A 111,892-nucleotide genomic window follows, 5' to 3' on the forward strand; every position below is an offset into this window, starting at 1 on the left:
CGACGCGTCAACGTCCTGCACGCCATCCTGCGCACCCGACAGCCCTACCAACTTGATCACGCTCTCGCGGCTTGACTCAGTCATTAGGCTGCGGCCCGCCCGGGCTGGGCGCGGCGCAGCACGGTGGCCGCCTGTTGCAGCGCACCGACCGGGTCGCCGCGCAGCCGGCACTCCAGAGCCAGCCAGCCGGGGTAGCCGATCTCGTGCAGCGTACGCAGCAACGCCGGCCAGTTCAGGTGACCCGCGCCCGGCTGGTACCGGTTGGAGTCGCTGACCTGCACATGCCCGAGGTACGGCGCGACCGACCGCAGCGCCGCGTGGACGTCGTCCTCCTCGATGTTCATATGGAACGTGTCGGCGGCGACCCGCACCGAGGGCAGTCCGACGGCCGCGCACAGGGTGGCCGCCTCGTCGAGCCGGTTCACCATGTGGTCCTCGTACCGGTTGAGGGGTTCGAGAAGGAGGGTGACCCCCTCGGCCCGGGCGTGCTCGCCCAGCTCGCCGAGGGCGTCGAGGAGCACCTGCCGGTCCCCGGCCGGGGACCGGGGCGGCTCGAACGGGGGCAGCCGGCGGGAGAACATGCCCCACGCGGCCGGCGTCATCGCCCCGACGCCGCCGAGCTCGGCGATCACCGACAGCTGGGAGCGGAGGTTGCGCACGGCGTCGCGGGACCGCTCGAGGTCGAAGTCGCCGATGAAGTGGTCCATCTCCACGCACACGGTGGGCAGGACCACGCCGGCGGCGCGGGCGCGGCGCAGTTCGGGCAGCCGGCGGGCGAGGGCGAGGTCGCCGCGCCCGCGCAGCTCGATGCCCTGGTAGCCGAGCGCCGTGGCGAGGGCGTACTTGCCGATCAGGTCGTCGCCCGGCAGGAGCTGCTCCTGGCAGGCCAGCGGAATGGTCATGGTCGGAACCTCAGGACTACTTGGAGGGCGTCCCCGTCACCGCGGTCGAGCAGCGTGAGCGCGTCGGCCACCGCGCCCGCGTCGACGACGTGGCTCACCAGCGGCAGCGGGTCGACGCTGCCCTCGGCCACCAGGTCCATGAAGGTCTGTGCGACCCGCGCACCCGTCCACCGGCCGGCCATGCCGGGTGCCGGGGTCGGCCCGGAGACCTGGGCCGCCACCAGCTGGATGCGGTTGTGGTGGAACTCCTCTCCGAGGCCGAGCCCGTCGGCCTGCCCCTGGTAGAAGCCGGCGGCCACGACGCGACCGGCGTGCGTGGTGGCGCGGATCGCCTCGTGCAGGGCCGGGTACGCCCCGGACAGCTCGAGGCAGACGTCAGCGCCGCGCCCCGCGGTCGCCTGCCGCAGCACGGCGGCGGCCGACTCGACCGTGGCGTCGACGGCGAGCCGGGCACCGAGGCAGGTGGCGTACGCCAGCCGGGACGGCACCCGGTCGACGGCCACCACCCGGGCGCCGGAGAGCACCGCCAGCCGGGTGGCGAGCAGCCCGATGACGCCCTGCCCGAAGACGCCCACCCAGTCCCCCAGGTGCAGATCGCCGGCGAGGACGGCGGTGAGCGCGATCGCGCCGGGCCGGGCGAAGACGGCGGCGAGGGGGTCGAGCCCGGCGGGCAGGGGATGCACCGCGTCGGCGGCCAGGACGGCCTCGGCCCGGTGCCCCCAGATTCCCCAGACGACCTGTCCGGGGCGCCGGTCGGGCACGTCGTGGCCCACCTCGACGATCTCACCGACCTCCTCGTAGCCGAAGCCGACCAGCGGGTACGGCACGGCGGCCTGGCGGGGGACGAACATGCGGGTGACGGCGTCCCAGTCCTTGCTCAGGCGGGGATTGCTGCCCCGGTAGAGGGTCAGCTCGGTGCCCGCCGAGATGCCGGAGTAATGGGTGCGGACGCGGACCTGACCGGGACCGAGCGGATCCGGGGGGCAGGGCTGGAGACTGATCTGCCGTGGCCCGGCCAGCGAGACAACCCAGTTGACCATGAGTCACATCCCGGTAGCACCGAACTCCATCGTAGACAGAAATTCCCCATATGTCCCGCAAAGGATCATGAGCCCCCCGAACCCGTCTTATCCCCCACCGTCCACCCCCGCGATCTGCACTTCTGTGCCCCGGCAAAAGCCACAAATGGCGTAGGAGGAGAGCCGGCCGAAAGTGCAAGATCACGGAGAGGAGGTGGTGGTGCCCGCGGCATCTGCGGCGGTTACGGTGGCATTCATGGGGAAGCCGACGCGGTGGGTGACCGAGACCGGTCCGGAGCACTCGCAGTGGTACATCGACCGGTTCCGCCGGCTCGCCGCCGAGGGCGCCGACCTCGCCGGGGAGGCCCGGCTCGTGGACGCGCTGGTGGCGCCGGGCTCCCGGATCCTGGACGCCGGTTGCGGCACCGGGCGGGTGGGCGCGGCGCTGGCCGCCCGCGGCCACACCGTGGTGGGCGTCGACGCCGACCCGGCGCTGATCGAGGCGGCCCGGGCCGACCACCCCGGTCCCCGCTGGTTCGTCGGCGACCTGGCCGAGCTCGATCTGGCCGCCGACGGCGAGCCGGAGCCGTTCGACGCGGCGGTCGTGGCCGGCAACGTGATGGCCTTCGTCGCGCCGGGCACCGAGGCACAGGTGCTCCGTCGGGTCGCCGCGCACCTGCGACCCGACGGCGTGATGGCGGTCGGCTTCGGCCTCGACCGCGGCTACCGGCTGGCCGACTTCGACGACGACACGGTCACCGCCGGGCTGCGCCGCGAGCACCGCTTCGCGACCTGGGACCTGCGTCCCTGGCGCGAGGAGAGCGGGTTCGCGGTCACCCTGCTCCGCCGGCCGGCGGAGTGACGGACCAGGTCACGCCGGGGCGGCGATCACCCGGGCGGCGTCCGGGTCGAGCGTGGCGCCCGGGGGCACCAGGCTGACCAGGCTCGCCGGCAGCCGGACCGGGCGCACGTCGCGGTAGCCGAGCATGCCGAGCACCTCGGGGCCGGCCAGGACGTGCCGGCGGCCGAGGTCGGTGACCACGCACACGGCCCCGCCGGTCGCTCCGGGTGCGGCGACCGCCTCGACCACCGCACCCCGACCCGGTTCGACGACCACGTGATCGGCGAGCACACCGCCGACGGCCGCCGGGGGGCCGGATCGCGGTGCGGCGGCGAGGTCGGGCAGCCGTACGCCGTGCCGGACGTCGGCCACCGCGCCGTCCTCGCCGACCCGCGTGCAGAGCCCGTCCTCCGGTGCGGCCAGCGGCGGCGGCACGGCCGGCGGGGCCGCCGGCCCGGCCGGCGTCAGGTCGGCCACCTTGGGCAGCGCCGCGAACCGGCCCAGCGTGATCGGCTCGGGCTCCCGCTGACCGGTGCTGGCCAGCAGTAGGCTGGCTTGAAGTTCGGTGATGCCCGCCAGGCCGTCGCGCAGCGCCACCGCGTACTGCCGGCCGCCGCCGGAGTTGCGGACCAGGTAGACGTCGCCGACCCGGCCCCCCGGCACCCGAGCCGACGGCTGCCCCTGCCCGGGCACGGCCGGCGGCTCCAGGTCGACGCCGACCGGCAGTGCGTGCAGCAGGCCGGGCGCCACCGGAACGGCCCGGGCCCGGGTGGCGGCGAGCGCCGCGAGCACCCGGTCGGGGTCCCGGATCGCGTGGCGGCGCTGCCGCCAGACCAGGTGCAGCTCTCCGTCGGGGTGCCGCAGCAGCAGCCCCTCGTCGCCGAGCGGACGGCCACCGGGGACGTCCACGCCGATCAGGACGGCGGACCGGGGCTCCGGCCGGACGCCGTCACCGGCCACCGAGCAGACCGCCCACGGTGCGGTGGACAGCCCCTTGGGCCCGGGCAGCGAGTCCGGCGCGTCGGCGATGCCCAGCGGCAGCCCGCGTGGCACCCCGGTGATGGACTTCCGGGAGACCAGCACGGTCTTCGGCCGCTCCGACCCGATGATGAGCAGCGCCGAGGCGTAGTTGAGCACCGGGTGCAGCTTGTCGTCCCGGTAGACGAACCGGGCACCGGACTCCTTCTCGACGATCACCGCTGCCTCGTCCCGCCATTTGCTCCCGCCACCGGCGAACAACCCGTACAGCGCGAAGCCGCCGAGGATGATGGCCGCCACGAGGACGCTGGCCAGACCGGCGCCGGCCAGCCGCCGGAACGGCGACTGAGCCGGATCGGTCTCCCGCATCACCAGCGCGGCGACCGCCCGCTGGACGGTGAACTGGTACGAGTGCAGCTGGTCCTGCCGCGACGGCATCGGGTCCCTTCCGGTGGCGGGCTCGGGGCACAGGATAAGCGCTGCGTCGATGCGCCGACGACCCTGCGTCGCCCTGGCACGGACGGACGGCCGGATGACCCGGGCATGCCCTGCCCACATCGATCTGCCCGGCCTCACTTGGACGCGGCCGGCCCGGCGTCGGCGGCACGAGCGCCGTACGGATGCGTCTCGTACATGCGGACCGCGACGAGCAGGCCGGAGACGGCGGTGACGGCGGCCACCGCCGAGGTTGCGCCGCGGATGCCGACGAGGTCCGCGACGATGCCGGCCGTCAGTGCGCCGACCGCGAAGCCGCCGTCCCGCCAGAGCCGGTAGACGCCGACGGCGCGGGCTCGCCAGGCCGGATGCGCCACGTCACCGATCGCGGCGAGCAGGGTGGGATACACCATGGCGGTGCCCGCGCCGAGCAGGGCCAGGGCGACGCACCAGAGTTCGAAGGTTTCCGCGCCGGCGACGAGCCCGAGCGCCCCGGCCTGGGTGAGCATGCCGACCACGATGAGTGGCTTGCGACCGATCCGGTCGGACAGCGGACCGGTCAGGATCTGGCCGAGACCCCAGAACGCCGGATAGAGGGCCGCCAGGAGGCCGATCCGGGGCAGCGAGAGACCCGCGGCGGCGAACAGCACGGGAAACAGACCCCAGGCGAGCCCGTCGTTGAGGTTGTTGACCAGACCGGCCTGGCTTGCCGAGGCGAGCGCGGGTTCGCGCCAGCTGACCAGACCGAAGATCCGTCGCGTGGAGAGGCCGCCATGCTCCCCGCCGGCATGGTTCGACGCCTCGTGGTGGGCGTGTCCCCGGGTCTCCTTGACGACCAGGAGCGACAGGCCGAGGCCGAGGGCGACGTAGGCGGCGCCGAGCAGGAACGGCGCGGGGCGCAGCCCGTAGCGCGCGGCCAGCGCGCCGCTGGCCAGTGCCGTCACCGCCACCGCGAGGTAGCCGGCGGCCTCGTTCAGCCCCATCGCAAGACCCCGGCGGCGCGGGCCCGCCAGGTCGATCTTCATGATGACCGTGGTGGACCAGGTCAGGCCCTGGTTGATCCCGAGCAGCACGTTGGCCGCTACCACCCAGCTCCAGCCCGGCGCCCAGATCAGCAGCAGGGGTACGGGAATGCCCACCAGCCAGCCGGCCAGCAGCACCGGACGCCGGCCGTACCGGTCGGACAGAGTGCCGGCGAAGAAGTTCGTCACCGCCTTGGTCGCACCGAACGCGAGGATGTACGTCAGTGCGGCGGTGTAGGCGCCGAGGCGGAACTCCTGCTCGCCGAGCAGCGGCAGGACCGTGCGTTCGGTGCCCAGCAGCCCGCCGACGAGCGCGTTGACCGCGACGAGGAGGGCGAACTGGGCGGCGTTCGCCCGCAGGCCGAGTCGTGACCCGGTGCCGGTCACGTCCGATCCCAACGATGCTCTCCGATCTCCGAACGCGCTCGTGCGGCCTACCTCAGGCAGGCAGGTGACCGAGGGCGATGCCCTCGGTCACCTGCCGATCAGTTCTCGTCCCACCACCCTCAGGCGGCGGCCGGCTCCAGGCTGCTCTGCCAGGCGCCGTATCCGCCGAGCAGGTCGGAGACGTCCGCCCGGCCCGCGTTGCGCAGCAGGCTCGCCGCCACCGAGGAACGGTAGCCACCCGCGCAGTGCACTACGACCGACCGGTCCACCGGGACCTCGTCGAGGCGGCGGGGCAACTCGGCCAGTGGAATGTGGAGGGAACCCTCGACCGTCCCCTGCTCCCGCTCGCCGACGTTGCGCACGTCGAGGACCACCGGCGGCTCGGCCCGGGTCAGCGCCTCCCGAAGCTCGGCGGCGGTCACCCGGCTTGCGCGCGTCATGTCCGCGACCATCTCCCGGAACGCGCCCTCCGGTTCGCGCAGGTAGCCGACCACATGATCGAAGCCGACCCGGGCGAGGCGTACGACGATCTCCTCCTCGCGGTCCTGCGGCGCCACCACCAGCACCCGGCGGTCCGGAGCGACGACGCTCCCGACGGTCTCGGCGAACCGGCCGTCGGCGGGGACATTGATCGACCCGCGCACGTGTGCGGTGCCGAACTCCTGCGGGTCACGGGCGTCCACCACGACCGCGCCCTCGGCGCTCGCCCGAGCGAACTCGGCGGCGCTGAGCGGCCGGGGCGCCCGGGTGTGGTCGAACAGCTCGCGGGCCTTGCGGTTGAGCACGGCGTCGAACGCGAAGTAGCCGGGCGCCGACGGCTGGCCGGCCGTCACCAGGGCGAGGAACTGCTCCTCGCTCATCGGGACGCAGGCGTAGTTGGTGCGGCGCTGCTCGCCGATGGTGGACTGCCGCTCCGTGGAGAGGTTCTTGCCGCAGGCCGAGCCCGCCCCGTGGGCCGGGAAGACCCGCACCTCGTCGGGCAGCCCCATCAGCTTGCCCTGCACGCTGTGGTAGAGCATCCGGCCCAGTTCGTCGGCGGTCACGCCGAGCGAGGCGAGCAGGTCCGGGCGGCCGACGTCACCGATGAAGAGCGCGTCACCGGTCATCACCCCGTACGGCACGGTGTCGTCCGCGCGCTCGTAGACCAGGATGCTGATCGACTCCGGAGTGTGACCCGGGGTCTCCATGATCTCCAGGGTGACGTCGCCGAGGCTGATCCGCTCCCCGTCGGCGAGCTTGCGGATCGGGTACTCGGTCTCGGCCCGCCGCCCGTAGCCGATCCAGGCGCCGGTGGCGGCGGCGACCTCCAGGTGGCCGGCGAGGAAGTCGGCGTGGAAGTGGGTGTTGATGACCCCCTCAATGGTCAGGCCGCGTTCCCGCGCGTCGGCCAGGTACTCGTCGATGTCGCGACGGGGGTCGACCAGGACGGCCCGCCCGCTCGCGTCGTCCGCGACGAGGTACGACGCCTGGGACAGGCAGTCCAGGTAGTACTGGGTGAACAACATGTGCCGCACTCCTTCGAGCGATGGATGGCGATGCAATCACTCTAGCGCATACCCCGGGGGGTATATTCCGGGCCGAAGGTCCCGTGTTTGCGGGACCTTCGGCGAACTAGGCGGCCACGCCCCGCACCACCGGCCGGCCGCTGCGCGCCCACCCGCCGGTACCGCCCGCGACGGAGTACGCGTCGACGCCGGCGCGCCTCAGGAACCGGACCGCCGCGAGGCTGCGGTTACCACTGGCGCAGATGACGTACACCGGAGCACCCTTCGGCAGTTCACCGACGACCGCCGGCAGGCGGTCCAGCGGCACTGGACGGGCGCCTGCGACGTGGCCGGCGAAGTACTCGTACGGCTCCCGGACGTCGATCACCACGGCGTCGCGGGCGTGGGCCGCGGCGAAGTCTTCCAGGTCGACTTCTCGCATCTGATCCCCCTTCAAACGGATACCCCACCGGGTATCTACCGAAGGTAGCCGATCCGAGGCCGAGCCGACACCTCAGTCAGGCCATTGGAAGCTATACCCCCCTGGGTATATTCTCGAGTGCGAGAGTTCGGCCGAGACACGGAGGTAGCAACATGGCGAGCGTGGCGCTGAGCGGGAGTGACTTCGAGAAGACCATCACCCGCGACGGGATCGTGCTGGTCGACTTCTGGGCCAGCTGGTGCGGCCCCTGCCGCAGTTTCGCCCCGGTCTTCGAGCGGGCCAGCGAGAAGCACCCGGACATCGTCTTCGGCAAGGTGGACACCGAGGCGGAGGCCGGCCTCGCCGCAGCGGCCCAGATCCGGTCCATCCCGACCCTGATGGCCTTCCGCGACGGCGTCCTGGTGTTCGCCCAGCCGGGCGCCTTGCCGGCACCGGCGTTGGAGCAGGTCATCCTGGCGGTCCGCGACCTGGACATGGACGACGTGCGGGCCCGGATCTCGGGGCAACCGGCCAGCCGGTGACGCGCTGACCGGTAGCGGCCGGGGCGGGCTTCCGCCCGCGCCCGGCCAGCTGTCAACCGGACAGCTCGCCCAACGCGGCGCGTAGCCGCCGGGTCGCCTCGTCGGCCACCGTCCGCAACTCGTCCGCCTCGCTCAACCGCACCATCACCTGCGGGTCCAGCGCCTCCACCAGCGTGGCGTCGGGCCCGTCGGCGCGGACCACGACGTTACAGGGCAGAAGCAGGCCGATGCTCCGGTCGGCCGCCATCGCCCGGTGCGCCAACGGCGGGTTGCAGGCACCGAGGATGACGTACTCCTCGAGCTCGACCCCGAGCTTCTCCCGCAGCGTCTCCCGCATGTCGATCTCGGTCAACACGCCGAAGCCCTGATCCTTCAGCGCTGCCCGGACCCGCTCGACGGTCGGGCCGAATCCGGCCGACAGCCGGACCGTCATCGCGTAGCTCATGTTCGCTCCTCTCTGCTGAGATCGTGCCGGCCGGGGACGACCGACGCCGGTGATCCGCCATTTCGCCGCCTCAGGCCAGACCGCGGAGCATGCCGTGCCAGTACAGCGCCGGCAGGCCGTACCGCTTGAGCAGCCACATGTCGTACCGCGGCCGCATCGTGTCGATGACGGGAAAACCCGGCCTCGGCTTGTGCTCGTAGTCGAACTCGGACAGCAGCATCCACGCCGAGGGTGTTCGCCTTCAGCCCCGGCAGCTCGGGGTTGGTGAAGAAAAAGGCAGCGCTGTAGGAATCGATCGCGTCCGAGCTGAGGACAAGTAGCTTCCCGCCGTTGGTCGTGAGTTCCCAGCGGTCAGGAACCTGGTGTCGCCGTGGACCACCCCACCGATCGTGACGCCGTCATGTCACCTGCCGCGTCGGACAGGATGAACGAGCCTCCGGCCAGCACCGCCACCGCGTCCGGGCCGAGCTCCGGAGGCAGGTCGCGGACGGTCGCGCTCGGAACCTGGTCCTCGGGCCTGGTACCGAGTCGGATCGCCTGGAGTGGCTCTGCGGTTGGTCCTGGTCGCCGCCCACCCCCGAAGGAGAGGTCCTACGGCTGCTCTTCGCCGTGGTGACCCCTCCCGATGACGAATCACGCGGCGGAGGTGCCGGATCGTGGTTAGGCGAGCGAGAGGAACAGCTTCTCCATCTGCTCGAGATTGGCCTTCTGGTCCTCGCCGGGCGCGCCGCTGACGCACTGCTGCAGCCCGCTTGCGATGATCTTGAACCCGGCCCGGTCCAGCGCGCGGGACACCGCCGCCAGCTGAGTGACCACCTCGGCGCAGTCCCGACCGTCTTCGAGCATCCCGATCACGCCACGGATCTGACCCTCGGCGCGGCGAAGCCGCTTGATCACGTCACCGACCGCGTTTTCGTCAACCTGCATCTCCAACCCCTCCCTGTTCGACACCAAGGGTACACCCGGGGGTATGGACAGCTGCATGTTACGATCGTCGGCATATACCCACCCGGGTATGTGGAGGGGATTCCGTCATGACTGAGGTCGGCAGGCGGCTGCTTCGTCCGCGACCGGACCGTCCCCCACTCGACGACGTGGGGGACCCGCCGGACTACCGATTCAGCCTGGCGAACGAGCGCACGTTCCTCGCCTGGCTCCGTACATCGCTGGCGCTGCTGGCCGGCGGCGTGGCGGTCGTCCAGATCGTGCCGGATTTCGCCGTCCCGGCTGCGCGGCCCGTGCTCGGCGTCGTCCTCATCGTGCTGTCCACCGTCATCGCCGCGACGAGCTACGGACGGTGGGAGCGCCGCGAGCGGGCGATCCGACTCGGCGGACCGCTCCCCCGGTCGACACTTCCGCGGGTCGTCGGCATCGGCCTGGCAGCGGTCATGGTGCTGGCGCTTGCCTTCGTGCTCGTGGAAGTGGCACGGGGATTCGGATGACGCGCCGCCGGCCCACCCACCCGCGCGGGGTCATCGACGCGGGCCTGCAGAGCGAGCGCACGTACCTCGCCTGGCAGCGCACCGCCCTGGCCTTCGCGGGGGTTGGCGCGCTGCTCTCCTACGCCGCCGTGTCGCACGGGCGGGCCCTCGCCATCCCCGGCGGCCTCGGACTGCTCGTCGGGGCCCTCCTGTTCAGCCAGGCGCAACGGCGTTACCGACTGACGGTGGCAACGGCCCGTTCGGAACGGGCGTTGGACCGTCGGATGGTGGCCGGCGTCGCGGCGGCGGCGACGCTGCTGGCTGTGGCCAGCCTCGGCACCCTGCTCGCAACGGCGTGACCTCAGCCGGCAGATTTCGTCGGGGCGGATCCCAGCGGGGAGCCGTCGGCGACAGCCATCTGGTACGCGGCGTGGGGCGCCCACTTCGCCACGATGCTGAAGCGGTCGGCGCGCACGAGCGTCTCGCGCCACTCGGCCGGCTCACCGTTGACGGAACCGATCCGGTCGATGGCCAGCAGCGCCACGCCTCGGCCCAGGCCGAGCAGGCGACGTTGATCCGAGGTCGGCACCACGGCATGAATGCGCTCCTGTCCCCCGGTGATCCTTACGCCGCCGAGCTTGGCGAGCTCGGCGTAGACCCCGGTCGCGGTCAGGTCGGCGTCCAGCAGCGGGCGCGCGAGCGAGGCCAGCAGCCAGGTGCGGTCCAGGGCGAGTGGCTGCTCGTCGGCGTACCGCAGTCGCTCGAGGTACACGAACTCGGTGTCGGCGTCGACGCTCAGCCGATCCGCGACCGCCGCATCCCGGCGCGCTCCCCGGGCGAGCACCTCGCTGCGCTGGCTCATGCCGCGCGCCTGGACCTCGCCGAACAGCGAGTACAACGCACCGAGCGGTTGCTCGATGCGAGCTGTCCGCACGTCGCTGCGGCGCCCACGTCCGGATTCGAGAATCCCAGCCTGGCGCAGGCGCCGCAGCGCCTCGCGGACGGTGTGCCGGCTCACGTCGTACTCGTCGGCCAGTTGGTGCTCGCCGGGGAACGCCCTGCCGAACGCGTGGGCTTCCAGGCGCCGCACGAGGTCTTCGTACAGCTGTGCCCACAGCGGGAGCGGGCTGCTGCGGTCGAGGGGACGCGCTCTGTCCTGGTCTGCCACGGCGCACCTAGCCATTTCGCACGACTTGTCTGGTTGACCGGACAAGTCTAGCGAACCAAGGGCTGGAATCGCGGCCCGCGGGAACACCGGTTTGCAGTTGTCCGTTCATTCGTACATACTCGGTTCCAGTACCCCCGGGGGTATACACCGAAGACCTAGAGGAGGGGCAATCGTGGATCTCGTGTCATTCCGCACGCCGGGCCTGGGCGACCAGACGTACCTGCTGACCCACGAGGGAAAGGGCGTCCTGGTCGACCCGCAGCGCGACATCGACCGCTTCCTGCACGCGGCCGCCGAACGCGACGTCGAGTTGCGGTTCGTGCTGGAGACGCACCTGCACAACGACTACGTCTCCGGGGGCGAGCAGGCGGCGCTGCGTACCGGCGCCGAGCTGGTGCTGCCCGCCGCGGCGGCCGCCGCGTACCCGCACACGGCCGCGTTCCACCTCGAGGACATCAAGGCCCAGGGCCTGACGATCCGCCCGATCCACACCCCGGGCCACACTCCCGAGCACACCAGCTACCTGGTCCTCATCGACGGGGAGCCAATGGCGGTGTTCTCCGGCGGCAGCCTGCTGGTCGCCTCGGCCGGTCGACCCGACCTGCTGGGCCCCGCCCGCGCCCGCACCCTGGCGAAGCTGCAGTACGGGTCGCTGCACCGGCTGGCCGGCCTGCCCCGCGACGTCGCCCTGCTCCCGACGCACGGTGAGGGTTCTTTCTGCACCGCCACCGGCGCCGGCCGTTTCACCTCCACCATCGGGGAGGAGCTGGAGAGCAACCCGCTGCTGGGCGTCGGCGACGCGGAGCAGTTCGCCGACCGGCTGCTCGCCGAGCCGATGCCGATTCCGGCGTTCTACCAGTACATGGGGCCGGCGAACACGCTTGGCGTCCCGCCGATGCCGGCGCTGACCGTGCCCGAGATCGACCTGGCGGACCTGGCCGAGCAGCCGGAGGGGACGCAGGTGCTCGACGTACGCCCCCGCACGGCGCAGGCCGCCGGTTTCCTTCCGGGCTCCGTCGGGATCGAGGTGGCCGACGACTTCGGCAGTTGGGCGGGCTGGCTGCTGCCGTACCAGGCGCCCATCGTGCTGGTGGCCGAGCCGGGTCAGGACGTCACCGAACCGATCACCCAACTGGCACAGATCGGCGTCGACAGCGTCCGCGGTGTGGTCCGCGACCTGGGCGAAGCCGCCACCGACCAGTTCGAACTGGTCGACGTCGCCACCTTCGTTCGGCGGCTGGCCGACCCCGCCGCGCAGGTGCTCGACGTGCGCATGCCCAGCGAACGCGCGGCCGCGCGGCTGGACGGAGCGGTCGAACGTTTCCTTCCCGATCTGATCACCGAGGGTGTGCCCGCCGAGATCGATCCCGAGCGTCCGGTGCTGATCGCCTGCGGCAGCGGTCGACGCGCCGCCATCGCAGCAACGCTGCTGGCCCGCGAGGGCTACCGGCCCGTCGTGCTCGCCGGGGCCGGCGTCGCCGACGTGGCCGCCGCCCGCGCCGCCTGACCATCTCTTCGACCACCGACGGGGTGGTTGTCGCCATCCCCGCCGGATCAACGCCCGCCAACTCACAAGGAGTGCCGCATGACCGCCAAGAACGCATCGTCCGCCGTCGACGTCGCCACCGCCCGCGCCTTGCTCGCCAACAACCCGGACACCCTGATCGTCGACGTGCGTACGCCCGGCGAGTTCGAGACTGCCCACGTCCCCGGCTCGATCAACCTGCCGCTGGACCAGGTCGACGCGCACCTGGGGCGCATCGTCAACGACGCCGGCGGCCAGCTGCTGCTGATGTGCCAGTCGGGCAACCGCGCCACCCAGGCCTGCACCAAGCTGGTCAATGCCGGCCTCCCCGGCGCCACCGTGATCTCCGGCGGGATGAACGCCTGGATCACCGCGGGCGGTCCGGTCGAGCGGGGCCGTGAACGGTGGAGCCTGGAGCGCCAGGTCCGCCTCGTTGCCGGCAGCATCGTCCTACTCTCGGTCGTGGCCAGCATCTGGGTGCCGCCCGCGCGGTTCGTGGCCGGCTTCGTCGGGGCCGGTCTGGCCTTCGCCGGAATCACCAACACGTGCGGGATGGGCATGCTGCTGTCCCGGCTGCCGTACAACCGCGGGGCCGGCTGCGACGTCAACAGCTCCCTCGCGCGGCTGCGTACCGACGGGAGGGGTGCATGAGCACGGCCTACATCCAGCAGGACCGGTCCGGCCTGGCGCGAGTCGTGCCGCTTCTCGGTTGGCTGCGTAACTACGACCGGACGACCCTGCGCCATGACCTGATCGCCGGACTGACCGTTGCGGTAATGCTGGTTCCGCAGAGCATGGCCTACGCCGCGCTGGCGGGCATGCCGCCGGTCACCGGCCTGTACGCCTCGATCGTGCCGCTGCTGGTCTACGCGCTGCTGGGGACCTCTGGCTCCCTCGCTGTCGGGCCGGTGGCCATCACCGCGCTGATGACCAGCGCAGCACTGGCTCCCCTCGCCGACGGCGACCCGGCCCGGTACGCGGCGTTGGCCGGTCTTCTCGCGCTGCTGGTCGGCGCGATCCAGGCGCTGATGGGCGTGTTGCGCCTCGGGGTGCTGGTCAACTTCATGTCCCACTCGGTGCTGTCCGGGTTCACCTCCGCGGCGGCGATCGTCATCGCCGCCAGCCAGGTGAAGGACCTGTTCGGGCTCAAGGCCGGCCGGGCAGAAACATTCCCGGAGATCGTCGAGTCGGTCTGGCGCTCGGCGACCACCGCGCACGGGCTGACGATCCTCGTCTCGCTGGTGAGTGTCGCCGGGCTCGTCCTGCTGCGCCGGTACGTGCCGAAGCTGCCCGGAGCACTGCTCGTCGTCGCGGGCGTCACCGCGGTCAGCGCCACGCTGTCTCTCGGCGACCGTGGGGTGAAGATCCTCACCGACGTTCCGGGCGGGATCCCGGCGCCCGCGTTGCCGGCGCTGTCCGCTCCGGACATCCAGGCGCTGTTGCCCGCCGCCGTGGCCATCGCGCTGGTGGCTTACATGGAGGGCATCGCCGTGGCCAAGGCCCTCGCTGCGAAGTCACGTCAGCATGTCGGCGCGAACCAGGAACTGGTGGCCGTCGGTGCGGCCAACGTCTCGGCCGGACTGTTCCAGGCGTTCCCGGTGGCCGGTGGTTTCTCCCGCAGCGCGGTCAACTTTTCCGCCGGTGCCCGCACCCCGGTGGCCACCGTGCTGACCGCGGTGATGGTGGCGCTCACGGCGCTCGTGCTGACGCCCGCCTTCTACCACCTGCCCAAGGCCGTACTCGCAGCGATCGTGGTGGTCGCCGTACTCGGTCTGGTCGACCGCAGGGGTGCGGTCACCGCGTGGCGGACCCGCCGGTCCGATGGCCTGACCCTGGGCCTGACGTTCCTGGTCACTCTGGTCTTCGGGGTGGAGCCCGGTCTCGCAGCCGGCGTGGCGTTCAGCCTCGGCGTCTTCCTGTGGCGCTCCGCCCGGCCGCACACCGCCGAGCTGGGCCGGGTACCGGGCACGAACACCTACCGCAACGTCGCCCGGTACACCGGCCTGGTCACCGATCCGCGGGTGGCGATCAACCGGGTGGACGGCCCGCTGTACTTCGCCAACGCCCAGCTCCTCGAGGACCGGCTGCTCGCACTGGCCGAGGAGCGGGACGAACTGGAGGTGATTGTGCTCGACGCCAGCGCCATCAGCGACACCGACGCCGACGGCGCCCATGCCCTGGCGGAACTGCGCCAACGCCTGGACGCACGCGGCGTGGCCCTGCACCTGGCCACCGTCCGCGGGCCGGTGCGCGACCTCCTCGATCGGGCCGGCGTGTGGCAGCCCATGCGTACGGCCGGCCGCGTGCACCATGACGTGAGCGCCGCGCTCTCGGCGGCGGGGGTCGAACTGGCCAGCCCGTCGCCGGGCGAGCCGTCGGCGCCCGGTCGGTCGCCGGTTCCCCAGGAGGTGGTGTGACCGTGCCGGACCGATTCGCAACGATCTTCACCTGCATCGACGGGCGCATCCAGCAGCCGCTCACCGAGTGGATGAAGAACCACCTCGACGTCGAGTACATCGATACGATCACCGAGCCCGGACCGGAGGCCGTGCTGGCCGCGACCGGTGAGCGGTGCCTGGAGGTCCTGCTGGAGAAGGTGGAGATCTCCCGGCGGGCCCACGGCAGCGGCACGCTGGTCATCGCCGGCCACTCCGACTGCGCGGGAAACCCCGTCTCGGACGACGAGCAGCGGACCCAGCTACGGCGGAGTCTGGACCGGCTGGCCGAGCGGCTGCCCGGCACCAGGATTCTGGCCGTCCATGCCGACCGATGTGGCGAGCGGTGCTGGGCTCCTCTCCTGGTCGCCGAGGTGACGTCGGCCCCGGCCGACGTCCGACTGGCGCCGTAGGGAGATCGGTACCGGAACTGACGCCTCCGCCGCCGCATCCTGGCGGCGGAGGCGGGTAAGCGGACCTCGGGGAGCGGGACAAGGATACGCGCCGCACATACCCCTGTGGGTGTCTTGGTACGGAGGGAGCACCGACGGTGGCAGTTGAGGTGTCGGTCATCGCGACGTCGTCCCTCGGCGACCGTAGCTACCTGGCCTCGGACGGCCAGGTTGCGGTCGTGGTCGACCCGCAGCGGGACATCGACCGGGTCCTGTACCTCGCCGGCGAGAGGGGCGTCCGGATCACCCATGTGGTCGAGACGCACCAACACAACGACTACGTCTCCGGCGGGCTGGAACTGGCCCGCCTCACCGGGGCCCGCTACCTCGTGGCCGCAGCCGACGAGGTCGGCTTCAGCCGGGAGCCGGTCTCCGACCGGGACACCGTCGCCGTCTCCGACTCGATGTGCCTGCGGGTGGTCGCCACCCCCGGGCACACCTTCCACCACCTGTCGTACGTCCTGTCCGAGGCCACCGGCGGCGGCTGGCGTCCGGTCGGCGTCTTCACCGGCGGTTCGCTGCTGTTCGGCACCACCGGCCGTGCCGATCTGCTCGGCGATCAGCATGCCCACGACCTCGCCCGTCACCAGCACGCCTCGGCCAGACGGCTGGCGGACCTGCTGCCCGACAGCGCCCAGGTATGGCCCACCCACGGCTTCGGCAGCTTCTGCTCGGCCAGCCAGGCCGACGTGCCCGAGTCGACGATCGGCCGGGAGAAGCAGGCCAATCCGGTGCTGCGGCTGGCCGCCGAGGACTTCGTCACCGAGACGCTGGCCGGGCTGGACGCCTACCCCGCGTACTACGCCCACATGGGCGTGGTCAACGCCGCCGGGCCCGCGCCGGTCGACCTCACCCCGGTGAGCCGGGCCGACGCCGCCGAGCTGCGGCAGCGGATCGCCGACGGGCAGTGGGTCGTCGACCTGCGGCACCGCAAGGCGTACGCGGTCTCCCACCTGGCCGGCACCGTCAGCCTCGGGCTCGACGGCCCGATGTCCACCTGGCTCGGCTGGCTCATCGATTGGGGGGTACCGATCACCCTGCTGGCCGAGACGCCCGAGCAGGTCGCCGACGCCCAGCGCGAGCTGGTGCGCATCGGCATCGACCGGCCGGCCGCCCAGACCACCGGCGAGCCCGAGCGGTGGGCGGTCGACCGGGGGCAGCCGCGCGAGCTGCGGATGGCCGACTTCGCCGCGCTGGCCTCCGCCCGGGCCGGGAAGACCCCTGCCGGACTGCCCGCCCCGGACGTCGTCCTCGACGTGCGGATGACCAACGAGTGGACTGCCGGCCACATCGACGGCGCCGTGCACATCCCGCTGCCGGACCTGCCTGAGCGGCTCGCCGACGTGCCCGCCGGCGCCGTCTGGGTGCACTGCGGCTCCGGCTACCGGGCCACCGCCGCCGCCTCCCTGCTGGCGAACGCGGACCGCGACGTCGTCGTCATCGACGACAGGTTCGAGGAGGCCGAGGCGGCCGGCGTCGCCATGGCCGAGCAGGGACTGCCACTCGGGTGAGCGCACCGGCCGCCCCGCCGCCTGGCGCCGGCCCGACGCCCGCTCACATCCCGACGAGTACCCGGCCGGCAGCCGTGCCGGATCCCACGCCGACGACCGGTCCGCCAAGATGGGACGGTCGCCGCGCCGGCCGTCGAGAGGAGCAGCACCATGGACGACAGGGAGTGGGACGCCCGGTACGCCGCCGCGCCGGGCCTGGTGTGGACCGCCGAGCCGAACCGGTTCGTGGTGGAGGAACTGGCCGACCTGCCGCCCGGCCGGGCGCTGGACCTCGCCGCCGGTGAGGGACGCAACGCCGTCTGGCTCGCCGAGCGCGGCTGGGACGTGACGGCTGTCGACTTCTCCGCGGTCGCGGTCGACCGGGGGCGTGAGCTGGCCCGTCAGCGCGGCGTGCCGGTCCGGTGGCAGGTCGCCGACGTCACCGCGTACGCGCCGCCGGCCGGCGGGTTCGACCTCGTGCTCATCGCGTACCTGCACCTGCCGGAGCCCGACCTCGCGGCCGTGCTGTCCCGCGCCAGGGAAGCGGTCCGCCCCGGCGGAACGGTGTTCGTGGTGGGGCACGACGTGGCGAACCTCAGCGGCGGCACGGGCGGGCCCCAGGATCCCGCCGTCCTGCTCACCCCGGAGGCCGTCGTCGCCGGCCTCGACGGTCTCCGGATCCACCGCGCGGAGACGGCCCGGCGGCCGGTCGCCGTCGACGGCGGCACCGTCGACGCGCTGGACACGGTGGTCGCCGCGACCAGGCCTTGAGGAACGTCGCCGGACCGGGCCCTATGGCCGCAGGATGAGCCGGATGGGGTCGCCCTGCTTGGTCTCCACCCGCTGCACCGCCTGCGGCGCCTGCGCCAGCGGCAGCACGTCGCTTACCGACGCGGACAGGTTCAGCCGCCCCTGCCCGGCGAGCGACACCAACTGCTCCACGTGCTCGGCCTCCGAGCCGTAGTGCCCGAGCACCGCCTGCTGCAGGTAGTTGAACGGGCTGTCCGAGGCGATGGTCACCGGCTTGTTCGCGATCCCGGCGAGGACCAGCCGCCCGCGCCGGCCGAGGACGGCGAGGGCCTGCTCACGCACCGGGGTGACGCCGGCGAAGTCGAACGCCACGTCAAGTCCCCGCCCTCCGGTCAGCTGCCGCACCGCGTCGGCGAAGCCGTTGTCGGCCGGGTCCAGGGCCGCGTCGGCGCCCAGGGCGAGGGCCCGCTCCCGGGCCGCGGCGAGCGGGTCGACGGCGATCACCGGGGCCGCGCCGACCAGCCGGACGAGTTGCACGGCGTGCGCGCCGAGCCCGCCGACGCCCCAGACACCGACCGCCTCACCGGGCCGCGTACGCCCGGTGTCGGTCACCGCCGCCCACGGCGTGGACACCGCGTCGGGGATGATGCAGGCCTGCTCGAACGGCAGGTCGTCCGGGATCGGCACCACGGTCTCCTGGCTGGCGACCGCGTACTCGGCCCAGCCCCCGTCGTAGTCGACGCCCCGGGTGAACACCGTGCCGCGCCGGTCCCGCTCCCCCGCCTGGAGCAGCACCCGCCGGCCCGGTTCCCAGCCGGCCACGCCGTCGCCGAGCGCGTCGACGACGCCGGCCACCTCGTGGCCGAGCGTCACCACGTCCTCGGGCAGGTAGAGCGGGGTCAGCGTGCCGTCGATCAGGTGCACGTCGGACAGGCACACCCCGGCGGCGGCCACCTTGATCCGCACCTGCCCGGGCCTCGGCTCCGGCACCGGCACCGTCTCCATCCGCAACGCCCGATCCGTCAGGTGCAGCCGGCCGGCCAGCATGTCCGCCACCGCGTACTCCCCTCTCGCCGGCCGTCGCACGAGGGCCGGACCACCGCTCATACCCGCCGCCGCCGAAGGGATGCCTGCCGCGCGCCGCGGACACCACAGCGGGGCCACCGGTAGCATCCGGCCGATGGGCGTGCGATTCGAGGAACTGGCCTGGCGGGAAACCCCGATCGGCGCCATCAGCCTGCGCCGGCGCCGCGACCCGGCACTCGACGTCGAGGTGTACGAGGTCAAGCTCGACGACGAGTTCCTCATGTCCAGCCTCTTCCCGGTCGCGGAGATCGAGCTGGCCCGGCTCGGGCTCGCTCCCCTGGCCGGGCCCGACCTCGACGTGGCCGTCGGCGGTCTGGGCCTGGGCTTCACCGCCCGGACCGTGCTGGAGGACGACCGGGTCGCCTCGATGCTGGTCGTGGAGGCCGTCGAGGACGTGATCGACTGGCACCGGCGGGGGCTGCTGCCGTTCGCCGCCGGGCTCGCCGCCGACCCGCGGACCCGCTTCGTCCGAGCGGACTTCTTCGCCGCGGTCGCCGCCGGCACCGGCCTCGACCCCGACCACCCGGGACGGCGGTTCGACGCGGTGCTGCTCGACGTCGACCACTCGCCGCGCAACGTGCTGCACCCGAGCCACGCCGCCTTCTACACGCCGGCCGGCGTGCGCCGGCTCGCGGCGTCACTGCGCCCGGCGGGCGTGTTCGCGCTGTGGTCGGACGACCCGCCGGACCCGGCGTTCGAGGACGTGCTCGCCGAGGTGTTCACGGCGGCGGAGTCCCACGTCGTCCGGTTCCCCAACCCGCTGACCCGCGGCGAGTCCGCCAACACGGTCTACGTCGCGCACTCTCCGGCCTGACCGCCGTTTCCGCGGCTCGCCGGGCATGTTGCCGGCCAGGCTGGGAAGGCGACGGGGCGCCCCCGCGTACCGCGGGCGGCGGGGACGGAGGTCGACATGCGGGCACTGCTGTGGGTCGTCGGCGTCGTCGCCGGCGCGCTCGTCCTGCTCGGGCTGCTCCTGGAAGCGGTCCGCTGGCTGGTCATCATCGGCGCGATCGCGCTGGTGGCGGTCGTCGTCTTCGCGTTCGTCAAGGCACGTCAGGCGACCGGGGGGTCACTGCGGGAGCACTGATCCGGTGGCGGGGCGCGGTCAGCTCGTCGGCGTACTCGGCGAGCGGCCGCCCCTGCGCGTCGTACGCGATCAGCCGGCCGTGCGTCATGGTGGCCGACCGGAACGAGAACACCCGCGAGCCGGGCCAGGCGTGCAGCAGGGGTATGACGCGGGGTGGGCCGCCCGGGGCGGAGTGGTACTCCAGCCGGGCCACCACCGGGGACACCACGCCGTTCACCCGCACCTTGGTCTTCTCCGCCCGGGTGCCGAAGGTCACCGGCGTGCCGCCCCCGTACGCGGCGCACTGCGACGGGCCGCGGCAGACGAAGAAGTACCGGGGGTTGTCCACGTCGGAGATCGCGTACGCCTTGAAGGTGGGGTCCGCGCCGGCCGGCAACGGCTGCAGCGCGAAGATCGCCAGCGCCCCGGCCCCGACGGCGCCCGCCCGGGCCCAGCCGCTCCGAGCGCCCGCCCGTCGCCGCGCGCGTGCCGTCACGACGGCGACCCCACCGAAGCCGGTCAGGCAGAGCACGACGACGCCGATCGCCCGCGCGTTCTCGAAGAGGAACTGCACCCCCGGCCGCGTCGAGACGGGAGCCAGAACCACGCCGAGCGAGACGACGGTGGTGGCCAGCAGGGCCACGCCGCCGACCCGGCGGGCGTGACCGTGCCCGCCGATCAGCAGCATCGCGGCCAGCACCGGCCAGATCTGGTGATGGGTCCAGGAGACCGGGGAGGCGGCGACCGTGGCGCAGCCGACGAGCACCGCGGCGTGCCCGGGACGGCCCTCCTCGACCAGCTGCCGGGCCCGCCAGAGCGCCACCGCGCAGATCGCGGCGACCAGTGCCAGCCAGACCGCCGGCAGCGCCGCCGGTTCGAGGCCGACGCGCAGCAGCATCCCGTGCACCGACTGGTTGCCGAGAGAGGCGAGGTTACCGATCCGGGAGGTGTCGTGCACCGCCCCGGCCCAGTAGGTCCAGCTCGCCCCCGGCAGGACCGCCGCGCCCAGCGCGGTGCAGGCCAGGAACGCGGCGACGGCCCGGCCGGCGTCCCGGTACCGCCGGGCCGCCAGGAAGTGGACGACGAACAGCAGCGGTGTCAGTTTCACCGCGGCGGCCACGCCGACGAGGACGCCCCGCAGCCGGGCCGGGACGACGCCCGCCGCGTCCAGCAGCGCGAGCAGGACGATCAGGATGCTGACCTGGCCGAAGCGGAGGTTGCTCTGCACCGGCGCGGAGAGCATCAGCGCGCAGGCGACCGCCGGCACGACGAGCGGGCGCCGCTCTCCCGGCCGGGTCAGCATCCTGCCCACCGGCCGGGCGATCGCGACCACCGCGAGGCAGGTGAGCGCCAGCCAGGCGGTCTGGGCCACGCCCTCCGGGACCGCCGCGACCGGCCAGAGCACCAGCGCCGCGAACGGCGGGTAGGTGAACGGGCCGCCGTTGTCGGCGACGAACTCGTACAGCGGGCGGCCGGCGTGCAGGTGCAGCAGCGCGCCCCGGTAGATGTGCAGATCGGAGAGGCGGTCCGGGCGGAGCGCCACCAGCACCGACGAACCTGCGGCGAGCAGCACGAACGCACACCAGAGTGCAGCCACCCGTCGATCCCGCACGCCCGCAGTCTACGACCGGTCACACGGGCACTGTGGACCGAGCGTCCCGGGTCAGCCGCGCCGCAGCCCCTCGATCGCCGTCCGCAGGTCGGCCTGGCGGATCGGGCCGGCCGGTCGGCCGCCGGTGGCCTCCCACATCGCCTTGGCCAGCTGCACCCGGCGCAGCACCTCGCGGATGTCCGCGCCGGTCAGGCCCGGAGCCTCGGCGGCGAGGACGGCCGGGTCGACGTCGGCGGCGAACATCCGGAATCCGGGCCGCTCGTGCTGGTCCACGAGGTCCCGGATCATCTTGCTGATGATCTCCGCGCGGCCCGCCTCGTCCGGCGGCGGGATCGACAGCTTCACGTCGAAGCGTCCCGACCGGATCAGCGAGGCGTCCACCCGCTGCGGGAAGTTGGTGGTGGCCACGACGATGACGTCCGGGTTCTCCTCGAAGAGGGTGTTCATCTCCTGCTTGAAGATGCCGGCCACCGCGTTGACCGCCTGGCTGGCCGCGTCGCCGCCGGCGCCCGCGTAGCTGATGATGCTGTCGAACTCGTCGAAGAGCAGCACGGTCGGCTGCCGGTAGCGGCGCGCCTCGCGGAAGATCTGCTTGATGTTGCGCTCCGACCCGCCGAGCCACTTGTCGAGGATCTCCGGGGTGCGGATCTCGCGGAAGTCGGCGCCGATCTCGTTGGCCAGCGCGCGGGCCAGCATCGTCTTGCCGGTGCCCGGCGGGCCGTACAGGAGGATTCCCTGCGGCCGGCGCGCTCCCCACCGGGCCATCACGTCGGGATGGCGGAACGAGACGGCGATCTCCCGGAACCGGGCCACCACGTCGTCGAGGCCGCCGACCTGGTCGAGGGTCACCGCCGCGCTGCCGGCCGGTCGCGCCGGTGCCACGGCCCGGGGGCGGCGCAGCCGGTACGCCCGGTCGCGCAGCACCCGCGGCTCCGGATCGTCACCGGCGAGGTCCCGCACGGCCTGCAGGGCGAGCCCGGCCAGTGCGCGCAGGTGCGCCGCGGTGACCTGGTCGGCGGGCACGGTGGCGCGGAGGGTGAGCAGGCGTCCGTCGTCGACGGTCGTCACGTCCTCGTCGGCGCGCAGGCCCAGCGCCGCCGCCTCACCGCGTACCTCCGCGGCGGCCGGATCGACCGGGCGCGGCCGCTCCGCCACGGCGGTGCCCGAGGGCCGGCCGAACCGCCGGGACGCCCGGGTGACGATGCGCCCGGCGCGACGGGCCAGCGGCCCGTCCGGATCGGCCGTGAGGTGCCGGGCGAGCAACCAGCCGGCCGGCCCGGCCACCCCCAGGGCCAGCAGCCGCACAGCCCCCGCCGGAACGACGGCCGTGGCGCGGATCTCGGCGGACAGGCGGCACGTTCCGTCCACCGTGTGCACGGCGAGACGGACACTCTGGACCGGCGCTGGCAGCGGCCCGGTAAGCCGCAGCTCCACGGGCCCGAAGCGGGCGGCGGCCAGCGCGCCGGCCGGATCGTCGATGGTGACCCGGGCGCCGAACCGCTCCACGGTGTCCGCGCCCGGCCGGTGGTGCTGGTCCGGCATGATCTTCCGCCTTCCGTGCGGCAGCGACCAGCCCGAGTCTGACAGCCGGTCCGGCCAACCGCCACCGACGGCCCGGCCCGCACCGGTCCGACCGGGGCGGGGAGGTCAGTGGCGGCGCAGGAGGCGGCGAGCCTGGGCGGCGACGCGCCGCGGTGTCACCGGCACCACGGAGATCATCAACCGGCCGGAGTCGTCGAGGACCGGCGTGATCACGTACGGGCGGACGCCGCGGCGACACGGCAGCGGCGCGGTGACCCGCAGGTTCGGCGCGCGCAGCGCGGCCGACCCGGCCGCGCCGGTGGCATGGTGCAGTCCCTGCGCCAGGTCGGGGTCGAAACCGCCGGCCTGTGCCGACACCGCCCGTCGCCGTCCGGACCGCCCGGTGGCGGCGAGCAGGTCGGCGGCGCGGAACCGGATCCGCAGCGTGGTCCCGTGCGGGCCGGAGGAGACCGCCGCGACGTCGGCGGGGATCTCCTCCGCGCTGACGTGCAGCGGCGGCAGGTCCGACGCGGGCGTCGTCGCGGTCAGGGTCAGCACCGCGCCGGTCTCCCAGGCGACGGCGGTGACATCGAGCTTCGCCGGCCAGTCCGGCGCCGCCGTCACGTCGAAGCACGAGTCGGGTACGCCGGCCCGGAAACCGGGGTACGCCGCGTACCGTCGGCCGTTCTCGACGACCGTGGGCGGCACGCCGCCGTGGGCGTCCCGGCGGATGACGGCGAGCAGGTCGTCGACGGTCGCGTCACGGGTCAGCAGGAGCCGGATGCGGGTCTCGGCGTTCAGCTCGGCGGCGACGCCGTCGGTGAGGTACGCGGCGACCAACCGCCCCACGCCGTCATGCACCCGCTGCTGGGTGTCGCGGTCCAGTCGGAGCAGGTCGTCCTCGACCAGCTTGGCGATCTCGTGGTCGAAGCGGCGGGCCATGACGGCGTCGCGCTGCCGGCCGGGCCCGATCAGTTCGGCCACGTACGCGGTGGTCGCCTCCACCGTCCGCAGCCGGTCCAGGTGCCGGCTCAGGTAGGTGATGTTGGTGGCGCGGAACCGGCGGACGGCGTAGTAGAACTCGTAGTCGGCGAGCACCGAGATGCGCCGGGCCCGGTAGCACGCCTCCAGCGTGAACGGCAGGTCGCTGGCCAGCCGCAGGTCCTCCCGGTAACGGATCCGGTGCCGGTCCAGCAGTTCCCGGCGGAACAGCTTGGTGTTGGCCAGCGACCGCGGCAGCGGCGAGTCGAACAGGTCGACCTCGGCCTGGTTGGCGGCGAAGATGTCCTGGTAGATGTGCCGGCTGTTGACGCCGACCACCTTGCCGAGCACGACGTCCGAGCCCCACTCGTCGGCGGCGGCGACGAGCCGTTGCAGGGCCTCCGGGCCGAGCTGGTCGTCGGCGCCGACGAAGAAGACGTACCGGCCGGTGGCGGCGTCGAGGCCCCGGTTGCACGGGTTGGCCGGCCCGCCGGAGTTCGCCTGGTGGATGACCGTGAACAGGCCGGGATGGCGGGCCGCGTACCGGTCCAGGACGCGGCCACTGCCGTCGGTGGAGCCGTCGTCGACGGCCACCACCTGCAACCGCGGCGGTGCGATGGTCTGCCGGACCAGCGAGTCCAGGCAGCGGGTCAGGTACGGCATGGTGTTGTAGACCGGCACCACCACGCTGACGTCCGGCCGGCTCACCGCGCCTCCACCGGGTCGACCGCCAGCAGTCGACGGTAGAGGGCGGCCAGCCGCTCGGCCTGCGCCTCCCACGTCCAGCCGGGCAGCGGCGAGTCCGGTCCCTCGTACGCCCGCCGGTAGCGCCGCGGGTCGGCGAGGACCGCCCGGACCGCGCGGGCGAGGTCGCCGGCGTCGCGGGCCCGGAACACCTCACCCTGGCCGGTGGTCCGGACGGTGTCGGCCATCGTCCGGACGTCGCTGACGACCACCGGGAGCCGGGCGTGTGCGTACTCGAAGAACTTGGTGATCAGTGCGATCTCGTGGTTGGGCCAGTGGTGCAGTGGGATCAGCCCCACGTCGGCGGCGGCCAGGAACGCGGTGACCTGCTCGTGCGGCACGTACGGCAGGGGGTGCACCCGGTCGGCCACGCCGAGCCGGGCGGCGGCGGCCAGCAGGGACCGGACGTACGGCGCCGACGGGTCCGGGACGACCAGCGCGAGATGCGCCCCGGGCAGCCCGGGCAGCGCCTGCACCACCGTGCCGACTCCCCGCTGCTCGGCGATCGCGCCGCTGTAGACGAGCAGCGGGACGTCCGGTCCGATCCCGCAGCGGCGTCGCAGATCCGGCACCGCGGCCGGCGGCGGACCGGCGGTCGCCGGGGCGTTGAGCACGACGGTGGGGCGCTCGGCCAGGGCGTGCTCGGCCTGCAGCAGGTCGGCCAGGGTGTCCGAGACGGTCACCACCGCGTCGGCGTACGGCACGTACTCCCGGACGTACGCGAGGTGGGCCGGCAGCCATCGCACGTTGTCCCGGCGGGGCTTCGCGCCGGGCAGCCACTCGTGGGCGTCCCACACGAGCCGCACCGGGCGGCCGGCCGCGCGCGCCCGCTCGACGGCGCGCGCAGCGACGCCGAGCATGCGGAAGTCGTGGGCGTGGATCAGGTCCGGTGCCAGCGCGTCGACCACCGGGCCGAACACCCGCTCGTACGTCCACAGGCCCGGTTCGAGCCGTCGCCACGCCCGGTCACCGGCGATCGCCCGCCAGAGCCGGACCTGGGCGTGCTCGACCGGCCGGCGGGCCAGCCGGGCCACCCGCGGCAGCGGACCACCCCGGGCGACCACGCGCTGTCGCAGGCCACCGGCGGGCCGGGGCATGGGCAGCACCCGGACGTGGGCGCCGCCGAGCCGTTCTTCCCGTGCGGCGTCGGCGCAGCCCAGCAGGGTGACGTCCCAGCCCGCTTCGGCGGCCGAGCGGGCCGCCTTCTGCACCCGGGAGTCGCCGTCGACCCGGTTGTCCACGAGCATGACCACCCGGCCACCACCGTCGCGCCGCACGAATTCCCCAATTCCCGATCAGCCGCTCCGTCCGGCGGTCCGCGACGATTGAAACGGCTCTCCCGTCGCCGCGCCAAGCCCGGAACCACCTGGCGGGGAAGTTCTTCCACGCCGTACACCCGCCGTCCACCTCCGCCTCACCGGCACTTCTCCCGGCCTCGGTTGGGTCGGGTTCGGAAGCCTCGTCGCCGACGGTCCGCCGGTTCCGCCGGAGGACCGCGGTCAATGCGTAAGCGGGTACTCATGGCGCGTGCACCTGAGGTAAGCGTGGTCGTCCCGACCTGCGACCGGCCGGCGCTGGTGACCCGGGCGGTCCGCAGCGCCCTCAGCCAGTCCGTCGCGGAGATCGAGGTCGTCGTCGTGGTAGACGGCGCGGACGCCGGCACGCTGGCCGCCCTCGCCGCGGTCGGCGACCCGCGCCTGCGGGTGCTGCCGTTGCCTGAGCGGGGCGGCGCGCCGAATGCCCGCAACGAGGGTGTCCGGGCGGCCCGCGCCCGGTGGACGGCGTTGCTGGACGACGACGACGAGTGGCTGCCGCACAAACTGGAGGTCCAGCTGGCCCTCGCCGCGACCGCGCCGGTGGCCTCGCCGATCGTCGCGAGCCGCCTGGTCAACCGCACCCCGCGCGCCGAGTTCGTGCTGCCCCGCCGGCTGCCCGAGCCGGACCAACCGATGAGCGAGTACCTCACCGTGCGCCGGGGGCTGTTCCACGGCGACGGGTTCATCCAGACCTCGACGATCCTGGCCCCGACCGAGCTGCTGCGCCGCGTCCCGTTCACCGTGGGCCTGCGCCGACAGCAGGAGCTGGACTGGACGCTGCGGGCCCTCGCGCACGACGACGTACGGCTGCTGATGGCGGCCGAGCCGCTGGTGCTGTGGCACCAGGACGAGGACCGGCCCCGGATCAGCCTCTCGTCCCCCTGGGCAGAGCAGCTGGACTGGCTGCGCTCGGTCCGCCCGCTGCTCACCCCGCGCGCGTACGCGGCGATCGCGCTGAGCGTCATCGGCTCGATGGCGGCGACGACCCGCGACCCGCGGGTGTTCCGGACCGTGCTCGCCGACGCCCGGCGGCACGGCCGCCCGGGTGCGCTCGACTATCTGACGTACCTGCAGCTCTGGCTGGTCCCGCCCCGGCTGCGACACACCGTGCGCGACCGGATCCTGGACCGCCGCCGCCCCCACCGGAGCGGCCCGGCGGGAACCGCCGACCGTGCCGGCACCGTGGCGGCGCGGCCCGCGCCGGCCCGGTCCGTGGTGGTGAACCGGCAGCCGTGACCGGTACCGACGACCCGCGGCGCGTCGTCGTCTGGCGCAGCCACCTGCTGCCCGGCTCCGAGACGTTCATCCGCAACCAGGCCGACGCCCTGACCACTTGGCGGCCCACCTACCTGGGCGCCGTGCGGGTCCCGTCGCCGCTGTCCCGCGACACCGACCTGGTCGCGTTCGGCGACAGCGCCGGGGACCGGCGCAACCTGCTCGCGCTGAAGGCGACCGGCCGGTCCCCCCGGCTCACCCGGCTGCTGCGGCGGCTGCGCCCGGCGCTGGTGCACGCCCACTTCGGCAATGACGGGTGGCTGATCAGCCGCGCTGCCGCCGATTCGGGCATCCCGCTCGTCATCACCGTGCACGGCCGCGACGTCACCCGTCAGCCCACCCTGCCCGGGCTGCGCGGCGCCCGCCAGCGCCGCAACCTCCGCGTCGCGTTCGAACGGGCGGCCCTGGTCGTCGCCGTCAGCGGGTTCATCCGCGACCGGGCGGTCGCCCTCGGCGCGGACCCGGCGAAGGTCCGGGTGCACCACACCGGCGTGCCGGTTCCGCCGCCGCCGGCGTCCGCACCGGCATGGGACGTGGTGTTCGTCGGCCGGCTCGTCGAGAAGAAGGGCGTGGACGATCTCGTCGAGGCGCTCGGCCTGCTGCGCCCCCGGCGGCCGCGGGCGCTGTTCATCGGCAGCGGGCCGCTGGAGGTGCCGCTACGGGCCCGCGCCGCGCAACTCGGCCTGGACGCCACCTTCCTCGGCGCGCAGCCGCCCGAGGCGGTCGCCCGGCACCTCGCGGCGTCACGCCTGCTCGCCGCGCCCTCGAAGACGGCGGCCGACGGGGACTCCGAGGGACTGCCCACCACTGTCCTGGAGGCGGCGAGTGCCGGCCTGCCGGTCGTCGCGACCTACCACAGCGGCATCCCGGAGGCCGTCGTGCACGGCGGGACCGGGCTGCTCGGCGCCGAGGGCGACCGGGCGGCGCTGGCGGGCAACATCGTCCGGCTGCTCGACGACGACGCGTTGCGGGACCGGCTCGGGCGCGCGGCCCGCCGGCACGTCGAGGAGCACTTCGACCTGCGCGTGCAGACCAGCCGGCTGGAGAAGCTGTACGAGTCGGTGGCCGCCGGCCGCGAGGACGCCTGCCCGGCCGGATGATGCCGGCCGGCTGGCCCGGGCTGTACGCCCGGCCGGCCGCGGGCGTCCCCGTACTGCCCCAACCCGAGAGCGAGGGTGACGCCCGGGATCACACAGCGTCATTCCGTCAGCCGAACCTGACCCCTCGACGCAACCCCTTTGCTCTGCTTACCGATACGCACAAGTCACTCTCCGTGGCCCCGCGTCGCTAAGGATGCTTCCCCCCTGCGGCACTGGAACCGCTGCTCAGCGGACCTGTGCGTATTGGTAAGCAGAGCAAAGGACGGAATCGGTTCCTTGTTGCTCGGCAGCGGCGGGCACGGAGCGTACGGCCAGGGCCCGAGGCGCGACCGCACACGCTCCGTGCGGACCGGCAGCGGTCAGGCGCCTGTCGCGGCGAGGGCCCGGGCCGGGCGGTCGTTGACGTGGCCACGAGGCTTCCGGTTGGGCAGCGAGAGCCGAATGACCTTCCGCCAGGCGGAGAAGACCTGCCGGGGCAGCGAGCCGGTGGTGTAGCGCAGCCCGTACCTGTCGAACAGCGCCCGCACCTCCGGGGCGATCTCCCCGTACCGGTTGCTCGGCAGGTCCGGGAAGAGGTGATGCTCAATCTGGTGGGACAGGTTCCCGGTCATGATGTGCAGCAGCCGAGGGCCGCTGATGTTGGCCGAGCCGAGCATCTGCCGCAGGTACCACTCGCCGCGGGTCTCCCCCTCGATCGAGGTCTTCTCGAAGGTCTCGACGCCCTCCGGGAAGTGCCCGCACATGATCACCGAGTGGCTCCACAGGTTGCGGACCAGGTTGGCGGTGAAGGTCGCGGCGAGCGTGGTGAGGAAGGACGGGCCGGACAGCAGCGGGTGCAGCACGTAGTCCTTGAGGACCTGCCGGCGGATCTTGCGGCCGACCGCCCGGGCGCGGGCCCGGAACTCCGGGTCCTTGTGCCGGCCATCCTTCAGGTTGTGGCCCAGCTCCAGGTCGTACGCGGCGATGCCGTACTCGAAGAAGCAGGCGTTTATGAAGTTCCACAGCGGCTGGCCCAGATGCATCGGGTGCCACCGCTGGTCCTCGTCGACGCGCATGATGCCGTACCCGAGGTCGTTGTCCTTGCCGACCACGTTGGTGTAGCGGTGGTGCAGCTCGTTGTGCGAGTGCTTCCACTGGTCGGCCGGCGAGACGTGGTCCCATTCCCAGGTCGTGGAGTGGATCTTCGGATCACGCATCCAGTCCCACTGACCGTGCAGGACGTTGTGCCCGATCTCCATGTTCTCGAGGATCTTGGCGATCGACAGGCCGACGGTGCCGACCACCCAGGCCGGCGGGAAGAGCGAGAAGAGCAGCACCGCGCGGCTGCTCAGCTCCAGGCTGCGCTGCGTCTTGATGACCCGGCGGATGTATCGGGCGTCCCGCTCACCGCGGTCGGCGAGGACCCGGTCCCGGATGGCGTCAAGTTCCTTGCCGATGACCTCGATGTCCTGGGCGGTGAGGTGGGCGATCGGGTTGACGGGCTTGCGCTGGATGACGGTCATCGGCTCTCCGGTGGGTCAGTGGTCGAGGTCGCAGGGGCCGGCCGCGGCCGACACGCAGGTCTGGATGAGGACGCCGTCGCCGGGCACCGCCGTGGTGAGTGCCCCGTTGCGCAGGTCGCGAACCGCGCCCTGCCGCAGCGGCAGCACGCAGCCGTAGCAGATGCCCATCCGGCAGCCCGACGGCATGAGCACTCCGGCCGCCTCACCGGCGTCCAGCAGGGGGGTGCCGCCGTCGGCGTCCACCGTCACGCCGGTCCGGCCGAAGGTCACCGTGCCGCCCTCACCGGGCGAGATGACGGTCGGGCGGAACCGCTCGGTGTGCAGCCGCTCGGGGCGGCCGGCGGCCGTCCAGTGTTCCTCCAGGGCGTCGAGCAGCCCGATCGGACCGCACGCCCACGTCTCCCGGTCGAGATGATCGGGGACGATGCCGGCCAGGTCGGCGGCGGTGAGCTGGCCGTCGCGATCGGTGTGCCGCTCCACCAGCCGCAGCGCGCCGGCGGCGGCCAGGTCCCGCAGCTCCGTACCGAAGACGACGTCCGCCGGGGTGGGCGCCGAGTGCACCAGGGTGACGTCGGCACCGGCGAGGACGCCGCTGCGCAGCATGCCCATCACCGGAGTGATCCCGCTGCCCGCCGTGACGAGCAGCACCCGCGCCGGGACGGCCGCCGGCAGCACGAAGTCGCCCTGGGCCTGGTCGAGGTGCACGATCGTGCCCGGCCGGACGCGGCGGACCAGGTGGTTGCTGACCACGCCGTCCGGGATCGCCTTGACGGTGATCGTGATCGGGTCGTGGCGACGGCCGGGGGCTGAGGTCACCGAGTACGCCCGCCACTGCCGTACGCCGTCGACGTCCACGCCGAGCCGGACGTACTGCCCGGGGACGTGTCCCCGCCAGTCCCGCCCGGGCTTGATCACGACCGTCGCGGCGTCCCGGGTCTCCGGACGCACCGCGACGATGCGGCCCCGCAGGTCGGCACCGGAGCGCAGCGGGGCGACCAGGTCGAGGTAGTCGTCGGGCAGCAGCGGCGTGGTGACCGCCGCGGCGAGCCGCAGGATCCGGCGCCGCACGGGCGTCGACTCGGGTGGGCGCGGCACGGTGGTGGTCATACCCCGATGGTCGCGGCACAATGGCATAAAATCTTGGCCCGCGAAGGTGAACCGGGCTGCTCGACTTGTGCGGAGGGAACAAAGTGCCGGAACGGTCCGAGGCGACCCGGCGCGCCGCCGGTCTCGACCTCGACGAGCGGGTGGCCGGCGAGCTGCGTGATCGGCTGCCGCTGCTCGCCGAGCGGATCGTGACCGCGATCACCGCCGAGGTGCCCAGCTACTCCGGCACCCTCACCGGCCAGATGCGCGACAAGATCGAGAACGCGGTGCAGATCGCCCTCGGCACCTTCCTGCAACTGGTCGAGCACTCCTCCGGCTCCGACCCGAGCACGCCCCTGGTTCCCGCCCTGGAGGCCGCGTACGCCCTGGGCAGCGGCGAGGCCCGCTCCGGGCGCAGCATGGACGCGCTGCAGGCCGCGTACCGGGTGGGGGCGCGGGTCACCTGGCGGGAGATGTCGACCATCGCCGTCCGCGGCGGACTGCCGGCGGCGACGGTGGCCGAGTTCGCCGAGCTGATGTTCGCCTACATCGACGAGCTGTCCGCCGCCAGCGTCGCCGGGCACGCCGACGAGCTGGCCAGCGCCGGCCGGGCCCGCCGCCGCAACCTGGAACGCCTGACCCAGCAGTTGCTCGCCGGCGAGCCCGAGGACGTGCTGGTGCGCAGCGCCGAACGCGCCGACTGGCCGCCACCGCAGACGCTCACCGTCGTCCTCCTGCCCCGGGCGAACCTGCGCGCGGCGCTCGCCCTGCTGCCGTCGCAGACGCTGGAGAGCGGCGACGACCTGGCGGGGAGCGAACCGGATGAGGAGACGGCGGTGCTGCTCGTGCCGGACATGCACGGCGACCGGCGCCGGCAGCTCGTCCGTACGCTGCATGGCCGGCGCGCGGTCGTCGGGCCCGCCCGGCCCTGGGCCCGGGCCGCCTCCTCCTATCGGCGGGCCACCCGGCTGGTGATTCTCGGCACCGACCATCCCGAGGACGGTGAGCCGCTCGACACCGAGTGCCACCTGGTCCGGCTGCTGCTCAGCGCCGACACCGAGGCCCTCACCGACCTGCGGGCCCGGGTGCTGCAACCGCTGGCGTCGCTGCCTCCGGCCACCGCCGCGCGGCTCGCCGAGACGCTGCGCTCCTGGTTGATGCACCACGGCCGCCGCGACGACGTGGCCGCCGACCTGTTCATCCACCCGCAGACGGTGCGCTACCGGATGAGCCAGCTGCGCGAGCTGTACGGCAACCGGCTCACCGACCCGCGTACGGTTCTCGACCTCACCATCGCCCTCGCCGCCGGGCCGCTGCCGTCCACGCCGTGAGTGGCGTCACCCACCGTCGGGGTCGCGTGGCCGCAGGGTCACGCCGTCGGCCGTGTGGTCGACCGTGAAGAGCGTCCCGGGGGCGAAGCCCGCGAGCGTCTCCGGCGGCAACTGAATGGTCCCGTCCGCGGCGAGGACGGCGTAGTCGCGGCCGTCGCGCCCCTCGGCGCCGACCCGGCCGTCCCGGATCGTCACGGCTCGACCCAGTCGGGTACCCACCTCGCCATCGTGGGTCACCACCACGACGGTCGTGCCCTGTTCCGCGTTGATCGTTTTCAGGGCGGCGAGCACCTCGTCGCGGCCGGAGCGGTCGAGCTGGCTGGTCGGTTCGTCGACGAGCAACAGACCGGGGTTGGCCGCGAGCCCTTGCGCCAGGGCGGCGCGCTGCCGCTCACCGGGGGCCAGCTCGTCGATACGTCGCCGGCCGGCACCGGCGAGCCCGACCAGTTCGAGGATCCGACCCGGCGGGTCGAGCCGCCGCCCCGGGAGACCGGCGGCCGGGCGCTGCGCCAGCCAGATGTTGCGCTCGAGGGTGAGGTACGGCAGCAGGTTGCGGTCCGCGCCCTGCAGCACGATGCCGATCGTCCTGCCGCGCAGCGCGGCGAGCCGGGCCGGCGGGAGCTTCGTCAGCTCCTGGTCACCCACGAAAACCCTCCCGGCGCTGGGGCGCAGCAGGCCGGCGAGCACCGCGACCAGGGTCGATTTCCCCGAACCGGACGGTCCGACAAGCGCGAGCATCTCCCCGGCGCCGATGTGCAGGTCCACCCCGGAGAGCGCGACCACCTCACCCGACGACTGGTAGATGTGCACGAGCCGCTGGCAGACGACGGTCGCGCCCGAACCGGTCGTCCCCGCCGCCCTCATCGGCTGTTCCGGCGGACCGAGGCGGCGAGGGCGAGCCCCAACAGCAGAGAGGTCAGCACGAGGGCCCCGACGGCGGACGCCAGGACCGCCGCCAGCCAGTCGAGCCGCGGCCAACTCGGCAGCGGCAGCGGGGACGCGTCCATGAACACCCGCAGCCCGGCCCGGGCGACGACCCACACCACGGCGGCAGCAAACCCACCCACCACCGAGGCGACCAGGACCAGCCACCCGTACCCACCGCGTACGACACCCCGTGGCACACCCTGGCGGCGCAGCGCGACCATTGCGGCGACCCGTCCGCGGCGTTCGACCGCCGCCACCGCCACCATTCCCGCCGCACCCAGGGCGACCACGGCGCCGGCGGCGAGGAGGTTGAGGTTCAAAGCCAGGGCGGCGCCCTGCCGGTCGAAGGCATCCCGGACGGCCGCGGCCGTCCGGTCGTACCGCACCACCAGGCCCTGAGCTCGAATCCGGTCGAGGATGTCCGCCGGCGCCTGCCGGTTGAGCCACACCTCCTCGACACCGCTCTCACCGCCGACCGCGGCCCGGTCGGCGTACTCGAGATCGACGAGCACCCCTCGGTCGCCGAGTCGGGGCAGCCCCTCCACCAGACCGGCAACCCGTGCGCCGATATCGACCGCGTCGATGCCGGTGACAGCGTGGCCATAACCTCTCGGTATTCCCAGGGCGTGGGTCAGCACGGCAGGGACCGGATACGGAACGTCGACCACCATCGCGCGGATCGCCTGGCTCACGTCGCTCGATGCGATGGTCAGGCGCAGTTCCGGCTGCCCGTGGGTCACGTCGGGACGCACGCTCCGTCCTTCCACGTCGAGCCGCCAGGACCGCGGCCGGGCCAGCTCCGCGCCGGTCAGCAGTACCTCGTCACCCTCGCCCTGTCGCACCTCGGTGATCCGGAGGACCAGTTCGTGGGAACCCGCGGGGGCAGCGACGTCGATGCTGACCAACCGGCAGCCCGACACGCACTCGGGGACCGGGACCCAGTAGTCCTCCGGACCTGGCACAAGCTGACCGGCGGTGACCTGCCGGATGCCGGACCTGCTCGCGACCGACACGGACAGCCGCGGCCGGGCAGCGAAGATCTCCGGGGCCGAGGCGGCCGTGACGGAAAGCGTCAAAGACGTCCCGCGCACGGCCACCGACGGCCCCGGGGGATCCGGACGCAGCACGGGCGTGAGGTCATCCAGTGCCTCCGCGTACGAATGGTGGGGGGCGGCCACGGCGGCGAGGCGGGCCGAGTCCACGGCGAGAACGCGCCCGGCCTGCCGCGGTGTGGCGGACATGACGGCGGCCATCGCGAAGCGGCCGTCCGGGTCTATCGACCGGACCGTCTCCAGCAGGTGGCGTCGGGACATCGCGTCGACGCCGACCACCCGCGCGGCTCCGGTCTCGACGGCCGCCCGCTCGGCGTAGGCGACCGTTGCCACGTCCCGGGCGGACGCGGTGTACGCGAGCATCGCGAGGACGACCGTCAGCAGGACGACCAGAGGCCGGACCCGTGGCTGGCGGGCCAGGGAGACGAGGGCGACGCCGGAGGCCAACCGACCGGAACGCAGGAGGGTACCACCGCCCACCATCGCGAGCACCAACGCCACCCGGGACAGCACGACGGCGACCGCGAGCACGCCGGCCACCGGCGCCACCAACGCCAGGCCGGTGGGCGCGCCGCCGGTGTGCAGTTGAAGCAGGGCGGCTCCGGCGACGGCGAGGACGAGGGCGTCGGCGATTCCACCACGCCAGCTGGACCGGCGCGCCGGGACCTGGCGGAGCAGGTCGACGACCGGGGCGGAGAGGTTACGGAGTTGGGCGAGCAGCACCGCGCCGAGCGCGCCGACCGCTGCGGCGCCGGCGAAGCCGACCGCGACGGAGTCCAACCCGACGGTCCCCGCGGTCGGTAGGGTGCGGGCGGCGAGCAGTTTCGCCGCGCCCACCGCGGCTGCGCAGCCGAGCGGGAACGCCGCCAGCACGGGGATTGCGCTCTCGCCGACGGCCAGCAACCACAGGCGCCTGCGCTGGACGCCCCGTAGCAACAGCAGCCCCTGCTCGGAGCGGCGTTCGTCGACGGCAATGCCGACCACGGCGAAGAGCACGAGCCAGGAGAGGAGGACGACCGTCGTGGCCCCGAGCACCACTCCGCTGGAGAGCTGCGCACGGTGCCGATCGATCCGGTCGAGCAGGTCGGGAAGGTCTGACCCCGCGCCGAGCCTGCTGGACGTCGCCTCATCCGTGGCTGCTGTCACCTCGGCATTGATCTGATCGAGCGGCCGAGTCAGGACGAGTTTCTCGGTCACGTACAGGTCCACGGCGGGACGGGTTCGGAAACCCGTTTGCACCGGCCAGGGCGTCGCCGCGACGAAGATGGCGTCCGCCGCGCTCCCGACCGCCGGAACAGCGGTCTCGCCCGGTTTCGCCGGGCGGAGGTACTCGTCACCCAGCCAGTAGGCGTCCGCCGGGTCGAGCGGTCGGTACACGCCTGCCACCCGCAGCGGGACGACCGGACCTTTCTCGCGCCCCTCGATGTCGCCCACGCCCTGAAAGGTGACGGTGTCGCCGACGCCCACGCCGAGTCGGGCAGCGGTGTGCGGGCCGAGCATCACCTCCGGCGGTTCGCCGGCGGAGCCGGGTGCGGGGCAGGACCCGGTGACGGTCACCCGCTCGCAGACTCCCTCACGAAGGACGAGAGACGAGTCAACGCTGTCCGTGCGACCTGTGGTCACGCCGGCGCTCTGGACGCTGAACACCGGCTCGAAGCCGTCCGGCTGGAGCTCCGCCACTTCCCGGCGGAACGCACCCAGTACGGCCTCGTCGGGCGGGCGCTCCGACTCCGTCAACTGCACGATCCGTAGCCTGCGCTCGCCCGGCTCGGCACCGGCGAACTCGTACCCGGCCAGAGCGTCGTCGGCGGCAGCCAGGTACGCCGGCGCCGCGGCGGCCGCGGCGGTGGCGAGCACCGACAGGATCAGGACCGCGATGGCCTGCATCCGCCGCCCCCGCAGCGCACCCGCGATGATGGCCAGCATGGGCGCTCACGCTAGCCAGCGCCGCGGGGCGGCACCGACCGGCGGCCGAATTCGATACCGGACGGTTACGGTCAACCCGGCCGGCGCGCAGGTGTGACGTCACCCCGGGTCGACTCGACCCGACCGTCCACGAGGTGCAGCTCGGCGTCGCAGATCGCCGCCGCCTCCGGATCGTGCGTGGCGAACACCACCGCCGCACCCCGTCCCGCCTCCTCACGCAGGAGGGTCAGCACCCGTTGCCGGTTTCCGGCATCGAGCTCACTGGTCACCTCGTCGGCGAGCAGCACCGTCCCCTGGAGAGCCATTCCCCGGGCGATGGCCACCCGCTGTCGCTGACCGCCGGAGAGCTCCTCGACCAGTTGGTCCGCCTGGCCCACGAGGCCCAGGCGGTCCAGCACTTCCGCCGTACGCCGGTGAGCCGACGGCGCAGGCGTTCCGGTGCCGACGAGGGTCACCTGGATGTTCTCCGCGGCGGTCAGGACCGGCACGAGACCGTTGTCCTGCGGAACGAGAACGACACCGCTCGCGACCGCGGCGTCCCGGTCGGAGACGGGTCGCCCTTCGACGGTCACGCTGCCCCGGATCGGGCGCAGCAGGCCGGCCACCGTGTGCAGCAGGGTGGTCTTCCCGGCACCGGACGCTCCCGTCACCGCCAGCACCTGGCCTGGCGCCACCATCGCGGAGACGTCCACGAGGACCGGTCTGGCCGGGTCGTATCCGACGGTCACCGCGTCGACAGTCAGCATCCGCGCAGACTCCTCTCCGAGGGATCTGCCGCAGCAGCCTACGCGAGCGAAGCCGATGGGACGGCCCCCGCGGCGTCAGGGCGGCGTGACGTCGGTGCTTCCCTCGGCCCGAGGTCCGCCCGGGGCCTCCTCGCCGTCGATCGACCGGGCCTCCGCCACCGCCTCACATAGGTCGGTCAGCGGGTCGCGGCGCTGCGCGACGCAGGCGACGTGCTGCAGAAGCGTCCGGAACGTCTCGGCGTCGGCGGGGTCGAGGCCGCCGAGCAGGTGGGACTCGACGTGCCGGAGCGCCTGCCGTCGCTGCCGCCAGACGGCGCGCCCCTCGTCGGTGGCGCACACAAGCCGGCTGCGGCGGTCGGCGGGGTCGGGCCGGCGGAGGACGAGACCACGCCCCTCCAGATCGTCGATGAGGTACGTGAGCACGGTCCGGTCGATCCCGAGGTCCGCGGCGATCGCGCCCTGGTTCCGGACCGGCTCGCGAACCGCCGCCGCGAGCACCTGGTAGCCGCGCGGCCCTCCGGGTATCCCGTCGAGCGCCCGCTCGGCGGCCTTCACGTAGGCGCGGAAGACCACGCCCAGCATCCAGCCGAGGTCGTCCTCGGAGAGGTCCGCTGTCGCACCGGTCACACGGTAAGACTAGCTGAACAGGTCAACTTTCTTGGTGATAGATGTTCTGCCCGGCATATTATTTGTCGCGCAGCGGGTGGCCCTCGACGTCGGGCCGATGGGCGCGCCCGCCGGGAAGGAGACACGGGGATGAGCGACTACGGCCATCCGTTGACATTCGGGGCATTCCTGACGCCCAACAACGCCAACCCCGACCGGGTCGTGGCGCTCGCCGCGCTGGCCGAGCAGGTCGGCCTGGACCTGGTGACGTTCCAGGACCATCCGTACCAGCCAGCCTTCCTGGACACCTGGACGCTGATGAGCTTCGTCGCCGCCCGGACCAGCACCGTGCGGTTGGCGGCCAACGTCACCAACCTGCCGCTGCGCCCGCCGGCCGTGCTCGCCCGCAGTGTGGCGAGCCTCGACCTGCTCAGCGGCGGCCGGATCGAGCTCGGCCTGGGCGCCGGCGCGTTCTGGGACGCCATCGAGGCGATGGGCGGCCGGCGGCTCACCCCTGGCCAGGGCGTCCAGGCGCTGGAGGAGGCCATCGAGATCATCCGGCAGGTCTGGGCCGCCGACGAGCGCGGCGGCGTCCGGGTGGCCGGCGAGTTCCACCGGGTGGTGGGCGCCAAGCGCGGCCCCGCGCCGGCCCACGACGTCGGGATCTGGCTCGGCGCGTACAAGCCACGGATGCTCGCCCTGACCGGGCGGCGCGCCGACGGCTGGCTGCCCAGCCTGGCGTACCTGAAGCCGGGCGATCTGGCCCGGGGCAACGCCATCATCGACGACGCCGCGCGGGAGGCGGGCCGCGCGCCGGACGACATCCGGCGGCTGCTCAACGTCAACGGGCAGTTCACCGACACCGCCCGCGGCCCGCTGAACGGCCCGGCCGAGCAGTGGGCCGAGGAACTCGCCGACCTGGCGCTCACCGAGGGCGTCAGCACGTTCATCCTCGGCAGTGACCGCCCCGACGACCTGCGCCGCTTCGCCGACGAGGTGGCGCCCGCCGTCCGCGACCTGGTGGCCGCCGAGCGGAAGGCGGACGCGGCGAGCGAGACCACCACGGCGACGCGAGCGGCGGAGCGGTCGGGCGACACACCACCGCGGCGGGCCGGCGCACGGGCCACGGCGGCCGGCCGGAGCGCGTTCTCCGTCGTGCCGACGCCCGACGACGGCGTGCGCCGCAGCGAGGTCCAGGTCTGGGACGAGTCCGCCCGCCCCACCGGCCCCGCACCGGACCCGGAGCGCACCTACACCGGGCATGACCTGGCCACCGCCAAGCACCTCGTCGAGGTCCACGACGGGCTGCGCGGTGAGCTGGCGCAGATCTACGACCTCATCGAGCAGGTGGCCGCCGGCACGATCGACGCGGGCCGGGCCCGGTCCCACATCAACACCATGACGATGCGGCAGAACAAGTGGACCCTCGGCACGTACTGCGAGTCGTACTGCCGGATCGTCACCACCCACCACACCATCGAGGACCGGGGGCTCTTCCCCCACCTGCGGGCCGGGGACGACCGGCTCGCCCCGGTGATCGACCGGCTCGAACAGGAGCACCACCTCATCCACGACGTGCTGGAGCGGCTGGACCGGGCCCTGGTGGCGTTCGTGTCGGTGCCCGACGGCATGGCCGAACTGCGCGCCGCGGTCGACCTGCTCAGCGACACGCTGCTGTCGCACCTCGCGTACGAGGAGCGGGAACTCGTCGAGCCGATCGCTCGCCTCGGCGTGTCCTGATCCGTGCGGCGACGGCCCGCCCGCCCCAGCGGGCGGGCCGTCCGGCGCTCAGGCCACGTGCGCGAGGTATCCGGCGACGGCCTCGTCGAGCACCTCGCGGCCGGGCCGCGCCCACACCTCCTCGGCGAAGACCTCCACCTCCACCGGGCCGGTGTACCCGGCGGCGTCCACGGCCTCCCGGAAGCGGCGCAGCTCGACGCAGCCGCCACCGGGCAGCCCCCTACCGAGCAGCACACCCGCCGGCAACGGCGTCACCCAGTCGGCGACCTGGAAGCAGGCGATCCGGCCCTCCCGACCGGCCCGCGCGATCTGCGCCCACACCTGGTCGTCCCACCAGAGGTGGTAGGTGTCGACGACGACGCCCACCACGTCCGCGGGATACGGCGCGGCCAGGTCCAGGGCCTGGCCGAGGGTCGCCACGACACACCGGTCGGAGCAGAACATCGGGTGCAGCGGCTCGATGGCGAGCCGGACACCGGCCGCACCGGCGTACGGCACCAGCTCGCCGATCGCGTCCCGCACGTGAGCACGGGCGCCGTCGAGATCCCGATCGCCGGCGGGCAGCCCGCCGGAGACCAGCACCAGCACCGGCGCGCCCACCGCCGCCGCCTCGTCGATCGCCCGCCGGTTCTCGGCCAGCCAGCCGGGTTCGCCGAAGAACCCGCCACGGCACAGCGACGTGACGCTCAGGCCGGCGTCCCGCACGAGTGTCGCGGTCGCCTCGACCCCGTACGCGGCGAGGTCCTCCCGCCACAGCCCCACCGCGGAGACGCCGGCGTCGACGCAGCCGGCGACGAGTTCCGGCAGTGGCCACCGCTTCGTCGTCGCGGAGTTCAGCGCGAACCGTTTCACTGCGCCACCCCCGCCGTGGTCATGAACGCCCGCGCCCGGTGGGCGGCCAGGTCGGCGTCGGGCAGCAGCCCGGCCGCGTCGGCGAGGCGCAGCAGCCGGCCGAGGTGCACCGGCGACCGTCCGGACTGGAGGCCGCCGACCATGTTGAAGTGGTCCTGGTGGCCGGACAACCAGGCCAGGAAGACGATGCCGGTCTTGTAGTAGAAGGTCGGTGCGCCGAACAGGTGCCGGGCCAGCGGCAGCGTCGGCGCCAGGATCCGGTCGTACGTCGCCAGGTCGCCGCCGTCCAGCGCGCGCAGCGCGGCCGCGGCCGGTGGCGCGATCGCGGCCAGCACGCCGAGCAGCGCGTCCGAGTGGCCCTCGGCGTCGCCCCGGATCAGGGCCGGGTAGTTGAAGTCGTCGCCGGTGTACAGGCGTACCCCGGCCGGCAGGCGCCGGCGCAGCGCGACCTCGAAGTCCTCGTCGAGCAGCGACAGCTTGACACCGTCAACCTTGGCGGTGTGGGTCCCGATGAGCGCCACCACGGTGTTCGCGGCCCGGGCCGGGTCGGCGTCGCCCCAGTAGCCGGCGAGCGCCGGGTCGAAGGCCGGCCCCAGCCAGTGCAGCACCACCGGAGCGTCGGCGTCGGCCAGCAACCGCCCGTAGACGTCGAGGTAGTCGTCGGCGGACCGGGCCGCGGCGGCCAGGTGGCGGCTGCACATCAGCACCGGCCGGGCGCCGGCGTCCTGCACGTCGGCGAGCTGCTCGGCGTACGCCTTGCCGATCTCGTCGAGCGTTGCCGGGCCGGCGGGCAGCTGGTCGGTCGCGACGCCCGCGCAGATCGCGCCGCCCTCGGTCCGGGCAGCCGCCGCCGATCGGCGGATCAGCTCGCGCGCGGCGGGGTAGTCCATGCCCATGCCGCGCTGGGCCGTGTCCATCGCCTCGGCGACGCCGAACCCGTACGACCACAGGTGCCGGCGGAACGCCAGGGTCGCCTCCCAGTCCACCGCGGCGGGTACGCCCGGCACGTTCTCCGCCCGCGGGTCGGCGACGACGTGCGCGGCGGCGTACGCGACCCGGCTGGTGAAGGCCGCGCCGGGTGTCGCGTGCTCGCGCCCGGCGCCGGAGAGGGTGAACGGCCCGTCGGGCAGGTTGACGGTGCGGCTCACGACCGCAGCTCCGTGACCTCGACGCGCCGGCCCTCGCGCGCCGAGCGCAGGCCCAGCTCGGCCAGTTGCACGCCGCGGGCGCCGGCCCACAGGTCCCAGGTGTACGGGGCGTCCTCGGCGACATGGCGCAGGAACATCTCCCACTGGGCCTTGAAGCCGTTGTCGAACACCTCGTTGTCCGGCACCTCCTGCCACTGTGAGCGGAAGTCGTCGGTGGACGGCAGGTCCGGGTTCCACACCGGCTTCGGGGTGGTGGCCCGGTGCTGGACGCGGCAGCGACGCAGGCCGGCGACCGCGCTGCCCTCGGTGCCGTCGACCTGGAACTCGACCAGCTCGTCCCGGTTCACCCGGACCGCCCAGGAGGAGTTGATCTGCGCGACGATGCCGCCGTCGAGCTCGAAGATCGCGTACGCCGCGTCGTCGGCGGTCGCCTCGTAGGGCTGGCCGTCCTCGGCCCACCGGCGCGGGACGTGGGTGGTGACGTGCGCGGTGACCGCGCGGACCGGCGCGAAGATCTGCTCCAGCACGTAGTGCCAGTGCGGGAACATGTCGACCACGATGCCGCCGCCGTCAGCGGCCCGGTAGTTCCAGCTCGGCCGCTGCGCCTCCTGCCAGTCCCCCTCGAAGACCCAGTAGCCGAACTCGCCGCGTACCGACAGGATGCGGCCGAAGAACCCGCCCCGCACGAGCCGGTCGAGCTTGCGCAGGCCGGGCAGGAAGAGCTTGTCCTGTACGACGCCGTGGCGCACCCCGGCCGCGTCGGCGACGCGGGCCAGGTCGACCGCGCCGTGCAGGGTGGTTGCGGTCGGCTTCTCGGTGTAGATGTGTTTGCCCGCGTCGATGGCGAGCCGGAGGGCCTTCTCCCGTTCGCTGGTCACCTGGGCGTCGAAGTAGATCGCGACGTCCGGGCGGGCCAGGGCGGCGCCCAGGTCGGTCGTCCAGTCGGTCAACCCGTGCCGGGCCGCGACGTCGCGCAGCTTGGCCTCGTTCCGGCCGACCAGGACGAGTTCCGGCCAGAGCCGGCTCCCGTCGCGCAGCGCTACGCCGCCCTGCTCACGGATCGCCAGCAGCGATCGGACCAGATGCTGCCGGTAACCCATCCGCCCGGTCACGCCGTTCATCGCGATGCCGATCGGGACACGTGCCGTCATCGTCCCACCCTCCTCAGGGGTCATCTCCGCACCCGGGCCAGCCGGGTGCCGCACACTGCCCGGCGCCCGGTGGGGACGGCGGCGACGTTGCCGCCGTCCCCACCGGACCGGTTCAGGCCGGGGTTCCCGTCACCGTCAGGTGACGCAACCGGCCGATGTTGTCGAACGAGCCGAAGCCGACCCGTCCGGAGCCGAACGTGGTGTCCTTCGCGGTCATCAGCGGGTCCTTGCTGCCGTCCACGTAGACCGCGATCTCGCCGGTGGCCGGCAGGTGAACGACGCGCACCTTGTGCCAGTCAGCGTCGACGATCGCCGGGTCGGCGCCGCGCGAGCGGCCGTTCCACTGGTAGTCGATGCGCTGCCGGTCGGCGTTGTCCACCTTGAAGATGCCGTTGTGCGGCAGGATCGTGTTGTCGGTCGAGAGGTGGGCGTAGTAGAACTGCGTGTCCGACCGCCAGCCGAAGACGATGATCACGTCCCGGTTGGTCACCTCGACCGGCGTGTCCAGCCGCACGTCCGCCTTGATCTCCACCGAGGACCACTGCGGTCCCTCGGTCACCACCGCGTACTCGAACGGGCGGCGCGGACCGGGCCGGCTCACGCCCGCCTCGGCGAGGATCACCTCGTCGCCGTCGAACCGCCACTTCGACGGGGTGACCGGCGCCCAGCTGTCCGGGCCTGACGGCTTGTGGAGCTTGGTGCCGCCGACGTCGCCGCTTGCGAACTCTCGGGTGCCGGTCACCTTCCAGACCTTCCCGTTGGCCTTGGCGAGGAGGTACAGCTCGCCGGCGGCGTCGGTGCCGAAGCGCAGGTCGACCCGCTCCGGGTTGCCGGGGGCCCCGGGTCCGGAGAGGTCCTGCATCCGCACCGGGTCCCCGACGGCGTTGAAGAGCGCGAGCCGGTGGATCGTGGCCATCTCGTGGCCCTGCCGCATCTCGTTGGCCTCGGTGTAGAGGACCTGCCCGTCGACCAGGTCACCGAAGACGTACTTGCCCTTCAGCGCGGGCTGTTCGTTGCCGCGGTAGACGAACCCGCCGGCCACCGCGACACCGACGTCCGAGGTGCAGTTCCAGCCGGGCGCCGGGTTGTGGTCGTACGCGGCGACCGGGTAGGTGTAGCCGAAGTCGGCGTCGTTCGGCGGCAGCGGGAGGAGCTTGTCGCAGGCGCTCGCCGTACGGTCGAAGACGAAGGCTCCCTCCCGCTCGCTCCAGCCGAAGTTGTCGCCGGCGCGCACCTCGTAGATCGCCTCGATGGCGTGCTCGCCGATGTGGCCGAGGAACATCCGGCCGGTGGCCGGGTCCCAGCTGAACCGGTGCGGGTCCCGGAAGCCGACTGCGTAGATCTCGCCGAGGGCGCCGGCCCGGCCGGCGAACGGGTTGTCCGCGGGGATGCCGTACCGCCCGTTGGCCGAGTCGGTGCCCTGCGGGTCGATCCGCAGCAGCTTGCCGTGCACCATGCCCAGGTTCTGCGGCTCGGTGTTACGGACGCCGGTTCCGCCGTCGCCGACGGCCAGGTACAGCAGCCCGTAGTCGCTCTGTCCGCGGGTCGCCGTCGGGTTGAAGTTGATCTCCTGGATGCCGTGGATCTGGCCGGCGAAGCCGATCCGCAGCACCTCGCGCCGGGTGCCGGCGAACGTGTCGGCGGCCGGGTCGGTAGCCGTCCACTCGTTGATCACGCCGTGGAAGATGGCGTTGGCCTGGGCGTAGTCCGGTGCCCGGGTGGCCAGCGACGCCTGCTCGGTGTGGATGGTGTAGAACCGGCCGTTGCTGCCGAACTCCGGGTGGAACGCGACGTAGCCGAAGCCCTGGCCGAGGCCCCGGCCGGAGAAGAACTGCGGCGCGAAGGTGTCGGCGACGTCGAGGTAGACGTGCGGCACGCCGTCCTCGACCAGGTAGAGGTGGCCGTTGAGGTCCGGCACGGCCCGGCGGCCGGAGCCGTCGGGCAGCTCCATGATGGTGTTGATGCGGGCGGTCCGCATCAGCCGCTGGTCGGTCGGGGCGGGAGTGGGGAACGACTGCGGGAAGCTGGCGTACTCGGTCAGGACCAGCCCGAGCCGGGACTGGGTGGGCATCTCGACGACCGGGTCGTCGATCGGCTCGGTGGCCCGGGCGGAGCCGGCGACCAGGGTGGACAGGACGAGCGCGGCGGCGGTGAGTCCAGCCGTCAGCGCGGATCTGCGGATTCTGCCGTTACTACGCACGCGGGTCTCCTTCTCGGTGGGAGGCGGCCGAGGGTCGGTCAGCGGGCCATGTAGCGGTACTGCTTCTCGACGTCGCTCGCCGAGACCACGCTGTCGAGGAACATCAGGGCGTCCATGCGGCAGTCGCACGGGTTCCGCTCGAGCGTGTCCTGCGGGAAGCTTCCGCCGATCTTGATGCCGCGGGGGTCGGAGGCGGTGGTCACGTGCGGGCCCGGCCCCGACACGAGCCACGGGTCGTCGGTACGGGTGGAGAAGCCGTCCAGCGGCTGGCCGTTGCGGTAGAGCGCCAGCTCGCCGCTGTTGAAGTCGAAGGTCGCGGCGAGGTGGACCCACTCCCCCTTCGGCAGCAGCGTCCGCCAGTCCTCATTCGCGGCGAAGGTCTGCGAGTTGCCACCGTCGAGGCGCCGGCCGAGCGCGACCAGGCGCAGCTCGCCGTTGACGTCGATGAGCTCCAGGAGTGCCCGGACGCCGTGGCCGTCGGAGTCGCCGGTCAACACTCCAGCCAGGCCGATCGCGTTGAAGCGGTCGGTCGGGTTGGCGGTGGTGGAGTTGAACGCAGGGGCGTCCATCTCCAGCTTGAACCAGCCCATGACGGTGGTGCCCGGTGTGCCGGCGAAGGGCCGGAGGGTACGGACGCCGCTGGCGGACCAGATGCCGGCCTTCCAGTCGTCGTTGCCGGTCTGGGCGGGGTTCACCTGGCGGGTCTGCAGCGCGTCACCGCTGCCGGGGTAGGCGTGGTCGGCCACGCGCATGTCGGCGCCGCCGTTGACGAGTTCGATCTCGGTGCCGGAGCGGCCCTGGTCCCGCTCGAGGGCGGTGTCGCCCTCCACCGGGTGGTCGAAGTCGTAGAAGGCGACCAGGTTCGATCGCAGGTGCGGGTGGACGTCGCGCGGGTTGGTCCGGTCCGCCTGTGCCGGGGCGGCCCCGGCGCCGGCCAGCACACCAGCCGCCAGTACGGCGGCGGTGGCGGCGGCGACCCGTCTCGTTCTGGTCATCGCGTACACCTCGTTTCAGCTCCGGCGGGAGCGCGTAACCGCTTTCGGAAGCGCTTGCGTGCCCCCGCTCCAACTCTGTGCCGCTGGTACGTCGGGGTGTGTTACCGCTTCGGCGGTGTCGTGGGCTCGGCGGGCCGTCCGCCGAGATACAACTCGCCGAGCTGCGGGTCGGCCAACAGTTGCGGCGCCGGCCCGGAGATGTGCACGCGCCCGAGGTCGAGCACGCAGCCGAGGTCCGCCGTCTCCAGCGCGCGCCGGGCGTTCTGCTCCACCAGCAGCACCGCCGTACCAGCGTCGCGCATTCGCACGACCTGTTCGAAGACCGTGGTGGTCGCCTTCGGGTCCAGGCCCATCGACGGCTCGTCGAGGAGCACGACCTTGGGGTTGACCATGAGCGAGCGGGCGAACTCCACCTGCTTCTGCTGGCCGCCGGAGAGCAGCCCGGCCAGCGAGTTCCAGCGCTGCGCGACGACCGGGAAGACCTCCTTGACGAAGGCCGTCCGCTGGGCGACGAGCGCCTTGTCCCGCAACGTGTAGCCGCCGAGCAGGACGTTCTCCGCGACCGTCATCTCGCGGAAGACGCTGTGTCCCTGCAGGACGTGCGCGACGCCGGAGGCGAGCATCCGCTGCGGCCCCTGGCCGGTGACGTCCACGCCGCCGACGAGGATCTTCCCGGAGCGCGGCTTGAGCAGCCCGCTGGCGACCTTCAGCACGGTGGACTTGCCGGCGCCGTTGGGGCCGACCAGGCAGACGATCGTGCCGGCCGGCACCGAGACGGTCAGGCCGCGCAGCACCGGCGCCGCGCGCCCGTAGCCGGCCTGGATGTCGACGAGTTCGATCTCAGACGCCAAGGTAGGCCCCCAGCACGCGTTCGTCGGAGCGGATGAGCGACGGCGGGCCCTCGGCGATCGGCCGGCCGCGGTCGAACACCACGATGTGGTCGCTGACGCTCATCACGAGGTCCATGTTGTGCTCGACGATCACGAACGTCCGCCCCTCGGCGTTGAGGTCGCGGACCAGCGCACCGATCCGGTCCAGCAGTGCCGGGTTGACACCGCCGGCCGGCTCGTCGAGCAGGACGGTTTCCGGGTCGCTCATCAGCACCCCGGCGAGTTCCAGCAGTTTCTGCTGGCCCCAGGACATGTTGCGGGCCTCCACGTCGGCCAGGTGCTCGATGCCGAGACGGGTGAGCCAGCCGCGCGCCCGGTCGATGTCCGCGCGGACCCGCGCGCCGCGCAGCAGGCCGGCGAGGCCCGTCGGCCGCACGGCCGCGAGGACGTTGTCCAGCGCGGTCATCCGGGGGAAGACCCGGCACAGCTGGAACGTACGGCCGACGCCGGCGTGGACGATCCGGTGCGGCGCCGCGCCGGTGATGTCCCGGCCCCGGTAGGTGACCTGCCCACCGTCCGGCCGGATCATCCCGGTCACGCAGTTGAAGAAGGTCGTCTTGCCCGAGCCGTTCGGGCCGATCAACGCGTTGACCTTGCCGTGGCGGAACTCGACGCTGGCGCCGTCGAGCGCCACCACGCCGCCGAACGCCTTGGTCAGCTCGTTCGTGGCGAGACTCCGTACCCCGCTCATGATCGCTCCTCCGTCGACTTCGCCCGCCCGCCGGCCGTTCCGGCGGTGGCGTCCACCGGTTCCCGGCCGGCCGTGTCGCCGACCGCGGCGCGTTGCGCGCGCAGCTCGGCGGCGGTGACCTCGCGGATGGAACTCTGAGCCGGGCGCAGCCGGCCGAGCAGCGAGCCGATCGCCGGCAGCACGCCGTCGGGCATGAAGAGCACCACCAGTGCCAGCAGCACGCCGGTGGCGACCAGATGCAGCTGCGTGTCACCGAACTCCACCTTGAAGTACTCCAGCCCGATGCCGACCACCAGCGCGCCGACTACCGGGCCGAACAGGTTCCGGACGCCACCGAGCAGCGCCATCAGCACCAGGTACGAGCCGGTGAGGATGGAGAACTGGAACACCGGGTCCAGGTCGCCGAACCACAGCGCGTACAGCCCGCCGCCCAGGGCGGTGAATCCCGCCGAGACGACGAACACCACGAGCTTGTACGCGAAGGTCGGGGTGCCCAGCGCCTCCGCCTTGTCCTCGTCCTCCCGGATCGCCTTCAGCCCGAGACCGAAGCGGGACCGGTCGATGGCCCACCACGCCAGCAGGGTGAGCGCGAGCAGCCCGGCGAACAGGTAGTAGAAGGCCCGGTGGTGCTCCGGACGCAGCAGGTCCGGGAACGGGCGCGGCACCACCAGTCCACGCGAACCGCCGGTGAGCGACGCCCAGCTCTGGAAGACCAGCAGCAGGATCAGCACCAGCGCGATCGACACGATGACGAACGACGCGCCGCGGACCCGCAGCGCGGCGAAGCCGATCGGCACGGCCAGCGCCGCCACCAGCAGGGCGGCCGCCACCAGCGCCACGAAGCTCGGCAGGCCGGCCTTGGTGACCAGCAGAGCCGTACCGTAGCCGCCGAGGCCGGCCAGGGCGCCGTGGCCGAGCGACATGTACCCGGTGAACCCGCCGACGAAGTTCCACGCCGTCGACAGCACTGCGTAGTTGAGCACCACGACGCCGGCCGAGAGAACGTACGGGTTGGGCGCGAGGGACGGAAAGGCCAGCACCGCCACGGCGAGCAGCACGATCGCCGTCACCTGGAGCATCCGGTTGAGGTTTCCGCGCGGGACCGCCGGGGCGCTCGTCGACTTAGAAGCGCTGGGCAAGGCGACCTCCGAAGAAACCTTGTGGCCGGAACGCCAGGGTCGCGAACAGGGCCAGGTAGAAGATGGTCTGCGCCCAGGTCGTGCCGAGCGGGATCTGCAGCAGGCTCTGCAGCATGCCGAGGACCATCGCGGCCATCGCGGCGCCGGGCACGCTGCCGAGCCCGCCGACCACGATGATCGCCATCAGCGGCCCGATCCAGTGCCAGTGCAGGGACGGGTAGATGGTGGTGTCGAGGGCGAGCGCCGTGCCGCCGACGGCCGCGGTGGCCAGTCCGAGGCCGAAGCCGTACCCGGCCACCCGCTCGGTCTCGATGCCGACCAGCCGCGCCGCGTCCCGGTGCTGGATGGTGGCCCGCAGCGCCCAGCCGAACGTGGTCTTCTTCATCAGCAGGTAGAGGGTGAGCAGGGCGACGGCGGCGAGCCCGAAGGCGATCAGCTTGACGATCGCGACGCGGGCGCCGAAGAGGCCGAAGCTCGCCGACCCGTAGCCGAGTTGGATCCGCCGCTGGGTGCCGGTGAAGACGTAACCGAGCAGGCCCTCGATGACGACGGCGACCGCGAAGGTCAGCAGGACCGACATCATCGTCAAGGTGACCGGGCGCAGCCGGGCCAGCAGCAGCCGTTGCAACAGGACGCCGCAGCCGAAGAAGAGCGGCACGGTGACGATCATGGACAGCAGCGGGTCGACGCCGAGCCGGCTGTGGGACCACCAGGCGAGGTACGCGGCGAGGATGAGGAACGCCGAGTGGGCGATCATCACGACCCGCATGATTCCGAAGTAGAGGGTCAGGCCCGCTGCCAGGAGGGCGTAGAGCCCTCCCAGCAGCAGACCCAGGATGATGCTCTGGAAGAGCAGGGCACCGGAGGGCATCGCGTCCTACCAGGCCGGCTTCGGGTAGATCAGGTCGGTCTCCTTGGCGTCGGCCGGGAGCACGATCTGGATCTTGCCGCCCGCCCACTGCTGGATCATGTGGGCGCCCTTGGGCTTACCGGTCTCGTCCCAGGAAAGCGGCCCGACCACCGTCTCGACGGTGTTGCCGCGGACCCACTCGACCAGCTTCTTCTGGCAGTCGCCCTGCTCGGCGCAGCCGACCGCGGTCACCGCCGCGGCCACGACCTGACCGGTCGTGTACGCGTTGGCCTCGTCCTCCTCCGGCGGCGAGCCGAACTGCGCGGTGTACTTCTCGACGAACTCCGTGTTGCTCGGGTACGGCGCGTCCTGCGTGTACCCGGTCGGCGACAGGATCCCCTCGGTCTTGTTGCCGATCGCCGCGGCGAACTCGGGGTTCGTCGGGGCGGTGGAGAAGGCGGCCAACTTCGGCTGGTACTGAAGTTGCTGCAGGGCCACGATGAGGTTCACGCCGTCCTGGTACTGCGAGCCGCCCACCACCATGTCGGCCTTCGAGGCCGCGATCTTCGCGGCGATGCTGCCGAAGTCGGTGGTGTTCGGTGGGTAGACCTCGTCGACGACGGTGCGGATCCCGCCCGCCTCGAGCTTCTCCTTCAGCCCGTACGCCGTGCCCTGCGCGAACGGGTCGTCCATGGCCGCGTACGCGGCGGTCTTCGGCCGCTGGTCCGGCGGGAGCGCCAGGATGTACTCGGCCAGGTGGTTGTAGTGGTCGTTGGCCACGGCCGGCGCGGCGTAGAAGAGGTTCTTGAAGCCCTGCTCGAAGACCTCCTTCGCGGCGCCCGCCGGTTCGACGAAGAGCATGCCGTACTCCTCGGCGACCCGGGCCGCGGGCACGACGAGGCGGGTCGAGAACGGACCCACCACGAGGTCCACGTTGTCTTTCCCGATCAACTGCTCGTAGTCGGCGACCACGCGGTCGGCGCTGGACTGGTCGTCGAGGATCTTCAGCTCCACCTGGCGGCCGAGCAGGCCGCCCTTCTCATTCGTGATCTTGGCCCAGGCCTCGTAGCCGCGCTGCACGCCCTTGCCCGGTTCGGAGAAGTCCCCGGTCAGGGGGAGGGAGATCCCCACGACGATCGGGTCGTCGGCGTCGGAGGAATCGCCGCCCCCGCCGCCACCGCAGGCCGTGAGCGCGAGGGTGAGGCTCGCGCCGATCGCTGTCATCCATCGGATTCGCTTCATACGGGTTGTCATCCCGAGATGCTCCTTTGCCGGGACGGAAGCGCTTACGAAAGCGCTTACGTAGACTAGGCTGTGGCCGTCGTCACTGGCAATAGTCAGATGACAAAGTTGTTTCCAGGGAGTTGCCGATGCCCAGGCCTGGCCCGAGGCTGCGTCTCATCGAGGTGGCGGAGCGCGCCGGTGTGTCGCTGGCGACCGCGTCCCGAGCCCTCGCCGGCCGGGACGGGGTCAGCGAGGAGGTGGCCGCCCGCGTCCGGCAGGTCGCGCAGGAGCTGGGCTACGTCGCCAACCCGTACGCCCGCACCCTCGCCGGCGGTGCCAGTTCGACGGTGGGACTGGTCGTGCACCAGGTCGACGACCCGTACTTCTCGGAGATCGCCGGCGGAGTCATCCAGGTCGCCGCCGAGGAGGGGTTGCTGGTGCAGATCTGTCACTCGGGCCGCGACCCGGACGCCGAGCTCCGGCAGCTGCGTCACCTCATCGCGCAGCGGGTCGGCATCATCCTCGTCGCCGGGTCCGGCTACGACGACGCCCGCATCGAGGCCGAGGCCCGGGCCGAGCTGGCGGAGTTCCAGCGGCAGGGCGGCCGGGTCGCCGTCATCGGCCGGCACGCGCTCGGCGTCGACGCGGTCCTGCCGGACAACGAGGCGGGCGGCCGGGCCCTCGCCGAGCACCTGCTGGACCTCGGTCACCGGCACATCGCGGTGGCCGCCGGGACGGCCGGGCTCACCACTGTGGCCGACCGGCTCGCCGGCGTGTCGACGGCCCTGCACCAGCGCGGCCTCTCCCTCGACGACCTCGCCGTCGTCCACTGCGACTTCACCCGCGACGGCGGGCGGGTGGCCGCCGAACTGATCCTGCGCGACCACCCCCGGACCACCGCGATCATCGCCCTCAACGACGCGATGGCCATCGGCGTGCTGTCGACCCTGCGGGCGCACCGCATCCCCGTGCCCGAGCGGATGTCGGTCGTCGGATTCGACGACGTCTCCGTCGCCGCCGATCTCGCCCCGAGCCTCACCACCATCCGGCTGCCGATGACCGACATGGGCCGGATGGCGCTGTCACTCGCACTCAAACCAAGATCGACCCGTCCGCGCCGCCGCTCGACCGGCCACCTGCTTGTCGTCCGCGACTCCACCGCCCCCGCCCCCACCCCCACTCCCAGCCCAACCCCCCTCCCGGCCACCCACACCGACAACCACCACCCCGCCACCACCCCCTAACCCGGGTGGGTCAGGAGATCACGTCGGCTACGACGCAGGCGATGTTGTCGGGTGCGCCCTTCGCGTACGCCAGGTCGGTCAGCCGCTGCGCGACCTGCTCGGGATCACCGTCGAGGCCGAGGGCGGCGGACAGCTCGGCGCGGTCGAGGACCGCGGACAGCCCGTCGGAGCAGAGCAGGTAGCGGTCGCCGTCGACGACGGTACGCAGGGCCAGGTCGGCCTCCACCGGGCCGGCGCCGGCACCCAGCGCCCGCGCCAGCAGGGCACGCTGCGGGTGGGCGGCGGCCTCGTCGGCGCCGAGCCGGCCCTGGTCGACCAGCGACTGCACGTACGTGTGGTCGCGGGTCAGCTGAAACAGCTCGCCACCCCGCAGCACGTACGCCCGGCTGTCGCCGACGTGCACCAGTGCGAGCCGGTCGCCGGAGCGCAGCAACGCGGTCAGCGTGGTGACCGGCCGGTGGTCGTCGGTCGCCGCACGGCGAACGTGACGGTCGGCGTCGGCCACCGCGTCGGCCAGCATGGTGAGCAGCTCCGGCCCGGTCGCGTCGGTCGGTTCCAGCGCCGTGAGCGCGTCCACGGCTGCGGTGCTCGCGGCGGCACCGCCGGGTCCCCGGGTCCCGTCGGCGACGGCCAGCAGGCGGTCACCGGCGTACGCGACGTCCTCGTTGCTGTCCCGCGCGGCGCCCGCCTCACAGCGGACGGCGTAGCGGAGGGCGGGGGCGCGGTTCGTGTCGGGCATGGTCGTGTCCCTTCCGGCGAGCAGGTCCACGAGGTGGGTGGCGACGCGGCTGCGCGCCGCCGTGTCGGCCGTGACCTCCCGCCACCAGGCGCCGATCGCCTCGGCCGCCGCGGCGGCATCGAGGTCGCACACCCGGCGGATCTCCGCCAGCGGCATGCCGATCCGGCGCAGCGTGGCGATCAGCCGCGCGCGGTCGAGCTGATCGGGTGCGTAGAAGCGGTAACCGGACTCCGCGTCGACCGCGGCCGGCGGCAGCAACCCGATGTCGTCGTACAGGCGCAACGCCTTCGCGGTCAGGCCGGCGGACCGGCCGAACGACCCGATGGTCAGCAGCTCCACGTCGACATCCTCCTCGTACCGGCCACCGCGGCCGGCACGACCCAGGCTGGGCCTTACCCGAAGGTCAAGGTCAAGTCCTGGCGAGGTGCCACGTGTGCTGCCGGTGCCGGTTGCCAGCGGTAAACGCCTGGCACACCGGCGAACCGGCCTCGGTCACCCTGAACGGCGCACACTGCACGACCGCCTGACCCCTTCGGCGCCGGCCCCCTTCGCGGATGGTCGCCGAGACGGCCGCGCGCCGGCAGGTACGGGGCACGGCCGGGTCAGCTGGTTCCGCGTACCGCTTCGATGATCGTCTCGGCGACCTCGGCGGGCCGCGACACCGTCATCGCGTGCGAGGCACCGGCGATCTCCCGGACACCCCGCGCGCCGGCCCGCTCCGCCATGAACCGGTGCGCGGCCACCGGCACGTTCATGTCGGCGTCGCCGAAGACGAACCACGTGGGCAGCGACCGCCAGGCCGGCCGCGACGCGGTCAACGAGTCGCCGAGCGCCTGCTCGGTGGCCGGCCGCTGGGTGCGCGCCATCAGCGCCGCGACATCCTCGGGCACGTCCGCGACGAACTGCTTGTGGTACGCGTCCTGCCCGATCGCCACCTCGTTCCCGCCGCTGGACACCGGGTACCGCACCAGCGTGTCCGGCAGCGTGCTGCCGGGGAACTGCCCGGACAGCGCCAGCGCCGACTCCCCCGTGTCCGGGGCGAACGCGTTGACGTAGACGAGGGCGCGCACCGACGGGTCGTCCGTGGCCGCCTCGGTGATCACCATGCCGCCGTACGAGTGGCCCACCAGCACGACCGGCCCGCCGATCCCGGCCATCACGTCGCGCAGGTAGGCGGCGTCGTCCGGCAGGCTGCGCAGCGGGTTCGCGGCGGCCACCACCGAGTACGCCGCGCCCATCCGCTCGATCACGCCGTTCCAGCTCGCCGATTCGGCGAACGCGCCGTGGACGAGGACGACGGTGGGCTGCTGGTCTGACATCGATCGCTCCCTCGCGGGTCAGGGCGGCGGCCCGCCCAACCGGAACCGGCGCGGCTGATTACCCGTCCGACGGCGCCGAAACGTTCCCGCTGCGCACCGCATACTGGCCGGCGAACCGCCACCGCCCCCTGAGGAGAGGTGACCTTCGATGCCGGCTGCCTACCGACCCGCGCTCCCGTCCCTGCTGCTGGTCCTGGCCGCACCGGTCGCCGTCTGGTGGCTGGTCGGTGATCTCACCAACGACGAGGCGCGGCGGCTCGCCGATGAGGGGGTGGTTCTGGACTACGTGGTGCGCCCGGTGAGCCTCGGCCCGGTCGGGGACCGGTTCGTCGGCGTCGTCGCGTGCGGCGTCGCCGTGGCCGCGCTCGCCGTGCTGGTGCGCGCCACCGCCGTACGCCGTCTGGACCCCCGGTGGTGGGCGGTGCTGGCGCCCCTCGTCGCGGCCGGCGCGCTGGTCGGCTTCGCGGGGCGGGTGCTGACCGCCGGTGGGATCGGCGCCAACGTCGGCGCCGGCCTCGTCGCGCTGATCGGCGGCCCGGTGCTCGTGGTCCTGCTGGCCGTCGCGGCCGTCGCCGGGTGGCGGCTGCGCACCCGGTGAGCAAGGAAGGGCCCCCTGTTAACGCCTCCGGTAGCGGAAGGGCCCCCTGTTAACGTCTCACTGGCTCTCGGGGATGCCCGGGCCGACCTCGCCACGGCTCAACTGCTCGGCATTACGGTCGGCCTCGCTGTCGGCGTGCGCGGCTGCGGTGTCCGGGTCTGCGGTCCGGCGCCCTTCGGCATCCTGGTACGCCTCGCCGCTCTCGAGCGCTTCCTCATCCTGCCGTCGCTGCTCAGGTGTGGTCACAGCCGTCGAACTACCCTGCGCTCACATCGGCAAACTTCGCACCGGCGCCGGGACCGGACCCCGAGGCGCAGGGCCGTTGTGGGCGTCGGGACCCCACCGCTACCGTCGGCCCGTGTTGATCAGCACCGATCCGGCTGCCGCGTTCGCCGTCTTCGCCGAGCAGGGCTCCGGTTGTCTCGCCTACGGCGTCGAGTCCGGAGGGCGCCGCTGGTTCGTCAAGACGGCCGGGACGCCGCAGTCCCGGGCGTCGCTGGCCCGCGCGGCCGCGGTGCACGCCGCCATCCGGCACGACGTCATCGTCCGTCCCGAGCTGATCTTCGACGGCACCGACGGGCCGACACTTGTCTACCCGTGGTGTGACGGGACCCTGCTGCACCACGCCACGGTCAACGGCTCCGACCGTTCCGGCCTGGCCCGGTTCCAGCGACTGCCGCTCGCCGAGGTGTACGCGGCGCTCGACGCGATCCTCGACGCACACCTCGCCGTCGCCGCTGCCGGTTACGTCACGGTCGACCTGTACGACGGGTGTTTCCTCTACGACTTCGACGCCCACCGGATGCGCTTGATCGACCTCGACGAGTACCGGCCGGGTCCGTTCATCCTCGACTCCGAGCAGCTTCCCGGGTCTCGCCGCTACATGGCGCCGGAGGAATCCGTCCGCGGCTCGGTCATCGACCAGCGAACCAGCGTCTACGTCCTGGGCCGTACGGTGCACCATCTGCTCGACTCTCCGGACGCCTGGCGCGGCACCGCCGCCCAGCGGAGGGTGGTCGAGCGTGCGACCCGGCAGGAGGCCGCCCGGCGGTACGGCAGTGTCGCCGCCCTCGTGCGTGCCTGGCGGGCGACGCGGTCGGGCGGCGGCCGGCGGTCCGCCGAGCGCCCCTGACCCGCCGCCGTCGCCGGCCGGCCTCGGTCGGCGCCGGCGGTCCCTTCGTCGTGAAGATCGTCAGCGGGACCGGCGCGTTGGCGTGTCCGGTCCTCCCGAGGAGTCGGTGGATCGACCGTCGAGGTAGGCGTCCAGCGCGGCGGCACCGGCGAGCATGGCGCGGCTCCGGGCCGACAGGCGGGCGTGCCAGTCGCGCAGCACCGACGCGAGTGGTGCGACACCTCCGGCGGAACGGACCTGGGCGAGCAGCGGGGCGATCTGTTCGAGCAGGTGGCCGCCTCGTCTGAGCTGGTGGGCCAGCAGGGCGTCGCGTACGTCGGCCGCGCTGTAGATCCGGTAGCCCGTCCGGGGGTCGCGGCCCGGCCGGAGCAGGCCGGCGCGCTCCCACTTACGCAGCGTGGCAGGGCGGATGCCGAGCCGTCGCGCCAGCGCGCCGACGAACATCGCGCCGCGCTCCTCCGGCACCGGTTCGAGGTCGCGGAGCGCGGCCTCGACCGATCGGAGGGTACGACGGTCGTCGAGAAGTTGTGCGTGACTTTCGTCGATGAGCCGAAGCGCGTCCTCGGTGGCGTCCCGGTGGATCGCCTGCATGATCGCCGCGGCCGTCTGGTGTCCGTGTCCGCGCACCAGGGCGAGGAACGCGCGCAAAGCCTGCGCGTGCCGCATCGTGTAGGTGCGGTAGCCGTGCGGGGTGCGTTCGGCGCCGGGCAGGATGCCGGCCGCCTCGTAGTTGCGGACCGCCTGCGTGGACAGGCCGTGTGCGCGTGCCAGGTCAACCGGCCGGAGCCGACCCGTGCTTTTGAGGTTTCGCCTCACTGACCTGCCGATGCCGACGCGAAGTTCTGCCGCCGGTTCAACGATACGGGTTTGACGGTCGGCGTCACCCTTGAGCGGCTGCCGCCGACTTCGCCACTGTCCACCCAGATGCATCAAATCAGTTTGATGTAATGTGGAGGCATGACCTCGGCGCATCAGGCCGCCCCTGCGTTCGTACGCTTGGCCAGCCACCCGCTGCGCTGGCGACTGCTGACCGAGCTCGCCACCAGCGACCTGCGGGTCCGCGAGTTGGCGGCGCTGACCGGCGAGCCGCAGAACCTGGTGTCCTACCACCTGCGGCTGCTGCGCGACGAAGGATTCGTCGTCGCCACCCGCAGCAGCTTCGACGGCCGGGACAGCTACTACCACCTGGATGTGAACCGCTGCGCCGACGGGTTGGCCGGCACCGGCGCCGCCCTGCATCCGGCGCTACGCCTGGCCCCGGCTCCGCAGGCCCCCCTTCCGGTCGAGCCGGTGGCGGTGCTGTTCGTCTGCACCGGTAACAGCGCCCGTTCGCCGGCGGCCGAGGCCCTGCTCCGACACCACACGGCCGGCCGCGTCGCGGCTCACAGTGCGGGCACCCGTCCCAGACCGTGCCTGCATCCGCACACCGTGCGAGCGCTGCGCGACAGGTACGGCGTCGACCTGTCCCACAAACGTCCCACCGACCTGAACACCCTCACCGGCCATCGGTTCGACTACGTCATCACCCTGTGCGACAAGGCCCGCGAGACCTGCCCCGAGTTCATCGACCAGCCCCGCCGGATGCACTGGAGCATCCCCGACCCCGCGGCGGCCGGCGGCTCCGGCCCGGACGGATATCCGGCATTCCTCCGATCCACCGCGGACATCGAATCCCGGATTCGATGTCTGCTGCCGATGCTCGTTCCCACCGTCACCAAGGAGAACCCGCGATGACCACGCCCCACCAGTACGCGACGGTCCGGTACCTCGTCGACGACGTCCAGGCCGCGGTGGACTTCTACACCACCTGCCTCGGCTTCGCCCTCAACACCAGCGCCGCGCCGGCCTTCGCCGACGTGGTCCGCGGACCGCTGCGGCTGCTCCTGTCCGGGCCCGCCAGCTCGGGCGCCCGGGCCACCCCAGCCGACGCGGCCACCCCCGGTCGCAACCGCATCCACCTCATCGCCGAGAACCTGGACGCCGAGATCGACCGACTTCGCGAAGCCGGCGTGTCGTTCCGCAGCGATGCCGTCTCCGGACCCGGCGGGCGCCAGATCCTGCTCGCCGACCCCGCCGGCAACCTGATCGAGCTGTTCCAGCCCGCACAGCCGTCCCACCACGCGCCGGCCTCCGCGGACTCCGGCCGTCGTGGCTGACCGGCGCACCCGCCCGGCGCGGATCGAGGTCCGGTTCGCCGCGACCCAGGGGGGCGACAGGCGCAGGCTCCCCTCCCGCCGGCGGCGCGTGAGGTGTTCACGTACTCGCTGAGCCTCCTGGAGGCGGAAAGGCAGTGGCTCGCCGGCCGAGCCCAGGTGTCCGATGACGACCAAGGTCGACTTCAAGCAGACCCTCGACGGCTACCAGGCGCGACGGGGCCGGTTCCGGATCGTGGACGTGCCGGACCTGCAGTACCTCATGATCGACGGCCAGGGTGACCCCAACACGGCGCCCGCCTTCGCCGAGGCGATCGAAGCGCTCTATCCCGTGGCGTACCGACTGAAGTTCGCCAGCAAGCGAGAGCTCGGTCGTGACTACGTGGTGCCGCCCCTGGAAGGCCTCTGGTGGGCCGAGGACCTGGCGTCCTTCACCACGGCACGGGACAAGTCGAGGTGGGACTGGACGTTGATGCTCATGGTCCCGGACTGGCTCGACCAGGCCAGGTTCGCCACCGCCGTCGAGCAGGCCCGGGCGAAGAACCCGCCGGCGCGTCTGGACGACGTCCGCCTGGAGACGCTGTCCGAGGGGCGGTGCGTGCAGACCCTGCACGTCGGCTCCTTCGACGACGAGGCGGACGTGCTCGCGCAACTGCACCATGAGGTCATCCCCGGCCACGGGTTTCGCCTGTCCGGCACCCACCACGAGATCTATCTCAGCGACTTCCGCAGGGTCGCGGCCGAGAAGCAGCGCACCATCCTCCGCCAGCCGGTCACAACCGCGGCGGCAGGGGACGCGTAGCAGCGGCCAACCGCGGTCGTACCCGATAAACCCGGCGACTTCGGTGGTCACCCGCGCGAAGAATGGCCGAGTGGAGAAGATCGAGGTGATCGTCGCCCATGACGAGCGTGCGACCCTGCGCGTCGGCGACGTGTTCCTAAAGATCGACGCTGATCAGACGCGTACGGACGTCGAGGTCGAGGCGATGGCCATGGCGCCGGTCCCGACTCCGGAGGTCCGGTGGCGGAAGCCGCCGGTGCTCGCGCTGGCCGCCCTGCCCGGCACCGCACTCGGCCGCCTCGGCGAGCCGTCGACAGCGTCGCCGACCGCGTGGGCCGCGGCGGGTGCCGCCGCGCGGCGGCTGCACGAGGCGCCGTTGCCGCCCTGGCCCGGTCGGAGCCTCGACGAGTTGACATCGACGCTCGACGGCGAATGTGAGTGGCTCGTCAGGAACGGCGTTCTCTCCGCCGACCTGGTCACCCGTAACCGCCGGATCGCCGAGGCCGCGCTCCGACCGTGGACACCGGTGTTCACGCACGGCGACCTGCAGGTCGCGCACGTCTTCGTCGACGGTGACGAGGTCACCGGCGTGCTCGACTGGTCCGAGGCGGGCCGGGGCGACGCCCTGTTCGATCTCGCCACCTTGACGCTCGGTCACGAGGAGCACCTTGGCGACGTCGTCGCCGGCTACGGCACCGACGTCGACCTCGACGTGATCCGCGCGTGGTGGTCGTTGCGGAGCCTGCTGGCCGTCCGCTGGCTGGTCGAGCACGGCTTCGACCCGTCCGCGCCGGGCTGCGAGATCGACGTGCTGAGATCACGGCGGTGAGGCTGTGTCGGCCGCACGGACCCGGCGGCCACGAACGCCGGCCGGGCCGCCGCACCCCCCACAGCGGGAGTACGGCGACCCGGGGTTCTCGGGCGGCTCAGTCAGCCGTTGAGCAACGCCAGCATCTGTGCGATCTGGTCAGCGCGGGACTCCTGGACCCGGCGGGCGAAATCCTTGGTCTCGGGGTTCGCTCCCTCCTGGGCCTCCCGCTGGGACATCTCCACCGCGTTGTGCTGATGGCCGACGAAGAGGTTGAGGAACTGCCGGTCGAAAACGGCCCCGGACGCCTCCTCCAGCGCGGCGATCTGCTCGGCCCCCGTGGCCGGCAGTCCACCGTGCGCGGCATGGGCGCCCGGATCGTGGTCGACCGTCGTCGGCTCGGACCAGGTGCCCAGCCAGGACCTCATCATGGTCACCTCGTCGCCCTGGGTGGCCTCGACGGCCGCGGCGAAGATCTTGATCTCCTCCTGTTGCGCCCGCGTCCTGGCCAGCCGAACGAGCTGCATGCCCTGCTCGTGGTGGGCGACCATCATCTGCAGGTACCGGACGTCGGCGTCGTTGTGGGTGTTGCCGACCTGCACGGCCGCGGGGGCCTGGGCCGGCGGCGCCGGCTCGTCGGGCTCGGTGCCGCAGGCGACCGTCGAGAGCGGAACCGCCACGGCCAGCAGCAGGGCGACGCCGAGCCTGGTGCGGCGCCTCATGCCGGCAGCCAGAGGGCGAGGGTGAACGGCGACGGCTCCCAGCTACGGATCGCGGTGTGGGCCTGCCGGCAGCGGTAGCGCTTTCCGTCGAATGTGACCTCGTCGCCGACCCGGTACGCGACACCCGCCGCCCAGGCGGCACCGGTCGGCGCACCGGTCTGGCCCGGGTTCGCCGGCTCGGTGGCCGTCGCGGTCTGCGTGGGCGCGACGGTCGGTTCCTGCGTCGGGACGCCGGTGGGGGTGGGCGTCGGCGTCGGGGCCGGCGGAGTGCCGCCTCCGCCGCCGACGTTCAGGTCGATGCAGTTGTAGAAGGCCATCGGGGTGTCGCCGATGTTCCAGATCGCGAGCACCGTCTGCCGGCCGGGGAACCTGCTGAGGTCGACCTGGTGGGTGACGACCGCCTCGGGCTGCCGGTTGCCGTCGTCGAACACGGCGACCCGGGTGTTGCCGATGAAGTACTCCCAGGTGCTGGTGCGGTGCCGGGCCGTCAACGTCCAGCTGAAGCTGACGGTGTCGCCCACCGCGCGGGCCGGCCAGTTGCGGCTGTTGTCGTTGAGCACGGCGAACTGCGAGAGCCCGCCGTCGCAGCTTTTGAGTCCCTTCGGCCCCTCCACGCTCTGCGGCTCGAACTGGATCGGGCCGCAGTCCGGCACGGCGCGCTGCGCACACAGGGCCTGCCGGCTCGGCGGCGAGGAGACGTACCCGTGCGCCGCGGCGGGCGACTGGATCGCCAGCGTCGAGCCGGCGGCGGCCGCGACCGCCGCGAGCGGGTAAGCGATGATCTTGCGAATGGCCATCGTTTCGTCAACCGTCCTGTCCTGGTTGCCGGACCGTCCGACACACCTCGAGTTACGGCTGTGGACGCTAGGCACGGGTGCCGTAACGAAGCCTTAAAGACTCCGGAAAGGATCTTTAAAGCGCGGTCCGTGGTCGCCCGGGCACCATGCGGGCAGGTGCGGGCTCAGCCCCGACCGGCACGCTGGTCCCGCCCGTCCGGCCGGGACCGCTGACCGGGCGCGGCGTCCGCCGCCAGCAGGAGCGCCACCCGGGCACCGCCCAGCGGCCCGCGTCCGATGTCGAGCCGGCCCCCGGCCGCGGTCGCCACCCGCTGCACGATGTCCAGGCCGAGCCCCGTCGAGCCGGCTCCGCTCGCGCCGCGCCGGACGGCCGCGGCGGGGTCGGCGATGCCGGCGCCGGCGTCGTCGACGACCAGCCCGTCCGGGGAGACGGTGACCCGGAACGCGGATCCCTCGGGCGTGTGCGCGAACACGTTGCCGAGCAGGGCGTCCACCGCCAGGATCAGGTCGCCGCGTGGCAGCGGCACCGGCACCGGTTGCTCACCGCCGGCCACCGTCCAGGGACGCTGCTGGTCCTCGGCCAGCACCGACCAGAACGCCAGCCGGTCGGCAAGCACCTCGACCAGATCGGCGCTCTCGGCGCCGCGCTCGCTCACGCTGCGCCGGGCCCCCGTGATGATCGCCTCCAGCTCCTCGTCGAGCAGGTCGCAGGCCTGCCGCATCCGCTCCCCGACGGGCCCGGGTGGCATCGCCTCGGCGTCGAGGCGCAGCGCCGTCAGCGGTGTGCGCAGGCGATGCGACAGGTCGGCGGCCAGCTCCCGCTCGGCGTCGATCAGTCGCCGCATGTCCTGGGCGAGCCCGTTGAACGCCTGTGCGGCGTCGCGCAGCTCCGGCGGGCCGGCGGGGTGGACGCGGGCGGTCAGGTCACCGGTGCCGAGCTGGCGCGCCGCGTCGGCGAGCCGGCGGGTGGACCGCACGATCCGGCCGGCCAGCCGGTCGGCGACGAGCGTGGAGCCGCCGACCAGGACGACGGCGAGGACCGCGAGGGCCAACCAGGAGCGTCGCACCCCGCGCTCCATGTCCTCGCGGGGGATGTACACCTCGATCACCGCGGTCTGGTCGTCACCGATCACCGTGGGCAGCAGGTACGCCAGCCCACCCCCGGCGTCCGCGGTGACCGGGCGCCGGTACCCGGCGGCGAGCGTCACGTCGGCGGCACTGGCGTGCGCCACCCCGACCGGGGTCGCGTCGGGCAGGTGCACGGCGAGCCGCCCCTCGCTGCCGGCAGCGGTGCTCGCCACCGCACGCGACAGCAGCTGCGGGTCGGCGTCGACGGCGAGCGCCGCCACCATCGCCGCCGACTGCTGGCGGGCGTCGCCGACGGCCCGGTCGTGCGCGAGCTGGCGGGTCACCACCGCGAGCGGTACGAGGAAGGCCAGCGCCACCATCGACGTGATGGCCAGCGCCAGCCTGTTGAGTGCCCACCTCATCGCGACCTCCGCCCGGTCCCGGGACCGCGGGTCATCCCGGGTCGACCATCATGACGCCGACCCCGCGGACGGTGTGCAGCAGGCGCGGCGCGGCGGCCGTCTCGCCGAGTTTGCGCCGCAGCCAGGAGATGTGGACGTCGATCGTCTGCTCCTCGCCGATACGGGCCTGCTGCCAGACCTCGGTCATCAGCTCCCGCCGGCTCACCACCTGCCCGACGCGCTCGGCCAGGTACGTGAGCACGTCGTACTCACGCCGGGTCAGCTTGATCGGCTCGCCGTTCATGGCGACCCGCCGCTCCCTGCGGCTGATCACCAGCGGCCCGACGATGATGGTCGCGGGCCCCTCCTCGCCGGCGCTGCGGCGGTACCGCCGCAGTACCGCGGAGATGCGGGCCAGGATGTGCCCGCCGGAGAAGGGCTTGGTCACGTAGTCGTCGGCGCCCGAGTTGAGCAGGTGGATGATGTCGGTCTCCGACCGGCGGGCCGTGGCGACGACGACCGGCACGTCGGAGACGGACCGGATCATTCGGAGCGCGTCGGTACCGTCGATGTCGGGCAGCCCGAGGTCGAGGAGGATCAGATCGGGCTGCTCCTCGGTCAGGATGCGCAACGCCTCGGCGGCCTGGCCGACGGGCCGCACGACATGACCCGCGTCGGTCAGCGCGCGGGACAGCGCCGCGGTGATGATGCGGTCGTCCTCGACCAGCAGGATCAGCGCCATAGGATCACCCTATGGCGCAGGTGGGCGGAGGGATGATCATGCGTACGCTGCGCAACTGGGCGCCTACACTGGTGTGGCTCGCAGCCACCGTCACCAGCGTCGCGCTGGCCTCGGTCGCCCTGCTCCCCGTACTGCGCACCGCCCCGGCCGGCGCGGAGGCGCTCGCCTCGGTTCGCGAGCTGCGCCGCGACGACGCCGGCGACGAACCGCCGAGCGTCACGACGCCGGCACCGCCGATCCCGTCGTCGCCACCACCGTCGTCGGCCGCTCCGTCCGCCACGGCGCCGTCCGCCGCGGCGACCCCGACCCGCGCGGTCGGTGCGCAGCGGACGACCACCAGGGACGGCTGGACCGTCACCACGGACGCCGCGGGTGTCGCGACGTACCTGCGTTCGTTCCGGGTGGAGGGCGGCCAGACCGTGGTCCGCGCCAGTCGTGGGCGGGTGCATCTCGTCACCGCCACCCCCGGCCCCGGGTACTCGGCGAAGACCGTGCAGGACACCCCGGACAACCTTGCGGTCTTCTTCCTGGAGACGAACCACCACTTCGTCATCCACGTGGTGTGGCGCGACGACGCGCCGTTCGCCCAGGTCAGCGAGGTCGGCGGCTGAACCGCACGGCCCGCGCGGGCCGGAAGTCGTGCGCCGCGGCCGGTCTGGCGCCCGTCAGCCCAGCGGGGCGAGCGCAAACCTCCCCCAGGCGACGAAACCCAGCAGGCCGATGAACATCAGGTCACCGAGCAGATAGCCCCACTCGCTGCGGCGGAACCTGGTGGTCCCCGCACCGGCCATCACCAGCATCAGGCCGGACGCAGCCAACGGCACGAGCACGACCGCCACATCGAGTACGGCGGGCAGGATCAGGCCGAGCGAACCAATGATCTTGATGGTGCCGATCGCCTTGATGTGCCCGCGGCCGAAGTCGTCCACCCAGTGCTGGTTCGCTCCGAACGAGCGATACTTCTCCTTCGTCAGCACCACCTGACTGACCCCGCCGATGATGAACCCGGTCGCGACGACGGCGGTCACGATCCACAGCGCGGTGTGCACGGCAACTCCTCACATCCGTTACCTCGCCCGTGCGGGGCGCGTCGTAGGTTGTGACGGAACCCGGCCACGAGAGGTAACAACCATGACGCCGGACGCGCACCTGGCGACCGTGTTCGATGGCGAGCGAGCGCGCCTGACGGCGCTGGCTCATCGGATGCTCGGATCGACGTCAGATGCCGAGGATGCCGTCCAGGAGGTGTGGCTGCGACTGGCTCGCCACGATCCGGCCTCGATCAACAACCTTGCCGGCTGGCTGACGACCGTCACGGCGCGAATCTGTGTCGACATGCTGCGCGCCCGCAAGAACCGGGCGCCCACGGCGTACGACGCCGATCTCCCCGAGTTCACGGTCAGCGAGGACGTCGAGAGCCCGGATGACGCGGCGGTGGCGAACGACAACGTCGGCCTCGCCCTGCTCGTGGTGCTCGACGCTCTGGGGCCTGACGAACGGCTGGCGTTCGTGCTGCACGACATCTTCGCGGTGCCGTTCAAGGACATCGCCGAGATCGTCGGCGCCTCCACGGCCGCGACCAAGATGATGGCGAGCCGCGCCCGACGCAAGGTACGCGGCGCCGACCTTCCCAGCGACGGGCGCCGACGCCAACGCCAGGTGGTCGACGCGTTCCTGGCCGCTGCCCGGAACGGAGACTTCGAGGCTCTCCTGCGCGTACTCGACCCGCAGATCACGTGGCGGTCGTACACGCCGGGCGGAGTCACGGTGAAGCTCGGTGCCACCGAGGTGATCGCCGCCGCCCGACGTGGTGCCCGGGCCTCGGTCGTGGCGCGCCGGGTCCTGGTCAACGGCGAGCCGGGCGTCATGACCTGGAGCCGCAGCGGGGCGCCACTCAGCGTGATGGCGTGCACCGTGCGCGACGGCCGTATCGTCGAGGTCGTGGCTCTGGTCGACCCGCGCCGGCTGGCCGCCATGGACACACCGCCCTGCCGACCGAGCGGGACCGACGGCTAGACCGGACGTGCCGGTTCGGTGCCTCGGCGCGCGGTCACATCCTCTCCCCCGGCAACCTGCTGGCCTGCTGCACCCAGGAGCGGAAGAGCTCCTCGTCCAGCCCGTCGTCCTGACGAATGTCGAGGTAACGCACCTCGTCGTGCTTCGACGGTTTCGGCGGCACCGGATCGAGCGAGGTTCCTTTCAGGAACTGCACCTGCACATAGTTCGTGTAGCAGCGGAACGACAGGAACCAGCCCTCGCCCTTGAGCCCGTAGAACGGTTGGTTCCACTTGACCGCCTTGTGCACGCCGGGAACCGTACGCACGATGAGGTCATCGAGGCGTCGTCCGACGTCCCGTTTCCAGCCCGGCATGGCGGCTATGTAGTCCCGCACCGGACCGTTGCCCTCACCCTTGGGGATCTGGGGATTGCCGCCGGAGAGCAACCTGGGTTCCGCTTCGCGCTTCCTGTCATCGGTCATGAGTGACACTTCCCTGGTGTGCGCCGGACCCCCGCGTCCGTCGCCGTCAAGGCACGCTAACAACGACTCCGGATCCCGGCAAAGCCGCCGCGCGGTGCCGGGCGCATCGGCGTACGCGATGAATGCCCGCGTCACTACTGGTTGTAGAAGAGGACCGGGAACCAGCCGAACCCGAACATCGACGGAACGCGGACATCCCAGTAGACGACCGTGAAGACGCCCAGGGCGACCAGCAGGCTGCCGCTGACCACGGCCGCCCGGCGCGGGTTCGCGGTGAGCGCCCGCAGGAACCGCCCGCGCGTCGCCGCGACCAGGATCGCGAAGATGATCGTGACCAGGGCGATGTTGCCCAACGACTGCAGTACGAACGCGGCGGCGCCGACGAGGGGCTGCTCGGTTTCGACGGCCCAGTGGAACAGCTTGTTGAACAACGGGTACGGCCGGCCGATGAGAAACCCACCGATGAGCGCGCCCAACGCGACGACGCGCCACTGTGGGTGCCGGGTGAACGGGTCGGGCACCACGTGCAGCGCGGCCAGGCCGAGGTAGATGAGAGCCAGACCGACAAGGCCGAAGACGACCGACGACTGGATGATCCGCACCGGCATGTCGCCGACGCGGTCGGTGGACAGTTGCGGCAGGCGGTCGCCGATCAGCACCCCGATGACGCCGTAGCTGGCCGACACCGCACACATGCCGGCCGCGAGCAGGCCGATGCCCCGCACGACGGCACGGGTGGGGCTCGTGGCACTCGCCTGGGCCATCGGCCCCACGGACGCGGCCATCGCGATGTTGCAGGCGGTGAACGTGCCGGCGAGGCCGGAGACGAAGGCGAACAGCAGGCCGGCTGTCGTGCCGACGATGGCCTCGGCCTTGGCGTCGTGGCCGAGCATCGCGTCGGCCACGTTGTCGCCGATCACGGAGTCGACGAACTCGTACGACCAGAGGACGGCCAGCAGCACACCGGCCGCCGCGCTCGCGACGACGACGCGGCCGGTCCGGATCTCTGGCTGCACGGCCGGTCGAGCGGTACGGGAACCGGTAGCGGGCGCAGCTTGCACATCAACCACCCTCCGTAGGTGTTCAATGACGCGAACAGTCTCGCGCCCCAGCGGGGATCGCGGTTCTCTCAGCTTGCTGACCTGCCGGCGGGGGCCGGCATCGCCGCCGCGCGGCGTTCGGGGGCGACAGAGCGACCCGGTGTCCGCAATGCCCGCCCAGGTGCGAGACGTCCCTTAGGCTTCTCGGCATGACGAACGACGCCGACGACACGAAGGTGCAGCAGTCCGTCGAGATCAAGGCCCCGGTCGAACGGGTCTGGCGGGCGCTTGTCGACGCCGACACCCGACGGGGCTGGTGGAGCTACCTGGATCTGGACCCGGTCGTCGGTGGTCAGGTGAAGGAGACCTGGGAGGGGCCGGAGGGCGCCAACCAGACCACCGGCGTGGTCACCGAACTCGCCGAGGGCAGCCGGCTGGCGATGGACTGGGCCGACGACGGTTGGCCGGCGAGCACGCACGTCGAGTTCACGCTGCGCGCAACCGAGAGCGGCACGGTCGTACAGGTGCGGGAGAGCGGGCTGGACCGTATCCCCGACGGCGACACGGTCGCGGACGAGCATCGCGCCGGTTGGCAGATGCACCTCACCAATCTGCGCAAGCTCGTCGAACGGGGGTAGGTGACGATCCGGTGGCCCGGCCGGTGTGGCGGGCCACCGAATCGGTCAGCTCCGGCGGCTGGTCGTCCGCCTACGCGGCGACGAGGTGGTCCCTGGACGACTTGCCGGCCACCGCGAGGTGCACGGCGTCGTCCGCGACGTCCGCCTGGAGCACGTCCCCGGCGACGAACTGCCGGTCCACCAGGCCCGCCACCGCGGGTGCGACCAACGTCTCCTGGATGACCTGGCGCAGCATCCGCGCGCCATGCTCGGAGTCGTACCCCTTGTGCGCCAGCCAGGACCGGGCCTCCGCGGTGAGGCGCAGTTCCACCCGCTGCTCCGCCAGGTTCTGCCGGATGTCCTCCATGAGCAGGTCGACCAGTTGCTCGACGTCGGAGTGCCCCAGCGGCTCGAGCACGACGACGTCGTCGACCCGACTCAGGATCTCCGAGCCGAGCGCTTCACGTAGGTGACGCAGGTGGTCGGCCCGTACCTGGTCGAACCGACCGTCGGCGGCATCGGTGCCGTCCTCCGGCCGGAACCCGACACCGCTCTGCCTCCGGAGCAGATCCGCCTCGACGCTGACCGTGGCCAACAGGGTCGAGTTCGCGAAGCTGATCCTGCGGCCCCGCCCGTCGACCAGGAAACCCTCGTCGAGGACCTGCGCGAGCAGGTTCAGCACGTCCGGGTGCGCCTGATCGACGTTGTCCAGCAGAACCACGCAGTACGGCCGACGCCGTACCGCCTCGGTCAGCTGCCCGCCCTCGTCGTGGCCGACGTATCCGGGTGGCGCACCGATCAGCCGGCTCACCGTGTGGGACTCCTGGTACTCGCCCATGTCCAACCGGATCAACGCCGTGTCGCTGCCCAGCAGGTAGCCGGCGAGGACCTTGGCGAGCTGGGTCTTGCCGACCCCGGGCGGGCCGGCCAGCAGCAGGGAGGCGAGCGGGCCCGTCCCGGGACGCAACCCGGCGTGGGAGCGCTGGACCGCCGTGGCGACCGCCGCCAGGGCCCGACGTTGGCCGACGAGACGCCGTCCCAACGTCCGTATGATCTCCTCGCTGCGCTGCGCGCCCTCCGCGAGCAGCCGGCTCAGCGGTATCCGGGTCTGCGCGGACAGCACCGCAGCCACGTCGCGACCGGTGACGACTCCCGTCGTCTGCCCGGAAGCTCCCTGCTCCGCCTCGTGGTCCGCCGCCCCGGCGTCGCCGCCCGAGTTCTCCGACGGTCGCTGCGCCTCGTACCACACCTTGCTCGCCGCTTCGTCCAGCAGGTCGATCGCCTTGCCAGGAAGGAAGAGATCCGGGATGTAGCGGGTGGACAGCCGCGCCGCCGCCTCCAGCGCCTCGTCGGTGAAGCGCAGCCCGTGGTGCTCCTCGTAGTGCGGTCGCACACCGCGCAGGATCCGCACCGTGTCCGGAACGGTCGGCTCCTCCACCACCAACGGCTGCAGTCGTCGCTTCAGCGCCGGATCCTTCTCGATGTGCCGGCTGTACTCGTCGAAGGTGGTCGCGCCGATGAGCCGGAGCTTGCCCCGCGCCAGCGCCGGCTTGAGGATGTTGGCGGCGTCCACCGCGCTCTCGGCGGAGCCGGCGCCCACGATCATGTGCAGCTCGTCGATGAAGAGGATCGCGTTGGTCGCGACGATCTCCTCGATCACCTGGTTGAGCCGTTCCTCGAACTGGCCGCGGTAGGTCGCCCCGGCAAGCAGGGATCCGACGTCCACCGACCACACCGAGGTGTTGACGAACGAGCCGATCGAGCCGTCGACGATCTCCTGCGCCAGGCCCTCGACGATCGCTGTCTTTCCCACGCCGGGTTCGCCGATGAGGACGATGTTGTTCTTCTTGCGGCGGCGGAGGACCTGGACCGTCCGGACGATCTCGGCACCGCGCCCGATGACCCGGTCCAGCCGGCCGCACCGGGCCTCCTCGGTGAGGTCCACGCCCAGGCGCTTGAGCAGTGACGGCTCACCGCCCGGGTCGGCGCCGGCCGGATCTGGACCAGCGGAGCGGGCCTGGCGGAGGGCGTCGACGACCGAGTCGTAGATCGAGGCGTTCGTGACGTTCGCCCGGACGAAGATGTAGCGGACGAACCCCTTCTCGTCCCGGGCCAGCGCCAGCAGCAGGTGCTGCGGACCTATCTCGCTGTCGCCGGAACGGTCGGCCTCCTCGCCGGCGACGTCGAGAAGGGTGCGGGTGTGCGGCGCGACCGGAAGGTACGAGGTGGTGGGCTGGTCCGCGCCGTGCCCGTGCGGGGTCACCATCTCCTGGACGATTCTCTGCACCTGCGGGTAGGTCAGGTGGAGTCGCCGCAGCGCCCCCGCCGCCTCACCATCGGACTGTTGCAACAGCCCGAGCAGCAGGTGCTGGGGGCCGACGTAGCCGTGGCGCAGGCCGCGGGCCTCCTCCTGGGCGAGGAGGAGCACGTGTTGTGCCGCCGGCCCGAGCCGCTGAAAGGACGTTTCCATGTCCACCACCTTCCGTGCGGAAGAGCGTTGTCACGGGGTCGGTGCGGTCGCCTTCGCCCGGGGCAGCCTGAGGGAGAGCCAGACCGCGAAGAACCCGCACAGCCCGAGGACGAGCATCGCCGCCCGCAGCGAGGTGAAGTCCGCGACCCAGCCGTAGGCCAGCGGCGCGACGAGCAGGGCGGCATAGGCCGACATCATGATGCCGGCCGCCACGGACCCGGTGTTGGCCGCCAGCGGGGCCGCGGCGCTCAGCGCCGTCGGCTGGACGCCGGCAACGGCGAGCCCGAGAACGGTGAACGCCACCACGGCCGTGCCGACGTTGTCGAACACGAGCAGCGGAACCACCGCCACGAGGATCCCGAGCGACGAGATCAGCAGTGAGACACGAGGACCGAAGCGGGCCACCACCGGCGCGTTGAGGAAGCGCCCCACCAGCATCGCGCCGTTGAAGATGGCGTACGTGACACCGCTGAGCGCGATCGGGGCGTCCAGGTTCACGACGTAGATGACCGTCCAGACGACGGCTACGGCCTCCGCGGCGCTGCCCAGGAAGGTGATGCCGGCGAGCTTCAGGAAAGCGGGGCTGCGCAGCAGGGACCCGTCACCGGCGGAGGAGTCGTCTTCCTGCAGCGCGGGGGCGAACCGGACCGGCAGCGTCGCCAGCACCACCGGGACGCAGAAGACCAGGACCGACAGCGCGGACACCGCCTGGAAGGAGAGCCCCGCCGCGAGCACCAGGCCGGTGACGACGGCGCCGGCCATCACCCCCGCACTTTGAAGACCGTGCATGATGTTCATGACATGCCGGCCGGTCGCCTGCTCCAGATCCATGCCGGCGCTGTTCGTGGCGGCGTCGAGCATCGCGAAGCCGAGGCCCGACAAGGCCAGTGCCAGGGTGAAGGTCCACAGGTTGTCGGTGACGGCGAGCACCAGCATGCCGGCACCCAGCAGGGCGAGCGCCACGATGGACTGGAGTTTGGTGCCGAGCCCGGTGTACAGCTGGCCGTTGAACATCAGAACGAGGAGACCGACCAGCGGAAGGGCGAGTTGCAGCGTGCCGAAGATGCCCTCGCTGAGGGCGAGGTTGGTCATCACCTCGATCCAGATGACCCCCTGCACACCGAGCACGATCCCGAAGGCGATGAACTGCGCCACCAGGATGGCGGTCAGGGCCCGCGGGCTCCAGCCGCGCTCCACGGGCGCGGCAACGTCGCGCGTCAGCTGACGATCCATGAATCCTCATCTCGAAGTGGGACAGGCGGGCGGGGTGGGCCGAGAGGAACCTCGGCCCACCCCTTCTTGAAACCGGACCGGCACTAGGCCTTGGTCACGCGGGGGTCGGCGTCGGCCACCCCGTCGAGGTCGAGGTCGAGCTCCCCGTTCACGGTCCCGTGGCAGGGGATGCTGTTGACGCTCAGGGTGCCGTTGCCGGTGACGTCACCGAGCTTGCCGCGGAAGGTGCCGTAGATGACCGTGTTGGCCATCTTGCCGACAGCCGGGTCCGCGGTGCTCACCAACTGGACCGTGCCCGGGGCGACGACGCCGCTCTCCAGGTAGCGGTTGATGTCGGTGTGCGCCCAGCCCCAGAAGCGGCCCCGGACGCTGCGGAAGACGCCGACCTCACGCAGCCGCTGGCCGCGAGCGCTGTCGGAACCGTCCGACGAGCGCCACTCCACGTGCTGCATGTTCTGCGGGCGCAGCCGCTCGGTGCCGGCCGCACGCGACAGCGACACCGGGGTCATGATGGCCGGCCCCTCCTTCACCAGCCCGGACTTGTAGAACGGCCGGATGGTGTTGGACTCGTAGACGTGCTGGGTGACGGTCTCGCTCATCGCGTAGGAGGCGCCCCGGAACAGGAACGTCTCGTAGTGGTTGCTGCCGTCGTCGTGGTAGCCCAGCAGCTCCTTCTCGATGACCAGGTCCGTCAGGTACGTGTCGGTGTTGGTGCACGCCAGCACGCGCCCGAGGATCGAGGCGAACCACTGCGGCGACAGCCGCGCCTGCACCCAGCCGACGCCCGGGATGTTGACGTCGGCGAAGCCGGCGATCTGCAGCGGCAGGGTCTGGTCGAACGTGCGGTCGTTCTCCCACACCAGCTCGTTGTAGACCGTCGGGAAGTGCTCGCCGGTCAGCTCCTGGAGGAACAGCGAGGCCCAGTCCCGGACCTCGGCGTTCTCGTCGTGCAGAGCGTTCTTGAGCACCGGGACGACGGCCTTGTCGCCGTGCTTGACGAGCAGCCACAGCAGGTTCCAGCGCACCGACGGGTCCGCCTCGTTGCGCAGGTGGTGGGTGAGCGCCTCGATGGACCGGCCCTGGTTGCGGTGGGCGTACTCCCACAGCGCGCGCTCCCGCTCCGAAGCGCTGGCGCTCTCGGCCGCCGCGCGCCGCAGCTCGTCGTCGCTGCGCTTGTCGAAGTTCGCCAGCTGGCTGACCGCCGGCGCCCCGAACTGGAACCGCTCGGCGATGTCCTGGTGGGCCTGGTCCCGGATGAGGCGGTCGAGCTCCGCGGCCCCCACCTTACCGACTCTCTGGTCCAGCATTTGCCACTCCTCACATGGCCTGTCGGGGTTCTCCCGACCCGTTGTCAGGGCGTTCTCCCTGACATCTCCAGCATGCTGTCTATCGGCGTGGATAACTTCTTCGATATTTCGAAGTCAGCGGATGACCTTGACGCTTTCCAGGGTGTCGAATCCGCGGAACATGAACTCCAGGTCGTCCTCGTCGACATCGTCGTAGACCTGGATGTGACGCTCGACGGCGCCGTCGAAGTCGAGTTGATAGACGCGCCGGCGTAGCGTCTCCGCGACCCAGACGGACCGGCCGTCCGATGAAATTCCCGAGCCGAGGAATCCGGGCTTCGGATGGAAGATGACACGGTGCGCGCCGCCGTCGGCGGCGACCCTGACCAGAACGCATTTCTCCTGGGTTCCCTCGCTCATCGTCGCGATGAACGAGTTGTCCGGGAGGCGGACGACGCCGATGAGTGACGCGTCCACGCCGGCGATGTTGGCCAGCACCTCCTTGTCCCCGGTGTGGACGTTCACCCGGACGATCTCGCCGCCGCCCGCCTTGCCGTGCGGCTGGCGGGTGTTGGCGACGAGCACGTGGTCCGGACCGTCGACCGTCAGGGTGGAGGGCTGGTCGAGCCCGTCGGTGAGGACGGACACCTCACCGCTGTCCAGGTCGATCGCGATCACCCGACCGTTGCCCTGCCAGTTGTTGAAGTCGCAGGCCAGGACGCGCTGGTCGTCCGGAGTGACGACGATGCCCGCGAGGTCCAGCATCCGGTCGGCGTACGGCACGCCGCTGACCGGGTCGAACGCCGCGAAGGCGCGGGTCAGTCGACCGGTCCGGGTGTCGATCTCGAGGACCGCGCTGCTGCCCGGGATCCCGACGTGGTTGGCCGTCGGTCCCCGCATGCCGCTCAGCGAGACGTAGAGTCGGCCGCGGTCGGAGCTGGTCGCGGTGTCCCACAGGTGGGCGCTGCACCAGCTCGACACGTCGAGGTAGGGCCGGCTGGCACCATCGCGCAGCAGGTTGATCCGGCCGGTGGCCTGGTCGCACACGAGCAGGTCGCCCGTCTCCAGAACGGTGGAGCCGTGCGCCGTGGTGACGAACGAGGTGTCGACGACCCGGTGCACGGTGGGCAGGTGCGACACACCCTGCACCCGGATCACCGAGGTGACCAGTTCCTCGATCTCCCGCAGCGCCTTGTCGGAGGAGTCGGCGGCGAGGACCGAGATCGTGTACTGGTCGCCCCGGGCCGTGGGCAGGCCGGGCAGGAGTTGATCGCCGGCGGTGGGAGTGGTTTCCGTTGCCTCGGTCATGATGCGCTCCTCCGCAGGAGTGGGGGTGGGGTCTTCCGGGACCGCAGCAGAAGGTGCGGTACCGCGGTCAACAACGGGGGGTCGGTCGGCTCGACGGGCCGCAGTACGAGGTCGACGTGATTGCCGAGGCGCCCGTTGCTGATCCGCAACGGCCGGTCGCCGGAGGCGACCAGAACATCGCCGCTCGCCGGGTCGAGGAGCAGATTGCTCCGCGGCTCCGTCGACCAGGGAAACGACACCGCGAATACGTGGTAACGGCCGTCGGGAACGGCTGGAAGCAGGTAGATCGAAGAGCCGAGAACAATTGTGTGGGCGACCGGTTCACCCTGTGGAATCGCCTGCCGGTAAAGCCCGACGAAGACCGGACGCGGATCGCCGCCCGACCCGTGGACCGCATTTCCGTCCCGGACCACGCGTACGGTGCCGGCGGAGATCTGCTTGTGGGAATGGAAGACCGGCGGAAAGGACCGGTCGGTCAACTGCACGAGTTGATCGAATGTGGGCCAACTGGCGGAGTTGGACAGCGCACGGAACCGGTACGGCGAGATTCCGACCATCTGCGTGAAGCGGGAACTGAAAGTGCCGAGGCTGTTGTACCCGACCTGGAAGCAGATGTCGGCCACCCGCAGGTCCGACTGGACCAGCAGCCGCTTGGCCGCGTCGAGCCGCAGGGCCGTCAGGTAACGGCTGGGCGGGACGCCCACCACCGAGCAGAACATCTGGTTGAAGTAGGCGGTGCTGAAGTTGGCGATCCGCGCCATCTCCGTCAGCGATCGCGGCGCCCCCAGATCCGCCCGAAGGGCCTCGATGACCCGACGCACCGCCCGGTGCTGGTCGGCCCGCACAGCGTGCGCCGGCGGGTGACCCTGCTCCGCGCCACGCCGCCCCGGGGACGGGGTTCGGACGGCACCGGGCCGGCTCGCCGGGTGGACGAGGCGATGTCTGCCGGGGCTGTGTCCCGCCGCGGCGGCGAACTCGACCTCACGCCACATGCCGCACGGTCCCCTTGGTCCACAGCTGCCAGGCGTTCTCGACGTCGAACCACAGCCGCCGCGGCTGCAACCGGTAGGTGCCGTCGGGTTGTGGTTCGTAGATGAAGAAGTCGTTGACCGGGGTGAGGTAGATGTGCACCGTGGCCGCTCTCTCGTCGGTGGCGTTGACCATGTCGTGCAGCTGGAACTCCTCGTCGGGGAGGATCGGTGTCACCGTCCGCCCGGTGAGTCGCAGCGTGTCGAGGCGTTGAAGCCGGACGCTGCCCCCCTCGGTTCCGACGATCCGGTGCTTCGTCTCGATGGTGGTCCCGGCCAGCGCCGCGACCGCGCCGACCGTGCCGCTGTGGTCGTGGATGGGACTCGCGCTGCGCGGACTCCACGACACCACCACGATCTGGAAGTCGTCGTCGCGAGCGTTGAGCAGCATGCGGGTGTACAGGCCACGGGTGGTGGCCGGCAGGGAGACACGCCGGTTCGCCGGGTCGGCGACGAACTCCGACAGGGCGGTGGAGAGCGCCGCCAATGACTCTCGCTGCGGCAGATTCCGTCGCTTCGTCTCTCGGACAGCTTCGATCAGCTCTACAGGATTCATCTGGCCCTCCTCATGCCGTTGGGCGGCCGGTACGGGCTACTCGTCCGATCGGGACACGAGATGGATCACACCGGCGGGATCCGAGATCCAGTGGGCGGTCATGAAGTCGACCGGCTCGATCTCGTCCCGGATCGGCACACCGGCGTCAGCGAGGTACGCCGCCGCGGCATCGGGGGCGTCGGTGTTGAGTTCCAGCCACACGTCCGTCTGGCTGTAGTTGTCAACCCGGTCGAGCCATAGCCGTACGGGGCCGAACTGGAACCGCTGCGCACCCCGGAACTCACCGAGGTCGGGGAGCCTCAGCGTGTCGCGGTAGAAGGCGACGGTCGCATCGAAGCGGAACTTGGGGATCTTCAGAGCGATGTTCGTACCGCCGGTGAACCGCGGGGTGTCCACAGTCATGAGGTCGCTCCAAAGCACAGACCGGTCGTTGCCGGATGAACTGGGTGGCACTGCCGTAGCTGTGAAGGTCGACGGCCGTCGCGCCGGAATGCAGCAAGCGTATTGAGGTTGCTATAGGAAGGTCAAGCAGTCGGCGCCCGCGTGGCGCCCCGTCGGCGTGGTTGAGCAGCCTGGGAGAAGCACCGGGTGCCACCGGGATCCGTCGCCCGGTGCGAACGCCTTCCGCTCCCGGAGAGCCGGCCCGGGGCAGCGCGGTGTGCCGGATCGGCGCCGGACGCTCAGGACGCCGCCGCCGGCAGGCCGTCGTGAACGGCCTGGGCCGACTGCAGACAGTGGCAGCCGGCGCTGCAGGGACCGACCCGTACCGAGTGCGGCGAGTAGCCGAAGCGGCTGGAGACCTCCCGGGCGAGTGCCCGCGACGTCCGCAGCATGTGGTACCGCCGGCCGCGTGGACCGCTGCGCACCTCGAGGAGGGACTTGTCCACCAACCGGTCCAGCAGGAGCCGCACATCGCCGCTCTCTCCCGACAGTGCCAGCGTGACCTCGCGGGCGGCCTCCAGGCAGAACTCACTGGCGACGGCGCTCAGGCTCGCGAAGCAGCGCTGTTCGGCCGTGTCGAGCAGTTCCAGGCTGCGGTGTGCGGCGGCATGCAGGGAGCCGTGGTGCCGGGGGCCACCCCGGCGGGTCGGCCGGATCGCCTGCAGCGGATCCCGCATCCGGGTCGACAACGTCCACAACGGATCGGTACGCAGGCACGCGGCGGCCAACTCGATCGCCAGCGGCAACCCGTCGAGCTGACGACAGATCGCCGCGACCAGGGCCGCGTTGCTGCGCGACAACTGAAAGGCCGGGCTCACCTGGGCCGCTCGGCGGGCGAAGAGCTGCACGGCAGGCAGCTCCCTCAGCCCGTCGGCGTCGATCACGCTGTCGTCGCCGACCGCCAAGGGGCGCACCGGGTGCACGGCCTCGTAGGCCATGCCGAGGATCTCCCGTGACGTCACGACGACGTTGATGCCCGGCGAACCGCGTAGCAGGTTGTTGACGAGCTCGGCGGTCTCGTCGACCACCAGCTCGGCGTTGTCCAGCACCACCAGGAGCTGACGCTGGCCGAGGGGCTCCGACGCGCCCTCCGGGGTGGTCTCCGGCACCGGGCCGACGGCGGCGACGGCGGCGGCGACGTCCGCCCGGCTTCGCGCGCCGGACAGCTCGACGACCGCGACGCCCCCGGCGTAGCCGTCGCGGGCCGCCTCGGCGAGAGCGAGCGCGAGGGCGGTCTTGCCGACGCCGACCGGTCCGGTGAGCGTCACCATCCGGTAGCGTTCCAGCAGGTTGAGCAGTGCGGCCAGGTCCTCCTCGCGGCCGACCAGGTCGTCGACGACCGGGCCCGGGCCGCGCCACGGTGGACGGTCGGGGACACCCTTGGCGGCCGGGCGGACCTCGGCCGTGACCGCGATCGCTTCCCGGTAGGCGACGGCGAGGTGCGAGCCCGGTTCGACGTCCAACTCCGCGCGCAGCCGGTCGCAGACCTCCGCGTACCGGGCCAGGGCCGCCGCCCGCTGGCCGGTGCGGGCGAGGGCCTGTACGCACCGGGCCTGCACCGCCTCGTTGAAGGGTTCGGCCAGGGCCAGCCGCTCGGCGGTGGGCAGTACCGGGCGGGCCCTGCCGTACTCGATGCCGAGCCGGACGTACTCGAGGCCGGCGTTGACGAGTTCCTGCCGCAACATGCCGATCGCCGGGTGGTCCGGCAACAGGGCCGTCAGGTCGCTCAGGAACGGATCCTGCCACGCCCGCATGGCCTGCCCGAGCAGCTGGAACGCTGGCTCCTCACGGTCGTCCTTCAGCACTGCCGCCGCCTGTTGGGTCAGCGTCCGGAACACCTGCAGATCCAGCTGTTCGGCGGAGACGTTGAGCCGGTAACCGCCCCGGGTCGAGCTGATGACGTTGGTGCGTCGGCGCCGCGGCATGTCCGGTTCCAGCACTCGCCGCAACCGGGCGATGTACGTGTGGACCAGACCCATCGCGCTCGTGGGCGGGTTCTCGCCCCACAGTGCGTCCGCGAGCTCCTCCACCGCGACGCGCTCGCCCGCGCGCAGCGCCAGCAACGCCAGGACGGCGCACTGCTTCGGTGGACCCAGTTCCACCTCGACCGGGCCGATGGAAGCGCCGAGCGGGCCGAGAATTCGAACTCGTAGCGCACTTTCGGCACTCTGCACGGCTTCCCCCAGGTCCCCCAAAGCAGTGCCGGCCGGAGCCGGCGTAGCGAGGATAGCCGATACCTTGAGTAGGCGACAGGCGACCGAGAGCTACCTCGGCCGCGCTCGGCCGGCCTAAACCAGGCGAAGGCCTCAGTTCTCGCGCTGCGCGGGGACCAGCTGACCGAGGTCGTCCCGTTCGCTGGCGAGACCGAGGAGGACGATGCAGCGGCGCACCGCCGCCGCCGAACCACTCACCTGGACGGCGCCGGTGAGCAGGGCCTCCATCGGCTCGATCACACCGCTGCCGACGTCGAAGAAGGTCGTGACGTCGGTGCGTACGCGAAGCGCCGGATCGGCCGCCGGCCCCAGCCGCGTCCGCGCCGTCCCGTCGTCCACGGCGATGTGGAAGACCTCCGAGTCCACCTCGAACTCGTAGCTCTCGTCGGCCGTGGCCCGCGCGGCGTCCACCATGGCCTCGACGGCCAGGATCGCCCAGGAGGCGCGAACCACCGAGGCGCGCCGTGGCCCTCGCTGCTCCGCGAGCATCGCCAGTCCGAACCGCGCCATCGCCAGCACCGGCTCGCGCAGCCGCTCGCCCTGGGTGGTCAGCTCGTAACCACCGGTGCGCCGCCGGGCGTCCACCGGCCGGACGATCCCCGCCTCGGCCAGGAAGGCCAGTCGATCCGCCAGCAGGTTGGTGCCGATCCCCGGCAGGGCCTCCAGCAGCTCACGATAGCGACGCGGCCCGAGCAGGAGTTCCCGGATGATCAGGAGCGTCCAGCGCTCGCCGACGACGTCCAACGCGTAGGCCAGGCCGCACTGCTGGTCGTAGGTACGCCGGGCGTGACTCGCCTTCATGCCTGCTCCTCAGTCGGACGCGGAGCACGCGCGTCCTTTATTAAGGAGTAGCACAGCACGCGCAGGAACTGGATCCCCCGACCGTCCCGACGGCCCGGCACCGGAGCTACGGCGCCGTGCCCCGCTCCGGCGTGAAGCTGACCGGCAACTCCTCCACTCCCCGGAACATGGTGCTCCGCTGGTAGATGAGGTCCTCGTCGTCGATGGCCAGTCGCAGGTCGGCGAGCCGGACGAGCCGACCGAAGGCCGCCCGTGCCTCCAGCCGGGCGAGAAGGGCACCCACACAGAGGCGCATCCCCGCACCGAAGGACATCGGCTGGACGTTCGAGCGGGTGACGTCGAAGCGTGCGGGTTCGGCGAAGACGCTCTCGTCGTGGTTGGCCGCCCCGATCAGCGCCACCGCCAGCTCACCACGCCGCATCGTCCGGCCGCCGATCGCCACGTCCTCGGTGAGGTATCGGCTGTTGGACTGGACCGGCGAGTCGTACCGCAGGAACTCCTCGACGGCGTTCGGGATCAGGTCCGGCTGCTGTCGCAGCAGCGCCAGCTGACCCGGGTGGCGGAGCAGCGCGAGCATCCCGTTGCCGATCAGGTTCGTCACCGTGTCGTGTCCGGCGAAGACGACCGTCACCGCCATGCTGATGATCTCCTCCACGGTCGCGCGCCGGTCGTCGCCATCGGTCGCCCGGAGCATCACACCGAGGAGGTCCGCACCGGGTTCACCGGTCCGGGTCCGGCGCGCCAGCGCCTGCCGGAGGTACTCGACGAACTCCCCCATCGCCTGCTGACCGCGGACGATCTCCGCCGGGCCGGCGGCGAGGTCCAGGGTCGGTGCGATGCCGAGTGACCAGGACCGCAACAGCGCGCGATCCGCCGGCGGGAGGCCCAGCAGGTGGGCCGTCACGGTCAGCGGCAACGGGTACGCCACGTCGTTGACGACGTCCATCGTGCCGCGCCTCGCCAGCGGCGCGATCAGGTCGTCGACGATCTTCTCGATGGTGCGTTGCAGGCCGCGAATCCTGCGCGGTGCGAACGCCGGACCGATCATGGCGCGCAGCCGACCGTGGTCGGGGTCGTCCTGGAACATGATGGTGTGCCGGAGGATCTCGCTGAGCGGCCCGGGCCCGACCAGGCCGGCCCAGAAGTCCCGGATGCCGGCGCGCCCGTACCGTGGGTCGCTCATCACGGTGCGCACGTCGGCGTACCGTGTGACGTACCAGATGCCGCGTGCGCCGCGATGCACCGGCTCGTTTCGAAGTAGCCAGCGGTAGTACGGGTACGGGTCGCGCTGGACCGCCGGGCTGGCGGCCTCAAATCCGGTGTCGGGGATCGTCACGTCGAGCGACTGCGTCATCTCTTCCTCCTCCTTGCTCCTTGTCCGCCGGTCCCGGCCGGCGCATCGAACTGCCGTGCCGTCGCCGCACGAACGCCATCAGGACGATCGCGAGCACGACCGCGTCGACGCCGAGGACGGCCAGCGTGATCGGATCGACGGCGCCGTGCGCATGCCCACCGGAGCCGCCGCCCCCGGGCCCGACCGCCGCCGGGCCCGCCGCCGACGGCGGGACCGCAGGGCCGCTGGGAAGTGCCACGGAGCGGCCCGCACCCGACCCGCCCACGGTGAACGTCACGAGGCCGGTCAGTTCCCGTCCGTCGCCGAAGACGACGTGGTAGCCGGCGCGGTAACGGCCCGCTCCGGGGACGTCCAACGGCAGCGTCAACGTGCTGCCGTCGACCCGTGCCACGCCGCCGGACACCGCGCCGGCCGCGCCGTACACCGCCACGTGCGTTCCGTCCGCGTCCGGCGGCGCGGTGAAGGTCAGCGACAGGTTCTCCGGCGGGTCCCGCAGGTGGGCGCCGTCGGCCGGGGCGACGGAGACAAGCCGTACCGGTGCCCGGTCGACGGCCAGCGCCAACAGCGGCACCGACACGGCGAGCACGGCCACCGCGGCACCGCCGGCCAGCCGCCACCACACCCGGCGGGCGGCCGGACGCGGGCTGGCCATCTCACCCGGCCTGGACGGCGACCCTGGGCAGGCAGCCGCAGGTCATCTGCTCCCGTTCCCGCCGGCTGGGCCGCAGGTGGTAGTACATGGCCACGACCATCGGAAGGAAGACCGCGGCGTTGTAGAACAGGTGCAGTTCCACCCGGGGAAGGACGAGTTGCAGCAGGCTCGTCGGGGCGGCCCGCCCGGCGATGTAGGTGCCGGTCAGCGCCTGGACGAGCAGCAGCAGGTGCTCGAGGTGATGCCAGATCTGGACCGCGAGCGCGATCAGCCACCAGGAGCGGCCCCGACCGACGAAGCCGCCGCGCAGGACCCAGAACCCGGCCAGCATGACCAGGGCGTACCCGTAGTGCAGCCACTCCTGCTCGACGAGGACGGGGAACGGCATTCCGAGCAGGCCGCGTGCCTCCGGACGCGGCCAGCCGAGGACCCAGATCTGCGCCGCCTGCACGAGGTGCTCGGCCCAGTGGGCGAGCACGATCAGCAGGAAGACGGTAAGCGCCGGACGATGGTAGGTGCCGTTCAAGCTGGAGGTGACGCCGGCCGGAACGGTCCTCGTCTCGTGCTTGGTCATGGACTACCTCCGCGAAGTGCGATCGGGATCCGGGCGGCCGGCACGCCGGTCACCCGGTGCGGCGAGCCGGCAGTACCGGCCGGAGAAGAAGACAAGCGCCTCGGCGGCGCGCGAGCGCGCGGACAGCAGCCGGCCGAGGAAGATCGAGTGGTCGCCGCCGTCGTAGGTACGCCACAGGTCGCATTCGAGCCAGGCCAGCGAACCCTCGATCAGTGGCGCTCCCGTGCGCTCACCGGCCAGCCAGGCCACGTCGGCGAACTGCGCCGCCCCCCGCGGTCGCCCCTGGCTGGCGAAGTAGCGGGCGATGTCCTCCTGTTCCGCGCCCAGGACCGACAGGGCGAATGATCCGGCGGCGACGATGCTGTCGTGCATCACCGCGTCCCGGTCGACGCAGACCAGGACCAGGGGCGGGTCGAGCGAGACCGACGTGAAGGAGTTCGCGGTCATCCCGTGCATCCGGGGACGGGCCACGGTCACCACGGTCACCCCGGTCGCGAAGGTGCCCAACGCGACACGTAGCGGCTGTCCCTGGTTCCGCACAGCCGGACCGGCTGCGGCGACGGCCCCCGACGGTCGCGGCATGGGCACCTCCTCCGGGTAGGCGGCCCCGCGTCGAGCCGTCCCGGTCGACCGGTCAGCCACCGCTGGTCACCAGGGCCGCCGGCCGGTACGACGCGAGTGCGTGCACCAGCGCCGAGGGCACCCGCGCCGGGACGGTGCGCCCGTTCGGTCCACGCATGCAGGCCACCCGCTGCCGTCCCCGGGCGACCAATCGCTCGCCGCCGGAGCCGAGCAGCAGGTAGTCGAAGGCGAACTCGATCTGGGTCTGGGTGAGATCGACCAGCCGCATCCGGACGGCGAGCTCGTCGAACGCGCTCAGCTCGGCGAAGTACTCGCAGTCCACCTTGACCGTGAACAACTTCAGGTCCGCGCGCAGCTCGTCCAACACCTGGGGTGCCTGCTCGTGCAGGAACATCTCCCGGCACCGGCCCTGCCAGCGCAGGTAGTTGACGTAGTAGACGTTGCCGACGAGGTTGGTCTCCTCGAACCCGACGACGTGTCGGTACTCGTAGTAGTGCGGCACGGTCAGGACCCCCCGAGAACGGCGATCACCGTCGGTGTGTCGACGCCCCGCAGCGCGGTCGCGACCGTGACGACCCGCAGGCGTCCCGCGGCCAGCACGACGCAGCCCGGCTCGGGCACGGCGTGAAGCACCAGCCCCGCGCCCGGTGGCTCGCCCGCCTTCTGGAGGCACTCGATCGCGCACCAGACGCGGGTCGCGGCCACGTCGAACTCCTCGCCGGTCTCCCGGCTGACGAGTCCCGGCAGCGCGGCGTGGACGGTGAGCAGCGCCTCCCACTCCGCCCTGGGGCGTCGGCGTACCCCCTCCAGGTCGCAGCTCAGCGGCACGTCACCGGCGACGGCGAGCGTGTGCCGCTCGACGTGCGCCACGGAGACCGCCGGCGCGCCGTCGACCTCCGGGCGGCCGTCGGGCCGGTACCGCACCCGCACCGGCCCGCCCAGCGCCCGGGCGAGTGCCGTCGCCGTGACGCCGTTCGCCGAATCGTCGTGCGGCTCCACCGCCACCGTCAGCTCCGTCCCCAGCAGGTCCTCCAACCGACGCTCGAGAACGGAACCGAGCAGCGGTGACGACCACGGCCCGGCAACGTCCCGCTTCCGCACCGCCCGCAGTCGCAGCCCGGTCCACCGCTCGATCACGGTGCCGGACCGGTCCCGCACGGCCACGTCGTAGACGTAGGTGTCCCCCTTGTGCTCCCGTTCCCGTGCCAGCAGGGTCACCTCCTCCGCGGCCGCCAGTTTCGGCCCGGCCGGCTCGATCCGTTCGACCCCGGCCGGCAGCAGGGTCGCGTCGGGCACGCACACCTGGATGCCGTGCAGGAACGCGTCACGGGCACCGGGGTCGCCGAGCAGCAGCTGGTGCGGCAGGAACAGGCCGAACCACGCGGGCGCGTCGCTGGTCGCCACGTCGGCCTCCGCCCAGCGGGCCGCGACCCGGCGGTACCGCAGGAGCCGTTGAAAGCGAGCGCCCTGGAACAGCACGTCGCCGTAGAGCTCCCGCATCGGGTCCAGCGGAACCTCCGGCAGGTCCGCCGGGGGCGGGTCGAGCTCGTCCGACAGCCCGTCGACGGGGTGGAGGCGCAGCGCGGCGCGGAAGTGGTCCGCAGCGAAGTCCGTTTCGCTGCTGCGGATCGCCACCTCCACGGCCTGGTCACGGACCAGAGCGGCGATTCGGATCGTGGTGGACCCCGATTCCGGCACGACGATCGGCCGGGCGAACTCCACGTCGTCCAGGACCGGCGTCCCGACGTCGCCGAGCAGGGCCCGGGCGACCTGCACCATGGCCTCCAGGCCGAAGACGGCCGGGAACAACAGGTTGCCGTCGAACCGGTGGTCCTCCAGGTACGGGTCCTTCGCGGGCGTCAGCTCGGCCTCGGCGACCAGTTCGACACCGTGGTAGTGGACGGGTACCCGCTCCAGGAAACGCAGCAGCGGAAGCTCCGGCGTCTCGCGGCGGACGGTGTCCAGCCCTTCGGAGCGGCCCGCCACGACGACGGCCGGAGGCAGGTCGGTCCGGGCCAGTAGCCGGCGCAGCGTCCGCACACCCTGCTCCGGTGGGATCGGTGTGACGCCGGAGCGCAGCAGCGACTCCACCACGGACAGCCGCTCCCCCATCCCGACGCCCGACCACACCGACCACTCCACGCAGAGCGCCCGGCACCCGGGGTTGGCCCGGCCCACCTCGGCGGTCATGTCGGCCAGCCACTCGTTCGCCGCCGCGTAGTGCGCCTCGCCGTGCAGCCCGGCTCGGCCGATGATGCTGCCGAAGGTGACGAGCAGGCGCAGCGCCGCCGGATCCGTGGCCTCCAGCACCGCCCGCAGGCCGTCGACCTTGGGGGCGAACGCGGCCCGCAACGCCGCGGCGTCCAGGCTGGCCAGCGCCCCGGGTTTGTTGTAACCGGCGCCGTGGAGCACCGCGGTGATCGCGCCGAGATCCGCGCGGACCCGCTCGACGGCGGCGCGCACGGCGGCGGGATCGGTGACGTCCGCCCGGAGGTAGCGGACCGCGGCGGCGCGCTCCGCCATCCGCTCCAGGTTCGTCGCGAGTTCCGCGTCCGTCGCGGGATCCGAGCGTCCCAGTATCGCCAGCCGGGCACCGGTCTCCGCGGCGAGGGCCAGGGCGCACTCCGCGGTGATGCCCTTGCCGCCACCGGTCACCAGCAGCACGTCCGCCGGCCCGAGCGGCGGCGGGCCGTCGTCCGGGTCGCCGTCGGGCATCGGCCGGAGGACGGGGATCCGGCGTACGCCGTGCGCGTCGTAGGTCACCTCGACGAATCCCGTGGTGGCGGCGACCTCGGCGACCACCCGGTCGACGGCCGCGGGCTCGAGTGGGAGGTCCACCACCGTCGTACGCAGGGCGGTGGCTTCGAGGCGGGCGGTCTTGGCCATGGCCGTGGCGCCCCGACCCCGCTGCACCACCACGAATCGGGAGCCGGGCGGCTGCCGCAGCGCCGTCCGGGTCGCCTGCAGCGCCAGTTCCAGGTCCTCGGGTCGGCACGGTGCTGGAAGGCACAACAGCACTCCGCCGCCGACGCCGCCCCGTTGCAGCGCCGCCTGCAGCGGCGTGGCCAGCGGATGGTCCGCCGTTGCGAAGACCTGCCACCTCCCGTCCGCCTCGCCGGGCTTCGCCGGCTGCAGAGGGGTTGCGACGAGGTCGACGCGGAACGGCCGCACCCACGGGGCGATCCCGGGCACGTGCGCCTCGGCCGGCGCGGTGGTGTCGGACGTCTGGGCGAGCTCGTCGAGCGCCTCGGCGAGCTCCCGCAGCGTCGCGGTCGCGAAGTTGGTGGGTGCCTGGGCGGCGCCGAGGCCCATTTCCCGGGTGGCCTGGTTCACCAGCTGTCCCACCGTGATCGAGCTCAGGTGCAGGTCCTCCAGCAGTCGGCTGTCCTCGCGTACGGTCTCCGGCGGCAGCTCGGCACGCTCCGCCGCGAGCCGGCGCAGCAGGTCGAGGGCTCCCTCTGCCGCGACCGTCGCCGGGTCGGCACCGGCCGGCCGGCCGGCCGTGGTCCCACCGGTCGCGGCCGGGGTCACCGCGACGGCCTCGGGTGCCGGCAGCGGGCTGCCGATCGGGGCCTCGCAGGGATTGGCGAAGAAGGTGAGGTCGGCGTCGATGTCCAACGGTCGCGCCAGCCGGCCCTCGAAGAGCGCCCGGTGCGTGACCGGCGCGCCCCGGACGTATCCGGCGGCGACGGCCGTGAGCAGGCCGGTCAGCGACTCGTCGTCGGTGTCGACGGCGACCGTGGGCACGTCGCTCAGTTCCCGGGCCATCCGGCTCAGGACCCGCCCCGGACCGACCTCGACGAGCAGGTCGACCTCGGCGGCGGCGGCGATGACCGCGGGCGCGAACCGCACCGGCTCGGTGATCTGCCGGTGCAGCAGCCTCCGCAGGTCCGCGTCGGGCGGCAGCATCGTCCCGGTCACCGTGGAGAACACGCGACGGGAGACCGGAGCGAAAACCTGCTTCGCCAGGTGGCCGGCGAAGACCTCGGCGGCCGGGGCGACCAGCGGGGAGTGGAAGGCGTGCGACACCGGCAGGCGGGCCCAGACCAGGCCGGCGGCCGCGGCCCGGTCGCAGACCCGCGACACCGCGTCGACCGGTCCGGCGACAACGGTCTGGGTGGGACCGTTGTACCCCGCGATGACCACCGGCTCGCCGGCGATGACCGGTGCGACCCCCTCCGGTCCGGCGGCGAGGCCGGCCATCGCACCGGGCTCGCCGCACTCCGCCATGACCGCGCCGCGCGCGGTCGCCAGGTTGAGCAGGTCCTCCTCGGTGAGGGCGCCGGCCCAGTGCAGGGCCGTGATCTCACCCAGGCTGTGACCGACCGCCACCGTGGCCCGCAGACCCAACTCGTCGAGGACCCGCAGCCCGGCCAGCGAACCGGCCACGATCCGGGGCTGCGCCACCGCGGTCGCCACGCCGTCGGCGTCGACGGGCAGCGCGGCCCGGCGGTACACCTCGTCGGCGACGGCGAAACGGCGACGCAGTGCCCCACCGCCGGTCCCTCGCCCGGAGCCCTGCCCCGGGAAGAGGTAACCGATACGGGCGCGGCGTCGGGCCTGCCCGATGAACAGCCCCCGGCCGGGGTCGTGGACGTCCGGGTGGTCGCTGTCGAGGGCGGCGAGCGCGTCGGTCAGCGCGCCCTGCGCGTGCTCGGGGGATCCGGTCACGACCGCCGCCCGGTAGGGGCGGTCCCGCAGCCGGCCCTGCAACTGCGCGGCCAGATCGGCCAGTTCCGCGTACGCCAGCCGGCCGACGACCCGCGCCACCTCGGCGAGCCGGTTCCGCAGCTCCGCCACGGTGTCGGCGTCGAACAGCAGCAGTTCCACGTCCTGGACGGAGCCGGCCAGGGACTGGATACGGGGATCGAGCGCCGTGGACCGGCGCGGCGCCGGGCCCTCGAGAGCGAGGTGGGTGTTGATCCCGCCGAAGCCCATGGCGGTGACCCCGGCGCGCACGGGGAACGCCTCCGGCCACGGCTCCGCCCTGCGCAGGACCCGCAGCACCGGCCGGTCACCGGTGAGGTCGGGGTGCGGGTCGACGCAGCCGATGCTCGGCGGAACCACCTGGTGGTGCACGGCGAGCGCGGCCTTGATCAGGCCGGCGACGCCGGCCGCCGCCTTGGTGTGGCCGATCAGAGCCTTGATGGAGCCGAGCGCGGCGGGCGGCACCGTCGGGTCCGCCGCCCGTCGCGCCGACGACAGCGCCCTGATCTCGGTCGCGTCCCCGACCTCGGTTCCGGTGCCGTGGCCCTCGAACATCGCCACGGTGTCCACGCCGAATCCCGCGCGGTCGTACGCCCGGCGCAGCGCGAGCTGGTAGCCGCTCTGCTCCGGGCGGGTGATCCCGCCACGACCGTCGGACGAGATGCCCCAGCCCGCCACGGTGGCGTAGCTGCGGTGCCCGGCCGCCCTGGCCTCCGCCTCCCGCATCAGGACCACCATCCCGCAGCCCTCGCCCGGCCAGAACCCGTTCGAGCCGCGGTCGTAGACCCGCATCTCGCGGCGGGCGAGCGCGCCGGTACGGGCGAAGCCCACCATCTCGAACGGGTCGATGGAGAGGTCCACCCCGCCGGCGATGGCGACGTCGGCGTCGCCGTCCACCAGGGCGGTGCAGGCCATGGCCACCGACAGCAGCGAGGACGAGCAGGCCGCGTCGACGGTGTAGCCGCCACCGCGCAGGTCGAAGTGGTTGCAGATCCGGCCGGCGATCGTGTTGGAGAGGGCACCGGCCAGGGTGTCCTCGTCGCCGGCGGGAAACGGGCTCTTGTAGCGCTGCTCGTACTCCTTGAGGAACCCGGTGACCCGGTCGGCGCTCCAGCCCTCCTCGATGAGCGCCGCGGCGAGTGTGCGGCGCACGTACGGCCAGCGCAGCCGCATCACGTTGGCGCGGCTGAACTCACCGGTGAGCGTGTTGCCCACCACGACCGCGGTCCGCTCCACCGGCAGCCCCACGCCGTCGGGGAATCCGGCGTCGGCGATGGCCTGCGCGGCGACGTCCAGAGCGAGCCAGTGTGTCAGGTCGGTGGAACGGTAGGTGCTTCCGGCGATCTTGAAGCGCACCCGGTCGAACTCGTACCCCCGGATGACGGCCGCGTTGCGTACGTAGAAGCGATCGGCGGCCGCGGGATCCGCCGCCCAGTAGTCCGCCAGGTTCGTGCGCTCGTCGGGCAGTCGGCGGAAGGCCCGCCGCCCGGCCAGGACGTTCTCCCACAGTTCGTTCGGCGAGGTGGCGTCCGGGTAGCGGCAGCCGATGCCGATGATCGCTATCCGCGTCATGCCCGCACGACCTCTCGGTCAGCCGGGGCCACCGCCGGAACGGTCAGGTCGAGGCCGGTGGTGGAGGTGGGCTTCCCCTGCTCGGCCGACTGCCGTTGGTGCCGCCGGACGATCTCCAGGGACCACAGGAAGATCCCCCGCGTCAGGCAGACCAGCACGGTGGCGAAGAACAGGCCGTACACGATGCTCATCCCGGTGAGCAGTCCGTAGTAGACGGCCGCTCCCCCGCCGAAGGCGATCTGGGACAGCGGCCGCATCGGCGTCGTTCCCGGGTCCGGGAGCATGTAGTTGCTGAACAGCACGAAGGCGACTCCGGTCATGGTGGACAGCGCCGCCGGTATCGAGGTGTCCAGCAGGAGGCCACGGACGACGGACTGCAGCACGAAGACCAGCAGCCAGGCGCCGATCAGCCACATCCGCTTGGTGAGCATCCCGTTGAGCATCGTGCCGAAGAAGATGATGATCAGCGGGATGATCCAGTCGAACGGGTTGCCGACGTGCTCGGTGAACTCGTACGGCGGGGCGATGCTGACCCAGGGGAACAGCAGCAGCACCACGACGATCCCGAGGTTCGACGGGTTCATGAAGTGCCGCATGCGTCCGTTGACCGGGGCCCGCAGCAGCCACTTGCCGGCGATCGCCGCCATCACCCCGAACATCATCACCAGCACGCGGTCGTTGACGTACAGCAGCATGTTGACCGCGAGGCTGGTGATGTGCGCCGGGTAGAGGAACTCGACGACGCCCCGTACGCCGCGACCGCGGAAACGCGGCGCGCGTCCCTCGCCGCGGGCCCCGAGCACCTCCAGGAACAGTTCCGTCAGATAGCCGGTGGCCAGTGCGATGAACGGCCACGACCACGGCTGCTCGAAGCCCAGGACGGTGTAGCCGGCGATGTTGAGGACGGAGATCGAGATTGCGAAGTTCCGCAGCGCGATGACGCGCGGATCGCGCGCGACGGTGCTGGTCATGGCGTGGCCTCCTGAGCCTGCGATCCGAGGTGCAGAGTGTGCCGACCGGGGGCGAGCTGGAGTTGCTGCCGGCGAACGGTCCCGGTGCGGTCGCGCCAGCTCAGACGCAGGTCGACCGGTCCGGCGGCCGCACCGAGGCCGAGGTGCACCTCGGGCCCGCGCTTGCCGGAGTGGCCGCTGCCGCCGTCGACGTGCCCGATCACCGTGCGACCGTCGGCCGTGGTCGCTTCGACCTGCGCGCCGATGACAGGTGAGCCGGCCACCGGCAGGGCACCCGGGCGCGCGGCCGGAGCCTGGTGCGGGTGGATCAGCCGCAGGGTGAGGAAGTTGCCCCGCGCGGGGCTCTGGTTGCGGTAGAAGACCGGCGCGTCCCACTGCCGGGCGAGCGCGAAGTCGAGCCGGCCGTCGCCGTCCGCGTCGCCGGTCGCGATGCCCCGACTGGGGATGCGGGCCGCGAGGCCCAGCTCGGCGCTCACGTCCTCGTACCGGCCGTCCGCGGCCCGCACGTGGAAGGCGAGGTGCTGGTTGCCGGCGATGTCGTCGCCCTCCTCCACGCGCGGCCACCACCGGGGATTGTCGAGCAGCATGTCGTTGGTGGTGGCCGCCTCCTGCAACTGCGCCCACCGGTTGACGTGCCCCTTGACGAACCCTGCGGTCTGCACGATCTCCGGACGGCCGCTGTTGTCGAAGTCGCCGAACTTCACGTCCCAGCTCCAGCCGCTCCAGGCCAGCCCGAGGGGCGCGCTGCGGTCCTCGAACGGGGCGGTCCCGGAGGCCAGCCTGCGGCGTGCCTCGGCCGCGTCGGCGGCGGTGTTGACGAAGGCGAAGTTGCTCTCCTGGATGCCGAAGGTGGTGGTGATGTTGCCGACGTACAGGTCGACCCGGCCGTCGGCGTCGAGGTCGCCGAAGTCGGCGCCCATGCCCTTGAACGAGTCGGCGCCGACGCGCTTCGACTTGGGTACGAACGGCGAGTGCGGCCCGGTGACGGCGGCGAACTCGATGTGCCCGGGGGTGGAGCGGTTGTGCAGCAGCCGGTCCGGGCCGAAGTCGTTGGCCAGGTACAGCTCGGGCAGCAGGTCGCCGTCGAGGTCGTTGGCGGCGGCGGCGAGCGTCCAGCCGCGCGAGACGGCCTGGTCGAAGACGTCCGGCGCCTCGGCGTAGGAGGCGCTCGGCTCGGCACCGGCGGTGGCGCCCACCCAGCGGAAGACGTGGTCCTCGCCGCCGTTCGTCGCGTTCGACATGGAGCGGTTCATCGCCACACCGCCGCTGACGTCGGGGTTCAGCACCGGGCCGTCGGGAAAGTAGTTACCGACCAGGATGTCGATGTGGCCGTCACCGTCGAAGTCCGCGACGGCGACCGCGTTGGTGTTCCACTGCGGGCCGCGGTACTCCCCGGACGGGACGGTCGGGACCAGTTCGACCGGCCGGTACGCCGACACGGCGAGGGCCGTCGCGTCGGCGCGGGCGAGAAACAGCACCGGAGTACGCCCCCACCAGTACACGAGGAGGTCGAGATGTCCGTCCTCGTTGAAGTCGCCGGGGGCGCACCCCATGGGTGCGATGTGCGGGTTCATCGGCAGCGGGGCGGGATCGAGGACGAAGGACCGGTAGCGGTCGGCGCCGGCGCCGGGAGTGGGGGCGACCACCACCCGGTCGATCCTCGGGTCCACCAGGCAGAGGTCGTTGGAGAGGCCGTCGCCGTCGAGGTCGCTGATGGCGACACCCGCACCGACCGACGAGATCCACGCCCGGATGTGCTCGTAGTCCTGGTTCACGTGGCGGATGCCCTGCTGCGGGTAACCGCCGGGTACCGGGATGGACAGCGGGTCGAACTGGAACGCGGCGGCCAACCGTTTCCGCTCGTCGGCGGACGCCTCGGGCAGCCGAACGACGAGGAACGTCGCGGCGAGGAGCACCAGGGCGACCGCTCCCGCCAGATTGCGGCCGAGCCAACCAGTGATCGATGACAACTAGCACCTCCCCAGGAGAGCCAACTCTTCGGCGATGCGCCGCCGCCAGATCTCGAAGGCCGGCAGCGCGGCGTCCGCCGGCAGGCCGAGCAGCGCGTCGTCGGTCACCGCCGCTGCGCGCTCCGGCGTGAGCCCGCAGAACACCTCGGTGGCGGTGCGCGTGTGGGCGGTCACCAGCCCGGCGCGCACCCGCGCCTTCGCGGCGAAGGCACTGCCCTGGGCGACGGCGGCGCGGTGCTCGCCCGCCCGGTCCCGGAACGAGCGCAGTTCCGCCTCGCCGGCCCCGCCGGCGTAGGTCGCGGCCAGTCCCGCGCCGCTGAACAGGTCGGCCCGTCGGTCGGGCGTGAACTTCTCGATGCGGACGGCGACCCGGTCCGGATCCGCCCCCTCCACGAACCACAACACCCGGCCGAGGCCCTGGTCGATCGCCCGGTGCCGGTACGGCCGGGTGGTGTCGCCGGGCCACCGGAGGTCGTCGCGGTGCTGTCCGTCCACGTACCGCTCGGTGTGGAAGTAGCCCTGGTGGAAGCCGTAGCCGTCGAGGGCGAGCCACCTCAGCAGCGGGTCGGTCGGCAGCACCCTGGCCCACAGTGGCCGGGGCAGACGGGCCAGTGCCCAGCCGATCCCGACGTGGACCATGTAGACGTGGTCTCCGGCCCGGCCGCGCAGGAACCGCGCGACGGAGCGGGGCCGGCCCGGGCGTAGCGCGTCGAGGACCGCGAACCCCATGGCGGCACCCTCGTACGCGAAGCCGCGCAGCGGCCGGTCGACGCGTTCGAGCTGCTGCTCGGCCTCGTTCGGGGTACGCGCGTAGGCGGCCTGCCCGAAACCGGCGATGAAGGTGGCGCCGACGCTCTCCAGCAGGTCCCGGGTCTGCCGGTCCTTCGCGTGGAATCCCCGAACCTCCGGTTGGCAGTCGCGCAGGCTCGGGGTCAGCAAACGGCTGCGCAGTTTTCGCCAGGCACTGGACATCACTCACCCCTGCACAGGTCGGATTACGGAGGTCCGGACACACGGGACGCGGGCGAAAGACCGGTCGTAGCCGGGCGACCACCGCCTCGAGGCAACTCCCGGCGGGCCGTGCGCGGCTACCCGGCTATGGTTGCGGACCGCCGACACCGCTGTCTTCTCGCAACTTGCTTACCTGGCGGGGGCGGTGCGAGATCGGGTCGAGATATGCCTCGTCCTCGGGCGAATGCGGATATCGGCACCGCCCGGCGGGCTGCCCGTCGCCCACTCAGCTATATGTATTTCAAGACTCCTTCAAGGCGGCGTCAGCAAACTCGCGGACATCCGCCGTGCCACTTGGAGGAGCTGTGATCAGCAGCGTGATCAATCGTCACCGCCTGGGCAAGGATCGGGCCGCCGCCGTCGCACGAGTCGTCAGCAGAATGAAGAACAGGCTGCATGAGCCACTCACGCTCACCGAGCTGGCGCGAACAGAGCACTTCAGTCCGTTCCACTTCCACCGGGTGTTCCGGGAGACCACCACGACGACTCCGGCGCGGTTCCTGGCCGCGCTACGGATGGCCGAGGCGCGCCGGCTGCTCGTCCACTCGCAGCTGACCGTGACCGAGGTCTCCACCCGGGTCGGCTACCACAGCACCGGAACCTTCACCACGCAGTTCACCCGGCTGGTCGGCGTGCCGCCGGAACGCTTCCGCCGACTGGCCCGGTCGCTACCCGACCGACCGGTCGCGGATCTGCTGCCGGCGGCCGGCGGGGCCGCGCGACCTCCGCGCGGGGCCGGCACGCTCGTCCGACCACAGAACGGCGCCCGGCGGGCGTTGCTGTGCCTGGTGTATCACCCGGCCGGCGACGACGGCCAGCAGGACGCCCGCTGGGCGTTCGGGCCGGGCGGGGAGCCACCGCCCCTCGATGCCGTGCCGGGCGGGGTCGAGTACGAGGCCTCGGTTGTCGCGATCGATCCGGCGGCCACTCCCACCGAGGCTCTCGTCGATCACGCGGAGGGCAGTCGTCTCATCGGGTCGGTCCGGTTCCGGTCGCCCGCGAACGAGCAGTCGGGCCTGCAGGTACCGGTCCCGCTACGCCGGCCCCGGCCCATCGATCCACCGGCGCTCTCCGTGGTGCCGGTACGGTGGCTGGTCGAACTGGCCCAGGAACTGCGCCACCCGACGGCACGGCTGCAGCACCACGACGCCGTCGCACAGCGGATCCTCTCACCGGCGTCGTGATCTTCGCTGTCGGCCGTCGGCGCTCCCGATGACATCGACCGGCGACATTGCCTGACGCTGTCCGCGAAGCAGTCGCGCTGCTATCGTTTTTTCAACTTACTCGGCGCGGAGGTGTCCAATGACATCCAGCCATCTCGATCATTCCGTCGACCTCCGGGACCCACGTCTGATCCCGGGCAGCAAGCACCACGTCGCCATGACCATCGACGGCGAGTTGACGCTCTACCTTCCGGACGGGGAGACCCTGCCCTGCGCCAACGTGCAGGGGCTCACCGCCGTGTTGACGGACGCGTCGGTGACGACACTGCCGGACGGCCGCCCCCGGGTCGGCCTCACCCGGCTGCTCACCTACTTCCACTCGTCGGAGACCGGAGTGCTCATCTCGCTCAACCCCACCCGGGAGAACACGGGCACCCTCACCGGCATCGCCGCGGGTGGCGTCGAGGCGCTGCTGCCCGGAAACGTCACCTTCGACCAGTACCTGCTCATCAACCTGCGCGGCCGGCTCTACGCCAACCTGGAACCGCTGGTGATGGCCGCCGAGTCGGTCACCCGTTGGCCGCCGATGGGCACGCCGATCCTCTCGCAGAGCGCCACCATGTTCTACGACGTCCAGGACCTGCCGGGCGGGATCGCCGCGCGCACCACCGGTGGGGCCAGGCCGAAGCTCGCCCTCGCCGCCGACGACCTGTGCGGCAGCCGGCTGACTCGTTACGTGGACATGTCCCCGGTGCCATGAGGACCACGCGGACACGGCCGAGCCGATGGGCCCTGGCTCGTCGGCTCTGCGCCGTCCTCGCCGTCCTGGTCGTCGCGACCGTCCGGCTCACGGCCCGATGGACGGTGTCCGCTCTGCCCCGCCGCTCGGGACCCGGTCGCCGAGCGGTGATCGCCACCACCCTGGCCGACACCGTCGAACTGCTCGGCCCGGCGTACGTCAAGCTGGCCCAGATCCTCAGCACCAGGGCCGACCTGTTGCCGGAGGAGGTCATCCGTGCGATGCGGCGGCTGTACGACCAGGTTCGGCCGCCCCCGCCCGGTAAGGCCGTCCGGTCGGTTCCGTCCGCTCTTCTCGCGGAGGTGGACGGTGGTCTGGTTCCGGTCGCCGCCGGCAGCATCGCCTGTGTCTACCGGGCCCGTCTGCACAGTGGACGGCTCGTGGCGGTCAAGGCACGGCGGCCCGAGGTCGTCCGGCTGATGGCACTGGACCTGACCCTGCTCGAGCACGCGGCACGGCTCGTGGGCCGGCTGCCGGCGCTGCGCGGGGCTCCGGTCCGGCAGGTCGTCGGTCAGGTCGGCGATGCCATCTACCAGCAGCTGGACCTGGTACGGGAGGCGGAGAACCTCACCACGATCAAGCGTGACCTGGCCGACCTGTCCGCGGTGCGGATCCCGGCCGTCGACCACGCCCGGTCGGGGCCGGAGGTCCTGGTCCAGGAGTTCATTCCCGGGCTCGGTCAGGACGGTCCGGTCTCTCCCGCTGCCCGGCGGGCGGGGGCGCTGACGGCGATGCGCGCCTGCTTCCACATGCTCTTCCTCAGCGGCCTGGTCCACTGCGACATGCACCCCGGCAACGTCTACGTCCAGCGCGACGGCACCTGCGTCATCCTCGACACCGGCTTCGCGTACCGGCTGACGCCCTACGCCCGCCGCCGCTTCGCCGAGTTCTTCTACGCGATGTCCCGTGGTGACGGCGCCCGGTGCGCCGACGTGGTGCTGGAGACCGCCACGGTGCTGCGGCCCGACGCCGACCTCGCCGGGTTCCGGCGGACCCTCAGCGAGCTGGTCGTCCGCAACAGCCGGGTCGCGGTACACGACTTCGATCTCATCGGCTTCGCACGGAAGCTGTTCGACGCGCAGCGCAGCCACGGACTGGCGGCCGATCCCCAGTTCGTCTTCCCGATCCTGGCGCTGCTCGTCCTCGACGGCACCCTGCGGCAGCTCTGCCCGGACGTGGACTTCCAGAAGGAGGCCATCCCGTACGTGCTGCGGGGACTGATGGTGTGAGCGGCCCGGGGCGCTGGAGCCCTCCTCGACCAGGACCAAGGAGCAGACACATGATCCCGTTCCGCGTCGCGGTGCCCCAGGCCGACCTGGACGACCTGCACCGCCGGCTCGCACAGACCCGGTGGCCGGAGGACCACGCCGGGACCGGCTGGCAACGGGGTGTGCCGGTGGCCTACCTCCGCGAGCTGGCGGAGTACTGGCGCACAGGGTACGACTGGCGGGCCGCCGAGGCGCGCCTGAACCGGCTACCGCAGTTCAGCACCGAGATCGACGGCGCCGCCGTCCACTTCCTGCACGTGCGCTCCGCCGCACCGGGCGCGCAGCCGCTGCTGCTCACGCACGGCTGGCCGGGCTCCGTCGTGGAGTTCCTCGACGTCATCGGGCCGCTGACGGACCCGGCCGCCCACGGCGGTGATCCGGCGGACTCCTTCCACCTGGTCATCCCCTCGATACCGGGGTTCGGCTTCTCCGGCCCACTCCGGCAGACCGGGTGGGGCGTGGACCGGGTCGCCGGCGCCTGGGCGCAACTGATGCACCGCCTGGGGTACCGCCGCTACCTCGCGCAGGGCGGGGACGCCGGCGCCTGGATCTCGCTCGCGCTCGGCGCGCTGGACGCGGCGCACGTCGCCGGCGTACACGTGAACTTCCTGCCGAGCGCGCCACCGGCGGATCCGGCGGCCCTCGCCGACCTGAGCGACCGGGACCGTGGTCGGCTCGCCTCGCTCGCCCGCTTCGCCGCGGACCAGTCCGGCTACATGAAGATCCAGTCCACTCGACCAATGACCCTCGCGTACGGCCTGACCGACTCCCCCGTCGGCCAACTGGCGTGGATCGTAGAGAAGTTCCGCGAGTGGACCGACTCGGCCAAGGTTCCCGAGGACGCGGTCGATCGGGACGCCATGCTGACGAACGTCTCGATCTACTGGTTCACCGGCACGGCCGCGTCCTCCGCGCAGCTCTACGTGGAGATGGCCGACCTGCTGCCCACGGCCACGGCACCGCGCCCGGCGCCGGCGTTCGACGGGCCACTCGGCGTCGCGGTGTTCCCGCACGACCCGGGGCAGGCCATCCGCGCATTCGTCGGCAGGCGGTATCCGAACATCGTCCACTGGAGCGAGTTCGACCGCGGGGGGCACTTCCCGGCGATGGAACGACCGCACCTGTTCGTCGACGACGTACGCGCGTTCGCCCGGAAGCTCCGCTGACTCGATGACCGGGGGCGAGCGCGACAAGTCTGCCGGACCGGACCGGTGGGAGATCGTTCGTGGTGCCCTGCTGGAGGCCGGGCACCGCTTCGCCGACCTGGTGCTCGTCGCGTCCGACCGGGACACGAAGGCGACCGCGCACTGGACGGCGCGGGAGACCGCGGCGCATGTCGGGTCGATCGCCTGGCTCTACACCTCGATGCTCGCCGGCGTACCGGCACCGGTTCCCGGGTTCGCCGAGCGTTCGCGGTCCACCACCGTCGACACCATCGCCGAACTCAACACGCTGCTCCTGCGGCACTTCACCGAGCGCGAACCCCACGCGCTGGCCGCCCGGCTCCGCACCGACATCGCGCGGATCCTGGACATCACCGAGGGGCGCGGCTCGGCGTCGGTGACCTGGCTCGGCGACTCCCGGGTCCCGGTCGCCGGCGTGCTCGCCCACCTGCTCAACGAGATCCTGATCCATGGCCGCGACATCGCGCGCTGTTCGGGGCGCCGGTGGGAGATATCGCCCCGCGACACGGCGCTGTTCCTCGACCTCTTCGTCGTCGGAATGCTCCGTGCGGACTACGGACGGCTGCTCGACAACGACGAACCGCCCCGGGACCGGCCGGTGACGGTGGAGATCCGCTCGACGTACACCGCGCCGGTAACTCTGGTGCTGCATCGAGGCCGCGTGGTCGTTGTGGAGCCGGGGAGCGTCCCCGACGTCATCGTCTCGGCCGATCCCACCGCGTTCAACCTGATGATGTTCGGACGGATCACCAAGCTCCGGGCGCTGCTCACCGGCAAGGTCCGGGTCCGCGGCCGCCGGCCGTGGGTCCTTCCGGCGTTCCTGCGGACGGTACGCATGCCGAACTGACCAGCAGGACGGCCGGCTGTCGTACCGGTGTGTGAGGCTTCGGGGCATGGCGACTTTCGTTCTGATCCACGGCGGTGGGGGCAGCGCCTGGGACTGGCATCTCCTGGTCCCGCAGCTGACCGCCCGGGGTCATGAGGTGGTGGTGCCGGAGCTGCCGATCGAGGACCGGTCGGCGGGGTTCGCCGAGTTCTGCGAGACGGTCGTCGACGCGGTCGGCGACCGCGGCGACCTGGTGGTCGTCGGGCACTCTTACGGGGCGCTCACCGCGCCGCTGATCGCCGACAAACTGCCGGTGCGGCTGCTCGTCCTGCTCACTCCGATGGTCCCGCAGCCCGGCGAGAAACCCGGGGACTGGTGGGAGAAGACCGGTCACCGCGAGGTCGAAGGGCTCAGCGAGGAGCAGCAGTTCTACAACGGCGTGCCGGCCGAGACCGTCGCGCAGGCCGCCGCACATGGCCGGGGCCAGGTCAGCGCGGAGTGGAACGAGCCCTGGCCCCTGGACGCCTGGCCGGACGTGCCGACGAAGGTGCTCATCGCCCGCGAGGACCGGTTCTTCCCGGCGGACTTCCAGCGCCGGGTGGCCGCCGACCGGCTCGGCATCACCCCGGACGAGATCGACGGCTGCCACGCGGTGGCACTCAGCCACCCGGAGCAACTCGCCGACCGGCTGACCGCGTACCTGGAGCGCTGAGAGGCGTCGACAACTCGTGCCACGGCCACTCGGCGACGTCGCGCCACCGCCGCAGCCACCGGCCCTCGTACCTCTGTTTCAGCTCCGTAGCCGGCCCCGCAGTGACTGCCGCAGCTCGTCGGGCAGGCCCTCGATCTCGATCAGCCCGGGCAGCAGCTCCGGCTCGGTGAGGTAGGCGCGGAAGGCATCAGCGATCGTCACGCCGTGGGCCGGCCGGTCCACCACGGTCACCGGATCGCCGGCTTGGACGTCTCCCGGCTCGACGACGCGCAGGTAGGCACCGGGCCGATTCTCTCGGGTGAACGTCTTCACCCACTGCGGCTCAGCCATCTTGGCCTGGAACGTGGCGCACGGGATTCGTCCGAACGTCGGCTGCAGCACGAGACTGTCGCCGATCAGCCATTTCTCGCCGATCACCGCTCCGTTCACGTCGACGCCCACCGTGGTCAGGTTCTCGCCGAAGACGCCGCCGGGCAGTACCCGGTCAAGTCGGGCCTCCCACCAGTCGTAGTCCTCCCGGGCGTACGCGTACACGGCCTGGTCGTCACCACCGTGGTGCTCGATGTCGAAGATCTGGTCACCGACCAGCCCGCTGTGCAGGCCGGTGGTCTTGGGACCGGGAGCACGGACCGTCACCGGCCCCTCAACCGGTTGCTTGTTGATGCCGGTGATGCCCACTCGCTTCGCGGTGCTGCGCTCCGGCACGGCGAGGTTGACGGAGAGGATCCTGCCCATGGGCTGCAACCTATCGGCTGCCCGGAGAACTCCGCTGCCCGTTATTTCGCCCCGCGAGCGCGTGGCGTCGGTGGTGTCCGGGCGGATCGGCACGACCTGATCACGCCGGCCACCTGCGGCTTGATTTCTTCGACAGGGCTGCGTAACGTCCGTTTATGCGCATAAGCGGATCGGGCCGAAGTGCCCGCCGGCGGGTCTCCCAAGCGGACATCGCACGGCAGGCCGGGGTTACGCAGGCGGCGGTGTCGATGATTCTGCGGGACCGCGCCGACAGCATCCCCGAGGCCACCCGGCAGCGGGTTCTCACGATCGCGCGGGACCTCGGCTACCGGGCGGACCCACTGGCCCGACGGCTGGCCAACGGACGCAGCCAGATCATCGGCGTGTTCACCTACGAGAAGGTGTTCCCCGTCGCGCAACGCACCTTCTACCACCGCTTCCTGCTCGGCATCGAGGAGGCGGCGGAGGCGCACGACCAGGACCTCCTGCTGTTCACGAGCGCCGCCGGACGGCGTACCGGCAGGAGCGGCGAGGTTCGCACCATCTACGCCGGCGGCGAGAACAAGCTGCGGCTGGCCGACGCGGCCGTGCTGCTCGGGCGGGACGACATCCCTGCCGAACTGGAGCAGCTGTGCGCCGAGGGCTACCCGTTCGTGTTCATCGGTCGCCGGTTCCTCACCGACGGCCGTGAGGTTCCGAATGTCGCCCCCGACTACGCCGCGGCCACCCGTGCGCTGGCGCGGCGCTTCGCCGCCCTCGGCCATCGCAGGATCGCGTACCTGGGCGCGGACCGGACGCTGCCCGCCTCGGTCGACCGGCTCGCGGCGATCGCCACCAGCGGGCTGGACGTGCACCTGCACTTCGCACCCGTGACCGAGATCGACGGAACGTTGCTCCACCGCCTGCTCGACACCGGGGTGACCGGCCTCATGCTGGAGAACAGCGAGTACGCCGAGCGGGTCGACGGCCTGGCGGCGCAGATGGAAGCGGGCAGAGACAGCCGCCTGTCCGTCGCCGTGGCCGGCCTCACCGAGGAGGATTCCACCCCCTGGTCCGGCTTCACCGTGCCCGGCCGCCGGATCGGTCACCTGGCACTGGAGGACCTCCTGGCACGGCTGGAGGGCGCCCCGCCGGGCTGCCGGCTCGTGCCCTGCCCCGCGGCACCCGGGCGGACCCTGACCGCCGTTCCGCCCGGCCACAGCTGACCCCCGGCACCACTCCCCGCTGACCCCCGGGACCGAAAGAAATCCATGGAACTCGAATGTGACGTCCTCGTCGTGGGCGCGGGCTGCGGCGGCGTGGCCGCGGCCCAGTCGGCGGCCCAACTGGGCCAGACCGTCATCCTGACCGAAGCGACCGATTGGATCGGTGGGCAGCTCACCGCCCAGGCGGTTCCCGCCGACGAGCACCCCTGGGTGGAACACACCGGTGTCACCGCGACGTACCGGCAGCTGCGCGACGCGGTGCGTGAGGTCTACCGCCGCAGCCGTCCGCTGACCCCGGCCGCCCGGACCGCGGCACATTTCAACCCCGGCGAGGCGTGGGTCAGCAACCTGGCCGCCGAACCGATCGTGCTGCACAGCGTCCTGCGCGACATGCTGCAACCGTGGCTCAGCGTCGGCCAGGTGCGCCTGCTCACCCGGCACGAGCCGATCTCGGCGGACGTCACCGGCGACCGCATCGACGCCGTGGCCTTCACCGACACCCGAGACGGCGAGACGGTCCGGGTCACCGCCCGCTACGTCCTCGACGCCACCGAAGAGGGCGACCTGCTGCCGCTCACCGGGTGCGAGCACGTCCTCGGGGCGGAGAGCGCGGCCGAGACCGGCGAACCGCACGCGCTGGCGGGACCAGCCGACCCGCACGACCAGCAGGCCATCACCTGGTGCGTCGCGCTCGAACTTCGCCCGGGCGAGGATCACACGATCGACCGGCCGGAGGAGTACGCCTTCTGGCGGAACTACCGCGCCGATCACTGGCCCGGCCCACAACTCGGGTGGGTGACCCAGGAACCGGAGACCGGCAAGCCGCTGAGACGTCCGCTCTTCGGTGCCCGGGGCGAACGCGACCTCTGGACGTTCCGCCGCATTCGGTACGGCCGGCACGTCAGTCCTGCGGTTTCCGACGTCACGCTCGTCAACTGGCCGCAGATCGACTACTGGCTCTCCCCCGTCACGGGGGTCCCCGCGGCGGAACGCGCCGCGGGACTCGAGCGCGCACGGCAACTCACCCTCTCGTTCATCCACTGGTTGCAGACCGAGGCGCCCCGCCCGGACGGCGGCGTCGGGTATCCGATGCTGCGTCCGGCCGGCGAGACGCTGGGTACGCCGGACGGGCTCGCCGCCGCACCGTACATCCGGGAGGCGCGACGTATCCGGGCCGAGTTCACGGTCCTCGAACAGCACGTCGGCGTCACGGCTCGACGGGGAGCCACCAGCGCCGAGACCTTCGACGACAGCGTCGGAGTGGGCTGCTACCGCATCGATCTGCACCCGAGCACCTCCGGCCGCGGATACCTCGACATCGCGACCTACCCCTTCCAGATTCCGCTCGGCGCCCTGGTGCCGGTTCGGCTGGAGAATCTCGTCGCCGCCGGCAAGTGCCTCGGCGTCACCCACATCACCAACGGCTGCTACCGACTGCACCCCGTCGAGTGGAACGTCGGCGAAGCCGCCGGCGCACTGGCGGCGTTCAGCATCAAGCGGGGCGTATCGCCGCGCGCCGTCCGGTCCAAGCCGGAACTGTGCGACGAGTTCCAGGCGGTGCTCACCGACCTGGGCGTCCAACTGCAGTGGCCGGACGCCATCCGCGTGCAGACCCGCTGACCGGATCCGCCTCCGCGGCCCTCGCCACCAGGGTCGCGTGAACCGTAGGTCTCGGCTCAACGGTCGAGGCAGGCGGCGGCTTCGCGCATCCGGGTCCGGCCGTCGTGCCGTAGCGGCGCGCCGTGACCGAAGCAGACGACCCGGGCGTCGAGCTCGGCCAGCCTCCGGAACGAGGCGACGACCTGATCCCGGTCGAGGTTGAACACACCGGGGATCACGCTGCCCTGGTGATGCGCCACGACATCGCCGGTGAACAGCACGCCGTGCTGTGGCAGGTAGAGCGCGATGCTGCCGTCGGTGTGCCCGGGAGTGGAGATGACCTGGGCCCCACCGCCGAAGTCCAGCACGTCGCCGTCCACCACCGTCCGGTCGACCCGCACCGGCGGCGCGCCCTCCAGGCCGGCTGCCACCTGGGCGTGCAGGGTTCGCTCCTCGTCGGCGAAGTTGGGTGACGGGCCCACCCGCTCCCCACGGATGACCGGGGCATCGTTGACGTGGGCGACGACGCTCATACCGTTCCACGCGGCCACCTCGGCGGCCGAGCCGACGTGGTCGTCATGGAAGTGGGTCAGCACGACCCGGGCGACGGCGCCGGTGTCGAGTCCGATCCGCCGGAGGCCCTCGGCGATCGCGGGCCCCGAGCCGCGGGCACCCGTGTCGATCAGAGTCGCTGCTCCGCCGTCCACCCACAGGTAGGCCTGATAGGCGCCGAGAGTCAGCAGGTGCAGCCTGGGAAGCAACTCGGTGATGTTCATGCGGTCGTCCTTCCTTCGGGTGGTCACGGTGGCGGCGGCCCGGGAGCCGCCAACTAGGTGGTCGGGCGGGGCGGGCCACCGGCCGGCACCGCCCCGGGCATTCTGAGCCGACCCCGGCCGCGTCGATCCTCACGGCCGCTATGCCTGCCACAGGGAAGACCGTAGGGGCGCGGGCGGCGACCCGGCCACGAATGTTGGACATGGCAGCCATGCGCAGAGCGCATGCTGCGGCAGGGTAGCGATCCACTGTCGGCGCGGATCTCGTTCTTGCTGAGCGTCTTCGCCGCACAGCGCCGGTTGAGCAGCCACATGGCAGCCATAAGCTGCAGGCATGATCGAGTCGTGGACCTTGCGCGTTCTCCTGGAGGTCGCCGGCCGAGGTTCGTTCTCCGCCGCGGCCGAGGCACTGTCCATGACGCAACCAGCCGTCTCGCGGCAGATCAGCGGGTTGGAACGGCGCGTTGGCGTGCCGTTGTTCCGCCGGCTTCCCCGCGGTGTGCGGCTCACCCAGGCTGGACGAACCGCCGTCGAGCTGGCGCGCGACATCCTGGCTCGGACCGACGCCCTGGAAGCGCGGTTGCGCGCCTTCACCAGCCTGACCGGCGGGCAGCTCAACGTGTCGGCCTTTCCGAGCGCCAACGCCCGACTCACCCCGGATGCCATCCGTCGCTTCGCCGAGTCCCACCCGGGTGTCGCGGTGAACCTGGTCCGCCCGGACGCGTCGGGTCCGCTGGCGGCCGTCCGGGACGGCCGGGTCGACGTGGCCCTGGTGACATCGTGGGAGTTGTTCGCCGACCCGGGCAACGCCAAGCACGACCTGTCAGCGTCTCGACTCAGCGAGGAGGCACTGGACGGCCTTGACCTGGTGCCGCTCTGCGACGAACGGCTGCACGTCGCGCTTCCGGCGGACCACCCGCTGGCGCGGCGCAAGCGGGTGCCGCTGCAGGAGTTGAAGGAGGAGCGGTGGATCGAGGGCGCCTATCCGGACTGCCTCGGTCCGATCCCGCCGATCGCCGAGGCGTTGGGCGGTCCCCCGCGGATAGCCTTCTTCTGCGACGACTGGAACGGCAAGCAGGCATTGGTCGCCGCGCGGGCCGGTGTCATGCTCGTGCCGATGCTGACCCAGACCGCGGTACGGCCCGACATCGTCTTGCGGCCCACCGTTCCGGCCCTGCCGACCCGCCGGTTGTACGCCGCAGCGGCCGCTCCACCGTTCCGGTCGCCGGCGGCGACCGCGATGATCGCGATCCTCACGGCGATCTGCCGGCAGCCGGTCGACGGGTGACGGCCGGCCCGCCCCCGTACACCTGATGGGTGAACGTCAGGAGGAAGCAGGGCGCCGTTCGTACTGGTCGGCATTCGGCGGTTGCTCGTGCAAGGTCAGGTTGTGCCGCTCGATCGCCTTCAGGAACTCGCCCACGTCGACGACCTGGTCGATGTGATGCACTCCGGGCGGGTAGCGGCGACCCATCAGGCCGGTGGCGATCTCCGCGGCCACCACACCGGTCGCGTGGCACTCCCCACTGCCCGTCACCGCAGACCAGACGCGCCCACCGGCTGCATCGGTGGCCGAAGCGTGCACCACGAACCGGTCTCCGCCGAGCCGCAGCCGGTTCGACGCCGCGGTCAGCAGACGAGCCCCACCCAGCCGGTCCGCCACACGGAAGCCGCCGATGGCACGCAGCCAGAACAACGCCGCCGTGACGGCGCCGGAGTCGAAACAGAGGCGGGTGGTCACCGGGACCCCGAGCGTGCGGGTCAACGTGTATTGATCCGAGAAGGGAAACGGGTACGCGGTACGCGAGCCGAACCCCGGCAGGTCCACCCGAGCCCGTCCCGGCCGCCGAGTCCGGTCGGGCGGAGCCATCAGTCCCTGCACCGTCCAGCGGACCGAGTCGGGCCCGTGGTCACCGGCCGCACCCAGCAGGATGGTCACGTCGACAGAGGTCGCGGACGGAAGGCGCCCGGTGCAGCGGCGGGCCAGCACGTTGGTCAGCCCGGGTGCCAGCCCGACGCTGAGAACGGCGGCCGTTCCGGTCCGCTTCGCGGTGGCGTCGAGCCGTTCGATGCCATGCAGCACGTCGGCCGACGCGCTGATGTCGACGACGGGAACGCCGCGTTCCAGGCAGGCTCGCGCCAACGCCTCGTTGCGATGCTCCACACACATGACCACCACGGCGGCGTTCGTCAACAGCCCGTCGAGACCCCGCAGGTCGTCAAGGTCCAACCGGTGCGCGGTCAGCCGGCCGGGACCGCTCCGGGCCAGGGCCGCGGCGCGCGCCCGGTCACGACCAGCGACAACGACCTCGTTCGCCGGATCCCGGGCCAGGGTGGTCGCCACCACCCGGCCCACGGCACCGTAACCGCCGATCACGACGGCCGTCCCATGGTCGGTCATTGCCACCTCGCCGCGCCTACCCGATGCCCCACCGCTCAGGTGGACACCGGCCCCGCGGTCGTACGGCTCAACGGCGGCCGGTACCACCGGAGTCAGTGTGTACCGGCGCAGCTGTGGGCACCACTGCGAGGTGGTAGGAGCAGCCATGATCTCGGCGCATGGCACGGCCCTGCCTCGGCGCCGTCCACCGCTCCCCGCAACCCGGCGCGGCCCTCGGGCAGCCGGCGGTGCGGCCGACATCGACCGCGTCTCTCGCGTGGTCAGACAGTGGCGGTCGTCGGCTCCTTCGCGAGCCGCGAACCCATTCGGAAGTCGGGATCGATCTGCGTGGTGAGGTCGACACCCGTTCGTTCGTTGGCCCATGCTGCGGCATTGCGTCGGTGGAACTCGTGGGCCCATCGGGTGAAGGCGTCCCAGTCCTGGACGGTGCGATCGACGGCATCTGTCAGCTGTCCCAGTACCGCGCGGTTGGCTGCTTCCAGGTCGTCCAGCGGGCCCACGGTGCCCCGTTCGGCCCGTCGCACGTACACCGAGCGGCTCATCCAGGTGAGGAGTTCCTGGCCAACGTGCTCCCGGAGGAAGGCGACATCAGCGGCGTCCTCCACCTTGTTACCGACGACGGACAGCGCCACCCCGTAGTCGCGGGCGTACCCGGCGTACTGGCGGTAGACGCCGACGCTGCGCACGGTCGGTTCGCAGATCAGGAAGGTGCGGTCGAAGCGGGTGAACAGCCCCGACGCGAACGAGTCGGCGCCGGCGGTCATGTCCACCACCACGTACTCGCCCGGACGGTCGAGCATGTGGTTGAGCAGCAGTTCGACCGCTCCGACCTTCGAGTGGTAGCAGGCGACGCCGAGGTCCTCGACGGTGAACTCGCCGGTCACCGATCGGGTTGTCCTCGACCACGCGCAGCAGGCGTGAGCCCGAACCCGGCGGGGTGGTCTTCACCATCTCGGCGGCGCTGCCGAGGAGGGGGTTGTCCCCCCGGAGGTAGTCCTTCATCAGGGACAGGTGCTCGCCGAGGGGGGTTGCCGTAGCCGCGCTCTCCGGTCCGCCGAGGGCTGCCGCCAGGTGTTGGTTGATGTCGGCGTCGATGGCCAGCACGGGACGGCGCTGCTCGGCGAGGTGGCGGGCGAACAACGCGGCAAGCGTGGTCTTCCCGCTGCCGCCCTTACCGACGAACGCGACCTTCACCGCACCCAACGGGCAACGACGCTAACGATAATCGTTTCCACATGAGCAACTCTAGCCGGTCGTGCGGCCGGCCGATGGCAGACTCGCCGGTGTGTCACGCTCGGCGGGTGGGCGGGAGCGCTCAGCCGAGCCTTCCGTCGCTACGTCATCCCGGCCGGCCGGGGCGCCGTGGCCCCAGCCCGAGTACGTCCGTGGCCACGCGGTGGATCGCACCGAGCGTGCGCTCGCGTCCGCCGGCGCCCTCCACCATCAGCAGCAGGTGCCGCACGCCGGGCAGGGCGGCGGCCCGGTCGACAACCCGCCTGCAGCGGCTGGGCGAGCCGACGGGATGGATGGAGACGAGCCGCTCCACGTAGGCGTCCAGATCCCGCCGGCCAGCCTCGGCGCCGTCCAGTCGGACGTACTCGCGGGTGCCGGCCAGCAGCGCCGGGAGTCCGGCGCGGACGGCGTCGGTGGCCTGCTCGTCGTCGTCCTCGACGTAGGCCAGGTGCGCACTGGCATGGCCGACATCCTGGCCGTCGTGACCGTGCGCGGCGGCCACCCTGGCGTAGCGGCCGAGCAGGCTGGCCCTCTCGTCAAGATCGGCGTGCAGGCCGAGCAGCAGCGGCATGCCGTGCCGCGCCGCGAGGTCCACTGTCGACGGTGAGGTGGCGGCGACCCACACCGGTATCCGCCGCGCGGGCCGCGGCACCACGGGCACCGGCCGGAAGGGAAATCGATCGTTGCCGGCCACCGTCGGGGCGCCGGACAGCCACCGGCCCAGGAGTTCCAGCGCGTCCCGGAAGCCGTTGTCGAAGCGGTCCAGGCCGGTGCCGAACACCTCCAGGTCAACCCACGGGCCGCCCCGGCCGACGCCGAGGCGGAACCGACCGCCGGACAACTCGTCGAGCAGCGCCGCCTCCTCGCCGAGGGCGACCGGGTGACGGTTGGACAGGATGCAGGCGGCGGTGCCCACCGCGATGGACCGCGTGGAGCCGAGCAGGTGCGCGGCGAAGGTGATCGCCGAGGGACACACGCCGTAGGAGATGAAGTGGTGCTCGGCGATCCAGACCCCGGCGTACCCAGCGAACTCTGCGGCGCGGCCGTACTCGTGGGCATCGGCGAGAGCCGTGGCGTGGGTTCCGCCCGGCCGGTGCCCGGCGAGCAGGAACAGGTGGGCGTCCACGTTCGAACCTGCTCGCCGGGGGTCGACCGGATCAGCAGTCACGCAGCTCGGGAGACTGGTTGAGCAGTTGGCCACGGGCGGAGACGAAGCGGCGGTAGGTGTCGGAGTCGACGGCGGAGAGCCGGAACGCCGCGACGCGGTGGCAGTTCTGGAAGGCAAGTTTGACGCCGAAGTGCCGCTCCAGGCCGGACCGGATGGCGTCGCTGGCCAGAGCACGCAGGAGTTGGCCCCGCTCGGCCTCACCCGGCGGTGGGACGACGTTGTCGGCGAACGCGCCGTCGGACGAATCCAGGTCCGCCGCGATCCGACTGACAACCTGCCAGGCGTACGGCAGTGAGTCACGGACGCAGGCCACGAACGCCTCGTCGTCGACGGGGCCCGATTCGGCGGCCTCCAACAGGCTCGGTGGCACGGTGAGAGACATGCTCCTCCTTACACACGATAACGATCACGGTTGTCGTTAGCATCGCGTCATGAGCGCACCACGCACCGTCTGTCACGTCAATGGCACTGCTCGTGTTTCCGTCACCGCGCCCCGACGACGGCCTCGCACCAGCGGCCGGTGCGCCGGGAGGTATCCCGACGAACGGGGCTCCTCGATACACTCATCCGCACCAGCGGCATCGGCGTGTGGCCCGCTGCCGATCGCTGGCGCCGAACAGACCGGAACGGAGTCGGTGTGACCGCACCCGAGCGCATCGCCCCCTCAGCTGAAGTGCCACCGGGTGAACCTCCATCCAGCGACGACGAGCCGCAGCTCAGAGGTACCGGCTTCCGGGCAGTGATCGCCGACCGGGTCGGTTCCGTGGAGGTCCTCGCCGCACTGCTCATCCTCGTGATCGTCCTGCGGGACCCGCTCGCCGGCCTGTTGTCCGCGCCGTCCCTGGCGACGTGGACGACGGTCTTCGTCTCGGTGATGGTGCAGGCGGTCCCGTTCCTGGTGTTCGGCGTGCTGCTGTCGGCCGCGATCGCGGTCTTCGTACCCCGGTCCTTCTGGGCCCGCGCCCTGCCGAAGCACCCGGCCCTCGCCGTGCCGGTGGCCAGCGCCGCCGGGGTTGTCCTGCCCGGGTGCGAGTGCGGCGCCGTGCCGATCGCCGGGTCTCTGATCCGCCGCGGCGTCACCCCGGCGGCGGCCCTGGCGTTCCTGCTCGCCGCACCGGCGATCAACCCGATCGTGCTCGTCGCCACGGCGGTCGCCTTTCCCAACAACCCCGAGATGGTTCCCGCCCGCGCCGTCGCGAGCCTGGTCGTCGCCGTGGTCATGGGCTGGTTGTGGCTCCGCCTCGGACGCGCAGACTGGATCCGGCTGCCGCACCGGCCCGACCTCGACGGCCTGCGACGGGGCGAGGCGTTCTGGGCGGCGGTACGACACGACGTGGTGCACGCCGGCGGGTTCCTCGTCGTCGGGGCGATGGCCGCCGCCAGCATCAACGTCCTGGTACCGGAGCGCTGGTTGCAGACCCTCGCCGACCAGCCGGTGCTCTCCGTGTTGGCGCTGGCGGCGCTGGCCGTCCTGCTGTCCATCTGTTCGGAGGCGGACGCGTTCGTCGCCGCATCACTGTCGCAGTTCTCCCTCACCTCCCGGCTCGTCTTCCTCGTGGTGGGTCCCATGGTCGACCTCAAGCTGATCAGCATGCAGGCCGGAGTCTTCGGTCGCCGTTTCGCCGCCCGCTTCGCCCCCGCCACGTTCGCGGTGGCGGTCACGGTCGCCGTCGCTACCGGGGCGGTGCTGCTGTGAACCGCCAAGCCCAGGCCTGCATCATGATCCTCTTCGGCGGGGCGGTCCTGCGGGCGAGCCTCACCGACCTGTACCTGCGCTACGTCAAGGAAGGACTGCGCCCCTTCCTGATCGCCGCCAGTCTGCTGCTGATCGTGACCGGCGTGATGACCCTCTGGTACGAGCTGCGACCGGCTGCCGCCGCACCCGCCACCGACAGCGGCGCGCAGGGTCCGTCCACGGACACCGCACCCGGACACGACGATCATGACCATCATGACCATCACGGACCGCGCGTCGCCTGGCTGCTCCTGTTGCCCGTCCTCGGGCTTCTGCTGGTCGCCCCGCCCGCGCTCGGCTCGTACGCCGCCGGCCAGGCCGGAACGGCGCTCACCGCCGACCAGGACTACGACTACCCCCCGCTGCCGGCCGGGGATCCGGCGAAGACCTCGGTCCTCGACTACGCCTCCCGCGCCCTGTTCGACAAGGGCCAGTCGCTCGGCGGCCGACGCGTCCTGCTCACCGGCTTCATCGCGCCCGGCCCCGCCGGTGAGCCCATTCTCGCCCGCATGATCATGTCCTGCTGCGCCGCGGACGGCCGCCCGGTCAAGGTCGGCATGACCGGCAATGTCCCGGACGGCCTGGACAACGACACCTGGGTCGAAGTCACCGGCCGATACAGCGAACGAGTCGGCCGCGACCCGGTCAACGACGAGGAGATCCCCTACCTCGACGTCGAGTCCTGGCGGCAGGTCAAACAGCCGGCCAACCCCTACGGCTAGGCGATCGCCCGAGGGCGAGACGGCGAGCCCTCAGCGTCGCACTCCCCCCGCTCGCACCACGCACCTGCGCGCGGTTGTCCATGCGGTGCCGTCACCACGACGCCTTGCGCACCCCGGGCAGCTCGCCCCGCAGGGCCAGCTCGCGGAACCGCACCCGGGACAATCCGAACCGGGTCAGCACCCCGCGCGGGCGGCCGTGGCGGCGGCCTGGCCATGGGCCCTCTCGGGCACTGGCTGGTCAGCCTGCCCGAGGACCGCTGGGACCAGGTCGAGGACCAGCGCCGCCTCGCCGCCGCCCTCGACTGGGACCCCTACTACGGCGACCGGCACCAGCACCTGGTCTTCATCGGGCTCGACATCAACCCCGTCGACCTGCAGCGCACCCTCGCCGGTTGCCTGCTCACCGACGCCGAACTCGCCGACGGCGAGGAGACCTGGCGCACCTACCACGACCCGTTCGCCGGTTGCTTCCCCCTTTGAGGTGGCGGAGCTGACCGACACCGACACCGAAGGAAACCAGCGCATCGAATGGACCGACGGCAACACCTACCCCGTCATCGACGTGCAGATCTCCTCGGCCAGCCACCCGTTCTGGACCGGTAGGCAGCGCCTGCTCGACGCCGCCGGCGGGTTGAGAAGTTCCGCGCCGAGTACGCCCGCCGCGGCTCCCAGGGCAGCTGAGCACCGGCGCGCCGGTCGACCGGACCCGGCCGGCTCGACCGCGGCCAAGGCATCTGTGTCACCTGAGCGTCCGATATGGCACGTTACATACAGGCGGGATTGCTGGTATTGATCGATATTGCGAGGATGCCTCGATGATGAAAAACGTCCCGCCCACGAGGTCGTGGTCGCTCCTGGCGCTATTCAGTCTGGCGGCCGTCCTGCTGACGACAGTCTGGGTACCGCCCACGCCCGCAGCCGCGGCCGGCGCATGCAATGAGCAAGGGAACTACGAGGTCTGTTCCATCTTCGGTGGCGCCGAGGACACGTTGCTCGCCCGGAAGATGATCGCGAAGATCAACGCGACGGCCAACGCGGCGCAGAGCGGCGACTACATCCGGGTCGCGATGTACGCCTGGAAGGAGAGCGGGTACGGCCGGGAGGTCGCCGACGCGCTGGTCCGCGCCGACCAGAAAGGCGTCAGTGTCCGCATCGTGATGGGCACGGAACACGTAGAACAGTCCATCGTCAACACGTTCCGCAACGCCGGCATCGACCTGGTCCAATGCGACAACGCGTGCATGTCGCCCTACCGGGGAGCCATGCACAACAAGTTCCTCGCGATCAAGAAGGGCGACACCAAGCTGGTGCTGCAGACCTCGACGAACCTGGACCTCAACCAGGCGCAGCACGCACAGAACATGTTGATCGTCCGCGACGACACCGCCCTGTTCTCCGCCTACGTCAACTACTGGCGCCGGCTGTACGCCCGGAGCTGGACCTGGGAAGGAGTGAGCTGGAGCGACGACGACGCCAAGAACCACTACGGCAGCAACGGCAATTCTCGGGCGTACTTCTTCCCCCAGCCCACCAAGCAGCCGCTGCCCGGCATCCTGGCCAACGTCACCGAGTGCGCCAGCGGAAACGACCGGGTCTGGGTGCAGGCGAGCAACGTCGACGAATCCCCGTTCACCCAGAACGTCTTCAGCGAACTTGCGCGGCTACGCGCCATCGGGTGTGACGTCAAGGTCATGGTCCAGAAGTCCAGCCAGACCTACCTCGTGTCGAGGTACGCGTTGCCCGCTCGTTGCGACGGCTACAACCACAACAAGCTGGTCCTCATTGACGCGAAGTATGCGGGACAGTGGCGCAAGGCGGTGTTCGTCGGCTCGTACAACCTCAGCGAGAACTCCAACGACCGCGCCAACGACGCGATGCTGCGAATCATCGACGGGTGGGTCACCAACCGGTACATCGATCAGTTCAACCAGCAGTGGAACTCCCCCGGGCCTTGTGACGCCGACTAGCGAGTGGCCAGGTCACGCCACTGCTCCGGCCTGATGAATCAGCGCTCCACGACGTCGCGCTTCGTGTAGGTCGCCCTGTCGAAGGCCGATGGTCGTCCGCCGTTGCCGCCCCTGGCGGCGCGGCGGGCGACCCGGTCCGCGTGTTTCGGCATGTCGTGCCGGATCCCTCGCGAGCGCAGGGCTCGTCGGGTGGAGGTGGGCGCACCCCCACACGCCGCGGGGACCCGGCAGCGGGAAGCTCTTGATGAGGACGACGCGATCTGGCACGGTGACAGTTATCGATGTTAGCGCTCTCAAGCTCGTCGGCTCACGTCCCGACGCCGAAGGGTCTACCTTGGTGGAGCGTTAACAACGCCCTGTCCGCCGTTTCCCACGACCTCAATCGGGAGCCACCGTGACACCACCGGTTCGACCACACCGGCACCGCCGGTCCCGACCGAGGCGCGCGCTGCTCGCGCTGCTCTCCGTCGCAGCCCTCGTCACCGCCCTGCTCGCCCCGAGCAGCCCCGCCACCGCCGGGACGACCCTCGGGACCTCGGCCGCGGAGAAGGGCCGCTAC

General features: G+C 72.1%; 107 protein-coding genes and 4 pseudogenes (1 of these 111 cut by a window edge). 42 read left to right on the forward strand and 69 right to left on the reverse strand.

Translation table 11 applies throughout. The features are described from left to right. Nucleotides 1-83: 83 nt before the first annotated feature. Both ABTW87_RS17195 and ABTW87_RS17200 read right to left on the reverse strand, forming a co-directional pair. Complete coding sequence (locus ABTW87_RS17195) at nt 84-902, reverse strand: sugar phosphate isomerase/epimerase family protein (protein WP_350651801.1); 819 nt, start codon at nt 900-902, stop codon at nt 84-86. Then, nucleotides 899-1,942, reverse strand: a complete 1,044-nt coding sequence (locus tag ABTW87_RS17200) for a zinc-dependent alcohol dehydrogenase (RefSeq protein ID WP_350651802.1) — start codon at nt 1,940-1,942, stop codon at nt 899-901. Before ABTW87_RS17200 ends, ABTW87_RS17195 begins: the two co-directional genes overlap by 4 nt. Nucleotides 1,943-2,177: 235 nt before the next feature. On the opposite strand from ABTW87_RS17200, the gene ABTW87_RS17205 reads away from it, so the two are divergent. Further along, nucleotides 2,178-2,783: a class I SAM-dependent methyltransferase gene (locus tag ABTW87_RS17205; RefSeq protein ID WP_350651803.1), complete on the forward strand. Its 606-nt coding sequence runs from the start codon at nt 2,178-2,180 to the stop codon at nt 2,781-2,783. Between the two features lie 9 nt (nt 2,784-2,792). Here the strand turns inward: ABTW87_RS17205 and eccB are convergent, their stop codons facing one another. The 4 genes from eccB to ABTW87_RS17225 all read right to left on the reverse strand — a co-directional run bounded on the left by eccB (nt 2,793) and on the right by ABTW87_RS17225 (nt 7,510). Continuing rightward, nucleotides 2,793-4,178 carry a type VII secretion protein EccB gene (eccB, locus tag ABTW87_RS17210; RefSeq protein WP_350651804.1) on the reverse strand — a complete coding sequence of 462 codons (1,386 nt, stop codon included), beginning with the start codon at nt 4,176-4,178 and terminating at the stop codon, nt 2,793-2,795. 134 nt (nt 4,179-4,312) lie between these two features. Then, complete coding sequence (locus ABTW87_RS17215; protein WP_350651805.1) at nt 4,313-5,584, reverse strand: MFS transporter; 1,272 nt, start codon at nt 5,582-5,584, stop codon at nt 4,313-4,315. Between the two features lie 119 nt (nt 5,585-5,703). Continuing rightward, on the reverse strand, nt 5,704-7,089 hold the full coding sequence (locus tag ABTW87_RS17220; protein WP_350651806.1) for an MBL fold metallo-hydrolase: 1,386 nt from the start codon (nt 7,087-7,089) through the stop codon (nt 5,704-5,706). 106 nt (nt 7,090-7,195) lie between these two features. Then, the gene (locus ABTW87_RS17225; protein WP_350651807.1) at nt 7,196-7,510 is read right to left on the reverse strand and encodes a rhodanese-like domain-containing protein; all 315 of its coding nucleotides are present in this window, start codon (nt 7,508-7,510) and stop codon (nt 7,196-7,198) included. A gap of 152 nt (nt 7,511-7,662) precedes the next feature. Here ABTW87_RS17225 and trxA point away from each other — a divergent pair, with 152 nt between their 5' ends. Further along, nucleotides 7,663-8,031: a thioredoxin gene (gene trxA, locus ABTW87_RS17230; protein ID WP_350651808.1), complete on the forward strand. Its 369-nt coding sequence runs from the start codon at nt 7,663-7,665 to the stop codon at nt 8,029-8,031. Nucleotides 8,032-8,083: 52 nt separating this feature from the next. Here the strand turns inward: trxA and ABTW87_RS17235 are convergent, their stop codons facing one another. From ABTW87_RS17235 to ABTW87_RS17245, 3 genes and pseudogenes are all read right to left on the reverse strand, one after another. Continuing rightward, a complete protein-coding gene (locus ABTW87_RS17235; protein ID WP_350651809.1) occupies nt 8,084-8,476 on the reverse strand; it encodes a DUF302 domain-containing protein in 393 nt (130 codons plus the stop codon). Between the two features lie 70 nt (nt 8,477-8,546). Beyond that, nucleotides 8,547-8,696 (reverse strand): annotated as a pseudogene (locus tag ABTW87_RS17240) (pyridine nucleotide-disulfide oxidoreductase); the annotation flags it as partial. Between the two features lie 440 nt (nt 8,697-9,136). After that, nucleotides 9,137-9,403, reverse strand: coding sequence for a metal-sensitive transcriptional regulator (locus ABTW87_RS17245; RefSeq protein WP_350651810.1), 267 nt, complete (start codon nt 9,401-9,403; stop codon nt 9,137-9,139). A 107-nt stretch (nt 9,404-9,510) separates the two neighbouring features. On the opposite strand from ABTW87_RS17245, the gene ABTW87_RS17250 reads away from it, so the two are divergent. Both ABTW87_RS17250 and ABTW87_RS17255 read left to right on the forward strand, forming a co-directional pair. Continuing rightward, nucleotides 9,511-9,918: a YidH family protein gene (locus tag ABTW87_RS17250; protein ID WP_350651811.1), complete on the forward strand. Its 408-nt coding sequence runs from the start codon at nt 9,511-9,513 to the stop codon at nt 9,916-9,918. Next, the gene (locus ABTW87_RS17255; RefSeq protein ID WP_350651812.1) at nt 9,915-10,256 is read left to right on the forward strand and encodes a DUF202 domain-containing protein; all 342 of its coding nucleotides are present in this window, start codon (nt 9,915-9,917) and stop codon (nt 10,254-10,256) included. Before ABTW87_RS17250 ends, ABTW87_RS17255 begins: the two co-directional genes overlap by 4 nt. Nucleotides 10,257-10,258: 2 nt before the next feature. Here ABTW87_RS17255 and ABTW87_RS17260 read toward each other — a convergent pair whose 3' ends face one another. Next, nucleotides 10,259-11,080: a GntR family transcriptional regulator gene (locus ABTW87_RS17260; RefSeq protein ID WP_502891599.1), complete on the reverse strand. Its 822-nt coding sequence runs from the start codon at nt 11,078-11,080 to the stop codon at nt 10,259-10,261. A gap of 157 nt (nt 11,081-11,237) precedes the next feature. Here ABTW87_RS17260 and ABTW87_RS17265 point away from each other — a divergent pair, with 157 nt between their 5' ends. The 6 genes from ABTW87_RS17265 to ABTW87_RS17290 all read left to right on the forward strand — a co-directional run bounded on the left by ABTW87_RS17265 (nt 11,238) and on the right by ABTW87_RS17290 (nt 17,738). Then, nucleotides 11,238-12,572, forward strand: coding sequence for an MBL fold metallo-hydrolase (locus ABTW87_RS17265; RefSeq protein WP_350651814.1), 1,335 nt, complete (start codon nt 11,238-11,240; stop codon nt 12,570-12,572). A 78-nt stretch (nt 12,573-12,650) separates the two neighbouring features. Continuing rightward, a complete protein-coding gene (locus ABTW87_RS17270; protein WP_350651815.1) occupies nt 12,651-13,241 on the forward strand; it encodes a rhodanese-like domain-containing protein in 591 nt (196 codons plus the stop codon). After that, nucleotides 13,238-15,007, forward strand: a complete 1,770-nt coding sequence (locus ABTW87_RS17275; RefSeq protein ID WP_350651816.1) for a SulP family inorganic anion transporter — start codon at nt 13,238-13,240, stop codon at nt 15,005-15,007. Before ABTW87_RS17270 ends, ABTW87_RS17275 begins: the two co-directional genes overlap by 4 nt. Before the next feature lie 2 nt (nt 15,008-15,009). Then, nucleotides 15,010-15,438, forward strand: a complete 429-nt coding sequence (locus tag ABTW87_RS17280) for a carbonic anhydrase (RefSeq protein ID WP_350651817.1) — start codon at nt 15,010-15,012, stop codon at nt 15,436-15,438. 137 nt (nt 15,439-15,575) lie between these two features. Continuing rightward, on the forward strand, nt 15,576-16,988 hold the full coding sequence (locus tag ABTW87_RS17285; protein WP_350651818.1) for an MBL fold metallo-hydrolase: 1,413 nt from the start codon (nt 15,576-15,578) through the stop codon (nt 16,986-16,988). A 150-nt stretch (nt 16,989-17,138) separates the two neighbouring features. After that, nucleotides 17,139-17,738 (forward strand): class I SAM-dependent methyltransferase, encoded by a 600-nt coding sequence (locus ABTW87_RS17290; protein ID WP_350651819.1) that lies wholly within the window; start codon nt 17,139-17,141, stop codon nt 17,736-17,738. Nucleotides 17,739-17,759: 21 nt separating this feature from the next. On the opposite strand, the gene ABTW87_RS17295 is transcribed toward ABTW87_RS17290, so the two are convergent. Beyond that, nucleotides 17,760-18,764: a zinc-binding dehydrogenase gene (locus ABTW87_RS17295; protein WP_350651915.1), complete on the reverse strand. Its 1,005-nt coding sequence runs from the start codon at nt 18,762-18,764 to the stop codon at nt 17,760-17,762. Nucleotides 18,765-18,897: 133 nt separating this feature from the next. Between ABTW87_RS17295 and ABTW87_RS17300 the strand changes: the two genes are divergently transcribed. Further along, complete coding sequence (locus ABTW87_RS17300) at nt 18,898-19,617, forward strand: polyamine aminopropyltransferase (RefSeq protein WP_350651820.1); 720 nt, start codon at nt 18,898-18,900, stop codon at nt 19,615-19,617. Between the two features lie 96 nt (nt 19,618-19,713). Continuing rightward, a complete protein-coding gene (locus ABTW87_RS17305) occupies nt 19,714-19,890 on the forward strand; it encodes a hypothetical protein (RefSeq protein ID WP_350651821.1) in 177 nt (58 codons plus the stop codon). Here the strand turns inward: ABTW87_RS17305 and ABTW87_RS17310 are convergent. The 4 genes from ABTW87_RS17310 to ABTW87_RS17325 all read right to left on the reverse strand — a co-directional run bounded on the left by ABTW87_RS17310 (nt 19,847) and on the right by ABTW87_RS17325 (nt 25,974). Beyond that, entirely contained in the window at nt 19,847-21,481 is a 1,635-nt protein-coding gene (locus ABTW87_RS17310; protein WP_350651822.1) for a glycosyltransferase 87 family protein, read from the reverse strand. The two genes, ABTW87_RS17305 and ABTW87_RS17310, sit on opposite strands and share 44 nt — an antisense overlap. Before the next feature lie 51 nt (nt 21,482-21,532). Then, nucleotides 21,533-23,023 carry an ATP-binding protein gene (locus ABTW87_RS17315; protein ID WP_350651823.1) on the reverse strand — a complete coding sequence of 497 codons (1,491 nt, stop codon included), beginning with the start codon at nt 23,021-23,023 and terminating at the stop codon, nt 21,533-21,535. 105 nt (nt 23,024-23,128) lie between these two features. Continuing rightward, complete coding sequence (locus ABTW87_RS17320; RefSeq protein WP_350651824.1) at nt 23,129-24,691, reverse strand: glycosyltransferase family 2 protein; 1,563 nt, start codon at nt 24,689-24,691, stop codon at nt 23,129-23,131. Next, complete coding sequence (locus ABTW87_RS17325) at nt 24,688-25,974, reverse strand: glycosyltransferase family 4 protein (protein ID WP_350651916.1); 1,287 nt, start codon at nt 25,972-25,974, stop codon at nt 24,688-24,690. The genes ABTW87_RS17320 and ABTW87_RS17325 overlap by 4 nt, the downstream gene beginning before the upstream one ends. Nucleotides 25,975-26,247: 273 nt before the next feature. On the opposite strand from ABTW87_RS17325, the gene ABTW87_RS17330 reads away from it, so the two are divergent. Beyond that, the gene (locus ABTW87_RS17330) at nt 26,248-27,279 is read left to right on the forward strand and encodes a glycosyltransferase family 2 protein (protein ID WP_350651825.1); all 1,032 of its coding nucleotides are present in this window, start codon (nt 26,248-26,250) and stop codon (nt 27,277-27,279) included. Further along, complete coding sequence (locus ABTW87_RS17335; protein ID WP_350651826.1) at nt 27,276-28,418, forward strand: glycosyltransferase; 1,143 nt, start codon at nt 27,276-27,278, stop codon at nt 28,416-28,418. The genes ABTW87_RS17330 and ABTW87_RS17335 overlap by 4 nt, the downstream gene beginning before the upstream one ends. A 359-nt stretch (nt 28,419-28,777) precedes the next feature. Here ABTW87_RS17335 and ABTW87_RS17340 read toward each other — a convergent pair whose 3' ends face one another. Further along, a complete protein-coding gene (locus ABTW87_RS17340) occupies nt 28,778-29,920 on the reverse strand; it encodes a fatty acid desaturase family protein (RefSeq protein WP_350651827.1) in 1,143 nt (380 codons plus the stop codon). A 15-nt stretch (nt 29,921-29,935) separates the two neighbouring features. After that, nucleotides 29,936-31,027, reverse strand: a complete 1,092-nt coding sequence (locus ABTW87_RS17345; protein WP_350651828.1) for a ferredoxin reductase — start codon at nt 31,025-31,027, stop codon at nt 29,936-29,938. An 83-nt stretch (nt 31,028-31,110) separates the two neighbouring features. Between ABTW87_RS17345 and ABTW87_RS17350 the strand changes: the two genes are divergently transcribed. Next, the gene (locus ABTW87_RS17350; protein WP_350651829.1) at nt 31,111-32,337 is read left to right on the forward strand and encodes a PucR family transcriptional regulator; all 1,227 of its coding nucleotides are present in this window, start codon (nt 31,111-31,113) and stop codon (nt 32,335-32,337) included. 6 nt (nt 32,338-32,343) lie between these two features. Here the strand turns inward: ABTW87_RS17350 and ABTW87_RS17355 are convergent, their stop codons facing one another. The 4 genes from ABTW87_RS17355 to ABTW87_RS17370 all read right to left on the reverse strand — a co-directional run bounded on the left by ABTW87_RS17355 (nt 32,344) and on the right by ABTW87_RS17370 (nt 37,615). Further along, nucleotides 32,344-33,201, reverse strand: coding sequence for an ABC transporter ATP-binding protein (locus ABTW87_RS17355; RefSeq protein WP_350651830.1), 858 nt, complete (start codon nt 33,199-33,201; stop codon nt 32,344-32,346). Continuing rightward, entirely contained in the window at nt 33,198-36,242 is a 3,045-nt protein-coding gene (locus ABTW87_RS17360) for an FtsX-like permease family protein (RefSeq protein WP_350651831.1), read from the reverse strand. The genes ABTW87_RS17355 and ABTW87_RS17360 overlap by 4 nt, the downstream gene beginning before the upstream one ends. 71 nt (nt 36,243-36,313) lie before the next feature. Next, nucleotides 36,314-36,988, reverse strand: coding sequence for an ABC transporter ATP-binding protein (locus ABTW87_RS17365; protein ID WP_350651832.1), 675 nt, complete (start codon nt 36,986-36,988; stop codon nt 36,314-36,316). A gap of 75 nt (nt 36,989-37,063) precedes the next feature. Continuing rightward, nucleotides 37,064-37,615 carry a MarR family winged helix-turn-helix transcriptional regulator gene (locus ABTW87_RS17370; protein ID WP_350651833.1) on the reverse strand — a complete coding sequence of 184 codons (552 nt, stop codon included), beginning with the start codon at nt 37,613-37,615 and terminating at the stop codon, nt 37,064-37,066. A gap of 129 nt (nt 37,616-37,744) precedes the next feature. Between ABTW87_RS17370 and ABTW87_RS17375 the strand changes: the two genes are divergently transcribed. After that, nucleotides 37,745-39,334: an LLM class flavin-dependent oxidoreductase gene (locus tag ABTW87_RS17375; protein ID WP_350651834.1), complete on the forward strand. Its 1,590-nt coding sequence runs from the start codon at nt 37,745-37,747 to the stop codon at nt 39,332-39,334. 48 nt (nt 39,335-39,382) lie between these two features. Here ABTW87_RS17375 and ABTW87_RS17380 read toward each other — a convergent pair whose 3' ends face one another. The 10 genes from ABTW87_RS17380 to ABTW87_RS17425 all read right to left on the reverse strand — a co-directional run bounded on the left by ABTW87_RS17380 (nt 39,383) and on the right by ABTW87_RS17425 (nt 50,474). Next, nucleotides 39,383-40,186, reverse strand: coding sequence for a sugar phosphate isomerase/epimerase family protein (locus tag ABTW87_RS17380; protein WP_350651835.1), 804 nt, complete (start codon nt 40,184-40,186; stop codon nt 39,383-39,385). After that, nucleotides 40,183-41,334, reverse strand: a complete 1,152-nt coding sequence (locus ABTW87_RS17385) for a dihydrodipicolinate synthase family protein (protein ID WP_350651836.1) — start codon at nt 41,332-41,334, stop codon at nt 40,183-40,185. The genes ABTW87_RS17380 and ABTW87_RS17385 overlap by 4 nt, the downstream gene beginning before the upstream one ends. Continuing rightward, nucleotides 41,331-42,485 carry a Gfo/Idh/MocA family protein gene (locus ABTW87_RS17390; RefSeq protein ID WP_350651837.1) on the reverse strand — a complete coding sequence of 385 codons (1,155 nt, stop codon included), beginning with the start codon at nt 42,483-42,485 and terminating at the stop codon, nt 41,331-41,333. Before ABTW87_RS17390 ends, ABTW87_RS17385 begins: the two co-directional genes overlap by 4 nt. Nucleotides 42,486-42,597: 112 nt before the next feature. Next, a complete protein-coding gene (locus ABTW87_RS17395) occupies nt 42,598-44,685 on the reverse strand; it encodes a PQQ-dependent sugar dehydrogenase (RefSeq protein ID WP_350651838.1) in 2,088 nt (695 codons plus the stop codon). Between the two features lie 38 nt (nt 44,686-44,723). After that, nucleotides 44,724-45,680 carry a LamG-like jellyroll fold domain-containing protein gene (locus ABTW87_RS17400; RefSeq protein ID WP_350651839.1) on the reverse strand — a complete coding sequence of 319 codons (957 nt, stop codon included), beginning with the start codon at nt 45,678-45,680 and terminating at the stop codon, nt 44,724-44,726. A gap of 101 nt (nt 45,681-45,781) precedes the next feature. After that, nucleotides 45,782-46,531 (reverse strand): ABC transporter ATP-binding protein, encoded by a 750-nt coding sequence (locus ABTW87_RS17405; RefSeq protein ID WP_350651840.1) that lies wholly within the window; start codon nt 46,529-46,531, stop codon nt 45,782-45,784. Next, on the reverse strand, nt 46,521-47,261 hold the full coding sequence (locus ABTW87_RS17410; RefSeq protein WP_350651841.1) for an ABC transporter ATP-binding protein: 741 nt from the start codon (nt 47,259-47,261) through the stop codon (nt 46,521-46,523). The genes ABTW87_RS17405 and ABTW87_RS17410 overlap by 11 nt, the downstream gene beginning before the upstream one ends. Beyond that, nucleotides 47,258-48,340 carry a branched-chain amino acid ABC transporter permease gene (locus ABTW87_RS17415; RefSeq protein WP_350651842.1) on the reverse strand — a complete coding sequence of 361 codons (1,083 nt, stop codon included), beginning with the start codon at nt 48,338-48,340 and terminating at the stop codon, nt 47,258-47,260. Before ABTW87_RS17415 ends, ABTW87_RS17410 begins: the two co-directional genes overlap by 4 nt. 43 nt (nt 48,341-48,383) lie before the next feature. Continuing rightward, nucleotides 48,384-49,271 carry a branched-chain amino acid ABC transporter permease gene (locus tag ABTW87_RS17420; protein ID WP_350651843.1) on the reverse strand — a complete coding sequence of 296 codons (888 nt, stop codon included), beginning with the start codon at nt 49,269-49,271 and terminating at the stop codon, nt 48,384-48,386. A gap of 6 nt (nt 49,272-49,277) precedes the next feature. Beyond that, the gene (locus tag ABTW87_RS17425) at nt 49,278-50,474 is read right to left on the reverse strand and encodes an amino acid ABC transporter substrate-binding protein (RefSeq protein WP_350651844.1); all 1,197 of its coding nucleotides are present in this window, start codon (nt 50,472-50,474) and stop codon (nt 49,278-49,280) included. A 146-nt stretch (nt 50,475-50,620) separates the two neighbouring features. Between ABTW87_RS17425 and ABTW87_RS17430 the strand changes: the two genes are divergently transcribed. Continuing rightward, entirely contained in the window at nt 50,621-51,718 is a 1,098-nt protein-coding gene (locus tag ABTW87_RS17430) for a LacI family DNA-binding transcriptional regulator (RefSeq protein WP_350651845.1), read from the forward strand. Between the two features lie 10 nt (nt 51,719-51,728). Here the strand turns inward: ABTW87_RS17430 and ABTW87_RS17435 are convergent, their stop codons facing one another. Next, complete coding sequence (locus ABTW87_RS17435; RefSeq protein ID WP_350651846.1) at nt 51,729-52,796, reverse strand: MerR family transcriptional regulator; 1,068 nt, start codon at nt 52,794-52,796, stop codon at nt 51,729-51,731. Nucleotides 52,797-53,059: 263 nt separating this feature from the next. After that, the gene (locus ABTW87_RS17440; RefSeq protein WP_350651847.1) at nt 53,060-53,776 is read right to left on the reverse strand and encodes an alpha/beta fold hydrolase; all 717 of its coding nucleotides are present in this window, start codon (nt 53,774-53,776) and stop codon (nt 53,060-53,062) included. A gap of 148 nt (nt 53,777-53,924) precedes the next feature. Here ABTW87_RS17440 and ABTW87_RS17445 point away from each other — a divergent pair, with 148 nt between their 5' ends. Further along, nucleotides 53,925-54,374 (forward strand): hypothetical protein, encoded by a 450-nt coding sequence (locus ABTW87_RS17445; protein WP_350651848.1) that lies wholly within the window; start codon nt 53,925-53,927, stop codon nt 54,372-54,374. Nucleotides 54,375-54,431: 57 nt separating this feature from the next. Here the strand turns inward: ABTW87_RS17445 and ABTW87_RS17450 are convergent, their stop codons facing one another. Continuing rightward, nucleotides 54,432-54,620, reverse strand: a complete 189-nt coding sequence (locus ABTW87_RS17450) for a ribonuclease (protein WP_350651849.1) — start codon at nt 54,618-54,620, stop codon at nt 54,432-54,434. A 112-nt stretch (nt 54,621-54,732) separates the two neighbouring features. Between ABTW87_RS17450 and ABTW87_RS17455 the strand changes: the two genes are divergently transcribed. Then, nucleotides 54,733-55,506 carry a protein kinase family protein gene (locus ABTW87_RS17455; protein WP_350651850.1) on the forward strand — a complete coding sequence of 258 codons (774 nt, stop codon included), beginning with the start codon at nt 54,733-54,735 and terminating at the stop codon, nt 55,504-55,506. A 60-nt stretch (nt 55,507-55,566) separates the two neighbouring features. Here ABTW87_RS17455 and ABTW87_RS17460 read toward each other — a convergent pair whose 3' ends face one another. After that, nucleotides 55,567-56,322: a TioE family transcriptional regulator gene (locus ABTW87_RS17460; RefSeq protein WP_350651851.1), complete on the reverse strand. Its 756-nt coding sequence runs from the start codon at nt 56,320-56,322 to the stop codon at nt 55,567-55,569. Nucleotides 56,323-56,463: 141 nt separating this feature from the next. Between ABTW87_RS17460 and ABTW87_RS17465 the strand changes: the two genes are divergently transcribed. The 4 genes from ABTW87_RS17465 (at nt 56,464) to ABTW87_RS17480 (ending at nt 59,269) form a co-directional block, all read left to right on the forward strand. Beyond that, nucleotides 56,464-57,240 carry an arsenate reductase/protein-tyrosine-phosphatase family protein gene (locus ABTW87_RS17465; RefSeq protein ID WP_350651852.1) on the forward strand — a complete coding sequence of 259 codons (777 nt, stop codon included), beginning with the start codon at nt 56,464-56,466 and terminating at the stop codon, nt 57,238-57,240. Next, complete coding sequence (locus ABTW87_RS17470) at nt 57,237-57,662, forward strand: VOC family protein (protein ID WP_350651853.1); 426 nt, start codon at nt 57,237-57,239, stop codon at nt 57,660-57,662. Before ABTW87_RS17465 ends, ABTW87_RS17470 begins: the two co-directional genes overlap by 4 nt. 163 nt (nt 57,663-57,825) lie before the next feature. Next, complete coding sequence (locus ABTW87_RS17475; RefSeq protein WP_350651854.1) at nt 57,826-58,461, forward strand: GyrI-like domain-containing protein; 636 nt, start codon at nt 57,826-57,828, stop codon at nt 58,459-58,461. A 70-nt stretch (nt 58,462-58,531) separates the two neighbouring features. Next, entirely contained in the window at nt 58,532-59,269 is a 738-nt protein-coding gene (locus tag ABTW87_RS17480) for a phosphotransferase family protein (protein WP_350651855.1), read from the forward strand. Between the two features lie 101 nt (nt 59,270-59,370). On the opposite strand, the gene ABTW87_RS17485 is transcribed toward ABTW87_RS17480, so the two are convergent. The 4 genes from ABTW87_RS17485 to ABTW87_RS17500 all read right to left on the reverse strand — a co-directional run bounded on the left by ABTW87_RS17485 (nt 59,371) and on the right by ABTW87_RS17500 (nt 62,978). Next, a complete protein-coding gene (locus tag ABTW87_RS17485) occupies nt 59,371-59,970 on the reverse strand; it encodes a DUF305 domain-containing protein (RefSeq protein WP_350651856.1) in 600 nt (199 codons plus the stop codon). Further along, nucleotides 59,967-60,767: a lytic polysaccharide monooxygenase gene (locus tag ABTW87_RS17490; RefSeq protein ID WP_350651857.1), complete on the reverse strand. Its 801-nt coding sequence runs from the start codon at nt 60,765-60,767 to the stop codon at nt 59,967-59,969. The genes ABTW87_RS17485 and ABTW87_RS17490 overlap by 4 nt, the downstream gene beginning before the upstream one ends. Nucleotides 60,768-60,931: 164 nt before the next feature. Continuing rightward, nucleotides 60,932-62,257 (reverse strand): sensor histidine kinase, encoded by a 1,326-nt coding sequence (locus tag ABTW87_RS17495; RefSeq protein WP_350651858.1) that lies wholly within the window; start codon nt 62,255-62,257, stop codon nt 60,932-60,934. 31 nt (nt 62,258-62,288) lie between these two features. Further along, a complete protein-coding gene (locus ABTW87_RS17500; protein WP_350651859.1) occupies nt 62,289-62,978 on the reverse strand; it encodes a response regulator transcription factor in 690 nt (229 codons plus the stop codon). Nucleotides 62,979-63,016: 38 nt separating this feature from the next. Here ABTW87_RS17500 and ABTW87_RS17505 point away from each other — a divergent pair, with 38 nt between their 5' ends. Continuing rightward, on the forward strand, nt 63,017-63,589 hold the full coding sequence (locus ABTW87_RS17505; protein WP_350651917.1) for a hypothetical protein: 573 nt from the start codon (nt 63,017-63,019) through the stop codon (nt 63,587-63,589). Between the two features lie 54 nt (nt 63,590-63,643). Here ABTW87_RS17505 and ABTW87_RS17510 read toward each other — a convergent pair whose 3' ends face one another. Next, nucleotides 63,644-64,027: a DoxX family protein gene (locus ABTW87_RS17510; protein ID WP_350651860.1), complete on the reverse strand. Its 384-nt coding sequence runs from the start codon at nt 64,025-64,027 to the stop codon at nt 63,644-63,646. 82 nt (nt 64,028-64,109) lie between these two features. Here ABTW87_RS17510 and ABTW87_RS17515 point away from each other — a divergent pair, with 82 nt between their 5' ends. Continuing rightward, on the forward strand, nt 64,110-64,994 hold the full coding sequence (locus ABTW87_RS17515; protein ID WP_350651861.1) for a sigma-70 family RNA polymerase sigma factor: 885 nt from the start codon (nt 64,110-64,112) through the stop codon (nt 64,992-64,994). 34 nt (nt 64,995-65,028) lie between these two features. Here the strand turns inward: ABTW87_RS17515 and ABTW87_RS17520 are convergent, their stop codons facing one another. Beyond that, the gene (locus tag ABTW87_RS17520; RefSeq protein WP_350651862.1) at nt 65,029-65,457 is read right to left on the reverse strand and encodes a DUF1801 domain-containing protein; all 429 of its coding nucleotides are present in this window, start codon (nt 65,455-65,457) and stop codon (nt 65,029-65,031) included. Nucleotides 65,458-65,591: 134 nt separating this feature from the next. Next, nucleotides 65,592-66,473, reverse strand: coding sequence for a hypothetical protein (locus tag ABTW87_RS17525; protein WP_350651863.1), 882 nt, complete (start codon nt 66,471-66,473; stop codon nt 65,592-65,594). Between the two features lie 233 nt (nt 66,474-66,706). On the opposite strand from ABTW87_RS17525, the gene ABTW87_RS17530 reads away from it, so the two are divergent. Continuing rightward, on the forward strand, nt 66,707-67,135 hold the full coding sequence (locus ABTW87_RS17530) for an SRPBCC family protein (protein WP_350651864.1): 429 nt from the start codon (nt 66,707-66,709) through the stop codon (nt 67,133-67,135). A 70-nt stretch (nt 67,136-67,205) separates the two neighbouring features. On the opposite strand, the gene ABTW87_RS17535 is transcribed toward ABTW87_RS17530, so the two are convergent. From ABTW87_RS17535 to ABTW87_RS17620, 18 genes are all read right to left on the reverse strand, one after another. Then, nucleotides 67,206-69,584 (reverse strand): ATP-dependent Clp protease ATP-binding subunit, encoded by a 2,379-nt coding sequence (locus ABTW87_RS17535; RefSeq protein WP_350651865.1) that lies wholly within the window; start codon nt 69,582-69,584, stop codon nt 67,206-67,208. Nucleotides 69,585-69,614: 30 nt separating this feature from the next. Continuing rightward, nucleotides 69,615-70,817, reverse strand: coding sequence for an MFS transporter (locus ABTW87_RS17540; RefSeq protein ID WP_350651866.1), 1,203 nt, complete (start codon nt 70,815-70,817; stop codon nt 69,615-69,617). A gap of 83 nt (nt 70,818-70,900) precedes the next feature. Further along, on the reverse strand, nt 70,901-72,124 hold the full coding sequence (locus tag ABTW87_RS17545) for a HEAT repeat domain-containing protein (protein WP_350651867.1): 1,224 nt from the start codon (nt 72,122-72,124) through the stop codon (nt 70,901-70,903). 114 nt (nt 72,125-72,238) lie between these two features. Then, on the reverse strand, nt 72,239-73,411 hold the full coding sequence (locus ABTW87_RS17550; RefSeq protein ID WP_350651868.1) for an SMP-30/gluconolactonase/LRE family protein: 1,173 nt from the start codon (nt 73,409-73,411) through the stop codon (nt 72,239-72,241). Continuing rightward, complete coding sequence (locus ABTW87_RS17555) at nt 73,408-74,172, reverse strand: helix-turn-helix transcriptional regulator (RefSeq protein WP_350651869.1); 765 nt, start codon at nt 74,170-74,172, stop codon at nt 73,408-73,410. Before ABTW87_RS17555 ends, ABTW87_RS17550 begins: the two co-directional genes overlap by 4 nt. A gap of 220 nt (nt 74,173-74,392) precedes the next feature. After that, complete coding sequence (locus ABTW87_RS17560) at nt 74,393-74,995, reverse strand: cysteine dioxygenase (protein WP_350651870.1); 603 nt, start codon at nt 74,993-74,995, stop codon at nt 74,393-74,395. 36 nt (nt 74,996-75,031) lie between these two features. Then, the gene (locus ABTW87_RS17565; protein WP_350651871.1) at nt 75,032-75,397 is read right to left on the reverse strand and encodes a hypothetical protein; all 366 of its coding nucleotides are present in this window, start codon (nt 75,395-75,397) and stop codon (nt 75,032-75,034) included. A 278-nt stretch (nt 75,398-75,675) separates the two neighbouring features. Continuing rightward, nucleotides 75,676-77,610 (reverse strand): AfsR/SARP family transcriptional regulator, encoded by a 1,935-nt coding sequence (locus ABTW87_RS17570; RefSeq protein ID WP_502891600.1) that lies wholly within the window; start codon nt 77,608-77,610, stop codon nt 75,676-75,678. Nucleotides 77,611-77,742: 132 nt separating this feature from the next. After that, complete coding sequence (locus tag ABTW87_RS17575; protein ID WP_350651873.1) at nt 77,743-78,450, reverse strand: winged helix-turn-helix transcriptional regulator; 708 nt, start codon at nt 78,448-78,450, stop codon at nt 77,743-77,745. A 106-nt stretch (nt 78,451-78,556) separates the two neighbouring features. Then, complete coding sequence (locus tag ABTW87_RS17580; protein WP_350651874.1) at nt 78,557-79,804, reverse strand: cytochrome P450; 1,248 nt, start codon at nt 79,802-79,804, stop codon at nt 78,557-78,559. Further along, complete coding sequence (locus ABTW87_RS17585) at nt 79,761-80,456, reverse strand: copper resistance CopC family protein (protein ID WP_350651875.1); 696 nt, start codon at nt 80,454-80,456, stop codon at nt 79,761-79,763. The genes ABTW87_RS17580 and ABTW87_RS17585 overlap by 44 nt, the downstream gene beginning before the upstream one ends. A 1-nt stretch (nt 80,457) precedes the next feature. Beyond that, nucleotides 80,458-81,030: a hypothetical protein gene (locus ABTW87_RS17590; protein ID WP_350651876.1), complete on the reverse strand. Its 573-nt coding sequence runs from the start codon at nt 81,028-81,030 to the stop codon at nt 80,458-80,460. A gap of 3 nt (nt 81,031-81,033) precedes the next feature. Further along, nucleotides 81,034-81,612 carry a flavin reductase family protein gene (locus tag ABTW87_RS17595; RefSeq protein ID WP_350651877.1) on the reverse strand — a complete coding sequence of 193 codons (579 nt, stop codon included), beginning with the start codon at nt 81,610-81,612 and terminating at the stop codon, nt 81,034-81,036. 52 nt (nt 81,613-81,664) lie between these two features. Next, nucleotides 81,665-82,114: an acyl-CoA thioesterase gene (locus ABTW87_RS17600; protein WP_350651878.1), complete on the reverse strand. Its 450-nt coding sequence runs from the start codon at nt 82,112-82,114 to the stop codon at nt 81,665-81,667. Nucleotides 82,115-82,116: 2 nt separating this feature from the next. Continuing rightward, a complete protein-coding gene (locus ABTW87_RS17605) occupies nt 82,117-87,891 on the reverse strand; it encodes a type I polyketide synthase (protein WP_350651879.1) in 5,775 nt (1,924 codons plus the stop codon). Beyond that, nucleotides 87,888-88,862 (reverse strand): enediyne biosynthesis protein, encoded by a 975-nt coding sequence (locus ABTW87_RS17610; RefSeq protein WP_350651880.1) that lies wholly within the window; start codon nt 88,860-88,862, stop codon nt 87,888-87,890. Before ABTW87_RS17610 ends, ABTW87_RS17605 begins: the two co-directional genes overlap by 4 nt. Next, nucleotides 88,859-90,832 carry a CRTAC1 family protein gene (locus ABTW87_RS17615; RefSeq protein ID WP_350651881.1) on the reverse strand — a complete coding sequence of 658 codons (1,974 nt, stop codon included), beginning with the start codon at nt 90,830-90,832 and terminating at the stop codon, nt 88,859-88,861. Before ABTW87_RS17615 ends, ABTW87_RS17610 begins: the two co-directional genes overlap by 4 nt. After that, nucleotides 90,833-91,804: a DUF1702 family protein gene (locus ABTW87_RS17620; RefSeq protein ID WP_350651882.1), complete on the reverse strand. Its 972-nt coding sequence runs from the start codon at nt 91,802-91,804 to the stop codon at nt 90,833-90,835. Nucleotides 91,805-92,148: 344 nt separating this feature from the next. On the opposite strand from ABTW87_RS17620, the gene ABTW87_RS17625 reads away from it, so the two are divergent. From ABTW87_RS17625 to ABTW87_RS17650, 6 genes are all read left to right on the forward strand, one after another. After that, the gene (locus ABTW87_RS17625) at nt 92,149-93,027 is read left to right on the forward strand and encodes a helix-turn-helix domain-containing protein (protein WP_350651883.1); all 879 of its coding nucleotides are present in this window, start codon (nt 92,149-92,151) and stop codon (nt 93,025-93,027) included. 196 nt (nt 93,028-93,223) lie between these two features. Next, entirely contained in the window at nt 93,224-93,766 is a 543-nt protein-coding gene (locus ABTW87_RS17630; protein ID WP_350651884.1) for a hypothetical protein, read from the forward strand. 146 nt (nt 93,767-93,912) lie between these two features. Continuing rightward, the gene (locus ABTW87_RS17635) at nt 93,913-95,034 is read left to right on the forward strand and encodes an ABC1 kinase family protein (RefSeq protein WP_350651885.1); all 1,122 of its coding nucleotides are present in this window, start codon (nt 93,913-93,915) and stop codon (nt 95,032-95,034) included. A gap of 50 nt (nt 95,035-95,084) precedes the next feature. Beyond that, nucleotides 95,085-96,239, forward strand: a complete 1,155-nt coding sequence (locus ABTW87_RS17640) for an epoxide hydrolase family protein (protein ID WP_350651886.1) — start codon at nt 95,085-95,087, stop codon at nt 96,237-96,239. Nucleotides 96,240-96,243: 4 nt separating this feature from the next. Further along, complete coding sequence (locus ABTW87_RS17645; protein WP_350651887.1) at nt 96,244-97,104, forward strand: SCP2 sterol-binding domain-containing protein; 861 nt, start codon at nt 96,244-96,246, stop codon at nt 97,102-97,104. 46 nt (nt 97,105-97,150) lie between these two features. Continuing rightward, the gene (locus tag ABTW87_RS17650; protein WP_350651888.1) at nt 97,151-97,795 is read left to right on the forward strand and encodes an alpha/beta fold hydrolase; all 645 of its coding nucleotides are present in this window, start codon (nt 97,151-97,153) and stop codon (nt 97,793-97,795) included. A gap of 78 nt (nt 97,796-97,873) precedes the next feature. On the opposite strand, the gene ABTW87_RS17655 is transcribed toward ABTW87_RS17650, so the two are convergent. After that, complete coding sequence (locus ABTW87_RS17655) at nt 97,874-98,530, reverse strand: MOSC domain-containing protein (protein ID WP_350651889.1); 657 nt, start codon at nt 98,528-98,530, stop codon at nt 97,874-97,876. A gap of 155 nt (nt 98,531-98,685) precedes the next feature. Here ABTW87_RS17655 and ABTW87_RS17660 point away from each other — a divergent pair, with 155 nt between their 5' ends. Next, on the forward strand, nt 98,686-99,735 hold the full coding sequence (locus tag ABTW87_RS17660) for a LacI family DNA-binding transcriptional regulator (protein WP_350651890.1): 1,050 nt from the start codon (nt 98,686-98,688) through the stop codon (nt 99,733-99,735). Between the two features lie 45 nt (nt 99,736-99,780). Continuing rightward, nucleotides 99,781-101,355: an FAD-dependent oxidoreductase gene (locus ABTW87_RS17665; RefSeq protein ID WP_350651891.1), complete on the forward strand. Its 1,575-nt coding sequence runs from the start codon at nt 99,781-99,783 to the stop codon at nt 101,353-101,355. Nucleotides 101,356-101,411: 56 nt separating this feature from the next. Here the strand turns inward: ABTW87_RS17665 and ABTW87_RS17670 are convergent, their stop codons facing one another. Next, a complete protein-coding gene (locus ABTW87_RS17670; RefSeq protein ID WP_350651892.1) occupies nt 101,412-102,110 on the reverse strand; it encodes an MBL fold metallo-hydrolase in 699 nt (232 codons plus the stop codon). A gap of 331 nt (nt 102,111-102,441) precedes the next feature. Here ABTW87_RS17670 and ABTW87_RS17675 point away from each other — a divergent pair, with 331 nt between their 5' ends. Next, on the forward strand, nt 102,442-103,395 hold the full coding sequence (locus ABTW87_RS17675; protein ID WP_350651893.1) for a LysR family transcriptional regulator: 954 nt from the start codon (nt 102,442-102,444) through the stop codon (nt 103,393-103,395). 36 nt (nt 103,396-103,431) lie between these two features. On the opposite strand, the gene ABTW87_RS17680 is transcribed toward ABTW87_RS17675, so the two are convergent. From ABTW87_RS17680 to ABTW87_RS17690, 3 genes are all read right to left on the reverse strand, one after another. Beyond that, the gene (locus tag ABTW87_RS17680; protein ID WP_350651894.1) at nt 103,432-104,508 is read right to left on the reverse strand and encodes a saccharopine dehydrogenase family protein; all 1,077 of its coding nucleotides are present in this window, start codon (nt 104,506-104,508) and stop codon (nt 103,432-103,434) included. A gap of 260 nt (nt 104,509-104,768) precedes the next feature. Continuing rightward, nucleotides 104,769-105,140: an ATP-binding protein gene (locus ABTW87_RS17685; protein ID WP_350651895.1), complete on the reverse strand. Its 372-nt coding sequence runs from the start codon at nt 105,138-105,140 to the stop codon at nt 104,769-104,771. Then, nucleotides 105,118-105,648 (reverse strand): ATP-binding protein, encoded by a 531-nt coding sequence (locus tag ABTW87_RS17690; protein ID WP_350651918.1) that lies wholly within the window; start codon nt 105,646-105,648, stop codon nt 105,118-105,120. Before ABTW87_RS17690 ends, ABTW87_RS17685 begins: the two co-directional genes overlap by 23 nt. On the opposite strand from ABTW87_RS17690, the gene ABTW87_RS17695 reads away from it, so the two are divergent. Further along, nucleotides 105,580-105,747 (forward strand): hypothetical protein, encoded by a 168-nt coding sequence (locus tag ABTW87_RS17695; protein WP_350651921.1) that lies wholly within the window; start codon nt 105,580-105,582, stop codon nt 105,745-105,747. The genes ABTW87_RS17690 and ABTW87_RS17695 overlap by 69 nt on opposite strands. Nucleotides 105,748-105,847: 100 nt before the next feature. Here ABTW87_RS17695 and ABTW87_RS17700 read toward each other — a convergent pair whose 3' ends face one another. After that, nucleotides 105,848-106,867, reverse strand: coding sequence for an LLM class flavin-dependent oxidoreductase (locus ABTW87_RS17700; RefSeq protein ID WP_350651896.1), 1,020 nt, complete (start codon nt 106,865-106,867; stop codon nt 105,848-105,850). A gap of 31 nt (nt 106,868-106,898) precedes the next feature. Further along, entirely contained in the window at nt 106,899-107,291 is a 393-nt protein-coding gene (locus ABTW87_RS17705; protein WP_350651897.1) for an SCO5389 family protein, read from the reverse strand. A 255-nt stretch (nt 107,292-107,546) separates the two neighbouring features. Here ABTW87_RS17705 and ABTW87_RS17710 point away from each other — a divergent pair, with 255 nt between their 5' ends. Together ABTW87_RS17710 and ABTW87_RS17715 are read left to right on the forward strand one after the other, a co-directional pair. Continuing rightward, complete coding sequence (locus ABTW87_RS17710; RefSeq protein ID WP_350651898.1) at nt 107,547-108,605, forward strand: permease; 1,059 nt, start codon at nt 107,547-107,549, stop codon at nt 108,603-108,605. Then, entirely contained in the window at nt 108,602-109,366 is a 765-nt protein-coding gene (locus ABTW87_RS17715; RefSeq protein WP_350651899.1) for a TIGR03943 family putative permease subunit, read from the forward strand. The genes ABTW87_RS17710 and ABTW87_RS17715 overlap by 4 nt, the downstream gene beginning before the upstream one ends. A 91-nt stretch (nt 109,367-109,457) precedes the next feature. On the opposite strand, the pseudogene ABTW87_RS17720 reads toward ABTW87_RS17715, so the two are convergent. Then, nucleotides 109,458-109,562 (reverse strand): annotated as a pseudogene (locus ABTW87_RS17720) (30S ribosomal protein S14); the annotation flags it as partial. Nucleotides 109,563-109,579: 17 nt separating this feature from the next. On the opposite strand from ABTW87_RS17720, the gene ABTW87_RS17725 reads away from it, so the two are divergent. From ABTW87_RS17725 to ABTW87_RS17735, 3 genes and pseudogenes are all read left to right on the forward strand, one after another. Continuing rightward, on the forward strand, nt 109,580-109,846 hold the full coding sequence (locus ABTW87_RS17725) for a CobW C-terminal domain-containing protein (protein WP_502891602.1): 267 nt from the start codon (nt 109,580-109,582) through the stop codon (nt 109,844-109,846). 1 nt (nt 109,847) lies between these two features. Further along, nucleotides 109,848-110,047 (forward strand): annotated as a pseudogene (rpmE, locus tag ABTW87_RS17730) (50S ribosomal protein L31). Between the two features lie 134 nt (nt 110,048-110,181). Further along, nucleotides 110,182-111,333 (forward strand): phospholipase D-like domain-containing protein, encoded by a 1,152-nt coding sequence (locus ABTW87_RS17735; protein ID WP_350651900.1) that lies wholly within the window; start codon nt 110,182-110,184, stop codon nt 111,331-111,333. Between the two features lie 41 nt (nt 111,334-111,374). Here ABTW87_RS17735 and ABTW87_RS17740 read toward each other — a convergent pair. After that, nucleotides 111,375-111,542: pseudogene (locus ABTW87_RS17740) on the reverse strand (IS5/IS1182 family transposase); the annotation flags it as partial. A 185-nt stretch (nt 111,543-111,727) separates the two neighbouring features. On the opposite strand from ABTW87_RS17740, the gene ABTW87_RS17745 reads away from it, so the two are divergent. Continuing rightward, on the forward strand, nt 111,728-111,892 hold the beginning of the coding sequence (locus tag ABTW87_RS17745; protein WP_350651901.1) for an endo-1,4-beta-xylanase. The gene runs 1,314 nt beyond the window's last position; the window shows 165 of its 1,479 coding nt (coding positions 1-165); it begins with the start codon at nt 111,728-111,730; its stop codon lies beyond the right edge, outside the window.

Source organism: Micromonospora sp. NPDC126480 (assembly GCF_040302465.1).
Lineage (GTDB): Bacteria > Actinomycetota > Actinomycetes > Mycobacteriales > Micromonosporaceae > Micromonospora.

Bases quoted from the DNA above. Each gene is read 5' to 3' on its own strand.
- ABTW87_RS17195 (WP_350651801.1), bottom strand. From the start codon at position 902: ATGACCATTCCGCTGGCCTGCCAGGAGCAGCTCCTGCCGGGCGACGAC.
- ABTW87_RS17200 (WP_350651802.1), bottom strand. From the start codon at position 1,942: ATGGTCAACTGGGTTGTCTCGCTGGCCGGGCCACGGCAGATCAGTCTC.
- ABTW87_RS17205 (WP_350651803.1), top strand. From the start codon at position 2,178: ATGGGGAAGCCGACGCGGTGGGTGACCGAGACCGGTCCGGAGCACTCG.
- eccB (WP_350651804.1), bottom strand. From the start codon at position 4,178: ATGCCGTCGCGGCAGGACCAGCTGCACTCGTACCAGTTCACCGTCCAG.
- ABTW87_RS17220 (WP_350651806.1), bottom strand. From the start codon at position 7,089: ATGTTGTTCACCCAGTACTACCTGGACTGCCTGTCCCAGGCGTCGTAC.
- ABTW87_RS17225 (WP_350651807.1), bottom strand. From the start codon at position 7,510: ATGCGAGAAGTCGACCTGGAAGACTTCGCCGCGGCCCACGCCCGCGAC.
- trxA (WP_350651808.1), top strand. From the start codon at position 7,663: ATGGCGAGCGTGGCGCTGAGCGGGAGTGACTTCGAGAAGACCATCACC.
- ABTW87_RS17235 (WP_350651809.1), bottom strand. From the start codon at position 8,476: ATGAGCTACGCGATGACGGTCCGGCTGTCGGCCGGATTCGGCCCGACC.
- ABTW87_RS17245 (WP_350651810.1), bottom strand. From the start codon at position 9,403: ATGCAGGTTGACGAAAACGCGGTCGGTGACGTGATCAAGCGGCTTCGC.
- ABTW87_RS17250 (WP_350651811.1), top strand. From the start codon at position 9,511: ATGACTGAGGTCGGCAGGCGGCTGCTTCGTCCGCGACCGGACCGTCCC.
- ABTW87_RS17255 (WP_350651812.1), top strand. From the start codon at position 9,915: ATGACGCGCCGCCGGCCCACCCACCCGCGCGGGGTCATCGACGCGGGC.
- ABTW87_RS17260 (WP_502891599.1), bottom strand. From the start codon at position 11,080: ATGGCTAGGTGCGCCGTGGCAGACCAGGACAGAGCGCGTCCCCTCGAC.
- ABTW87_RS17270 (WP_350651815.1), top strand. From the start codon at position 12,651: ATGACCGCCAAGAACGCATCGTCCGCCGTCGACGTCGCCACCGCCCGC.
- ABTW87_RS17275 (WP_350651816.1), top strand. From the start codon at position 13,238: ATGAGCACGGCCTACATCCAGCAGGACCGGTCCGGCCTGGCGCGAGTC.
- ABTW87_RS17290 (WP_350651819.1), top strand. From the start codon at position 17,139: ATGGACGACAGGGAGTGGGACGCCCGGTACGCCGCCGCGCCGGGCCTG.
- ABTW87_RS17295 (WP_350651915.1), bottom strand. From the start codon at position 18,764: ATGCTGGCCGGCCGGCTGCACCTGACGGATCGGGCGTTGCGGATGGAG.
- ABTW87_RS17300 (WP_350651820.1), top strand. From the start codon at position 18,898: ATGGGCGTGCGATTCGAGGAACTGGCCTGGCGGGAAACCCCGATCGGC.
- ABTW87_RS17305 (WP_350651821.1), top strand. From the start codon at position 19,714: ATGCGGGCACTGCTGTGGGTCGTCGGCGTCGTCGCCGGCGCGCTCGTC.
- ABTW87_RS17315 (WP_350651823.1), bottom strand. From the start codon at position 23,023: ATGCCGGACCAGCACCACCGGCCGGGCGCGGACACCGTGGAGCGGTTC.
- ABTW87_RS17325 (WP_350651916.1), bottom strand. From the start codon at position 25,974: ATGCTCGTGGACAACCGGGTCGACGGCGACTCCCGGGTGCAGAAGGCG.
- ABTW87_RS17330 (WP_350651825.1), top strand. From the start codon at position 26,248: ATGGCGCGTGCACCTGAGGTAAGCGTGGTCGTCCCGACCTGCGACCGG.
- ABTW87_RS17340 (WP_350651827.1), bottom strand. From the start codon at position 29,920: ATGACCGTCATCCAGCGCAAGCCCGTCAACCCGATCGCCCACCTCACC.
- ABTW87_RS17345 (WP_350651828.1), bottom strand. From the start codon at position 31,027: ATGACCACCACCGTGCCGCGCCCACCCGAGTCGACGCCCGTGCGGCGC.
- ABTW87_RS17355 (WP_350651830.1), bottom strand. From the start codon at position 33,201: ATGAGGGCGGCGGGGACGACCGGTTCGGGCGCGACCGTCGTCTGCCAG.
- ABTW87_RS17360 (WP_350651831.1), bottom strand. From the start codon at position 36,242: ATGCTGGCCATCATCGCGGGTGCGCTGCGGGGGCGGCGGATGCAGGCC.
- ABTW87_RS17365 (WP_350651832.1), bottom strand. From the start codon at position 36,988: ATGCTGACTGTCGACGCGGTGACCGTCGGATACGACCCGGCCAGACCG.
- ABTW87_RS17375 (WP_350651834.1), top strand. From the start codon at position 37,745: ATGAGCGACTACGGCCATCCGTTGACATTCGGGGCATTCCTGACGCCC.
- ABTW87_RS17390 (WP_350651837.1), bottom strand. From the start codon at position 42,485: ATGACGGCACGTGTCCCGATCGGCATCGCGATGAACGGCGTGACCGGG.
- ABTW87_RS17400 (WP_350651839.1), bottom strand. From the start codon at position 45,680: ATGACCAGAACGAGACGGGTCGCCGCCGCCACCGCCGCCGTACTGGCG.
- ABTW87_RS17410 (WP_350651841.1), bottom strand. From the start codon at position 47,261: ATGAGCGGGGTACGGAGTCTCGCCACGAACGAGCTGACCAAGGCGTTC.
- ABTW87_RS17415 (WP_350651842.1), bottom strand. From the start codon at position 48,340: ATGCTCCAGGTGACGGCGATCGTGCTGCTCGCCGTGGCGGTGCTGGCC.
- ABTW87_RS17420 (WP_350651843.1), bottom strand. From the start codon at position 49,271: ATGCCCTCCGGTGCCCTGCTCTTCCAGAGCATCATCCTGGGTCTGCTG.
- ABTW87_RS17425 (WP_350651844.1), bottom strand. From the start codon at position 50,474: ATGACAGCGATCGGCGCGAGCCTCACCCTCGCGCTCACGGCCTGCGGT.
- ABTW87_RS17430 (WP_350651845.1), top strand. From the start codon at position 50,621: ATGCCCAGGCCTGGCCCGAGGCTGCGTCTCATCGAGGTGGCGGAGCGC.
- ABTW87_RS17440 (WP_350651847.1), bottom strand. From the start codon at position 53,776: ATGTCAGACCAGCAGCCCACCGTCGTCCTCGTCCACGGCGCGTTCGCC.
- ABTW87_RS17445 (WP_350651848.1), top strand. From the start codon at position 53,925: ATGCCGGCTGCCTACCGACCCGCGCTCCCGTCCCTGCTGCTGGTCCTG.
- ABTW87_RS17465 (WP_350651852.1), top strand. From the start codon at position 56,464: ATGACCTCGGCGCATCAGGCCGCCCCTGCGTTCGTACGCTTGGCCAGC.
- ABTW87_RS17470 (WP_350651853.1), top strand. From the start codon at position 57,237: ATGACCACGCCCCACCAGTACGCGACGGTCCGGTACCTCGTCGACGAC.
- ABTW87_RS17475 (WP_350651854.1), top strand. From the start codon at position 57,826: ATGACGACCAAGGTCGACTTCAAGCAGACCCTCGACGGCTACCAGGCG.
- ABTW87_RS17485 (WP_350651856.1), bottom strand. From the start codon at position 59,970: ATGAGGCGCCGCACCAGGCTCGGCGTCGCCCTGCTGCTGGCCGTGGCG.
- ABTW87_RS17490 (WP_350651857.1), bottom strand. From the start codon at position 60,767: ATGGCCATTCGCAAGATCATCGCTTACCCGCTCGCGGCGGTCGCGGCC.
- ABTW87_RS17495 (WP_350651858.1), bottom strand. From the start codon at position 62,257: ATGAGGTGGGCACTCAACAGGCTGGCGCTGGCCATCACGTCGATGGTG.
- ABTW87_RS17500 (WP_350651859.1), bottom strand. From the start codon at position 62,978: ATGGCGCTGATCCTGCTGGTCGAGGACGACCGCATCATCACCGCGGCG.
- ABTW87_RS17505 (WP_350651917.1), top strand. From the start codon at position 63,017: ATGCGTACGCTGCGCAACTGGGCGCCTACACTGGTGTGGCTCGCAGCC.
- ABTW87_RS17515 (WP_350651861.1), top strand. From the start codon at position 64,110: ATGACGCCGGACGCGCACCTGGCGACCGTGTTCGATGGCGAGCGAGCG.
- ABTW87_RS17520 (WP_350651862.1), bottom strand. From the start codon at position 65,457: ATGACCGATGACAGGAAGCGCGAAGCGGAACCCAGGTTGCTCTCCGGC.
- ABTW87_RS17530 (WP_350651864.1), top strand. From the start codon at position 66,707: ATGACGAACGACGCCGACGACACGAAGGTGCAGCAGTCCGTCGAGATC.
- ABTW87_RS17535 (WP_350651865.1), bottom strand. From the start codon at position 69,584: ATGGAAACGTCCTTTCAGCGGCTCGGGCCGGCGGCACAACACGTGCTC.
- ABTW87_RS17540 (WP_350651866.1), bottom strand. From the start codon at position 70,817: ATGGATCGTCAGCTGACGCGCGACGTTGCCGCGCCCGTGGAGCGCGGC.
- ABTW87_RS17545 (WP_350651867.1), bottom strand. From the start codon at position 72,124: ATGCTGGACCAGAGAGTCGGTAAGGTGGGGGCCGCGGAGCTCGACCGC.
- ABTW87_RS17550 (WP_350651868.1), bottom strand. From the start codon at position 73,411: ATGACCGAGGCAACGGAAACCACTCCCACCGCCGGCGATCAACTCCTG.
- ABTW87_RS17555 (WP_350651869.1), bottom strand. From the start codon at position 74,172: ATGGCGCGGATCGCCAACTTCAGCACCGCCTACTTCAACCAGATGTTC.
- ABTW87_RS17560 (WP_350651870.1), bottom strand. From the start codon at position 74,995: ATGAATCCTGTAGAGCTGATCGAAGCTGTCCGAGAGACGAAGCGACGG.
- ABTW87_RS17565 (WP_350651871.1), bottom strand. From the start codon at position 75,397: ATGACTGTGGACACCCCGCGGTTCACCGGCGGTACGAACATCGCTCTG.
- ABTW87_RS17575 (WP_350651873.1), bottom strand. From the start codon at position 78,450: ATGAAGGCGAGTCACGCCCGGCGTACCTACGACCAGCAGTGCGGCCTG.
- ABTW87_RS17580 (WP_350651874.1), bottom strand. From the start codon at position 79,804: ATGACGCAGTCGCTCGACGTGACGATCCCCGACACCGGATTTGAGGCC.
- ABTW87_RS17585 (WP_350651875.1), bottom strand. From the start codon at position 80,456: ATGGCCAGCCCGCGTCCGGCCGCCCGCCGGGTGTGGTGGCGGCTGGCC.
- ABTW87_RS17590 (WP_350651876.1), bottom strand. From the start codon at position 81,030: ATGACCAAGCACGAGACGAGGACCGTTCCGGCCGGCGTCACCTCCAGC.
- ABTW87_RS17595 (WP_350651877.1), bottom strand. From the start codon at position 81,612: ATGCCGCGACCGTCGGGGGCCGTCGCCGCAGCCGGTCCGGCTGTGCGG.
- ABTW87_RS17605 (WP_350651879.1), bottom strand. From the start codon at position 87,891: ATGACGCGGATAGCGATCATCGGCATCGGCTGCCGCTACCCGGACGCC.
- ABTW87_RS17610 (WP_350651880.1), bottom strand. From the start codon at position 88,862: ATGACCAGCACCGTCGCGCGCGATCCGCGCGTCATCGCGCTGCGGAAC.
- ABTW87_RS17620 (WP_350651882.1), bottom strand. From the start codon at position 91,804: ATGTCCAGTGCCTGGCGAAAACTGCGCAGCCGTTTGCTGACCCCGAGC.
- ABTW87_RS17630 (WP_350651884.1), top strand. From the start codon at position 93,224: ATGACCATCGACGGCGAGTTGACGCTCTACCTTCCGGACGGGGAGACC.
- ABTW87_RS17640 (WP_350651886.1), top strand. From the start codon at position 95,085: ATGATCCCGTTCCGCGTCGCGGTGCCCCAGGCCGACCTGGACGACCTG.
- ABTW87_RS17645 (WP_350651887.1), top strand. From the start codon at position 96,244: ATGACCGGGGGCGAGCGCGACAAGTCTGCCGGACCGGACCGGTGGGAG.
- ABTW87_RS17650 (WP_350651888.1), top strand. From the start codon at position 97,151: ATGGCGACTTTCGTTCTGATCCACGGCGGTGGGGGCAGCGCCTGGGAC.
- ABTW87_RS17655 (WP_350651889.1), bottom strand. From the start codon at position 98,530: ATGGGCAGGATCCTCTCCGTCAACCTCGCCGTGCCGGAGCGCAGCACC.
- ABTW87_RS17660 (WP_350651890.1), top strand. From the start codon at position 98,686: ATGCGCATAAGCGGATCGGGCCGAAGTGCCCGCCGGCGGGTCTCCCAA.
- ABTW87_RS17665 (WP_350651891.1), top strand. From the start codon at position 99,781: ATGGAACTCGAATGTGACGTCCTCGTCGTGGGCGCGGGCTGCGGCGGC.
- ABTW87_RS17670 (WP_350651892.1), bottom strand. From the start codon at position 102,110: ATGAACATCACCGAGTTGCTTCCCAGGCTGCACCTGCTGACTCTCGGC.
- ABTW87_RS17675 (WP_350651893.1), top strand. From the start codon at position 102,442: ATGATCGAGTCGTGGACCTTGCGCGTTCTCCTGGAGGTCGCCGGCCGA.
- ABTW87_RS17680 (WP_350651894.1), bottom strand. From the start codon at position 104,508: ATGACCGACCATGGGACGGCCGTCGTGATCGGCGGTTACGGTGCCGTG.
- ABTW87_RS17705 (WP_350651897.1), bottom strand. From the start codon at position 107,291: ATGTCTCTCACCGTGCCACCGAGCCTGTTGGAGGCCGCCGAATCGGGC.
- ABTW87_RS17725 (WP_502891602.1), top strand. From the start codon at position 109,580: ATGGGCCCTCTCGGGCACTGGCTGGTCAGCCTGCCCGAGGACCGCTGG.
- ABTW87_RS17735 (WP_350651900.1), top strand. From the start codon at position 110,182: ATGATGAAAAACGTCCCGCCCACGAGGTCGTGGTCGCTCCTGGCGCTA.